The organism is Pseudobacteriovorax antillogorgiicola (assembly GCF_900177345.1).
Lineage (GTDB): Bacteria > Bdellovibrionota_B > Oligoflexia > Oligoflexales > Oligoflexaceae > Pseudobacteriovorax > Pseudobacteriovorax antillogorgiicola.
On record NZ_FWZT01000008.1, the window covers coordinates 1 to 115,343 of the forward strand.

The window sequence follows — 115,343 nt, forward strand, 5'->3', positions numbered from 1 at the left end:
AGCCACAAGTGATTACAGGTGGTTACAACGATAATGTCACAGAAACCTATCTTAAATTCTTATTCAATGTGTGTCGAACGAGCCCGGACAGCACAATGAGCACTTTCTTAATTTTAATGTATCTATAGCGCCAACAGTGACTATTTATGGAAAAAGCAGCGAAGATAGCGAAGCAGCTCTATTTCATGACTTCTATGTTTCCATCAATGCCTATCTTTAGTGTAAAGTTCTCAGTTAGGCTATAAGTCCTCACTCTTAGAATTCTTCTACCTTGGCATCATCTGGAATAGTGTTGAGCCGCACTCAGATTTCAAGTTGAGCGCTAGTTTCGGATCAAAAACTAGCAGCGTATCGAGACCCCACCCCTGATCGATTGAAAACAGATTTTTTCTCAAGATTCTCGATCAAAGGTGGATATTCTATTGGTGAATCACTGTAGATAGCTATGGAATCTTGTAAATTACCCTTACCAATCGCAATAATCCTATGATTCCCACCTCTTTTCATAAGTTTATCGTATGAAGTTAGTAAAAAATTTTAATTTGAGATTAGAGACAAGGAGTTCTCATGTTGTCAGGAAAAAGTATTCTTTTGAAGGCATCGCTACTTGGCTTGCTTGGAGTGCAAAGCTGCGGTACAGACGCAGACTTTAGCCAAAATGGAAGCAGTCAACTTGATGGCTACTACGATAGTAGTAAGCTGTGGTCGAATAAGACAATTCGGGTTTGCTGGGATGATCTATCTGATAGCAATGCGACAGATCGTCAGTATGTAAGAGATAGGATTCGCGACACATGGGAGCGTCATTCGGCCCTTAAGTTTATTGGCTGGGATGAATGTGAGTTTTTTCGTGATGAAGATATTCACATCGAGGTGGATGACGTCGGACCACATGCGGATGGTCTGGGCGACGATATTTCGTTTACAGGATCTATGACGCTCAATTTCACCTTTCGAAACTGGGGTTCAAGTTGCACGTCTTCAACCAGCCAAAGAAATAACTGCATTGGTAGCAACGCTATCCATGAGTTTGGCCATGCCCTTGGTCTTGCCCATGAACACAATAGGTCTGACCGACCCGCGAATTGCACTAGCCCTACCCAGGGTTCGAATGGAGATACCATGGTGGGGAGCTTCGATCGTGACAGTATTATGAATTACTGCTACAACTCGTCCTACAACAACAGGTTGAGCGCAGGTGATATTCAAACCATCCAGCAAATGTACGGGACACCTTAAGCCTTAGATAGCTAGTGAATCATGACCTTCCGAATGAGTATTGACCTAAAAGTGGCAATATCGTCTCTACGTTCGGAAGGTTTTCAATCATATGAGGACGATGATGAAGTCTTTTAAAATGCTCTTTGGATTTATGGCTCTTGCACTATGCCTAGAGTCGTGTGTAACACAAGAGAGGATCATCAAGCCCGATGACATGGAACTTACTTTGGTTCGTATTCCCACGGGATTTGAATATGGGGTGAGCAAGGAGCCTCAAAAAAGGCGGCTGAAAATACCAGAAGCAGGGAGCGAGCTGCGCTCAAAGCTGGATCGATTGGTCAAAGTTGCTAGCTTTCGCACCTCATGCGACGAGGAGGTTTCTTACCATCGCTATATTGAAGTAAGGCATGGCGATGTGTTTCGGCGGTATGAAACAAGCAATCAGGACTGTGGCAAAGATGCTATGTTTGTCTCGGGAGACTTGTTTGATCAGTTGTGGGGTGATTTGGCGTCGTATCAATGACTCATTTGATTGCTGAATCGAAACGATTCGATCATGGGATCATGGTTTTGATCGTCGGCTAGACCTTCATATCGGCCAAGCCCTTGCAATCATAAGGGAGCAATCAGTCCCTCGGGGAAGCACTCCATAGTGATGGTGAGACCCCAGCAGCCGGGAGGAGCAAAATGCGTCAGCGATTTCAGACTTAGAGTAGCGGATCAATAAGCTTGCTTGAAGAGCGAGCGCGAGGTCAATCATGACCCTTCGGCTCTGGCTGGCTAAGTGATCGCGATCTTGCAGAGACTCGGTGATTCTTTGCAAGCAAGCCTTCACTAGGGAGTTCTCACTGGCAACATCTCTAACATCCTCTAGATAAGCTTCGAGTGCTTCAGGGTGTCGGTCGATAACCCTCAATAGATCCAGTGCCTGAATATTCCCGCAGCCCTCCCAAATTGCATTGATCGGTGCCTCGCGATAAAGACGAGGCATCATGGACGTTTCCATTACCCCGCTACCGCCCAGACATTCCATGGCCTCATAGGTGTGTAGTGGCACTTGCTTGCATAGCCAGTACTTGCCTACCGCTGTTGCGATGCGTAGAAAGTTACGCTCAGTTTCGTTGTGACTTTGCTGATCGAAGGCATGAGCGACACGAAGAGCGAAGATACTGGCAGCTTCTGATTCCAAAGCTAAGTCGGCCAGCACCTGCTTCATGAGATCTTGATCGACTAACTTCTTACCGAATGCCTTCCGTTGGTGGCAGTGGTGAATGGCCTGTACTGTAGACTGGCGGATTAAACCCGCTGAGGACACAAGGCAATCAAATCTGGTATGAGCAACCATGTTGATAATGGTGGCAACGCCGCGGCCCTGTTCTCCGATGAGCCAGGCTTTAGCACCATGGAACTCCACTTCACTGGATGCATTGGAGCGATTGCCCATCTTGTCTTTAAGCTGCTGGATATAGATCTTGTTCTTGACGCCAACATCTTGCCAGCGTGGCATGAGAAAGCATGACAAACCTTCCGGTGCTTGGGCTAAGACCAAAAAGAAGTCACTCATAGGTGCTGATAAAAAGAACTTGTGACCAATAATCTCGTAAATATCGCCCCAGCTATCCTTACCTTGTGGAATCGCCTGGGTGGTATTCGCACGAACATCGCTGCCACCTTGCTTCTCAGTCATACCCATGCCGAAGATAAGGCCGCTTTTATCCCCATAGAATTGGTCCCGTGGGTCGTAGCGTCGCGAGAGAATCTGCGGTTCCAAAGCTTTGGCGATGTTTGGGTTATGCCTTAGAGTGGGGATGGCAGCGAACGTCATGGTGCCAGGGCAGCAGTGACCAGCCTCAACTTGGGTCTGCATGTACATCTTCATGGCCCGAGCGAGATAGGCTGCTTTTTTCTGTTCCCATGGCTCAGAGTGTAAGCCGTTACGAATATAAGAGTCTAGCAAGCGATGATAGCTAGGGTGAAATTCGATGCGATCCACACGATTTCCAAAATGATCGTGGGTTCGCAAGGTGGGTGGGAATCGATTGGCAAGATTGCCGTCATGCAAAGTTTCTTCTCTGCCACATAACTCGCCGAAGCTTTCAAGTTGGTCTTGCCATGTTTGCCCACTAAAATGGTTTAGCCCTTCAAGCAAAACATTATCCTGACGCAACATATTATAGTCGACAAGATCATGGCTGACATTCTCTGCGCGATCAGGGCTAGCGATTTCAAATGGCATGGTGAGACCTCTAAAATGTGAAAACTGTTGTTCCACTACATTCTAGAAGCCCTTGTCTGGTGTCAAGCGTCATCGTCGAGGTTGTGATAAACGGTCACCACATCCTCATCTTCGTCGAGAAGGTCGATCAGGCGCTCAAACTTGCTGAGAGTGTCCTCGTCGGTCACGCTCTTCTTGGTAATGGGAACCCTTACTAAAGAGGCTTCATCGGGCGTAACTCCAATTTCCATCAGTTTTTCTTGAATCGCGCCAAATTCAGTCATCGCTCCTGACACCTCGTAGACTCCGTCGATCAGCTCGACCTCTTCAGCTCCGGCATCGATCATTGCTAGAGTAAAATCGTCTTCTGATTCAATGGCCTCGCTTGGTATCGTGAATAGGGCAATTCGATTGAAGACAAATTCTAGAGAACCTGCCGTTCCCAATGTTCCATCGCACTTGCGAAAGTAGCTCCGGACATTGGCGACCGTTCGCGTGTTGTTATCAGTTGATGTTTCCACGAAAATAGCGATGCCGCCAGGACCGTAGCCCTCGTAATAAACATCATCAAAGCCAGCCCCATCGGACCCTTGGCCTTTTTTAATCGCTTTCTCAATATTATCCTTTGGCACATTGAGCTTTTTCGCTCTCTCAACGGCAACCCGAAGTAAAAAGTTGCTTGCCGGTTCTGAGCTTCCGCTTTTTGATGCTTTGAAAACATCTTTGAGAGCCTTCGTAAAAACCTGGCCACGAGCTTTGTCTGCGGCACCTTTGCGGACTGCTATCTTAGCTGACTTTCGTCCCATAAAAATTCCTATCCTTTATCGGGCTTATGTTTGAGCCAATCCCAGCATTTAAGTACATGTTAGCGAGGATGGCAAGTGCCTGTGCAAGCATTCTTCAAGAGATTGGAGCGAGGGTTAAGTGCCAGAAGCAAAAAGATTTTTTAGAGAATGTGAATTCTGAGGGGAGGGGCGTGGTGGTTTGAGGGGGAGGGGTTGCCCCCTCTTCAGTTCGCTTAGTTGAAACCGTAATTATAGGTGTTCTGCCGCCCGTCCTTGGCTTGGATCGACCAGTAGATATGGTCGGACAAGTCATCTACGTAGAGGCGGAAAACCCAGTTGTTTTCTGTGGATTCGCCATTTTCAGGTGGATACGGCCCTCGGCTGAAGTCCAGTGAGGCTCCCTTTGTGCTTAGGACATGGCGCAGATACCAGCGGCTCACAAGGTATTCGTTAAGCGTAAAGGCTGGATGGGAAATATCCCAGTCATTTTCAGCCCCGTTGCGGGCGATGGCGACCGGGCTTTCATTGTCATCATCATCATCCATAAAGCTTACAAGCGCCCGATGGAGTGCATCGAGAAACGTGACTTGGTTGTTTTCCGCTAGTTGAGTCGCCAGCTCGGAGCGGTTGATCTGCAAGTTAACAGCCCCCAAGCCAAACTCATCCTCTAAGATCCTCTGAGCTTTGGCGATCGCGCTATCGACATCATCTGCGCGACGATCTCGCATGATTTCTTGGCCAGAGACCCGGCAGTTGAGATCCAATGTGAAGCCAAAAGAGCCGTTGATTCTTGAGAAAATCAATTTTCCATCGAATGGAGAGTTGGCATTCAAGACCTCAGGCACGAGAAGCTGAATCTGGCCGCTATCCTGCGACGGCTTTCCTAATGCCATAGGCAATAAAAACTGCTCGAAACCCTTGTAGCGAATAGGAGCGTAGTCTTGACGGTTGGCTAACTTAAAGACCTTCTCGATCTGCTCGTATTGGCAAGAGCCTGACCTGTCGCACTTGACACCTAGATCGAGTTCATAGCTAAGGAGTGAGCCACCTTGGTTTGCTGGCTCCTTGAGCCCTTCGATCGTCGCGCGATGCCGGCTGCTCTCAGCTTCGCTCTGGCAGGTGAAAGGAGTGGCAGCTTGAATCGCTGGGGCTGCAAATGCAAGGCTTAGAAATAAAACGCGTCCGATCATGACGGTGTCCTTAATGAGTTCGACAAAATGGATTAACTTTTAGCTTATCTCAGTATGCCAGCCAAACATCTATTTTCGATAAATGCTATCAAATCCTTGGATTGCAAGGAGTTCATGGGATGTAAATTCGTGAACCTCCACATGAAAGGTTCACGAATTATATGTCATAGTAGACTAGTGTCGAATCATTCAAATTCACACGTTATGTTAAAGGTGAGGCAGCCTTGTTCAATCTTTTCCTGACTTTCTTGGTCTTGAAGGCTAAAAAACACGAGTCCCCCGTTGGTGATCAGTTTTTCAATTCCCTTGGGATAGTCTTCAAACGGAATGTCGCGGAGATATAACCTGCGAACACTTGGCTTTTCTATCGCCACTTGGCTTAAGTCTAAGTCTACGAGATCAGTTCCGGATAAGACAAGTCTGGAAACAGAATCTCGCTGACTTAAACCGGTCCAAAATTCCGGACGCGGGGTCAGCCTGGGGTTCATGCTTAGATCAAGTGCTTCGAGTTTAGGTAGCATGGTGAATATGTCTCCGACTTCTTCTAAGTCGTTCGAGGAAACCGTAAGGCTGCCTATATTTGGCATATTGGAGCTGGCTACAAAACTCAGGTCTGAAATATTATTGCGACTTAGATCCAAATACTCACCAAAGTAGACAAAATTCGCCAGGTCCTTTGATTGAAGACTACTTTGGATTATTTTTAGAACCCAGAGCTTTCTGCCGGTAAAGGTGTCCTTTTCGAATGTGAGAGTCGAATTGTAAAAGCTTAACCTACTAAGTGAGAAAAGAGACTCAAAGTGAAAGCGATTCAAATCTAGCTTGCTGTTTTCGATCACAACATAAAAAGCATGGCCAAGCCCTACAAGGTCGTTCACTTGTAAGCGAGGTAAATCCTGAAGGAGTATCTCTGTTTCTCTATAATCAAGGTCTTTCATCAGGTTAGCATCGATATACTCGCAACTGTCGCGGAAGATCTCTTCGAACTGATTGCGGATGGCCAAGGATCTCTGGCAAACAGGGGTAAAGCGCCGAGAGAATCTTTTGTAATCTAAGCCGTAATGCTCTAGGTCTCCATGGAGTTCGCTTTTTGATGCCTCTTCAAAGTCAAGGGAGTGAAGGTAGTAGTTTACCCTTCTCAAGTTGTGGATGTCTTCAGGCAGGAAGAAATTCCAAAGCCATTCGTGAACCATTAAAAAGCTATATTGGAGCGGGTGGTCTTTGAGTTCGTTGATGAGGTTGCGATCGTATTCAAAGTCGACTCCTCCCGAACGGGGAACGCGAATAACTGCCTGAATCAAACTTCCGTCTTCGTTTTTACAGTTGTCTGGCAGATTCGATAGAATCAGTTCGTCGTCAATATCGATCAAAGGATTGGTTTGACCGTACCAGCTGTAGTAGCGCCTGATCCCTGAATAGCCAATGGTTTCTGTGAAATAGTGAAAAGATTTATAAAGTTCGGGGAAATCTAACTTAAGTTTCCTTAAGATTCTGTCCTTCGAGTCGTCCCAACTGTTGATACTAGCAAGTTGGGTATGCTCCATAGCCATATAAGTAAGAAGGTAGTCAAGGGTATATAGGCCTTCTAGCTCATTCGCCTCGCTGGCCAAGCAACGGATCGTATCACCACCGTTTCCCACACGAATGCCCTTGTGATTTTCTTGACTCAAAGCAGTTGAGCCTTGCCAAAGTAAGGTCGATACCAGAAGAAGATTTTTAAAATTTAGCATGATTAACTCTCTCTAGAAAAACTTAGTTGGTATTGATTGCATGTTTTTTTCTTGAAATTCAAGCAACTATATTGCACTAGTTCTATTCATGTGAAATATGAACGGGGTATACGGTGTCTTCTCTTGCAAGCTTTCTACAAGATGAACTCGACCTTAGGAAAAAGCGCAATCGCTATTATAACCAAAGCTCCTTTGCCCGTGATTTTAATATCTCGCGCTCCTTTTTAAGTCGTCTCTTGAAGGGCGAACGGTCTCTCTCCGATGAGAAGGTTCAAGAAATGGCGAATTTATTACCTTTAAAAAAGCGAAAGCTTTTCATTTTACTTGCCAGAAAAGCGCAAACGAAACTGGAAGTACCCTCTTTAGAAAAGAAGATCGAAAAGGAACAACGACTCAATGGCAAGAGTCTTGATCACATGACTAACGATGACTTTAAGCATATTAAAAGCTGGTATTTCCTTGCCATTCTTGAAGCATTGAAACTAGGGCGATTCACAAGGCAACATCTTTCTGAGTTTTTGGGCATCTCGCTGCCACAACTAGAACGGGCAGTGAATAGACTCTGCCGTATGAATCTCGCTCAAGAGATTGATGGCCTCATATCTAGCAGGCACCTTGATACAAGTATCGGCGAGGGAGTCCCTTGTGCAGCAATCAGGGACTATCACCGAGAAATTTTAGATCTTTGCCGCGATTACCTGACTAAGCATTCCATGGCCACTCGAAGTTTTAGAAGCTTTGTTGTCGCAGGTCATACAGATCTCATGAATGAAGCGGATGCAATTCTAGAAAAAGCACTTGATGAGATCGAAGACCTGTTTTCTGCAAAGCCACCTAATACTGTCTACCAAGTGTCTATGCAACTGCTTAGGATTGGCAAACAATATCAGTAGTCAGCTAGTCCCAAGAGATCGTTGTCAGTGATAAGGTAGACTTTGTACCCTGAGTGATCTGTGTGAGCCTCGCGGGTGCAGGCTGTGCAAAAAATGTTTTCTCTTGCACAAGTGTCAGATGACTCTCGGGTCGAGATACACATTTGGTAGGCTTGTGCGGTGGGATCGTAACGGAAATGCTGATCGAAGAGGAATTTTATTCCTGAGCTGCTGCCGCTGAAAGAATAAACTTCATAGTGGGCCTTATCACTGTGATCCTTGGACTCGACATCCTTGCAAAGATACTTTTCGCTTTTACACCTGGGGTCTAACTCCCGTGTTGCCTCGGCATTGAGACGAGCATTGGTGGTTTTGCTGTCGTGATACTGAATGGTGTCTACTTTGGTGAAGCCTTGAGCATTTAAAGAAGCCATTGCGATCACCGACAAAAGTAAATTTTTCATATTATCAATCCCTATATTGTTGTTACGGATCTATTGATACAAAAGCCGATGGCTGGCGTAAATGATCGAGCGATGGCTGGTTCACAAAGAGTTGCCTGCCTGGCAACACCTTCGCGAGCCTCTATTTCAATAGGGATTTCTTTGGAACCCTTATACTTTTTTGTCATGTTTTGACTTACCTTTGCCGAAACGTAGCAGACAGTAAGGGGGTGACGTGCGGCTGCTATTCCTATTTATCCTAGTTTTTATAGATTCTTGTGGCGTCGAACATGTTTTTGGCCATAAAGTCGACCATCGCTGTGATCGTGACCTGTGGGACGTTTGGGCTGGTGAATCCTGTGGACCTGAAGAAGTTCCTGAGGGGTACACTACGGACCCAGAAACCGGCGATGTCATCTGTAAGCTTGGTCTCAATAATTTCCAATGTAAGATTGATGTTGTTGAAGATAGTGTTTGGGCCAGTGAGGTCCATAGCTATGCTGTTCTAGGGCAGGGGACTAGCTATCAAGTCTATTACCGCTTTCTTACCAATGGCACCTATGAGCAATATGTAGTGGCTCGGTTCCCTTATTCCGAGTCTCCAATTTATGAGATGCGTACAGGTACCTTTGAAATCAACCTAGGGCTAGATGACTACGTGACCATGGATACCGTAGAAACTGGCATTGCGAGAGCTTGAAGCACTCCAGTAGAATCACGTCCAAGGATCTTCTCCGAAACCAGGATTTGATCGGTCTTAGGGTTCTGGGACGAAGTATCACGGGTCACCCTTCGATGACTGATCGGGTCTGAACTCCAACTTTACGGTATGTCGTTTTTCGCCGCTGATGTGCACTAAACTCTAAAGAATTAATGCTCACTATCTCAAAAAAATGCACCTGTTTTTGCTAGGCTAGCGGTTATTTCCCATTTGTCTCTATGGAGTGGTTTTAGATACCGATCAACCCCGTTACGCTGGGAACAATTGGGGATTTTAACATGATCTTTCGCACTCTTGCCATCTTTACATTTTTAACTTGGGGCTGTTTTGGAGGGCCTTACGATGAGTCTCAATCCCCAGATCAGACATCAGCCGATCCTTCCGTAAATAACACTGATCATGGAGTCGAAGCCCCTAAGAATGGGGAAGGCTCTGGCGAAACTGAGGATCAAAAGGTGTGTTCCGAAAATGGAATCGCTTTTGGCGAAGAGTGCCTCGATGGGATCATTTCTATAGATAGTTTCGGAGACAGTCGGATCGCACTCCGAACCAACAACAATCTGGTCGCTTTTGGTCGTTCGGATAATATGAAGAATTACGATGCTGTTCGAAATCAGCTCAATACAAACACGGTTCCTGTAAAGAAAATTGCAGGTTCTACTCAAGGAATTGCAGTTCTTCTTAGGGATGGACGTATAATTGCATTTGGTGATTTTGAAGATTCCATATTAAGCAGTTTGCATTCACAGCAAAATGTTGTGCAATTGGAAGCTAAGAACGACGGATTTTCGATTCTCGTAGGCTCTAGCCCTGAGGATGATTGCTCTGGGGGCTGCCAATTACTTTCCATAGGCGGTAGTCAGCCTGCAGCCACAATTTCAAATGCAGCCACAATTTTTGCTAGTAGTTATTCCAATGTCACCGTGGTTCGAAACACTGATAATTCTATCACTTATTTTCCGAATACTAGCCATGCACTTGCTGCAGAGGACGCCACCGGTTTTGTGAAGGTCGTTTTTGGGTATAAGGGCGGGATAGTAGGCGTAAGAGAAGATTTAACGGGGGCTATCTGGGGGAATAATGACCAAGGAGATAGTTCCGCAATCACCGGGGCTCTCGATAATATTGCAGAAGTAAACTTCGGTGAATATCACGGCCAAGTTATAAAAACTGATGGGTCGATCGTCGCTTGGGGGAGTACCGATTACTTTGCCTACGATGATGCTCCTGAATACTATAGCTTTACCTCTCAATCTGCTCAGGTCGTAAATATTACAGAAGTGGTTTCATTATCCGAGTCCTCACTAGCGCGGAGTGATCAAGGGAAACTATTCTTCTGGGGGTACGTGGACAGTAATGAACGAGATATCCTATCTATCGTCGGAAATAACAAGATAATCGATATTGCAGCCTTTGATGAACGTTACATAGCTCTAACAGAGGGAGGGGAAATTTTCTATACAGGAGATGCTATGTCCCCCCTAGACGAGGGAGGGCCTATTTCTGATGTTGTTTCTATGGAAGCAGCCAATGATTTTGTGGTTTTAAGATTGTCTAATGGCAAACAACGTCTTGTAGTTCCAGATGATTCCAATACCTACGAAAAAAAACTACTATCCATAGCCTTTGCGAAATTTTCTGGCAACGAATCTGGACTTCGGGACATCTTTATTTCTGAAGAGGAAAACGGAGCGATTTTCGTTAGCAACGACCTGAATGTCTATCCCATTGGGGAAGCTAGCGATGGTCTCGATCCTCAATACCTCGATCTATCTAAGCCTGTAGAGCAATTTTTCTTCAGCGGAGGTGGTACGCGTAGATACGCACTCACACAAGGAGAAAAATTCTATCTTAATTTTTCGAAGTATCATAGCTATTTTTTGCCCGAAATTAACGGGAGTGAAGTGGACGAGGTGCTGTTTACTTCTAATCTGCTGATATACGATACTAATGATATCGCAACAGTGATTGAACATGATACCGGTGCGGTTGTTACCCATACTAATATTGATTCCGTATACCAAGCGAATTATGGCTATCTCTTGCTGCAGCGACAAGAAGGGCAAGCAGACTGTACGGTTGGCTGTTCTTTAATTGTGGAAGAGCCGATTCAGAATCAAATAGATAGCTACTTAAATGATGGCGACCCCGATAATGATATTGGAGTTACTAATATCACTCAAGCCTTTGTCAGTGGGAATCAGATCTTTCTAGTATATAAGGACGGTACCATCATCTACTTTAGAGATGTTGGGTCAGGGTTTGAAAAAATTGATCCAGTGGCCCTAAAAGGTACTACAGTCGCTAGGTTTGTAAAAAATAACTATGACCTTGTGGGTATCACAACAGATAATAAGATAGTAAGCATCGGTCCTACGAGCAGCGGTGGGGATCCCATAAGCAACTCGTCGCGGGAGTACCTTCCTCATCTGACTTTAGAAAATGTGGTTGATGTGATTCCAACCTTCGGTGGCTTTACAGCTCTTTTATCGTCTAATGGAAATTGTGATTCAGGGTGTCAGGTGACGTCTTGGGGGAACATGGGTGTACCTTTAGATACGAGCAACCCTATGGGAGGGGCGAAAGATCTAACAGACATTGTGAGTGTGGCAGCCAGTAGCTCCGCCTTTCTAGGTGTGAGAAGTGGTGGTGAAAGGGTTGTCTGGGGTTCTCAATACGGTGGCGGAGATCCCACTTGCAGCAGTTCTTATTCCACATGCCGTACTACAAATTCTATGTCAATTCCTCCCTTTATAGCCCAAAATTCTAACCTCGCTTCCCTGCGATCAAGCGGGTTTTGGGGTTACGATGGCACGAATTTAGATTTTTGGGGAAGTTGGCGTTACGGTTCTATTGAAGACGACCGGACAATTGCAGACCTACAATTTATTATCGATAACGAATCTATACTCGCGTTGTTCTATGGATCAGAAAACTGTAGTGAAGGGTGCCAATTTATAAATGTTTTGAATCGGGATCTATTCGAAAATGGGTCCGATCCGCAAGGCCAAGTCACTTCAGTGAAGACAACTGAATATGGCGTAGTTATGACAAAAAAAGACGGGACAAAGGCTGCAATTTTTGATGGCTTGCGAGCTGATACCATATTAAGCATTCCTGACATTGACGTTCTAACACCGACAAAGAGACAAACCAGCCAATAGCAGGTGACTAGCGTTCAATGCACTTGGGGAATGTTATTTGACCACCAAAAAGCCTTCTCGAAACTAAGAGAGGGTGTCCTCAATTGAGAGACATTATCAATGACTAAGCACTGGTATTCAATTGCTAAAAATCACACCCTAAGCCGCTGACCTATCGGACATCAATGCGGAAATGACGCCCGTGACGTTTTCAGCTCTTTCTAAAGCAGCAGCCGATGCTAGGTTTACAGTAGGAGTTGAACTTTCTAAAAAGTCTCCCCTCCGCAATTGCTGCATATCCGCTATCGGACAACAATCCCCTAAAGACCCTATACACCTGTTTTTTGAGAAGCTCTGCGAACCTTAATTCTCAGTCCAAAAAAAGTTGAGCAATATTTCAAAGTTGTCTTGTCTTATATGTGAATCATGAGTAGAGGCCAGCCTCTAAAGGGAATAATCAAATAGGAAACAATGATGAAATACGTACTACCACTTGCTTTTGCACTTTCAGTAACAGCCTGTAACAATGATGATGATAAGAAAAACTCAGATGGCCCTGGTAAAGAAGGTCAAGGCCTCACTCTCCGGAGCACGGAAAAGCTAATGGCTGATGCCAAAATGAACGTGATCCCTAGTGACTTTAAAAACACAGCTACAAGTCCTAAAGATGTTTCTAAAGCATTTGATAGCATGGATGCAAAGAAGCTTGTACCTCAGAAGAAAACGGCTGGCGGAGTCATTGCAAACTTCGTGAAGTCAGCATCAGCAAAGGAAGGTGGTGGAAAAGGTGGCGCTGTCGCCCCAGCTATAGCGTGTGACCAACTGTTTGACGGCATCGATACCTTTTTAGATGAGGGCAATTCTGCTGTCGGCGAGCTTGTCACAGAAGTCGATAATGCTATTAGTGGTAAAGATAATCCGATGAATCTTTACGTTGAAACACCCAAAGAAAACGAAGTATTTAGGATCAGAGCCGATATTGAAGCCCTTGATTCCGAAGATAGCGATGAAGAGGGAACAAGTGGGAATGTTTCCGGTGATGTCATCGTAAGTGGCGGAGCAAATGATACTCAAGCATTTCTAAAGTTCTCGGGAGATATGAATATCAGCGAGCTAGAGCTAAACGATGAAGCCAGCCTTGTTGATCAGAAGATCAAGACTGATATCGAGGTGTTCGCAGAGAACGGTGATGATCCGAAGCTTGGTTTCGGTGCTGGAGTGGAGATGCTTGCTACGGATGCTGAAGGTAGCGAAGTTAAGGTCGATTCTGCGCTAAAACTTGAAATCAAGGGTGGGAAACTCCCAAGCTATACGTTAACAGGCAGTGGCAACGGAGTTTTCGAGAAAACCAAAGGAACGTTCTCCTTTGATAGCAGCTTGACTACCCAGGAAGACTTGAGCCTTGAGTTCATCTTCGACGCTTCGCTTAGCGCTCCTGAAGGAAATGAGAAGCTAAAGATCACTTCTAAGCTTCAGAACAGCAGCAGGGGTTGCTTTGCCGTAGAAACAACTTGTGAAGGCAACGAACAAGCTTGTGATCTTGTTGTGGGCGTGGTGGCACGCTAGCCGTAGGTCCAATCCACCTTACGTGGAGTGGTAGAGCCTTTTTCCGAATCCTGGGAAGATCTCGGAAAGAGGCTCGATAATGGTGGTTGTTGAGCTACAGCACCCACCAATGCCATCGATTGAGAGCTTCAATCAGTGGTTTTAAAGTTTACTTAGTCGCCTCAGCAGAGACTACTTCAATTTTTAGTTGGCAACCGGGATAGAAGGTCTCATCACTTCCTTTTTTACTATTGAGACTTTGAATAGTTAAGTTTCCAGGTCCGTCAATGATGAGACCCCTTGCAGATGACTTGAAAACTAGCGGGTAGTAGCTTTGCTGTGGGTTTTCGGGATCAGCTTCATCGAATGCTGTCAGGTAGAATGGTGATGCGTAGTTGCCAGGCTCGCAAGTAAAGTCATAATTTACAGTGTAAGCTGTTCGAGCGTCACCCACTTTTTGTTCAACAACTTTTTTCTGATCATCAAGACGGCAGTTTTCACCGTCGGTATTACAGTTGAAGTAGATGTCTTCCCCAAATCTTCTTTCCTCATCGTCAACAAGCTGAGAGGGGTCTTTAGGCAGCTTTTGTCGCTTATCTATTTCGGATTCTTTCTTGTCTTGCCCACAGGATGCAATTATCAAAAAGCATATTAATGTAATGATATAATTAACTAATTTCAATTTTGGAATCCTTCCTTATAGTTATAATTATGATATGATAGACTGTTTTGGTGAATATTGCAGCATCGCACCCTGATGGCCAGATCTTATGAGGGCGTAGCGATTTAGCTTGGGGTTAGAAGGCCATCGCGCTATATCGATGCTTCCCATTTCACTCGTCACTACTCAATACTTCAGAAAGAGCCTCGATGATAGGGCTAACGCCTGTGAAGCCTGTATGTCTAAGGAGCTGGTTGCCTTGTGCTGAACAGCTCCCGATTCGGGCGGGAATCGCTGTGGCTGAAGTGCTACAGGAATCCCCCACTAGAAACGCGCAAGCGATTTAGTGGCGGGAGGCCGTCAATCGATCCTACTCTACAATTAGGAGTTGCAGCTTAAGAGCCTCTGTCTGGCTGCCACGTGAGTGAGTCGTTCCTTGGTTACTATCCCCAGCGATGTAGCGATCCTCGCCTAGACCACGGATAAGAAACGATGCAGCTCTATCACGACTTTGGGAGTAGTGTTCGAGCGAGAAGCTTTGTGCTTCGGCCGTGTAGGTGCAGCCGTAAAATGCAACTTGATCAGAGTTTGCATAATCAACAAGATCAATGCAAGACAGTTCGCAGAACTCTTGGAAAAAGCATTGGGTCGCATTGGGATTAGGAGTCGTAATGCGGTAACCAGAGTCATAAGCTTGAAAGCGTACTGGTTGTGCACTTGAACATTCCGAGAACCCCAGGCTCGTGACAATAGCCGCGTCTGTATTTAAATCGTAACTCCACCGGCTTGGGCCTGAAAGGCAGAGTCCTGAGTCTGCATGCTGAAGATAGAAGTCACGGGATCCTAGATCTGAACTTTCAAGGGCAACGGAAAGCGGCATCACGGAATTGATGGGAACGACAATGGCTTCTGAGTTCATCGGATTCGAGCTGTTGCGAACGAGTAAACTGATCGAAAGTTTTTGATTGCTGATAAATTGTCGAGGAGCCTTGCCGTTCCAATGCCAATCCCCGGTCTCGATACGGGTCATAGAAACTTCTACGGTAGACGCTCCGTTTTCCACTAAACTCGCGCGCTCTATATAGATCTGATCAACGAAGGCAGACTTTGCAGTGAGGCTTTGATCTTCGAATACAGCGCAACCGAATCCTAAGTTGGCCTCATCGCTTAAGTTTGTGTCTACTGAGCAGGACAGGAAGGCTCCACCAACCATTACTGGCTCGTTGACGGCAGTGGTGAATGAGTCTGGATCGTGAGGGGAAAGATCTTCATTGGCCTCTACTTGTGAACCAGGCTTATCTAGGGAGATAGTCGTGCTCTTCTCAGTGCTATCTAGAAAGTTATCTGCAGGTGAGCAAGACAGGGTTAGAATGATGATTGCCATAGGTCGTGACACTTTCATGAAAGTCTCCAAGAGTGATATTACTATTTTGGATCACATAAATGTGCTATCGGAATCTTTACCATGATCTCATATTTTTATTCTAAGCTGTTGAATATATAACCATATATAAGGGCTAATTCTTCCAATCTAGCTAGCTCGTTAGTGTGACTTAAGGACGTTAATACTTAACTGATAATCGTCTGAGAAGAATTTTGAGGCTTGTCACATGATTCTGCCTACAGGTAGTGGCAGCGGGGTAGGGAGTATTGGCATTCATTTTGGGCCCTAAATGAGAGACTGTTTTTGCAGCCTCTCTTCTTAGTTTTTGAGACCCTACTACATTCGTTCCTGGCGAGCTTTATGAAGCTTTTCATAGGACTCGATGAGTCGCTGATGCTTGTCCAAGCCCGACAACCTATCATCAGTAGGCGTTAACCCGTGAAAGCGCATCTGTCCTTGAATAACCGCAATTACCTGATCCATTTCCTCTTTGCCAAACATCCGCTTGAGGTTTTCTGTGTAGTTGTCCAGCTCGATGCTCTCATCGAGGCTAATGGCTAGAACAGTTTGGATTGCCTGATAGTATAAGCGGCGGCTTTGGTGGAGTTCATTAAATGTCAGTAGCTCTTCCACTAACTCCTTGGCTTGATCAAGGTTTTGTAAGGCAAGATGGATCATGATTTTCAACTCACCAATATTAAGCTGGCCCCACACACTGTTTTCATCAAAAGCTATTCCAATTAACTCCGAAATGAGAGTGTAGTTATCTTGTTCACTTTCTTCGAATCGTTCGAGCAGATCCTCAAGATCCTCGTCGTCTTGCTCATGGATATTTAAGATATCAGAGCGAAAATAAAGAGCCTTGTTGGTATTGTCCCAGATCAAGTCCTCAACGGGATAGATTTCTGAATAGCCAGGGACTAGAATGCGGCAGGCATGGGCACCGAGATCTTGGTAGTCTGCAATATAGACTTCTTTTTCCATAGATTTAAGGATATCGAGCAGATAATCATGCTCTTCTTTGGTATTACCCTCGATGTTCCAATCAGAGAAATCATAATCGCTTTTGCTGCTGAAAAACTTCCAAGAAACCACACCGGTAGAATCAACAAAGTGTTCAACGAAGTTATTGGGTTCTGTCACCGCAAGGCTGTTGAATGTCGGTGCAGGCATGTCGTTGAGACCCTCAAAGCTCCTGCCTTGCAAGAGCTCCGTTAAACTACGCTCTAAAGCTACTTCAAATTTTGGATGAGCTCCGAAAGAAGCATAGACACCGCCCGTCTTAGGATTCATGAGGGTGACACACATCACTGGGAAACGACCCCCTAGGGATGCATCCTTCACCAGTAACGGAAATCCGCGTTCCTCTAATGACTTAATTCCTGCCTCAATTGAAGGGTATCTGGCTAAAACGGATGCTGGAACATCGGGGAGCGCAAGTTCGTCTTCTAAGATTTGTTTTTTTACGGCTCGCTCGAAAATCTCTGATAAGCATTGAACACGAGCTTCGTGGAGACTGTTGCCGGCACTCATACCATTGCTAACGTAAAGGTTACCAACCAAGCCAACCGGCACATATACTGTTTCTTGGTCCGATTGCCTGATAAACGGCTGGGCACAGATTCCTCGCTCAATAAGCCCTGAATTGGTATCGAGAAGGTGGCCAGCTAAGAGTTCACCTTCGGGGTTATATATTGACAGCATGGTGTCATCCATGAGGCCATCGGGAATAGGAGCATCGGGCTCAGAGTCAAACCACTTCTCATTAGGGTAGTGGACGAAGGATCGGGAGGCAATGTCTTCACCTAGGTAAAAGTCGTTGTAGAAGTAATTACAGCTAATACGCTCAAGGTACTCACCTAGTGCCGATGCCAAGGCACTTTCCTTAGTGGAGCCCTTGCCGTTGGTGAAGCAAAGCGGCGATGTTGCGTCGCGGATATGAACCGACCAGACATGGGGGACGATATTACGCCACGAAGCAATCTCAATTTTGATGCCCAGCTGAGCCAGGGCATTGGTCATGGCTTGGATGGTTTCTTCTAAGGGAGCATCTTTGCCAAGAATCATGGTTTTGGAGTTCGACGATTCACCGTGGGAATACAGAAGACCCGCATCTTGACCCAGAGTATCCACCGATTCAATTTGAAAATCGGGGCCAGTTTGAATCACCTTTTTTACCGTACAGCGATCCATCGCTTTGAGAATACCCTCGCGGTGTTTCTCGGGAAGGTCAGCAGGAAGCTCTACCTTAATACTGAATATCTGGTTGTAGCGATTTTCAGGGTCGATCGTATTATTTTGCGAGATTCGAATGTCATCAGTTGGGATGTCTCGCGCCTTACAGTAGACCTTCACAAAGTAGGCAGCGCAAAGTGCAGACGAGGCTAAAAAATAGTCAAACGGACTAGGTGCCGTGCCGTCACCCTTGTAGCGGATTGGCTGATCGGTTGTGATGGTGAAGTCATCAAAACTTGCTTCGAGGCGGAGATTGTCTAAAAAACGTACGTTGATTTCCATGGATTCCAGTCTTCCCATATGTTTCAGACGATTCTTATATAACAAAAAGGCGAAAATCGGTAGGCCACTTTTTCGAAAGCTCCGGCTGGGAAGTATAAGTTATTGTAAATAAGGGGAAAAATTGAGCTTGAAAACTGATGAATTTAGGCCAAAGCCTCTAGTCTAGGAGCCGGCAGTATTACGAAAAAGGCTGAATTTATTTAAGAAATTTTCCTTGGAAGAATTTCAATCAGAGCCGAAACCTAGAGGAAAGGAGGCATGCCTTGAAAAAGATTCTCTGTGTTAAAGACCATCATTGCAATGACGAATTTATTGCTCAGTCATTCAGCAAACAAGGTATGAAAGTAGCAAAGGCCTATGGCTTTCAGGAGTCTTTTCATATCATGAGAACATTCGTTCCCGATGCTGTGCTGGTGGATATCAAGTCGTTGGAAGAGGAAAGCGGCAAGCAGTTCGTTCAGAATCTAAGGGACAATAATCGTCTGAGTCACATTCCCATTGTGGGGATTTTCGATTGTGACTTACCAGAAGATCTCACGCGCTATCGCACCTGGGGCTGTGATGAATTCTTTTCTAAAGAGCAAGACTTGGCTGATATCTCGCGGTTGGTGAATCAGGTCATTGAACAATCGCAATTAAAGATTCCAAAAATCCTGTTGATGGAGGATGACCCTGATCTTAAAAATATTCTCAAAGATGCATTGGAACCAATCGGTGTGGCAGTCATCGATGTTTGCAATGGTTTTGACGCTATTCGGATTTTCAAAAATCAAAAATTTGATATGCTCATCACAGATATCATGGTGAAAGGCTTGAATGGCTTCCAGCTGATTGAAATGGTTAGCAAGGAGGCTCCTGACATTCCCATTATTGTGATCACAGGAGCCTACCCGAAAGGGTTTGATTCCTTTGCGACGAAACTTGGTATCAACACTCACTTTCAGAAACCCTTTGATATGGAGCTGTTCGCAGGATCCATAGCGGAGATTTTGCAGAACCAAAGAGATGTCGCTCAAAAAATATCTATGGAACTATAAATTTCATGGGGTCTTGCCAGCACGTTTCTTATAGAACCCTTCAAACCAAGTCACCCATTTCATGGTTTTCGGGTCTTGCTGGCTAAAATATTGTCGGACTCGCTTGTCTTTGAGTTGTTGCCACTCACCGCGAAATGGGAAGGTCTTTTTGGTTTTGGCATAATATATGGTGCCTTCCATGGCTATGCCTTGCTCCTTCGCTTCGCCCTTTAAGTGGATGATAGTACCATCAGCACTGACCCAGTGCTGAACCCACTGCTGCAATTGGGGGTCGTAGTAATTCATACTAGAGCCTTTAAGGCCTTTTTTCCCTGTCCAGGACTCAAGAATCAAACACTCGTTCACTCGAGTGATCTCATTCAGACCGGCTTCTTTGCCATTCGCAGTGCGGACATCCCAAGTTCCCAGCCAGAAGTTAAATGCTTGATGGTTGGGCTTACTACATGGCTTTGGCTTCGACCATGTGATTGTCGCAAGCCCCAGTAGAATCGAAAATAGCGTAAGTTTCATCTGTCACCTCGATACGATGGGTTTTGACAAACCTTACGAACTTCCTTGAGAAAGGTCAACAGTCCTTAGCTAAATTGGATTAAGGTGTTTTGAAAACCAGGAAGATGAAACGGTCTCCTGGGTATAGTTGGACTTTAGACTTGAACTCAAGCCTGATGTGAAAACCCATGTGAGATCAAAATTTTTCGGTATGTGCCATCGTCCATAATTTTTTTCAGCCCTAAGTTGAAGGCATCAATGAGTTTCTTGCTATTGGTTAATTTCTTGCTCGCCAGAATATAGAGCTTGTTGGCGGAAAGAATGGGATCAAGGAAGACAAATTCTCCCTTTACTGGGTGACTCGCTTCGTATCTTGCTAGTTCGTAGCTAAAAATACCTTCAGCCATAACAACAAAGTCAAGACGACCGTTGATTAACTTTTTAATATTCAATTCCGGTGACTTAGCCACCTGCTTCTGGAGGTAAGTCGCTGCGTCGAATTCATCGCCATTAGCAAACCCTCTTGATATTCCAATTTTATACTTCTTGAGTTCTTTTAGGCTATTGTACCGTGTAATCCCTGTTTTTTTCTGTCCGATGATTCGAATATTGATATCGTAGAGGGGAGAGCTAATGTGGAACTTGTCAGCTCGCTCCTTAGAGTAGTACGCACCCATGACAACGTCGGCTTCCCCTTTCTCACCCATGGCCAGGGCTCGTTTCCAAGGCAGAAATTGAATGGATGCTTGATGACCTGCTCTTTCAAATGCCTCTTGAACGATCTCTGTAATAACCCCTTTGTTTTTCAGTTTGGGTCCGTAGAAAGGTTCCCATTCCAGGGTCACCATACTAACTGATTTGGCAAGTAGGCTTGAAGATAGTAAAGCGGAAAGAAAGAATAGGCTTGAGTATAAGCTACGAAGGGTCACTCTGATGTCCTCCAAATGTCTCTGTGGTGCGTAATTATTATATTCTCTGAAACTAAGAGCTAGGTAGTGGAGGAAGTAAGTATTCTGAAGGAATGTTTTCGAAGGTCTACGCTTAGTACCCGCAGACTTCCTTATGGATTTCAGCCTGCCGCTTGATGTTTGCTGTAACCAAGTTGTTCCTGCTATCTTCTTCCAGCTTTGCAAACCTTTGAATTATGTCATCAGCAACGACATCTCTGTCAGATAATAGTGGAGAGACCTCGACCTTTAGATCTCTGGCTGGGAAATCTTGATCTATAAATTGAAGAGCCTCATCCTGCCATAAAACCCGTATTCTTCGAATCGGTCGATCATCGACTGGCAGGCGATAGCTGAGGCAGTACTGATAGCTATTCCTATTGCAGCTATCTGTCTCTTGGGGTCTTATTGTAAAGGTATTACCGAATTCGTCTTGGAGCAAAAATTTCGGTGAAGTTGAGTCAGTATTCGAAGTTGCCTTGATTGCATAGTGGTAACGCACACCCAATTGATGGCTCTCGTATGAAAAGGCCAGCACCTGGCCTTTAGTATAGGGTTGAATGAACTCCAGGCATTCATAGTGCTTGCTTGAGACAACTGGGCTCTGTGGAATCCAAGCTTTTTGGAGTGGATTGGTTTGGCAAGCACACCAAAGAATCGAAGGAATAATAAGACTCAACGTGCGATAATCCATGATGCCCTCAGAATCTCTATTGCCCAAGTTACATTTTAGGTGACTTTTCGCTAAAAAGCCACCTTGGGCAGTTCGATTCTATAGGGTTTGGGTGTCGCAGGCACAGAGAAGGTCGCCGCCGAGCGGTGGAAACCAAGTGGTATTAGTCGGGGTTTGATCCCAATAGATCTTGCTACCCCACTTATAACAGCCAAGACCAAAGCCAGTGTCCACGGTCTCTACCTGTAAAGTGTTATCACCGTTGATCTTACGATATAGCATACCACAGGTGTTGATATTACTAGGCTGCATACTGCCAATGACGTTCAAGGTATTGATATGGGGTGTTGAGTTAACTTGACCACAAGTATAGGCACATGATGTGCTGGTCTTGAAGTAGCAGATCCCATCCAAGGTTTCCCCAGTGGAGCAATCCTGAGTAGGAAGAGGAATCTCTTCTACAAAGGCGGTGGTGACTAGGGCATCTAGCTCACTCACTTCGTTCACGTATTCGTAGACAAAGGTTGAGTTGTTGATGGCCTGGCGAATGGTGTTTGCGTCTTCTGCGCCGCTATAAGTAAATAAGATGTCCCAGTAACGACGGTTCTCGGGAAGTTTCTTGCTCACTGATACCGTACTGAACTCTGGAGCGACTTGAACTTCATAGAAGGCCCAAGCGTTCTCTGGAGTTGCGGCTCGTTTATCAGCACCGTCGGTTAAGTGGCAACCGACATCAACCTCGGTGTCACGCATGTCATTGATGGAGCAGAATATTGAATATCCGGGGAGGCCAGCACCTTGCTCAGATGGCCTATCGGCCTTGTTAGAGGTGGCTGCTGTAGCATTAATGGCTTGATTTCTATCGCCGTCTCCCTGGAGACTGCCACTACCATTATCACAGGACGTGATTAGTAGTAGGAAGAGCAAACTTATTTGTCGTAACATCTCTACCTCTAACTCAGTGTGTTTTGGTCCGCATTAGGTATCGGATATTTTATGTCAAAACTTTAATCCGATTCGATAGATTAGTTAAATTAGAGAGCTATGAGTGGGAGTGCGCCTCTATAGTTTCTGGACCCAGTCGATTTTTGTAAGGTCGCTAGCCACCCCAAGGGCATCTTGGCTTTGATTCAGAGACAGGCGGTTGCTGAGGGAAAGGTACTCATGAAAGGTTAATGCTGCGAGATCTTTATATCGATTTCGGTGAAGCCAGCGGGTCACGGCAAGCCAGGCCAGTAGCTCCTTATCGATATTTCGAATGGAGCGAAGTTTAGGAAGAACTTTCTTCAGGGTTCCCAGCCTGCTGCTGATCGGTATTTCCTTATCATATGCTGCCTCCACTGCTTGGCAAACCGCATAAAGGATGGGGTAGTGCTTTAGCCTCACCTCTTTATACTGGGCAAGAGAGCTCAATTTCGGGAGTTTATTAAACCACTGAGTGCTTGGTAAGCATCTCAACCACAGAAAGCACTCTAGGAGATAGCTGGTGTGGTAATGAGGCTGCCCTCTCTTGCAAAGTTTCGTAAGCCCTAGTGGGTTCTCAGAGGCAATCATCTCAAGGCAGGTCTTTTCCCAAATAAGTTCCGTGCGATAGGGAGAGTTGTCATCAAGCTGAGCCATGTATTGATCGCAAAGCTTCAGGGCTGCATCGCGTCGGCTAGCCAATCGCAGAGAACGAACTCGGTTCAGCTGACTCTTCATGATTGTTTGTTGGCTTTCCGAGTCAGACTCAGCTTTATCGAAGTATGCATTTGCGAGGTGTGAGTGACCGAGGCGAAGGGAATAAATGCCCATTCCTAGCTCTCTGGTAGCAATCATCTCTGGGGTATCATTGGAAAGGTTGGCGCTTATTTGCTGTTCCCACAAAGCTTCCAGAAATTCACCATTCGATAAGTGAATCTCTGATAGAACAAGGTGAAGCTCCCCATAAAGAAAGCTAACCTGAGATTTGCCTGGCTTGATACCGCTCACCCGAAGAATCGCATAGGCCATGTCGGTGAGGTCTACAATCTGTTTGCGGTTCAGACCCCCAAATCGCATATGGTGGAACAAGGCGGAAATGATGAGGATAAAGCGTTTGAGAAAACTCATGGGGTCGAGAGCAAGATCTAACTCTTTAATTTCATTCATAATAAAGTCAAGCTTTGCATCGAGGCCTTCATTGGCCACAATGGTATCAAGAAGTGACTTGGTCTCAAGTTTCACCTCTTCAACGGTCTTTTTTCGCCAGACTTCTTTAGCGGAAGCAGCCAAAATTTGGTCCTCTATGGGGATGGTTGCGAGGAGTTCATCGGTATAATTTAGATTTAGCTTAAGATAGGGTTGCGAGGCTTCAGGATTACAAGATTGCCGGATGGGATACTGGGAGGAGTTTTTAGGACTCCCCCAATATGCATCGAAACAGCTCGATCATCTCTAGTTGACGCTGTTGTCCTTAGCCTTAAGGGCTGTGAACTGCTGGTCGAGGTTCGTGGACCGCTCGATATCCTTCAAGTCAGGTGCAAGAAAAATCGATGTTGCAACCGCAGCAGCAACAAAGGTTGCAAAGCTGATGGTGCCAGCTGAAATTTTCATGAATCTTGGTAGAGCAATTAAGTAGCGACCCAAAGAGATCGTGCGATTCTTACTCGCAGAAAGAAATTGAATGCTAGCTTCAAACGCTCGTTTAGCAAATGGATAGGCTCCCAATTGTGCCATGCTGTAGTCCTCCCAGTCAGTGTACTATGTCTGTTCAGTTCAAGTTATTAAGCTCATGTGATGTGGCTTATGCTCTACGGGATTTGTGCATGAAGCATACCATGGGAACAGTCGAATTTTTCTTGGGGAATTCTTTCTGGGTGTAACGAATCTCGTTTCTGTGAACCTTACTCTCTCGAATAAATTTTTTAAAAAACTCTGTGTGACGGGCCTCAGTAAAGGGCCCCGTTGGCCTCAATTTGAATCTATGAAAATCGCAAATCAAGAGTGCAAGGAAACTCTGGCCTTGAGATCTTCGGTTCAACGAAAATCTCGCCCACATGCTGTCCCATAGCTTGAAACCGTGCTAGACGCCGACCTTCCGCCTCGTTCTCATTGACCGGCAAGGTATCATAGTTGCGACCTCCAGGGTGGGCTGCATGGATGGTGCAGGAACCCAAAGACTGCTGACAGCGAGAATCCACGAGATCGAAAACTAAGGGCGTGTGTACGGGTACTGTGGGGTGTAAGCCATGCGGCGGCCTCCATGCTTTATAGCGGACGCCGGCAACGTACGTTCCCTCCTCATTACAACGCTGCAAAGGAACTTCTTTTCGATTACAGCTTAAAACGTGATGAGGCCTCATATCTCCTGATACCATAACCTGCAATCGCTGTACTGATGAGTCAACGGCGCGGCTAACGGTGCCTTGATATGACTCTTCCCCCAACACATGCCATGGCTCCAGCGCAACACGGAACTCAATGTGAATGCCTTGCACGTTTATTTGTCCAATGATCGGAAATCGGAACTCGAAGTGAGCGCGGAACCAATCGAGCTGAATGGGATAGCCGTCACGGTTGATTTGGGCGACGACATCCTCAAAATCACTCCACACATAGTAAGGCAGCATGAAACGATCGTGGAGTTGGTTATGCCAACGGACAAGTTTTTCTACACAAGGCTTTTGCCAGAACTTAGCGATACAAGCTCGTATGAAGAGAGCCTGGACCAAGCTCATCTGAGGATGAGGTGGCATCTCAAAGCCACGCATCTCTACTAATCCCAGCCGACCCGTTTCACTATCAGGAGTGAAGAGTTTGTCGATGCAGAATTCCGTGCGATGGGTGTTGCCTGTCATATCCACTAAGATATTGCGGAACACGCGATCGATCAGCCAGTAGGGCATGGTCTCATTTGCTGGTGGCATATTAGAGAAAGCTAACTCTAGTTCGTAAAGTGAATCGTGGCGAGCTTCATCAATCCGTGGTGCCTGGCTTGTGGGGCCGATAAAGAGCGATGAGAAAAGGTATGACAGGCTTGGGTGGTTTTGCCAAAAAGTTAGAAGGCTTCGAAGCAGATCGGGCCGCCTAAGAAAAGGGCTGTCCGCAGGAGTTTCTCCTCCGAGGACGATGTGATTACCACCACCCGTACCAACCCTCTGGCCATCGATAAGGAATTTTTCAGCAGTCAACCGACTAAGGCGGGCCTGCTCATAGACATGGCTTGTTAATTGGCTCAATTCAACCCAGGTTTTGCTAGGTGGCACATTCACTTCAATGACGCCCGGATCTGGGGTGATTTTAAAGGAATCAATGCGAAGATCGTGAGGTGGTGGATAGCCTTCGATGCAAATTCTAGTGGATGTTTCTTGAGCTACCAATTCCAATGAGCAAATTTGATCCAAAAAAGGCTCGATTAAGCTTATAGGCGGAAGGAAAACATAAAGTACACCATCGCGAACTTCCAGGCAAAGGGCTGTTCTCACTTTGCCTACAGGATCAGATTCGAAATAGGAGTACTTGGAATCTTTTTGTGACTGCTCACGGCGTTTCTTGGCAGCCTTCGCAAGTTTGTCCCACGAATCAAGCTCTTCCAAGGGAGCTAAAGGGGTGGGTGTTGGGTCGGCATCGATCTGATCAATGCTGACAAATGGTAGGTTTTGAGTTGGTAGACGTAGGCCAATTGGTGAGTCACCGGCATTGAGCAACAAGTGTTCGGTTCTAAATTGCCAACGATTGGTAATCCACTGCTCCCTAGAGAAGGAGTACTTGATGGGTAAAACGTATCCCGCTGGTGTATCCAGACCTTTGTAAAGAAGCGATTGCAGCCGTCGCCTTTCCGTCGCCTCGTAGAGGCTGGCTTTTAGAATATCCCCTTCGATGGGAAGCTGGCCTTCCTTCCAAAGGTAGTAAGGTGTGTCTTCATATGCAGGCAAAATCCCCTCTGAGGGCACGGCCAAGTGCTTGGCCAGTGACTAGCAAACCGTAGAGCATCTTTGTGTGTTTGGGCCTTGTCCGCAGCTTCGCCACTCATGAGGCTTGCGTCTTGCCACATAGCTTGGCCGTCTTTGCGCCAATAGCAGTTCATGGACCAGCGGGGTAGAATCTCTCCAGGATACCACTTGCCCTGCCCATGATGAACCAAGCCATGCTTGCCATAGATCCCTTGCAAGCGCTTGAATAGGGTCTGGCTCAGTGCTTTTTTCTGCGGACCTAGAGCTTCGAGCTGCCATTCGCTGCTTTCTCGATCATCAATCGAAACAAAAGTCGGCTCGCCACCCATGGTAAGTCTGACATCTTGGTTCATAAGGTCCTGATCGATCTGCCTTCCAAGCTGGTCGATGGCCCGCCACTGCTGCTCTGAATAGGGTTTCGTGATGCGCGGGTCTTCGTGAATCCGTGTCACCTTCATGTGATGTTCCATGGTAGCTTCGCATGGATCTAAGGCTCCACTTATAGGCGCTGCGCTACTAGGGTTCGGCGTGCAGCATAGAGGCAGGTGCCCCTCCCCTGTGAGTAATCCTGAAGTCGGATCGAAACCGACCCAACCAGCTCCTGGCAAAAAGACCTCGGTCCAGGCATGAAGATCTGTAAAATCTTCGGTGGTGCCTGATGGGCCATCGAGGCTCTTGACATCAGCTATCAGTTGAATCAAATATCCGGAACAGAAGCGGGTCGCCAATCCCAGGTGTCGAAGGACCTGACACAATAGCCAAGCCATGTCTCGGCAAGACCCACTTTTTAAAGATAAAGTTTGTTCGCAGGTCTGTACCCCAGGCTCCATACGAATCAGATAGCTCAGCTCTTTTTCAAGCCGTTGATTGATATCGATGAGGAAGTCTATTGATGGTGCCTCCCGATTAATTTTGATCGAGTTGACAAACTTTTTGAGAAGGGGCCCAGCCTCCTTAATCTCTAAGTAAGGGGTTAACTCAGCCTTTAGAGCTGTATCATAGGAAAAGGGAAAGTGCTTGGCAGAATCTTCAAGGAAGAAGTCGAATGGATTAAATACCCGGATTTCAGCGGTGAGCCCAACCTCTACGTGTAGCTGCTTAACCTTTTCAGGGAAAACCGCCCTTGCTAAATAATTGCCAAAAGGATCTTGCTGCCAATTGAGAAAATGCTTGTTGGGTGTTATCTTCAGCGAATATGAGTGAACCGGCGTGCGGCAGTGAGGCGCTGGTTTTAGTCGAACGACCTGTGGCCCTAGACTAATAAGCCTGTCGTACTGATAAGAGGTTGTATGCTGCAGAGCGACGATCATACCCATGAGAACCTACCTTGCAAGATTGGACGAATTGGGGCCAAATTAACATAAACGGATTTTTTGAAAGCAGAATTTAGCGTGACCCATGGCGGGTTGATGCATCGTTCTTAGCAAGTATGTAAGGTGGACCATGAGTGATTTTCTGGTGATGAGTTTTGACAGTTTAAGCTCTCCGTCTATTTTTTTGGAAAACCTTCGTGATGTACCTCACGCAAAACGATCCGGTTGGGGGGTTGCATGGTATCCTCACGATGGACCAGCAGCATCCATTGTCAAAGACTCATCGTCTAAAGACGCTACCGACCTGGCGAGTACCTTGAGCAATTGGGATAACTTTAGCTCGACCACATTTTTATGCAAGGTTCGTGGTGGTGCGAAGCGTTACACCCATCAAAATACCCAGCCGTTTAGCAGAACCTATGGAGGACGCGACTGGCTATTTATGCATAACGGCGAGCTAGATCGTGGCTCTCTTCAAGAAAAAGTCATGGCAGACAACTCTCAGTTTCTTCTGCCGATGGGGGATACCGATTCCGAGTTGATCTTTTGCTATATCTTGGGAAAAATGGCTCAACACCAATATCTAACCCTGAGTGATGCCCCTTGGGAAACGCTCCGATCTTGGCTCCAAGAACTTGAAGAGTTTGGTACGATCAACATTGCAATCTCAGACACGCGCCATACGGTGCTTTACCACGGCCAAGTGTTCGAGGATAAACTTTTTTACACCAGGGTTTGCCCACCCCATGACGAGCTGAAGTATCATTCTACAGAAGTTCACATCCTCCTCGATCGGCCCACTGATACCAATCGCACCTTGGTGATGGCAAGCTCTACCAATTTTCCCCAGGGAGATTGGGAGGAAGTCGCACCAGGGCAACTGGTGGTTGTCAGACTTGGTGCCATTCAATACATCACCACTGACAATTCTCCAAACCAAGAGAACCATCAAGGGACAGGTCAGGATTCGCCTCATCACAGCAGCGTTAGCTCTGAGCCGCTGGAGTCTTTGATGACGCTGGATCCCAGCTCGTCGACTCGAATGCCAAAGATCATCAATGTGAAATCAATCACGCGAACTCTTGATGGTAAGCCTTTGACGTATCGTTCCTATCGCATCCGGCACATCACAAACTACCGCTATAAAAAAGCTGTCGAGCAAAGTTCCCATATCATTCGCCTTCATCCTGTAGAAGATGAAGTTCAGGAAGTCGTTCAATCAACGCTAGAGGTTACGGTTCCGGGGGATCAGCTTTCATACGAAGATGTTTTTGGTAATCAATCGATTCACCTTCGCCTCGACGGCCCATACGATGAACTATCGTTTATTAGTGAAAGTAAAATCAAGATTTATGCGCGCTCCATCGACGACTTCAGCTCCTCGATGCGCCGCGTATCAATACCCCTGGTGTGGTGCCCTGGCAACGGCAAATGATGTCGCCTTACCTGCTGCCTCCAGAGCTGCCGGAAACCCAGCTTCGCGAGTTAACGGACTTTGCGATGAGTTTTGTCGAGCGCAACGATTATAATCTTTTAGAAACACTCAATGATATGAATCGAAGGATCTTCAAAGACTTTAAGTATGTCAGTGGCTCGACGACCAATCTAACCACACCCTTTGATGTCTTTGTCAGTCGCAAGGGAGTCTGTCAGGACTTTGCTAATCTATTTATCTGTCTCTGCCGCTTGCTTAGTATTCCTGCGCGCTATCGTGTTGGCTATATTTTCACTGGTGGCGCTTATGAGGAACGATTGGAGCAGGCAGATGCCTCTCATGCTTGGGCTGAAGTTTATCTACCCTACACTGGCTGGCGGGGCTTCGATCCGACCAACGGGGCAACTGCCGCCCAAGACCACATTCGTGTGGCCTGTGGGCGTAATTACCTAGATGCAACTCCCACCGGCGGCACGATTTTTAAAGGTGGTGGGGGCGAAACCCTCAAAGTTGAGGTTCGAGTAGAGCAAACCGAGGATTCTTAAAACGTTTCGGCCTTGGCAATCTTAAAACGGATCTGCTAAGGTCGGCCCTGGATCATCGAAAAAATTTATAGCAGAGGCCAATGCCATGCGATTTGATAACCACCAACTCGATCAGTTCTACGATGAACTCTTCCAGGAAAATGGAAGTCCGAGGCCTGGCAGCAAACCGATCATCGACCAAATCAATGCCTTACCCACCGGAGATTTAAAAAAGCGACAGAAGGCGGCAGAGATGCACCTTCTGCAAGCGGGTATAACGTTTAATGTTTATGGCAGTCGCAAAGGTAAGGAGAAAATTTTCCCCTTCGATATCATTCCCAGAGTGATACAGCATGAAGAATGGTCGATACTTGAAAAAGGCTTGATGCAGCGAATTCACGCGCTCAACCTATTTATCGATGATATCTACAATGACTGCAAGATCCTCAAAGATGGTGTGATCCCTAAGGAAGTGATTTTAAGTGCTGAGTCCTATCGCAAGGAAAGTGTTGGGATGAAGCCACCTAATGGAGTTTGGATTCACGTCACCGGCACCGATCTTATCCGCAATCAGGAGGGGCAGTTCTTTGTTCTTGAAGATAATTTGCGCTGCCCCTCAGGTGTATCATATGTTTTGGAAAATCGAGAGGTTTTGAAACAAACCTTTCCCAAAGCTTTCAAAGCTATGAACGTTCTGCCTGTCCATGATTATCCTGAAAAGCTTTTGGAAACACTGCAAAGCTTATGCAGCTATCGGGATGATCCAGTAGTGGTTCTACTATCTCCAGGTGTCTTTAACTCAGCGTATTTTGAGCATGCGTTCCTTGCACAGCAAATGGGAATTCAGTTGGTTGAAGGGCGAGACTTGACCATCCAAGGTGGTAAGGTCGTGCTGCGAACCACAACTGGCTTTGAACCCGTGGATGTTATTTATCGCCGTGTCGATGATGATTTTCTGGATCCAAAAGAGTTTCGTCCCGATTCCATGTTGGGTGTTCCAGGTCTGATGCAAGCCTATCGCAATGGCCAAGTAGCCCTCGCCAATGCAGTGGGCACTGGTGTGGCTGATGACAAAGCTATCTATGCTTACACTCCGCAAATTATTAAATACTACCTTGGTGAAGATCCTATAATCCCGATCGTGCCTACCTATATATGCTCTGATGAGAAGCAACGTCAGCATGTGTTGGATAACATTCACCAGCTTGTGGTGAAGCCTGTTAATTTGTCTGGTGGTTATGGAATGCTTATCGGTCCTAAGTCGACCAAAGCGGAGCAAGATCGTTTCAAGGAATTGATCAAAAAAAATCCAAGGACCTATATCGCCCAGCCTACCATTCAGCTGTCACGGGCTCCCATCTTGGATGGTCAGGGCTTTAGCGGCCGCCATGTGGATTTGAGGCCTTATATTCTTTATGGAAAGTCGATCCATGTGATCCCAGGTGGGTTAACCCGGGTTGCATTAAAGCCGGGGTCTCTGGTGGTGAATTCATCACAAGGAGGGGGGAGTAAGGATACTTGGATACTTTCTGAGAGCTTTGGAGGGCAAGGATAATGCTAAGCCGGGTTGCGGAATCAATATACTGGATGAATCGCTATGTCGAGCGTGCTGAAAATGTTGCTCGGTTTCTTCATGTGAACTTGCACCTCATGCTCGATTATCCCGGGGAAAGCCCGCAACAGCAGTGGGAACCCCTTGTGACCACATCAGGTGATGACGAAGATTTTTTTAAGCGTTACGGTGTGGCGAGCGAAGAGAATGTCATTCGCTTTCTAACTTTTGATGAAGAAAACCCTAACTCCATCATATCCTGTCTTCACGCAGCCCGCGAAAACGGTCGGACGATTCAAGATACGATATCTTCGGAGATGTGGGAGCATCTCAATCAGTTTTATCTCATGGTTGAAAAACACAGCCGAAAAAAGACGGTGCGAAGCCTCCATGATTTCTATTCCAGCGTGAAAAATGCCAGCCATCTCTATGTTGGGCTGGCGGAAACAACCATGTCTCACGGTGAAGGGTGGCACTTTGGAAAGCTAGGTCGACTTCTAGAAAGAGCTGATAAAACAGCTCGGATATTGGATGTGAAGTACTTTATCCTTCTGCCAAAGTTAGATGATGTGAATACTCCATATGATAGCCTATTTTGGAGTGCTTTACTGAAATCTGCCAGTGCCTTTGAAATGTATCGCAAGCGATTTCATAAAATCTTTCATCATGACGTCGCTGACTTTTTGATCTTTGATCCTAAATTTCCTCGATCCCTTTATTGCTGCACCTTGATGGCTCAGCATTCGATGAACATGATCCAGCAAAAAATGCCAGAAACGCCTCCGGCTGCGTTGGAACTTGAAAAGCTGTTGAGAAGTTTTCAGACAAATGATATTGACTTTATCGTTAATAATGGCTTGCATGAATTTATCGATACCTTTCAATATAACTTGAATATTGTCGGCCGGGAGATTCAGAATTCATTTTTTGCTTTGAAGCCAATTGAAGTAGAGCAGTCTTATCGCAACTGTTGCTGAACAACTGCAACAGCAGACTTCATAAAAGAGCTGAAGTGAGGATACCAAATTGAAGCGAATATGCTTTCTTTGTCTTTTAATCAGTATGAGCTGGGTGGCACAGGCCGCCGACTTCTCGATCCAAAGTGAAGGTGGGGGGCAAGGCTACAGCTATCAAGATCTTTGGCAGCACCCTAAAGCAGAGACCGTGTCCTTACCTCTGTTGAACTATCCAGGCCAAGAGCTATCAGTGCGGGTGGTGCCTGCTCGGGAGCTATTAAAGTCTCTTGCAATCAAGGATCAGGATCGCCTTAAGTTTCATTGTCTCGATGGGTACTCAGGGTTTCTCGATCCTAAGCTACTGCTTAGTCAGGATCCAAGTCGTTCTGAGGCCTATCTTGCCATTGAGGACCCAGACAATCCTTGGCCGCCTTTACCGAAGAAAAATAACAAGGACAAGGTAACAGCAGGGCCCTATTACCTCGTTTGGAAGGAACCAAAGAAGTCGAACATTCCCCCTGAGTTTTGGCCTTATCAGCTCAAGGGCCTTGAACTCATCAAAGGGAGCGCTTTGCCATTTGCCAAGTTGAACCCTGCTCATGGCCTAGAGGCAGGCAGCCCCATCATGCAAGGGTTTCAGGTCTATCAAAAGCGTTGTATGCAGTGTCACACCCTCAATGGCGAAGGCCCATCCACCATGGGTCCGGATTTGAATTTACCGATGAATCCAACGGAATATTTCAAGCCGGCGGCACTAAGAAAGTTTATCAAGAATCCCGCTTCGGTGCGGGAGTGGTCGGACATGAAAATGAGATGGGTCGCTGAAAACACTTGGAGTGATCAAGATATCGAGGTGTTAGTGGCTTATCTGGAACATATGGCTTCTCGTAAGCTTACGAATTAGCCGATATCTTTACCTAAGGCTAAAGAGGCAACAAAAGTTGTGGGATATAGCCTCGAATTTGATGTTAAAACAGTAAGTCTTATCATTGATGGTTGAAAGCAAATTTGGATGAACAAACGCGGCAGGCTGGACAGAGGGCAGAAGGAGCTTAGAGCCGCTCCTTCTTATTCCATTTACTGGTCTAAGCAAATTGCTGGAGCACCGTTTAGGTGACAAACAATGAGCTGTCGTCCAGCAGGACCGTCAAAATTGGTGCCTGAAAGGGTATAACCAGCAGGACAAGTCTCTGCAGGGATTTCAATTTTAGCCGGGTTATCCAAACTCAAGCACTCCTGTGGTGCTGAGCTTGTTGTAGCTTCAACTGGATCGTTGTCGTCACCACAAGCAGTTAGCGTAAGTAGAAATAGGGCTGTAATAGCAGTTAGTTTCATTTTCATCCTCAAATTTCAGTTTGGTTACATAGAGATTTCTGCCATAGCCGATGCATCTACTGTGCCACGTCTAGGCTATATATTTCTCGCTCCTAGCGATGCTTGGCTTTGTAAATGGATTGAACAGCTGGATGGAAATTTTATGAAAACATAGTCGAAGTCAGCTCAACGTCGAAACTCTTCGCTTGAGAGATATCGAAATAGCACCTTTGTCTTGTCTTTACGGTAGGTTTGTCGTCTTTAAACCAACAACTCACAGTCACTTTTGAGAAGGGGTGAGTCTACGCTCCAGATAAAACAAGCCTCGATCAACCATCAAGGCTAGGGCCGCGGAGGGCACAGCTCCCAACATAATCAATCGGTTATCAACACTTTGTATTCCACGAAAAATCGGATTTCCCAATCCACCAGCGCCAATTAGATCCGCTAAGGTCGCCGTCCCAATCACTATCACAGCAGCAGTGCGGATGCCACCAATGATTACGGGCAGGGCTAAAGGTATTTCAATCATCGTCAAAATGTGGCGGTTGGTTAGTCCAATCCCCCGAGCTACCTCTTTCAGAACAGGATCAACTCCCCTTATTCCGAGATAGGTGTTTCGCAGAATGGGAAGTAAAGAATATAAAAATAACGCGAATATAGCAGGCTTCAAGCCGATCCCCATTATGGGGAGTAAAAAACCGAAGAGTGCGAGGCTTGGAATCGTTTGGATGACATTGGTCACAGAAAATATCGGCCCGCTCCAAGTCTCTTTCCTGGTCAGTAAGATCCCTATGGGAACCGCAAGAAGGCTAGCCAAACCGATGGCGACCCCTGAAATCCAAATATGTTCCAAGATAATCTCAGTGATATAAGGGCGTTTTGCCCAGAGGTAGGCTGGCCAACCCAGTCGCTCCGAATCTTCGATATTTGTGTCGCGATCCAGCTTTCCGTCATCGATTATGCCTTTTTCAAGGAGAAAGCGCCGAGCTACTTCAGCAGGGTCCAGTTTCTTTTCGTCCACCAAACCATTGAGGGTCATCATCTCTTCAGCGCTGATTTGGTCAGCGAGTATATTGAATAAGTCTTGGATAATCGGGTGTCGGTTGAGGGTCTCCCGTTTGACCAAGATCGATGCATAGTAGGGAGGGAAAAACTGCCGATCGTCTTCCAAAATTCTAAGATTATACTTTGCGATCCGGGCATCAGTGGTGAAGCCAGTAATCACATCCACTTCACCCATCTGAATGGCTTTATACATCAAGCCAGGATTGATCGAAACCCGGCGTTCGGGAGGTATGGACATATTATAGGCTTCAGTGAGGCCAATGAAGCCATCCTTTCGTTCTAAAAACTCGTGTGGCGAGCCGAATATAAAATCATTTTCCTTTGCTAAGTCAGATAGTGTCTTTACATGGGCGAGTGATTCATCAGATTCTCTCACTGCAATCCCATAGGTATTGTTGAAGCCCAGTGGTGGCGACCACACCATCTGGTAACGGCGTTCGAATTCATCTTGCACCACTTGAAACACCTCGTCTGGGTTACCGAAGTCGGTGCGTTTTAAAATGGTGACAAAGCCTGTACCGGTATACTCCACATAAAAATCGATATCACCGTTTTCTAATGCACCGAAGGCGAGAAAGGTGCTGCCCATATTGAGCTTTCGTTCGACGGTGTAGGCTGAGCGATCTTCTATAATTTGGGCTAAAATTTCCCCTAAAATGAGTTGTTCGCTAAAGTTTTTTGAACCCACCCGCAGAGTTTTTGTATCAGCAACACTGTTTGTAGACAGGAATATCAAGAAAACTGTGGTAGCGATCTCTTTAAGGTAGATCAAGGGCAGCTCCCCTGCAAAAGTTTGCGACAAATTCATTTACGGGCTGATCAATTAGCTGACGGGGGGTGCCTTGCTGCACAATAGAGCCTTGATCCATGATGGCGATAAGGTTCCCTAGCTTGAAGGCTTCGGACATATCGTGGGTGACCATTAGGATTGTTTTTTGAAGCTGGCGATTGAGCTGGATCAACTCCTCATGCATGGATGATCTGATGATGGGGTCAAGGGCTCCGAAAGGTTCGTCCATGAGTAGGACAGGAGGGTCTTCCATCAAAGCTCGGGCGATGCCAACCCGCTGTTGTTGACCACCACTAAGTTCATCGGGGTAACGATCTGAAAAGCCATCTGGCGGTAGGCCTACCATATCCATCAGCTTGCGGCTTCGTTTTCGTCTTTCAGAACGTTCCCTCCCCATGGCGCGGGAAAGAATTTCGATATTTTGCCGAATCGTCATGTGAGGCATCAAGCCTACGCTTTGCACCACATAACCCATGCCGCGACGCCAGGCAATTGGGTCTGAGGACTGATATTCGACACCGTTGATGCTAATAGAGCCTGAGCTAGGCTCAAGGAGGCGGTTGATCATCCTGAGTGTGGTCGTCTTACCGCAACCACTGCTGCCGATTAGGCAGGCAATTTGGCCTTTATCCACATGAAAGCTCACATCGCGAACGGCATAAGCGCCACCATCTTGAAATTGTTTTGAGAGCTTTTCCACATGTATCAAAGGCGAGATCTCCTCCAGGAAAGACAGATTCAGGGTAATATGCTGACATGCCTGGAGGGAAGATACAAGGTGTCGAAAGTGGGCCCTTAGCTCTTAATGGGGCTAGGGTCGTCCAAAAGAGCCCCTTCGAGGTGGACATCCTTCCAGATGGTCTTATCCACCTGAACCCGGCGGAGGTCGGCCCCTTCGAGGTTCGCATCTGAAAAATTTGCTCGGTCAAGTTTACAGCGTCGCAGCTTGGCAGAAATGAGTTGCGCGCCACTAAGGTCTGCATCTCTTAGGTCTGCCGTAGTAAGTATGACGCCTCTTGCAGCACAGCCAGAAAGGTTGGCCCCTTGTAGATTAGCGCCGCGAAGATCCAAACCTTCTAGGCTCAAGCCCCTTAAGTCGCAGCCTCGAAGATTGGCGCGACCCCCTTGATTCGGCTTTGTTGGGTGAAGCACCGAATCCATCCAAAGCTGGTGGGCTTCAGCGAGCTGATCGAGGTCAGCTTGGTTTTCAATGGACGCCGGTTGGTTGACCGGAATCTTCAGAATTTTACTGCCAGGGATATGGGGCGAGGCATCTTCCGCCGCCTTAATTTGATCATGGAGCCACAGTTCATCGTTGACTTTACCTTCAACCACAGCGAGCTGCGCTATCGCTAAAATCTGCTCTTCCGCCAAGGCTCGTGTCTTTGGGTTTTCCTTCAACGCACTGGCGACCATGTTGTATAAGCTGGTGTCGATGTTGTCCGGTAGATCCGCATGAGTGGTGATGCCTTCCAAGAAAGTCTCCTTTTTAAGGGTTTCTTAACCTTTCTAACATACATAATCCCTTGGGGAGTGCCTAGAGTTTTTCCTGGGGGTCGGCCACTCTTCAGCCTGGAAATTCTGTTTATAAATCGCTAAAGTCCGGCTAGAATAACGCCATAGCGAAGGCCTAGTGTTGTTGACACGGTAAATTGGCAGAAGTGGAGATGATTGCGAGATGAAACATTACATTAAAAAAGCGTTCTCAATCCTTACTGGGATGTTCGCCCTGATTGGGCTAAGCACAACCCTACTCACTGTTGTGATGCTGATTGCCATCAGCCAGTTTCAGGGTGAGGTGTCCAGTGGTTCCGGGCTCTCAGCACCGGACATTGATGACTCCATCATCGAGATCGAACTCGACGGCGTCATCCAAAGCCGCAGTATGGACCCACGGTCGCAATTCTTTAATGAAGTTTTCGGAGGACCGCGAGGGTATCAACTGAGCGATCTCAGGAAGATGCTGCGTCGAGCCGCTGAAGATATCCGGGTTCGCGGAGTTTTCGTGAATATGCGCAATCCTGTAGCCAGTTTCTCGACAATGCAGGAGCTGAGACGATCGTTTATTGAGTTTCGAAAATCGGAAAAGCCCCTTTATGTGAACCTCTATGCAGGTGATACACTCACTTACTTCTTGGCGTCTGCAGGGGAGGTCATCAACCTGGCTCCCCTTGGTGGTCTCATGATCCCGGGTCCCGCATTTCAATTGACCTATTTTGGGCCAGCACTAGAAAAGCTTGGGGTTGAAATGGAAGTGTTTCAAGCAGGGAAGTATAAATCGGCTATGGAACCCTTTGTCCGGTCTGAACCTAGCGAACCAAGCCTTGAAATGTACCGTTCGATGGAATCTTCATTGAGGCAGTCGCTCATCAAAGCCATTGGCGAAAGTCGTGGGAAACCTGAAACTGACGTCGGCAACTGGTTGCGAGTATCCAGCTTTACCAGTGCTCAGGCTCTCAGCATGGGGGCTGTGGATATGATGGATTATGAAACAGCGCTTCTCGACAAACTGAAGGAAGTTACGAAAACCGACAAGTTGGTGAAATGGCGTCCATACCTAGTTCACAGCGCTGATCTCGATGAGCCGAGGATTGCGGATGGCGACGATAAAGTCGGCTACGTGGAAGCTTCTGGGGAAATTCGCATGAGTTTTCAGAGAGGCGAGGAAAATGTTATTGCGCCGAAGCCTTTGATCAAAGAACTGCGCTGGCTTGCCAAGCAAGAGGATGTGAAGGCCATCGTGTTCCGTGTGAATAGCCCTGGTGGTTCAGCTCTTGCCTCTGATTTGATTTGGGAAGAGGTTCGGAAGCTGAATGAAGTGAAGCCTGTGGTTGTGTCTATGGGGCAGGTCGCGGCGTCCGGCGGCTACTATATCGCGGCACCAGCCAGCAAGATTTTTGCTGAGGCCCAAACGATAACAGGGTCTATCGGAGTGATTGGTGCGAGTCTGGTTGGTAAAGACGTTCCCGATAAGTATGGCGTTCATTTTCACGTTGTCACCCAATCAGAGCGGGCCAAGTATCTAAACTTCACCGAGTCTGCCTCCGCAGAAGACAAACGCATTATCGGTGAAAGCATCGATGACGTTTATCAAACCTTCTTAGATCGTGTAGCGCAAGGGCGAGCCAAGACCAAGGAGCAGATTCACGAATTGGCTCAGGGCCGCGTCTATACAGGCCAAGAGGCACTGGAACTAGGGCTTGTGGATCACCTCGGTGGTCGTCGGGAAGCATTCCGCATGGCGAAGGAACTTGGCCAGTTGAATCCTGAAAAACTCTATCCGGTGATGCAATATCAGCCTGAACCTCGCTCGTTTTTCGATTGCTTGGGTGCGCCTGAGCGCATGATGGAATGTCTTTCAGAATTGGAAGGTGGAATCCAATCCATGCTCATTGCTGATCCTGTAGCCAAACAGGTTCTCAAACCTATGAATCGCCTGCAGAAGCTTTTGCAAGACGACGAAGTGCTCATGTACTGGCCTGGACAAGTTCGCTGGTCTCACGGGAGTGATGCTCTGTGATCTCGCCTGAATTACGGAAGCAAATCAAAACTCTTCAATTAAAGGCTGGCCACGATGTGAGCAACATCCTGGCTGGTGAGTATGTCTCGGCTTTCAAAGGTCGAGGCATGGAGTTTGATGAAGTTAGAGAATACTTTCCTGGGGACGATGTTCGCGCTATCGACTGGAATGTGACAGCGCGCATGGGTCAGCCTTTCATCAAAGTCTTTCGCGAAGAGCGTGAGATGACCCTGATGCTGATGGTGGACGTTAGCCCCTCTCAATTTTTTGGAACCCAAGAGAAGAGTAAAGTGGAGATCGCGGCTGAATTGGCTGCAGTACTGGCATTCTTAGCCATTCGGAACAACGATAGGGTTGGAGTGATCCTGTTTTCGGATCATGTGGAGCAGTACATTCCCCCAATGAAGGGGCGGTCCCATATTTGGAATATTATTCGTTCGGTTCTGAGCCACGAGCCGAAGGGAAGAGCGACAAAACTCGACGAGGCCATTAGTCACTATCTACAGGTTATCAAGAGACGCAGTTTATGCTTTCTTATTTCAGACTTTCTTACCGAGGGTTACGAAAATAAACTCAAGCAGCTCGCAGCACGCCACGACTTGGTTTGCGTTGATATTGAAGATCCCCGAGAACAAGAGTGGGTTGATGCCGGATTGCTTGCTATCCAAGATAGCGAAACTGGGGAGCAGCTGGTGCTTGATTCGGGAGACCCTAATCTTTGGCGTCAGATCGAAGAGGCTTGGCAGGAGAAAGTTGATGGGCTTCAAGGTTTAGCACGAAAGTCAGGTTTTGATATCTTGAGCCTCCGAACCAATCAATCCATTGTTGATGGGTTGATGGCGGTATTCAAGCGTCGGGAACGACGGCAAAGGAGGCGCTGATGACCTTTGCATACCCTTATTTACTATTGTTTTTGGTACCCATTGCCATTTGGTTTGTTTGGTCCTGGCGGCGGACTACAGTGAAACCTCTAAAGTATCCAAGTCTGCGTGGCTTTGAAGTGCGGTCGATGACCTGGACCCGGTACCTTCATCGACTCCCTCTCATGCTACGAGTCCTGGCTATTATCCTGGTCCTGCTCGCCGCAGCGCGACCACAAGAGGTGGAACACGAAGTGCGGAAGTCAGGAGAAGGTCTCGATATTCTATTAACGATAGACACCTCTGGTAGTATGAAGCAAAGCATCTCTTACCAGGGGCAGTGGGTTTCTCGCTTGGCAGCAGCTAAGGCTGTGGTGGGGAATTTTATAGAGAAAAGGATCGACGACCGAATGGGCTTGGTGGTGTTCGGTGAGAACGCCTTTACCCAGGCACCGTTGACCTTAGACCATGACGTCCTGAAGAGCTTTGTAGATAATATCTATCTTAGGATGGCTGGCGACGGCACAGCCATTGGCTCAGCCATTATTACCAGCGTCAAACGCATGAAGGACCTGGAGTCCAAGTCGAAAATTGTGATTCTCCTGACTGATGGTCAAGACACAGTGGGAAAGGTGGGACCCCAGGCAGCAGCCAGTGCTGCCCGAGACTTAGGAGTCAAGATCTACACGGTTGGTATTGGCGACCGCAGATCCCGTGATCTCGATGAACCGACTCTCAAGATGATCGCGCAAACTACAGGGGGTCAGTACTTTCGAGCTGCAAATGTGGAAAATCTGATCGAAGTCTATGAAACCATCAACCAGCTGGAAAAGAGTCGTGTGGAGGTCAAAGACTTTAGCCGCTACCATGAAAAGCACGAGAGTTTTCTGATTCCTGGTTTGCTCTTGTTGGCACTAGAGTTGCTGTTTCAACTGAGTCGATGGAGGGTTGTGGCATGACTTGGGGAGACGCTGAATACCTGTGGTTGCTAACTTTAACCCCGTTGGTATCGATTCTTATCATCCTTTCGAATATGTTTCGCAAGAAGCGCTTAGCTCGCTTTTTGGGTCAGCGATATAAAGACTTAAGTCAGTCTTTGGAACGCAGGCGACAGGTTCTCTACCGTTGTCTAGCGTTAAGTTTGGCGTTTGCCTGCATTTGTATAGCCCTGGCTCGTCCTCGCTGGGGATATGAATGGCGAACCCTTGAACGGAAGGGTGCTGACATTATGGTTGTCGTGGACGTATCGAAGAGTATGAACGCTGAAGACATCAAGCCCAATCGCTTACAGAGAGCACGGCGAGAAATCATCGATCTGCTTTCGATGTTGCAAGGTGATCGGATTGGTCTACTACAGTTTGCTGGTGTTGGCTTCGTTCAGTGCCCCTTGACCCTCGACTATATGGCCATGGAGCTTTTCCTCGATAGTCTTGGTGAAAGTATGATCCCTGTGCCAGGGTCTGCAATAGGCAATGCAATCCGCCTGGCCCATAAGAGCTTAATGGAAAGTGCTACTGAAGGCTCGGTCGGTAAATCGATCATTCTGATTACGGACGGTGAAGATCACGAGAGCGGTCCAATTCAGGCCGCTCAAGATGCTGCTAGTGATGGTGTGCGAATCTACCCCATTGGTATCGGCTCAGAAGGTGGTGCACCTATCCCCGACGGCGACGGCGGCTACGTAAAAGACCAGTCAGGTCGGATGGTTCTGTCGCGCTTGGATGAAGGTACCCTCGAAGAGATCGCTAGAATCACGGAAGGTCGTTACGTACGATCGACTACTGGCGATCTCGATTTGGATATCATTTATAGTCAGCATATTCGCAAGGACCTGAAGCCGGGAAACATCGGTGAAACTCGGGAAAAGGTGTGGCATGAAAGCTTCTGGATCTTCGCCGTTGCAGCGATGTTTATACTGATATTCGATTTTCACATCCAAGGCCGAAGGCTAAGTACTGAAAAATAGGCTTATATTGACTTAACTGTTGAAAATGGCGTGATTATTCGCTAAAAATCCAGCGTTTACCTGATTTATGCTGGAAGTAGATTTATGAAATCGTCAACCTCGGCAGCAAGTGATTTTTTCTTGGCCTTCGTGCTATTCGTCATCATGGCCTTGACCGGCTATATTGTCCTAAGTATGGGGCTTGAGCGAACTGGTGCGATCCACTCCAGCGGTAAGGGCAAGCCCATAGAAAACCAAGTGCCTCAAGAATCACATCAGGGCAAGCCCAGCGATTCACCACCTCCGGGCCAAAATGATAGCCAGGCGGAAGCTGCTGCTTCGACGCCGAACGAAGGTCTCTCGAAGCAGGATTCTGCTGGAAAGACCTCGGATAACAAAGATGTGACTCACTCGATTCAAGACATCGTTAGTACCGTGGATCAAGGCCAATGGCAGGTTGCGGAAGCGATGTTGCTTGAATATCTTAAGCTACACCCCAATGATGAGCAGGCTTTGGTGGAAATGGCTATGATTCAACTGATCGACAAGCGGGACTCCCTTGCGGCCAAACCGTATTTGGAAAAGGTCGCTCTGGGAAATCCCAATAACGAATCGGTCATTAACGAACTCCTAACCATCTACGAAGAGACCAATACCTATCAGGAAGGCTTGGCGTTTCTTAAGTCAATTCCCAATGAAAAGCGAAACTCTGGGATTGTTGACTATGGCATCGGTAGTGCCTTAGTGGGTCACGGGGATAGTGAAGGAGCTGTAGAATACTTATACCGCGCCCTAGACCAGGGGGGTGTCGAGCGAGCCACTGTGCAGGAGACCCTTGCGGATGCCTTTCTCGATGCTGGCCGCGTGGATGAGGCGATTCAGGGTTACATCGAGCTCCTAGACCAAGGAGGCTCTACGGAGCGCCAGCGAGCGCTTAACGTAAAGGTGGTGACGGCTTATTTGGATCGCGGTGATCAAGACTTGGCTGTTGAAACTGTTCGCGAATGGCTAAGGGAGCATCCTCAAGACGAATTTATGAATGATCTTTTTAAGGATATTAGCTCTTTGGAATAAAAAAATAGCCCTTACCCAGGAGGGTAAGGGTTTGAGGGGACCAAGGACTGAGTATTCAGCCTAGACTGCATTGCCTGCAGCCAATAATAGATTCGGCTCTTTCCCCGAACATTTTAGCTCTCGCCTTTAACATCTAGTAATCACTAAATTATTTTTTTTAAATCTGACCTCATTCCGGGAAATCACTTTAGCCGGGATTTTGTTTTATTTCTCAGAGTTAACCCTAATCTGTCGAATTTGCTAGATTATGTTATGATAAAACAAGATCAAATGACCAAGAGGGTTGCTATGTCTTCAGAAGCCACAAAGCTCGATGAGAAATCTTACTCATTGAAAGAGTTCGATGAGATCTTCTTTTTGATACTGAACGACCTTGGGGTGAATGCCATCAAAGGAGCGGCGGACTGTACGGATGCGATTTTTCGCCTTTCGTCCAACTATGTTGATCGTCCAGCTTTCGAAGCTCTTAAAAAGTTCTACGATCTCTACTTCAGCTCGGGTGATGTTGAGATCAGCAAAGACTCCGTGAACCAAGAAGTTAATGAGCTATTCGAAAAGATTCAAAAGAAAATCTCAGAGGGTGGCAACACTGATGATATAGAAGAGAATGAGGACCAAAAGAAGCAGCGCCTTGGCTTAGCGGGAGTTCAAAAACAGCTGGAGGGCTTGATTACCTTAAATGCTGGCATTAAGCGGCAGATTATCCCGGCATTGACATCTATGCAGTTTGAAGATGCAGTCAGCCAGCGAATGGATCACCTCCTACGTGGGTGGAAAATGATCAATGTCTTTTTGCATAACACAGCGCTTCTGGATGCTGAGCCTTTAGCCCGAGAATTGGCGAATACGTGCTCCTCGGTAGAAGAAACCCAAGCGTATTACAAAACGGTTCTGGGTGAAGAAGCCCCAGAAGGTCAAGGTGAGCGGAGTATTTTCTTAGAATTCTAACGAGGAGAACGACTGTATGACTATGGCCGCGCAGACACTGGTTGAGAAATACCTAGAATTTACAAAGGATTCACTGAACTGGTGTGCAAAGGAATCAGAGGAATCCACTTCGAAGGTTTCCAATGCCATCGATTCGCTACTAAAAGATACGGCAAGGGTCTCGGAGCTGTCTACGGAGAGTCTCACGGCCATTGAAGGTCTTCATGCAAAATTAAAGGTTCACTTCGAGTCGGGCGCTTCTGTAGAAGACTTGATCAAAACATTGCAAGAGCTGGCTAATGATCATGACGAGATTAAAAATGTGATCCACCCGATTATCGAATCCCTTCAGTTCCAAGATCGCCTGCGACAAAACCTAGAAAATATCGAAAAAATGATCCCTTGCTGGCTCAAGCATCGGCAGGCGGTCCCGGAAGGTGCTAGTGCTGAGCAGTTGCGCGCCTTCGGTGAAAATTTGCTAAACTGCACCACCATGAAGGAAGAGCGAGACTATGTTCGAGGCCATATTGATGGGCTGAAAGAAGAGGAAGAGAAAGAATCGGTCATGCTTTTCTAGTTCTATAAGGTCAGAGCTGCTGCACCATTTTATGAACCGCTCCGTAGCTAATGCCCAAGTCCTTAGCGATCGCTCTGAGGCTTAAGCCTTGGGCTCTCAAAGAGCGAACTTGCTCTTTGTGCTCCTCGGTGAGTTTACTCGGGGGCCCTAGCTTGACGCCCCGCTTCTTCGCTGCCTCAAGGCCCGCTTTGACCCTTGTCACAATTGTTTGGCGTTCGATTTCTGCAATTTCAGCAAATGCTGCGAGCATGGTTCGTCTGAAAGGGTTTTCGTGTCCGAGGTTCAAGACAGGCTGGGTCACAGAAATAAATCCTACCCCGAGTTCGTCGAGAGATAGTAGAGTTTTGATAGCGTCAGAAGCATTTCTGCTAAAGCGATCGAGACGATATACGACGATCGTATCGATTTTTCCGCTCTGCGCGAATTTTAAGAGATCTTGGTAGCCTGGCCTTTTATCTGTGCTACCGCTGATGCCTTCATCCTGAAATACAGATATTTTTCGTGGTTTCTTACTGTCTTCCAGAAGGTTGAGCCAAGTTTCTACAGCCTGCTTTTGGCTTTGCAAGTCTTGCCGTTCTGTTGACACCCTATAATAGATAGCAATGTGTTTCATTTGCCTCCTTTTCGCATACTGTTCTTTAGATCAAAGAACTCTTTCGCAAGCTTATTATAGCAGTCTTACTTTGTCGAATAGGTTTTTGCCTAGGCACATAGGATCTTCGGACTTATATTCAGCGACTAAGACTTTTGTTTAAGAATAATCACAGGATGCCGATGCTATGGAGGCTTCGTAGAGAAGGTTGTATGAAGACTTCGAACTGGTTAAATTCAACAAAAGAATTCCTCCAACCTTCAGTTGCTAACCAACTGATGCTATGGATCATAGTGTCCTCTTTTGTTGTCACACTAGGGGTGTCCACCGTTCAACTCTACTTTGATTTTAGGGCTAGTATTGAATCTCTTGAAGAGGATTTGCAAGAGATTCAAAGGACCATGGTGCCGAGTCTCACTCGCAGTGTTTGGCTGATGGATCGCGAGCAAATTCATGTGGGAATGAAAGGCCTACTGCTTTACGACAAAATTGTGACGGTTAAGATAGAGGCCGAAGATGGTAGTGTGTTCGAGTTAGGCGAGACTGACTCTGAAGAGATTAAGGAAAAGACCTTTGCCATGGAGTTCAAAAATCAGGAGCAGGCTTGGAAGTTAGGAACCATTGTGCTGCAGGTGGATATGGCGCCAATCTACCGAAACCTGTGGCGCGAAGGTGGAGACATCCTTTTCAACAACCTCATTCTAGTCGCTACGATCGTATTCATCGTTATTTGGTTTACTCGATTTTTAATTGCTCAGCCTTTATCGATTCTAGCCAATCATGCCCGAGGCATCCGATTTCGAGATAAGCAAGAGAACATGGATCACAAGTACATGAGTTACAAGCATGAGATTGGTCAAGTCTTCCGAGCAGTCGCTCAGCTAGAAGAAAACCTCACGGAAGATTATCGCATTCGGCTGAGAGCTGAAGATGCCTTAAAGAAATCCCAGGAAAAGCTCAAGGAATTGATAAAGTCGCGAACCAAGCAATTGGACGAAGCAACCAATGATTTGGTAGAGTCATCCCGTAAAGCAGGGATGGCTGAAGTTGCCACTGGGGTGCTTCATAATATTGGGAATGTGATCACCGGTGTCAATGTCAATGTCCAAAGTCTAGAACAGTACTATCGTAAGTCAGCGTCCCATCGCTTGCCTGATTTGGTTAAACTGTTCGAATCCCAAGGGGATCAGCTGCCCGAATACCTCTCTGATAGTAAACGGCGAGAGTCTGTGGTAGGTTACATGAATGCAATCGTTTCTGATTTAGAAAAGAATCGTGAGGCGCACTTACAAACGGTTCAAAGCCTCAGCCAAAACATCAAACATGTCATGCAGCTAGTATCACAGCAGCAGGCCAATGCCAAGCACTCAGGTATTATCATCAACTTTTCCATCACTGATGCTATTCAAGACGTTCTGGATTTGAAGGCTCATGATATCAACTCAAACCAGATTGAAGTCACTTTCAATGACGAAACCCAACTATCCATATCGAGCGATCGTCACAAGGTTCTTCAGATTTTGACCAACCTTATATCAAATGCCATACAAGCCACGGAGCGCTTGGATCGCCCTCGCAGTATCAACATTCATCAGAAAAAAATGGGAGCCTTTGTTCATATTGACATTAGGGATAATGGCATTGGCATTCCGGCTGAGAATATCGATAAGCTGTTCCGCTTTGGCTTCACAACTAAGCCAACGGGCAACGGCTTTGGGCTGCATAGTAGTGCCATTGATGCGACCGAACTTGGTGGCAAGCTCAGCGTCTTTTCAGAAGGGCCGAATAAAGGTGCGACGTTCAAATTAAAGATCCCGTTGGAGTCTAAGAAAGCCACCACGGTGGAGCAGGCCGGCTAAAGCTATATAGCGGTGTTCGCCGATCGACTAGTCGTTGCAGCTCCTAGCCTATTGCCCTAGAGTGTGGCTTGATCGTATTTTTTGGAGGACTACCGTATGGACACAATTGAACCGAAACAACTATTCCAAAAGCTAGAGCAAGGGGATGCAAAACATCTTTTAGATGTCCGATCTCCTGAAGAGTTTGCGGAAGTTCATGCCAAAGACGCCATCAATTTGCCCCTGGACCAGGTGAATATCGATAGCCTTCGGGATGCTCTACCTCAATTGGGTGATGAAGATAGAATTTATGTGATCTGTCGTTCAGGGCAAAGATCGATGATGGCTTGTCAGATGCTTGAAAATGCTGGTCTTACCAACACTTTGGTGAATGTTGAAGGTGGCACTATGAAGTGGGTTGCAGACGACCTGCCTCAAGGCAACTAACCATAACCATGACATACTGCATTTGAAACAAAGAATAGACAAAAAACAAGCGACCCAACTCTTGGGTCGCTTGTTTTTTGTGGCTGATCACCATCAAATCTTGGCGAGATCATTCTTTCTTAAGGGTAAAGATAGAAGCTTTCTTCGGGCAGCCGTAAGAAAGTGATCGAGGCTTTCATATTTTCTAGCCTAACAATGGGATCTAGCATGGGTTTTATAGCCGATTCAGACCGACAATTCTTACCTAATTTTTTTCTTGGGAAGTCTTAAATTGCAAAAAGTGTCACCGATGGTGCTTCATATAAGGCAACAGTCATCGAGTTAATGTCTCTGAACCTTAAAGATGATGCCGTACTTTTAGTGCTAACCAGCATAATCCCTTGGTAAAAACAAGATTGAACCGTAGAGAGGTTTTCATGAGTAAAAGTAAGCTTCGAGTCTTATATGTCGATGACGATCCATGCCAACTAGAAGTTGCGAAGGAGTTACTAACTCTTCACTTTGATGTGGAAGTTGCTTTTTGCACTCGGAAAGCCATGGAAATCTTGGACGACGATCACTTCGATTTACTGATTACAGATATTGAAATGCCGCAGGAATCTGGCTTCACATTTGCCAAAAAAGTTAGGGGCAGGCACCCAGAGTTAGGGATGATCGCCGTTTCTGGGGGGGATCAGGACTCCGTGGAGCAATTTCGTCAGGAGTCCATTTCATTGTTTTTTGATTATATCCAAAAACCTGTGCAATGGGACGATCTAATAACCCGGTATTCAAATGACTCTGCCAACTCCTGAGCGTTACGAAAGTTGATTCGGGTTGGCCTCTGCTGTTTTTAGATAGCTCTCGAATGGCCCCTCAATGGCAACCGTCAGCCCTTGAACTTGTAAGTTGGCAAATAATGTCTTGCCATCCGGTGAAAAGCAGACTCCTGTAAACTCACCATAGCCAGCAGCATTCTTTGCCAAATCATATATCTGGCCTTCTTTACCTATGATTCTAAGATGGGGTGTGCGGCCACCATCTTCTGCTACTACTACCAGTCCTGAAGGGCTGACTGTAATATTATCTGGGGAGTCTAGAGCAGCTGGATTTTCTGATTGAGCGATCAAGGTTAAGGTTTGCTTGGCGATGTTGTAGCGGAAAATCTGCCCCGTTTTCGTGGGGCCGCCATCAGTAGAGACTAGATAAACCTCTCCATCTGCATACCATAAGCCTTCACCACGACTCACCACGGCTGCGCCTTGGGCTTGCGACCGATGACGAAGGTCATCGTGCGGACTGTCTTGATTGGGAATATCGATCCAAGTCACAGACCAAGTTTTGCCAACTTTAGCTTTGCTAGAGCTGAGGTGCTTTTTGGGTTCTCCTTGAACCATCATTGCTTGGAAACGGCCATCACCAAATGGTTTTGCCTTGTCCTTAGGCACGAAGCGGTAGAAACAGCTATCACCACGGTCTTCGGACAGATAAGCTGTGTGATCAGCAGGGTCGATACAGACGGCTTCGTGGTTCATGCGGCCATAATTTTTAATGGCTTGAGCTTTTTGGACCTTGTTTGCTTTAGGATCGCATAAGAAGACATAGCCATGATTTTCGGCGACAGTTTCCTCGCAACTTAACCAGCCCCAAGGACTCACACCGCCAGCACAGTTGATATGGGTTCCCGTGAGAACAAGGTTCCGGCTTTTGGTGGTCTTAGCCTTAGCGTCAAGGACAAGTCTGGTGACGCCGCCGAAACCGTTGGCATCGTAGGCTTCTTTAGGAGCGTCTTTACTTGTAGGATAGGGTCTTGGGTCGCGGTGGGATGGACTCATCTCATGATTGCGGAGCAAAACGAGATCGTCCCCAAGCTGAAAGCATCCCATACCATCAGGGCGCCCTGGTGACACGTAGCCATCGTCCATTTTTTGCCCGCTTTTGTCTAAAACCTTATAGCTGAAGCCTTTGGGCAGATCTAGAATCTTATCTTTGTCTTTCAGGAGCTGACCCTGTGGCTTAGTTTTAGCCCAAACTGTGATCGATTGAAAACAGGATGCGGTTGCCACACCAAAGCTGCCAGCAAGCATCCGGCGGCGGTCGAATTGTGTCATGATAGTCTTCTTTCTTTTTTCTACGCTTGTTTCCAGAACCTTGGCGAGAATATAACCAGTACCGTGAAAACCTCAAGACGGCCAATCAACATCCAAAGAGTCAAAATGACTTTAGACATATCTGACAGCCAGGAGTAGTTCTGAGTTGCTCCCACCATTGAGAAACCTGGCCCGATATTATTCAAGGTGGCAATAGATGCCGTAAAGGCTGAGACTCCATCAATCTCGGGCTCGATAATGATTAGCATAACTGCGCCTAGAAAGGCTAGTAAGATTACCGCTAAAATATGAAGGAGGATGGCGATTTTCATATGGTCTTGAATGATGTGGCGACCGAGCTTGATCGGGCGAACGACGTTGGGGCGATAGACTTTTTCCAGTTGGGCAAAGAATAGCTTAAAGGATGATACGATTCGAATCACCTTGATACCACCGCCGGTAGACCCTCCACAGCCACCGATAAACATCAAGCTCACAAGCACCAGCTGGCAAAGCTGTGGCCACATGTCAGAATCAGCATTGGAAAAGCCTGTGGTTGTTAGGATCGATACCACTTGGAATGCCGCATCACGAAGAGTTTGTTCGATGGAGCCACCAGGTTCTTGACCATTCATATCCACATAGTTATGACCGTGGATTGTCAGAGCAATGATTGCAGTGGCTGTGAGAATGATCGCGACATAGGCCCGAAACTCGATATCATTGAATAGATCGCGCCACTTTCCCTGAAAGAATTGGTAGTAAAGTCCGTAGTTGACCCCGGCGATCATCATGAAGAGAATCATCACCCATTGCACCGAAGGAAGCATGGTTCCTGCGCTTTCATTGAGCACGCTAAAGCCTGCTGTTGCTGCGGTTGAAAAAGCAAATGTAATCGCCGAGAACACCGAAAGCTCGGGATCTAACATCAGCATCAAGATCACTTGAAAGGCTGTGAATCCGCAGTATATAAGCCATAAAGAACGGGCAGTTTCTTGAATTTTTGGGGTACTGCCATCTTTCGTGATACCAGTGGCTTCGGCGCTAAAAAGCTTTTTATTTCCTCCAGCTATCATCGGCAAAATAGCAACGAAGAGAACGACGATTCCAAGACCTCCATACCATTGCAATAAGGCTCGCCAGAATAGAAGCGAATCGGGAATGCTGGGAATGTCGGTTAAGATACTCGCCCCAGTGGTTGTCAGACCACTCACGGTTTCAAACACACAGTTGATTAGGTTTCTAAAAGGGCTGTCGAGACCTGTGACTTCATATGCAAACCGAGCCCAGAAAAAGAAAGGAAATGCGGCAATCACGGAACCCAAAGACCAACTTAGGAATACGAGGAGAATCGCCTCTGACTTGCCAACATTGGTATCTGCTTGGCGGTTGAGAAATAAAAGTGCCATGCTGATAAGGAGCCCCATTGAGATGCCTGTAAGAATCCCTAGGAGGGGCAGGGTCGCAAGTTTAGTGGCTGCCGGGTCATGGGCTTGTTGGACAAAATCATAGGAAGCAATTCCCAGGGGAATCACCATACCCGCTGTGAGTAGCAGGAGGAGGAGGCCTAGGATTTTACCGACTGCCGAAAAATTCATAATTTATCCGTAGAGATCCATGAGAGTAGGTTCGATGCCTTCAGGGCCAATCACGATCAGAATATCCTCTTCAAATACACAGTCAGTCGCTTTAGGAGTGAAAACCATATTGCTTCGTTGGATCGCCGCGACAAAGGCATGCTGAGGAAAGGACACCTCTTCAAGTTTGAAGCCAACCGCAGAACCTTTCTTAGCTGTCATTTCATAAACGTGGAAACTACCGTCGCCTAGGGTGGTGACTGTTTTAATAGGGGAATCGTCCATCAGGCGAAGCAATTCCTTTGCTGCTTCCATTCTTGGACTGTAGCAAAAATCGATGCCCACCTCTTCCAAGGCGCTCAGATAGGTGGAATTATGGATGACTGCAAAGGTTGATTCTACGCCAAGCTTTTTTGATTGCAGTGCAACAAGGATATTTCTCTCCTGGTTGTCGCTTAGAGACAGTAGGGCGGCACATCGTTCCAGGTGTTCACTCTCGAAGGTATGAATATCTAGAGTGTCCGCAGCAAGGACTGTAACTTTTGGGTAGTTGGCAGCCAATTCGTTAGCCCGCTCAAGGTTCTGCTCAAAGAGGCGGATGGAAATATCTTGATTTTTTAAATGGGCGATCACCCATTCAGCGGTAGAACTGCCTCCGGCAATGGCGATCTCTTTACTTTTTCTTTTTTCCTTAGAAAAAATGCCCTTGATCTGTGTGTAGCGATCCCTAGGACCAATCATGGTCACAATATCATTGTGCAGCAGCTCAGTATTAGCGTTCGGAATGACTAGTTCCCCATCCCGGCGGAGTTTGATAATTCTCAGCCCCTCTGGAAGTTTGATGTGACGTAGGGGTAGATTGGCCACCTTGCTATTGTGATCGATCCGATACTGGTGAAGTTCGATCTGGTCTCTGGCGAAGCTTTGAATGGCCATGACTCCAGGGTCGTTGATGTGGGAACAGATCGAGCGGGCAGTTAATTCCTCTGGATAGATCAGGTGATCGATCCCAAGGCCCTTAGCATAGTTAAATCGGGCGCTGGTTCGATAGTTGCGATTGTGGATTCGGGAAATCACTTTGCGAGCCCCCAGCTGCTTGCCTAAGGCCCCTGATAGCAAGTTGATCTCATCGAGACTAGTTGCCGCTATCATCACATCGCTATTATGGACCTTAGCATCGGAAAGAACGTGAGCGTGGCAGGAGGAGCCTAAGACCATTTTGGCCTCGACCACCTGGCTCAGCCTTTCGAGACAGTCGGCGTTTTCGTCTATGACCGTCACGCTATGGCCATTCTCGCTCAGCAGCTGTGCTGCAAAGCTACCAACCTCTCCAGCGCCGCTGATCACGATCTCTTTTGATTGCTTCATATCACCTCGGTCATTCCTGTCTCGACTCCTACTTATATCCAACCATTTTCTGAATCTTACAAAACGAAGGAAAGGTCAAGAAATCCGCAAAGAAATCTGTGATTTTTATGGTTTTTGCGGGGAAATGGTTTCCTTGTTGGTATAAATTACAGCCACCTTGGCATCTTTATTATAACAAGGGGGCCTTGACACTGATAAGATGCAAAGCGCGCCCAGTTGAATATTCGTAGCACTTAAATTCTAAAATTTCTAACATGGCTTTGATTGGAACTAGGCAAGAATGCAGCATTGGTGCCGCTATTGAAATGTTGCTATTATAGTTACAAGCCTAACAAAGCACGCGTTCGATCGTTTCTAAATGAAGCGAGATACTTGGATAGCTTCCAAGTTGCGGAAACTGTGGTAATATGGATGTACTGATCAGAGAACGGAGGATCTGAATGGCTAAAGTCTTAGTTGTTGATGATTCTGAGATGCAGCGCAACAACATTAGAGACATCATTGTCCAGCGTGGCCATGAAGTGATCACTGCAGCAAACGGACAAGAAGGTATCGAAAAGTATCAGGCGAACACGATCAATCTGGTTCTCGCTGACCACAACATGCCGATTCTAACTGGGTTAGAAATGTGTAAAGAGATCCACTCCATTGCTAATGGTAGTCCGCCACCGATCATCATGATCACAACGGAAGTGGGTGATGAAGAAATTAAAGCCCAAGCCAAGCAATATGGGGTGAAAGCCTGGCTCGTAAAGCCTTACAAGAATGAAGCAATCGATCTGATTCTCAAGAAGCTACTTGCTAGCCAATAGTCCCGCAGCCTAAGCGCGAATCCCCTTCCGACCGCGCTTTCTAGCTATCCTGAAGTTCAAGAGCAAAGTTTTATGCCTCAATATCGGGCCCTTTGATCAGAGTTTGTACAGTGCCATTGCTTAAGCCAGTTTCCTCTGCGATTTCCTTATAAGATAGACCTGTAGAACGCAGTTTTCTGGCTCGGAGCTGCGCATCTTTTGTGAGCTTAGACGGGCGGCCAAGGCGAACTCCCCGTTTCTTCGCTGCATCGAGTCCAGACTTGACCCTCGCGACGATGGTTTCCCGTTCGATCTCTGCAATCTCTGAAAATGCTGCTAGCATGGTTCGGCGAAAAGGGTTTTCATGACCTAGGTTCAGGACGGGTTGGGTGACAGAGATGAAGGCGACCCCTGCCTGATCGAGGGTTAAAAGAGTTTGAATTGCATCGGTTGCATTACGACTCATCCGGTCCAGTCGATAGACGATGATCGTATCAATTTTTTGTTCGAAAGCTGTTTTTAAAAGCTTTTGATACCCAGGGCGATTATTGGTTTTACCCGAGATGCCCTGATCCTTGAAAACTTTAATAGACTTAGGCTGGCGTTCCGTTGGAAGGCTTTTGAGCCAGGTTTCGACTGCATTCTGTTGGCTAGCTAGATCCTGCTTATCGGTGGATACACGGTAGTATATCCCAATACTTTTCATGACTTATATCCCTAGAAATCCAAAAATAGACCATCAGCTTGTGGGATTACGAGCCGTCAGATGTCTTTCCAGCTCGTTAGATGGGTTTCATTATGATCCATTTGTCTGATTTCGTCTTGCATATTTTTTGGGAAACTTTGTCACTTTTGCAATTTTGGAGCGAATTCTTATGCAACTAGACGAAGGGAGGAGTGATGAAGCTCATTCGGTGCTTGCTAGCTACCATGATCTTGCTAGGCAGTGTTAACGCTCAGGGCCAAACCGTCCGTGTTGATTGGATCGAAGTTGTTGGCTTAAGAAAAACTAGCGATCGAGTGATCCTACAGCTTCTCGAACTTGAAATCGGTGCGAGGGTTGACACTGTCGATATAGAGCGTGGGGTGAGGCGGATAAGAAACACGCGCTTATTCACGGATGTTCAGTACCGCCTTGAAGAGCGTGGCGATGAACGAGTTTTGATCGTTCATGCAAAGGATCGTTGGACGACAATTCCCATTGCTAAATTCAATTCTGGAGGTGGCGTTCAGCAGTTGATTCTTGGTGTTTACGACCCCAATATTGCTGGGTCGTATCTAGAAGCAGGAGCGCAGTTGGAACGTCTCGAAGATATGAATTCGGGGGTGATATGGTTCAAGGCACCGCATCTGATGGGGAGTCGCTTTAGTCTTAATCTTCAGCTCTGGAACACCAATCGGATGAGAACGTTCTATGATCAAAAATCTTCAGGTCCAGAAGAAATTGATGGCTATCTCCAAACTCGAAAACAATTGGTAATCATCTTATCCCATGAGGTTTCAGAGTATCTGTCGTGGACCGCGGGGGTCGAAAGGCATCAGGATTTTTTCTCGTTGGACTATGTTACTGATGAAGTTATCGTCGCGAGAGGCGCCGCACCACTGCCGCAGAATACTGATCTAGCGAAGTTCAGTCTTGGCCTCCAATTGGGCCGTATGGACTATGGGGAATATCTGGTAGATGGCCTGCAGGCAAACATAGATTCAAGCATATTCGAGGGAACTTCGAGTGATCGTAATAAGTTTGTTCAGATGGAACTTGGATTACACTATAGCAAGACAATTTCTGGCCAACATACCTTCGCGCAACGTTTCTTATGGGGTCGGACAGACGCTCAAGACCAGCAGTATCGCTTCTACTTGGGAGGTCTTGATCGTATTCGTGGTTTTGTAGACAATCGGTTTAGTAGTGATAACTTTTGGCTCAGCAATACTGAGTTCCGCTATCTGACGGCTCGATGGACTCATATTCTTCTCCAAGGAACGGTGTTTACTGATATTTTGAGTACCGCGGAGGGGGGCGAAGGTGATGGAGTAACTGCGGCAAGCGCAGGGTTTGGACTTCGCTTTATTGCACCTCGTATTTATCGATTCGTCGGTCGTATCGATTACGCTGCGACCCTCCGCAAGACGGACGAACAGCATGTCAGCTTTGGTGTTCAGCAATTTTTTTAGCATGAGTTGATGTTGCCTCTTTCTTAGCCACGGTTTGAATCCATCGTTGACAAGTGAAGATCAAATACACAAATATATGGTGATTTATTCATATGATAGTGAAGGAGAAGCATTCATGGCGCGGACTCAGTCGATGACTCATGGATCTCAAGCAAACCTATGGCTACAATCGCGATCCTTTGACTTAATATTTGTTACAGGCGGTGCAATATTCACTCTGCTTGTAGCAGCACTTGCGTTTCAAACGCCGCGGCTGCTACCCATTTTCTTCTGGATGTGGATCGTATTATTTGAAGGTTCTCATTTCTGGGCGACCTTGAGTCGAACTTACTTTGATCGTGACTTTCGGTCGAAGCATAAGCCGTTGTTGTGGGGTAGCATGTTGTTTTTCGCATTGCCATTAGCTTGTGTGATTGTTGATCAGTACCAGCAGCAAGTGTCTACCATGTTGCTTTACGGTTTCTTTATTTTTACCTGGTCCTTATTCCATAATTTACGTCAGCACTACGGATTTCTTAGTATCTATGGCCGCAAGGCCGGAGTCAGCGAGTTTGATCGGGATCGTCTGAAGCAGGTGCTCTATCTAGGTGTCGGTGCCTGCCAGGCCTACTTCTTACTTAATTTTAAGATGCCAGGTGTATTTAGCCTCAATGGCCTTCAAGATCCCAACTGGATGTTTCTTAGCTCAGTATTGCCATTGGTCTTGTTCGCCCTAGCTGTAATTTGGTTTGCTTTGCAGGTTTGGGAGCATCGTCATCGCTATGGTCCCAAGCTTTGGCCCTCGGCATACTATATTGGTATCTGCCTTGTTTTTTACGGAATCATGTTTTTCTATATTGCGCCCCAAGATCGTTTCGTGCAAAGCCTCGGTGGTGGCGAAACACTGATGCTGATAGCTATTATGAACTCACTTTTCCACAATATTCAGTATCATGCTATCGTTTGGTACTACGGTCAGAAACGGTATCAAGATCCTCATGGCAGTGAAAAATTTGGCACCGCAAAGCTACTTAACGGTCAAACCCTTAATTATTTGGTCTTCGCCTTGCTCGCGGGAGCAATCTTTGGCACCATCACTTGGTTTGTAGGAGACTGGCCGGATTGGAGTGGGTCTTGGGATCAAGTGGGCGCCCACTCCTGGGCCTACGTTGTTTTCTTTGGTATCATTGGCCATCATTTTTTTATGGATCAAAAGATTTGGCGACCTAGTAAGCAAAAGGATTTGAAGTCATATCTTAAAGTTCAGTAAGGCAGGAGGGGCTGTGAACGAAATTAAGAGTGAGCCATTGAGTCTATCCACTCAAGCTGCACAGGCATTGGGCTGGGTAGAGCCTGGGTTTGGTGGCATTGTCCCTCCTATCTATATGGCATCGTCTTACGAGCGAGATGAGACAGGTCGCTATCCGGGAAATCACTCTTATACTCGCGATCAGAACCCTAGCTTTGATCAGGCAGAAGCATTGTTAGCTAGCATGGAGGGTGGAAGTGCCTGTATGCTGTTTGCCTCTGGTATGGCTGCAGCTACTTCGATTTTCGAAGTCTTAGCTCCAAGTGCTCATGTGGTCATCCCAAAGAAGATGTATTTTGCGATTCGTATGTGGTTGCAACGTTTGGCTGCCAAGGGAAGGATTCGCCTCAGCCAAGTGGATCATCATGATCTCGAAGGATTGACCCAACTTATGGAGATTGATCCGTTTGATCTTATGTGGATCGAAACTCCAGCGAATCCTAGTTCTGAAATCATTGATATTAGAGCTTGGACAGAAGTTGCTCATCAAGGTGGGGCTAAGGTCGTTGCTGATAACACTCTCGCGACTCCTGTGCTAACGCGACCTTTGGACTATGGAGTAGACCTGGTCATGCACTCTGCCTCGAAGCAGTTAAACGGTCATGGTGATGTTGTTGCAGGTGCTTTGGTCACAGCTAAGCAAGACAAATTTTGGGAAGACCTTCAATTCGAACGCGGATATCGAGGAGCTATTGTAAGCCCGACCGCTTCCTGGCTCTTGCTAAGGGGCATGCGAACCTTACATCTTCGGGTGCCTGCAAGTGCTGCCTCAGCCTTGCGTATTGCAAATTTTTTAGAAGCTCAATCTATGGTAGAGTCTGTTCTATACCCCGGCTTAGAAAGTCACCCTGAGCATTACTTGGCAAAACAACAAATGCAAGAGGGCTTTGGGTACGTTGTTACGTTCGCGCTACGGGGAGGCGAGAAAGAAGCTCGGCATTTTATTTCAAACCTGAAGCTGTTTAAGAATGCTTCTAGCTTAGGTAGTGTTGAGAGTCAGGCTGAGTTGCGTGCCTTAACCGAAGGTGAGGCCTCTATTATCAAGTCAAACCTCATTCGGCTTTCAGTAGGAATAGAAAGTTGTGATGACCTGATCCATGATCTAGAGCGCGCATTTTTTTCTTCATCAGATCGCTGTCATGGATCTAAGTAAGCAATAAAAACGACATATCTAGAAGTGTGAGGCGTCCGCAAGCGATGGCGGAATACTAGCCTCGTTTAGGGCTCACTCATAAGTAGCTGGAACTCGGTTCTGGTTTTTCTTGGAACGTGCCTTGCTTCTGAAACTTTTGATTGTTGGAACGGATGCCCATAAGCTGATTTTTGATTTTGTAAAGGAACATGCCCATGAGACAGCTTCTAATTCTCTTTGCTTTTTTCATGACTTCAAACCAGGTGATTGCCTTGGAGTGTCAAAAGGTTGGCAAAAACTATATTTGCGATCCTAATCTAAACGCTAATGCTATAAAGTGTACGGATTTGGAGGTTGCAGCCTGCTCAAGCTCGTTTGAGGCACATGGTTTACAATGTCGCGTTGCTGATGACTCTACGGGAGAGTACTGCACAGATATATTCCTAGTTGAAGCTGGCGAATGCTCCTTGATCAAAACTCGTGAACGATGTGAGGATGCTCGCTCCCTTTACCGGGTCGACTGTCAGTGGCGGGCGGGGGTATGTGAAGGCTGATCTCGACTGTTTAGGACGCTTGAAATAGCTTTGCTTCGCAAAGCTGCTTAAGATCCAAAGCCTTGGGGTTCTTGGGATCATATTTTAGAGTTGAGTCTGCATAGTGAAGGCAGGCCTTCCAATCCTCGGCCCGTTTGTAAGCGAGCGAGATATTGAGAAGGATCTTATATCGCTTGGATGCATCGATATGGCGATAGACCTTCTTGTATATAGCGATGGCTTCACGGTACTTTCCCTCACGAGACAGCTGATTGGCTGTCTCGTTTAGCATTCGCATCTCTTCCAGAGTCGGTTTCTTGAGGCCGCCCAGTTTTCTTTTTAAGTCTTCAAAGTTGCGATAGTTGAGGACCGATGTTTTCAAGCTTTTGTCAACATTAGGCAGGCCTTTGAACTGAGACTTGCGTAAGGTTTTATCGTCGTTTGGGACTCCCTTGAACTTAGAGCGCTCTCGTTTTTTTTCTTCCTCTTCCTTAAGGTAGTTGACTTTACCTTGCTTGATTTTATTGAAGAGCTTGTAGTTTAGATAGTACTCCATCGGGAGTTCGTCTTTCATGTCTTCGAACTCCTTGAGGAGTTCGATCACAGGAAAGTATTTTTGATGGGTAAGAAATAGGTTTTTTAAGATTTCAAAAGCAGTTCGACGATTGTTTTTCTTCATGTAGAGAACACCGCGCATATAGACGCTGTTCAAATCAGAAGAGATGGCTTCAATCTTTGATGGTTCAACCACATAGACGCCGTTTAATATATCTTGCCAGATCGGGTAGAGTTCCTGCTCGGGCATATCGACGAGAGCCTCCTCATCGAACACCTCTTCTAAATGGGTTTTCAGATTTTCTTCACTGTAAAGATGAGTGTAGAGGAAGTGGTCTTTTAAAATGTTTTTCGCAGTACTGAGGTCATTATCGCGAATATAGACCTGATCGTGAAACGGAGCATAGGATTGATTGAGGCGAATCAACCTACGGCTGAGATCATCTTCGCTAATGTCAGTCATATTAAAATAAAGAATGATTTTAAGGATCACTTCTTTCTTGAATATATGATCATCGTATTGTCGATAAGACGATACCGAGGTGCTGGCTCGGCTATGTTTATCGAGAAACGATTGCATGGAGCTCTCGAACGCGGAGTCTTTCTCATCAGAAAGATTTAAAATTAGAATCGTACCTTCCATTGTCTACCTCACGCAACTTCTATCGGTAGACCGGGAATTTTCCCAAGGAAGCTGTATTTATTCATATGGTTTCGATGTCTTAGGGCTTGATCTAGGTCTTGAATTCTTTTTTCAACGCTTGCATCTCCTTTATTTTAGCATCAAGTAAGCCTTCTAAGGCTTGTCTGAAATAAACTTCAAGGTCCTGGTCTGAGCTCCCTGAGTTTGAAATGATGCGGTCGTACAGTGAGCGAGTATCTTCGCTGACACTCAAGGTAATCTTATGATCGCTGAGGTAGTCATCAATCAGGTCGCGAACGAGACCGCTGAGGTTTAACCCCTTTTGGTTCAATGCTTCATACTGGTCGTCGCGGACGAGAAGGCTGATTCGCTTGAGAGATTTATCCAATGGCTAGGCCTTTCTTTTAGGTAGACTTCAGCTAGCCGTTTAACTAGCAATGATGATTGGGCAATTAAAAGATTACACAGTTAAGCATCAATATACACAAAAACAACTAAACTTTTCAAGATGCATACCGATACATATCTATGTATACTGGTGTTGACATTTAAATTAATCTACAATATTAGTATATATGACAAACTTGATAATAACCAGATGATCTAAAAATAGGAAGAAACATGGAATATCAAACGATTACAGTAAGCCCCGAAATTGATAGGCATAAGTGGGTTCGGTCCTCAGATGGCATTTTAGCGGGTGTATCCGGCGGAATTGCGAAGTCATTTGGAATCGATCCCTGGATCGTCAGGCTTGTTTGGGCAGTAGCCTTTTTGGCCTTTGGAACTGGTTTGTTTGCATATGTTCTTTTGGCTGTCAGCTTGCCCAGGGAAGATCGGCTTGCGGAAGCCTATGAGGGGCGGCTTCTTGGGGTATGTGCTCGGGTAGCTTCACGGCTGAACCTCGAAGTTGGACTAGCTCGGTTCTTTGCGCTTCTTCTAGCAATCATGTCCTTCGGGGTGACTCTCGTTGGCTATCTCATCCTACACTTCGTTCTAGAAAATCAGAATTCATACCGAGGTAAAGTTACAAACTCATGGCAAAAGTAGGGTAAAAGGGAGACTTGGTCTCTCTTTTCTTGGTTTCTGAAACAACTTGAGGCTGCGGTCAGTCATTAGTTGAGTAGATAGTCTAGCGTGAAAGCTGCTTGGTCTCGACCTTTTTCGAAGAACTTGAAGTCTTGAATCCCTACTTGATCTAGAATCAAAGCCACTTGGTCCTTACTTGGAGACTCCGCAAGACAACATAATTCCAGCATGACTTTGTCGAGCCGCTGATATAAAAACTCTAGCTTCTGGGTGTATGCTTTTGCCTTGATAGAGTTGCCGTGAAACGTCATATAATCTAGTAGGTGCTTCGCAATCATCCAGGTATTATTTACAACACCACGATAGCTCAAAGTTCCGCTTTCACCAGAGTTGGTAATGGTTGCTCGACCAAGGCTAAATAATAGCAGTTCTAGATGAGAAGTGTTCACATCCGATGGCTGTGGTGTTGTACTAGGGCTGGGAACTAACCTAAGCATGTCAATCTCCTGGAATCAAAATCGTGCGACTTGTAGGCTGTACCCTTCTTTTCGGTCTCTCTTTGTTTGCATTTAGGTGAACTTTTAAGTAATTGATACTTAACTAAAATATGGATAGGTTCACAATTATGAGTGGGAGTTTTGAGTCTTTGGCGAGGTAAGAATTGCTTGGCTATGCTTCCCTAAGACTTGTTAGAATATAAGCTGGCACCCCACGAATAAAGATTACTATGGATGACTTCGGACAACTTGTAAAAGTTGATGCACGTGCTTTGGAAACGCTCCAGATCGAAGCATCGTTTTCCTATAAGCTTCAGATTACTGGAAAGGACGGTCGGGTTATAAGCCCTCAGTCTTATAAAGTGGAATCGTTCTTCGTCTTGCCGAGTCAATTGCGTTCTTCTGCTAAAAACTACTCCATTGAAGATTTCTACCGTGATTTAAAGTCGTATTTTAGTTTTCGCTTTCCGAAGCTTTCGTTTAAGGAAATCATTGGAGAGGGGAGGGGGGAAGAGTCTTGTCCCCTTGTTCGAATCGAAAAATTCTTGATGGGCTATCAACGGGTCGGTCTAAATCATGATGAACGGGACTACCTGTTCCAGGAATCAAAGCTTTGGGCATGTGCGGTATACTATTTCACAGATCGAAAGGCTAGCAAACTCTATAAGCATCTTATGAAAAAAGAGTCCGAACCTGCCGCGGATATCTTGCTCCAAACTCTCGCTAGGCTGACTAAAGCTACGCAGAGGTGGTTTGACGTAAGGCATAGAATTCTAGTCTATGCTCCGGAAACGAAGCTTGAAGTTAAGCAGATCGATGAGTATCTCGTCATTGTCCTGAGGGACTTTCTCTTGAAAAGTTTGGATCGGCTTCAACGTGACATTCCCGATCCCTTTTTACTGAAGAAAATATCATCTCATTTAAGGCTTCTTCGGTGGTATAGCTCTAAGATGGGGCTATACTGGGTGGATGACTCTAGCAGTGACGATGAAAAACTAGAGTACTCCTACCATCGTGGTTTACTGAAGCGGGTGATTTGGTCGGCATTGTATATTGAAACGAGGACACAGCCGTTGTTTAAGCTGCGTCGGCAAATGGGGGCGATGTTTGCTGCAGCGGTGGCTGGTCTTTGGGCAGTCTTAGCAGAACTGATGATACGATCCTCAGATTCAAATTTTCGGTCCATCAGCACCAGTGGATTTATCTTTGCCACAGCACTTGTTTTGGCTTACGTTCTCAAGGATCGAATCAAAGAGCTTGGTAAGAATCGATTTAAAAGGGGCTTTTTACGTCGCCTGCCCGATGAGCAGAATGATATGATTTTTGATCAAGGATCTGCCTTACAAAAGAAGGTAAAGGTGGGGACCTACAGCGAATATGTTGATAAGCTCAATAGCTCTCAATTGCCAGATGATATTAAACGACAGCTAGCTCATCATATGGATGTGGCTGAGGGGCCAAGACCGGTTATTCGTTATACGAAGCAGATTGAAGTTCGAAAGAAACAGCTACTGAGGCTAAACCTCAAAGCTCGTGCGCTCTATGACTTCTTCCGGCTCAATCTCTCAGCCCTGATGTTCTTTGCAGAAGAAGGCAATGAACAGTGCCGGATTCCCACCCATGATCTGAAACTCACATGGACGAGGTTGCCAAAGATTTACAAGGCGGATCTTATTCTCAGAATCAGCGGTAAGACTAAAGCCAGTATGACTCCATGCTATCGCCATTATTTATTTACTCTCTCCAGGCATGGTATCCATCAAGTTGAGGAATTAGGGGCTCACGATGAAGATGTTCTTGATTGATGTTTTTGAATTTTTGAGTTAAAGGACCATCGGTCGATTTTAAGCTTACGATAGGCTTTCTTTTGAACTTACTCTCACCATTTCAGACCTATCAGAGTAGGATGTTAATTCAATTGAACTCTGCTCTGTAAGTTCATTCATCTTGTGTACAACCTCGACGACTCGTTCCATTGCTATACGAATTCCTGAAATCTGCTGCTGATTTAAGTTTCGACCATTTTGCATTTGTTTTAGATATCCGAGTACGATGGCTGCTGGGTTGTTGATTTCATGGTTGTATGTAGCGATGGTGGAATGAATGCCATTTAATTTTGCTTTTTGGGTGAGTAGATCTCGTCTTTGGTGCTCCAATGTTTTTTCAATTATGAATAATAAATACCTGTCGTTCAGTGGTCTGCATTGCGATTCGAATACCCTATTATCTTGGGTAGTAAATTCGAACTTTGAGCATAATATCCGTCGAAGATTGTAAGACTCTGTCTGATTAGAAACTATGGTGAAAACTTCAACTATACTCTTGCCGCTAGCTGAAATTCTAAAGTCGTGCTTAAACTTTTGATTGCAAGTAAGAACAATTCCCTTGTCATTTAGCTCTACGATCGAGCTTGGTTGAGAATCCTGAATCAATATGAGCTTATTGATAAGATCTTGCCGGAATGTCTCATAGATGCAGGCACAGACCCAGCTAACTGACAGCATAACAATACAATAGGTGAATCTCACCTGGCTGAGCTTAACAGGATCCAAAAGGTTGCTGGGTGTCATGTCTTCGAAGAAAAGATACACAATAGAGCAAGTAAATATAAGAAATAAAGTAAATACCGACGTTGCAGTGATTCCAATTAGAAAACTTGAAGCTACTGGAATTACATACATGAATAAGCAGATTGTTGCATCTGTCCCTCCTGAATTGAAGAGTCCTGATAGTAGGCAGATAATAAAGCCTATACATAAGAACCATCGAGGCCAAGTTGCTTCGGGTTTACGTAAACTTACAAGGCCTGAAAAACAAATGATTCCTAGACCGACGTTTAACATAGAATTTGTCATTAATGAAGGAGTCTCAATTGCGCCACGCAATGGTACAATGATAGCAAGAGTAAGAGATAGTACTAGGGTGAAAATCAATGAAAGCTTTGCCTTGAATGCAGTGTCAAAAGGTAGAAGATCTAACTTGAAGTTCCAATATCTCATGAACATTCCGTCAAATAAATGAAGTCATTTGCATATGATAGTTACTTGATTTCATGGCTCTCCGAAAGAGCAGATTTGAGTTTGATGATCTTAGTTCCTACATTATCGTTCTGAATAGAAGTAATTTAGAGTTGTGAAGGTTCGGTTTGCTGATTCTCGATTCTTTCGAAGTAGCGAAAGGGTAAATCGATCCTGATAAGGAAAGGAACGTGACCTTCATGAGTTCTTGAGTCGTGAGTTTCGATAAGGAGTGTGCCATCTACAAGTTCTAAAGCTTGTACAACAGCATCTAATCCGACACCTCTTCCAGACACCTCAGTGACTTTATTGGCTGTTGAAAAGCTATGACCAAGGATGAGATTCGCAATTTGATTTGTACTATAGGTATTGTTTGAATCAATGATTCCATGCTCCATTGCTTTTGAACAGATGGCTTTGATATCAAGTCCTCTGCCGTCATCTTCAACTATGATCGAGATTGTATCATCACAATTTTCTTGTGCAGTAATTCGTATGCGAGCTTTTGGGTCTTTGCGTTGGCGTATCCGTTCCAACGGTTCTTCAATACCATGATCTATTGCATTTCGAATGATATGGGTAAAGATGACTTTCATCGTACTCTTAATATCGTCTTTAATCACGTAGGAGTCATTCAGGAATGTGAGATGGGGTTTGGGTTTTCCTAGCCGATGACATAGCGCATCGAGGTGCTTTAGTTCAGCCTCCAGAAAAGTTTGAAAATTATCTCGGTATAGGAGTGTTAGGTGGCGCACGATATAGGCGCATTTTTCGCATCGAGGGTGATCTTGAAGAGGGGCTGAATTCAAGAATCTAACGAGGAAAGATAGTTTCTGCTTGGCCACAGTGACATTATCATGGTGCTCGCGTTTTAAAATGTTATAGTTTATGTGACGTAGCTCAGAGAACTGCTTCTTAAGGGCTTTGAAGCATGAATGGAACTCACTGGGTAATTGAAACTCAGATCTTTCTAGGGTGTTCTGAACGACGTCTTCTGCGTGGTGAATTGTACTTGATAGTTCTTTAAAATTGTATGCTCTGGTAATGCCTTTAAGAGTATGGAGGTCTCGATATACCTTTCTTAGGACTTTACTACCAAGGTTGCGATTCTTACTTATTTGGTATTGATCCAATCTAATGAAGCATTCAATGGATTTTAAACCTTGATGAAGAAATTCAAGAAATTCATGAAATCGCCGGACATCTGTGTCAAGGATATTTGAAATAGTTTTCATCTCTCTAGTGTGTTTAAAACTTGCGTCCTTTAGCTTCTTAACTTCAGTAAAGTCTTTAAACGTTAGTAAGATTCGATTGGTGATGTTCGCATTCTGGTCAATGATGGGAGACCAATCGAGAGAGAGTAGTAGCTTGTTATCATCTATCTGCAGCTCTAGTTCCTTTGGAAGTAGGTGAGCGTTCAGATCCCAAATATAGCCTTCTTCATTAAGACACGATCTAAATACGGCAATGATGGTTGATTTTTCATCTGAGGTGAGATTGGTATGATCAATAAATGCTTTGAAGATATCATCACCTGATAAGTCATCTCTTCCTAACAGCTGACTAGCATAGGTTGAAAAGTCACTCGTGATCGTGAATCTTTGACCATCAAACGCAATTGGCAGAATACCTTCATTAATGGTTTCTAATATCGAACGTATATCGCCAGTTTTCTCGGCGACTAGCTTGTCAAGGTTTTTGATGGAGTTTTCTCGCTCTGCAAGTAGAAGTTCCTGAGTATGTATCTTCTCTAGTTCCAGATCAAGCAGGTTTAATTGTAATTGAGACTGCGCTTCTAAGGACTGTTGCCTCTCAAGGTTAACCAAAGCCATTCGATCCGCAAGAGCTAGGGAGAGTATAAGCAACATAAGTGCTGCGCCTACGAATTGGCCCCAAATCGTAAGATTGCTATGGGGAATGAACCCAGCTCCTCCAAGGATCACAGCCATATTGCCAAACATTACTATGGACCATGCATAGGAATAGTATCGAGCAGGACGGTAGGTTTTTGAACGCAAGATACCTACTATGATCATGACGATCGAGTAGATTAGACTCATGAATACGCTAACTTTAATTGCAGCGATGTCCCAGAAAAGGTGGTTCGCAATATTTAGCGACAATATAAGAATGATTAGAAAGAATGTTTTGCATACTTGTGGGAATGATGTTCTTAGACTTAAGAAGAGGATAGAGAATGTGCTAGCAGCGATCCCACACAAGTCAACTAGTATATTCATTCCTTGATTCATAGCCCATATAAATTTACCTGTTCTGAATATATACTGCTGGAGAAGGCCCTGATAGTTTAAGGAGAATAGAATATAGAGAAAGATGCAAAACGAATAGGCGAAATAAGTCTTGCTCCTAAATTTTACGCAGATAAAGAAGTTATAGATCAGCATCGCTATACAACAGCCAAACAGGCCTCCTAAGAAGATAGACTCATGGAGTTTATGTTTGATGAAACTTTGTGGACTCCATATACGGATTGCAAACTGAGCAGAGCTTGATGTCCAGAGCTTAAAGTAATACGTGGACATGCCGGTTGGAACTGCTATTTTATAGACAGGGTAGCGATAGTCCAATTCACGTTCTATGAAAGGTACTTTGTCGCCGTAAGTTCTTTCTTGAAACGTCCCGTTTTCAAGTTCATACAATGTTAGATAGTCCGTTGGTGCATATTGGTTCACAAGGTAGAGTGACATAGGTTTATTGCTTCTATTAGCAATAGAAAACTTCGCCCAGTATACGGCTTGATTTCCATATCCCATAGTTGGGATGGTCTGTTGACTCCTTATAAAACCGTGATCGAGTTGACCAGAGGCTATAGTTTCAATAGTGTGTTGCCTCTTGCTGTCTTCAAGGATTACCAGGTTTTTACCAATTTCGAGCCCTTCTATCTCATGATTATCGATAGAAATTGGTTCTAGCTCTGCTGAATAGGCCCTTTTGTCTAAGTTAGAATAGATGCAAAGAAAGAATAGGACCAGATAGCCTTGTTTTCTCATTACAATTGATCCGAAGTATAGACTCTAAATGCAAACAATCATGACTATATATTAGAGATCCATCATGACAATGGGTGTGTTGAACCTAGTGAGATTGGCTCATCGAGTTTGTTAAGATTGTGATGCGGATATTGGATCTTGTTGATCTCCTCAAGTTCAACATCCGATGGACCAGGTAATCCTTACAAGGTTGCCTAGCAATGGAGTCTCGTGCAATTCTGAGAACAGATTGAAATACCTCCTCGGGTTTAAAAACGCGCATGCAAAGATCTGGCTCGACCATAAGGTCATACAGTTGCGGGACAGCGTCGGATTCTCACCGGACTTCATTTACATGCACTTATCTTGCCTAGGATCCGTGGATCGGCAATGTAGGACAATTGATATTCGTTATCAATATAATATAGATAACGCATTTCGCAGTTTTGCTGCAAGAGATTTCTGCGAAATACAGCGAAACAGAGGGAGGAATTAACAGCATGAAGGTAGGCTTTTGCAAACGTGCACTGGGTTGCAATCACAAAAATGTGTTGGCTATATAGTTGTGTAGAGAGGTCTGCGTTTACTTTTTCAAGTAGATCACAGTAAGGTCTTGAGTTCCAACGAAGTTGCGAAATTGACTTAAGTTGAGTCCACAATTTTTTGACTCTAGAGCTTATTTCTAGAGCTAGGGTTTTATTTCGATTGGTCGATATTCCATTCTCGAAGAATTGAGCAAAGCTTTGACGAGAGTGAAATTAGAAAGAAAAACTGGAACCTGACAATCCTACATTGGTATAGGGCAGGAGTCGCTATTTCTAGGCAGCGATATCACATAAGAGCCTTGTTCGAAACGAATCGACTCCGAGGATAGGCGACTCTCACTTTTAATGATCGCCTTGGTTGCGTCTTTCGCTGATGAAAGATCTGCTCCTTGGTTTTTCAATGCTGAGAACAAATTTTTCTTAGATCGCCCCCCCTGATCGATAAAAACCTGCTGGGGGGTCAGGACCAAGCTTTGATGGAAATAGAGAATACTATTGCCATGGCGCTTATTTTTGAGTCGGCGCTTAAATAAGGTATTCAGGTCTATAGGGTCTAGGTCAGAGCATGATTTGCGGCGTCCACTACACAAGTAGACACCAACGGTGGTAGTCTCCTGAGGAACAGAAACCGAAAAGCTCGCCTTGCCAGATAGCAAAGTGTTGATGTCGAGAGACTGGCTATCTAGAACTCGTTCCCCACCCATAGCTTCAACTGTCATGGTAATGCCTTTGCCCGTGGTCCGCATGGATTGATCCATACGAATAAAATCGAGATCCCCTAGCTCGCAGTGCCGTGTTAAGGCCTTGAACTCGAAATCTAGTTGGTATTTGCCACGGATCGGCTTGGTTGGAGTGGCGACGAGACCAGCTTCAAGGTTCTTGCGAAAGGCTCGTCGCTTATTGCGTAGGTCAGCTTTGGATCGTTTCACAGCTTTGGGTTTAGCAATTAGCTCAATTTTTTCGGTCTTGATCGACCTTGGTGACTTTGCCCGCATTTGGTTGGATGGCTCCGATGGTCGCATCATATGGACGATCAGAAAGCTGGCAAGGCCAAGTAGCCCAATCCACAAGAACTTCTTATTCATAGTTCCCACTCATACTAACAGAAGGCTCGAAGGAGTTTGGCCACTCTTGATTTGGTAAGTCTTCCAAATCTTCCTGCAACTTAAGGTCACCGGTTACTACACCATTTGCCACGAGTAAATGTGATTCCATGGTGTCATCTCCATCGAGCCGAAGATTCCAGACCCTCGATGACTCTGACGACGGTTGCAGGTTCGTGGCTGCTGGATAGGTCTTCAACTGCTGAGAAACCACTTCGGATAAGCTCGATGCAGGAATCAGCCGGCCATGGTACATGAAAGGATGGTCAGGAGTCACCTTGAGTGTTCCAAACGGACTGTCTATGTGAACCATTGGTCCACTTTCAGGGCCGACGATAACTCGTTTTACGGCTACAGACTTCTGTAGCACAGGATTCCAAACGGAATCGCCAACCTTCACCTGGGTAATAGGCTTATACTTTCTGTCTGCCATCAAAATGAGTGTGTCACTAGCAAAGCAACCCGTACCGTTGCGGAATCCTATTGGCCCGTCCATAGCGCAGTTGTTTGCAGGATCGAATGAATAGATGGGATAGGGGTGATTCCCCGAGCGTATCCAGTCTTGATTCAAGTTGTTGTGCATGCATGAGAACTTTCCAGGTACGATCGTAGCATAGGAGCCTGACTTACCCTTAAAGGGACCGTAATACCACTTGCTAACATCAGCGCACTTATAAGTGCAATCGTTAGGATCAGGCGGTGGCGTAGGGTCTGGAATATCATTGTTAAGCTGGACAACAACTTTTTGGTCCTCAAGCTGCCCTGTGACGCCCATAACGGAAGCGATGATCTTATATTGCTTTCCATCTTCTAGTGTGAAACCAGGGGTCGTGATCATCTGAGCCCCTTGATTTTTAATCGATGTAGCTCCATGAGTGGGAAAATCTTGTTTGTCAAAAGGAAATGATTGACTCGATGCAAATTGAGGGCCTCGATCCGTGGCGATCGTTTCTTGCCCTTCAACAAATGTAATGTCAATGGGACGGCTGGTCTCATCTTGTATTTCAATGAAGCTTTCGACTACCACTCCTCCCACTGTGAGAATCATGCTCATCGATTCTGCAGCAATGGTGAGGACCTCATTTTGTGGATCGCTGTCGGAACGAGAAAAAGTTTTTCTACCATCTGCACTACTCTCTGTTACGATCTCAAGCTGTAACCCCTGAGGCTTTGGGGGATCTATCGGAACTCGTGCATGAAACGTTTTTTTCTGACCATTAATGACTCGCTCCATGGCAACATCGACAGATTCCAAGAAAAATCCGTTGCTAGAGTTAAACCGTAAGGGTTTGATGGAAGACTCTTCACAAGAGAATGATTCGCAGATGTCCTGAATCTTCTTGCCTTCGAGGATGGCATCAAAGTCATCGTTATCGTCTTTGGCAAAACTTACTTGTTGGATTGTGAAGCTTCCTGACTTGAACTGCACGGTGCTCTCACCGCCTATTTTCTGTAAGTTCGCTTTTGGGCTGAGATAGGGCTCCGGGTAGATGACGAAGTCATTTGTTGATTTATCGCGAAAAAAACTTGAAAATCTCGATAGAGACGACAGTTGAGCTTGTTCGTTGCTTTGCTCGACCCGTAGCCTCTTGGCTTCCATGGTCGTTCGATGCAAGTCATTTGCCTGGATATAAGCGGCCGTAACCCCTAATATTCCAATAAGGCCAAAGACACTGGCATTACCTTGTTGTGACATCGTTTTGTACCTAACCTGGTTTGCGTGCTTTAGTTAAGATCGGCATCTGGACGCATCGAGTTACGTGAATCTCTTATCGTCTCTAGATGATTGGGACTATATATCTGGATTTAGAGTTTGATTTCTCATTGAATCTGAGAAAGATGCTTACCTTAGGAAAGAAACCTTTGCATAATCGTAAGATTTCTCCCCCGGGATGAAGAATCGTCGATCAGGGTAGATCTTGCGTGAGGACCGGTGCGATCATCTCTCTGATCGATTTGTGGCTAGTCTGGTCATGGAGTTTTCGAAGACTTATTTGCAGCTCTGGTGATGATGGCCAATGTAATAGGGAGCGGACCAAGGATTTCTGCTCGACTAGTGTCATAAGAGAAAATCTTGATTCGAGAGGCTTATAGCTTGCAGATTGGGGTAGTAGTCGTAAAACCTTGTAAGCTGATGCTCGAACTTCAGGGTCTTGATGTTGAAAATAGGGGAGCGCGAGTCTTAAGCTTGATTCTAGGCCTGTATTTGCTAGTGCGCTTAAGACGCGCTTAAGCTCTTTGGAATCTTGGCTTTGTTCTAACCAGGTCTTGAATTGTTGCAGGATGACCTCTGCGTCTTGTGAATTACTGCCTTCAACTTTTTGTTTCTGATTCGCCATAGCTCCAAGGCTGAGGCGGGCTGAATCACGAAGCGGGTGTTGGGGATCGTTGGCAATGGACTGTACTTCTCCCAAGGTTGATGGGCTCGGAGATGGTACCATTGCAAGGCTTCCTAAGATAAATTTCTTCTCACTCAAGTCGTTTTGCTGATGAAAACGCTGCCAAAGGATAGATTGATGGTGAGGTCCTCCGTTTGCGATCAGAGCACGGCTAACTAGAATCATCTGTGGATCTTTCACAGGAAGATCTAGGTACCATTCAATGAGGGCTCGATCTTGTGGGTGCCATCGGAGCCAGCGATGGAGTTCTTGGAATTTACGACGATCCTCTAGCTGACTCAAGCGATCCTGAAGCTCGTCAAACTTGAGTGTTTTAATGGACTCATCTTTTTTGTTAGTTAAGTTTGAAAGATAGTCCTGAAGTGAAAACCACGGTCGCTCTTCGATTTCGCTGATAGTTTTTTCAACTCTTTGAGAAGTCCAAAGATCTGTTCTTAGATAGGTAAGCGCCAATCGACCGCGGCCTGAAAAGTTCTGCTGGCCAAGTTCAACGAAAAATTGATCATGTTGTTCGAACTGTGTCCATCGTCCTAGATCTGGGTTGTGAGTGAGTTGCCAGTGGTAGTCCACCGCTGGCCCCTTCTGTTGAAGCTTCAATGACTTGTGAATAATATGTCCGTTCTGTTGAAGCTTTGATCTGTATGATGCTGTAGCTGGTCCCCACGGTGATACTTCGTCCACGTTGGTCTCGTCCTCGATGATCCATGGAAACTGTAACCTCAACCAAATGTAGTACCAGAGAATATCACCGCGGTGTTGATCGTATAGCCCGATATTATCCCATCGAACGAGGGAACCTTGGTTCAAGCTATTGACCAGGCTTGAAAGATATCGATGGGTACTCGGATCACCTTTAAGTTCACAGTTCTGGCAAAACCAGATTTCTTCCCCATCTTGAAGAGCTAGTCGAAACATCCGGCCACCAAGTGCCACAGGTGATGATTGCTGACCATCAAGTCCCTGTCCTTCGTAGTCAAATTGATAGACATAAACCTGATAGGTAGCCTCGGCTTCGTGGATGTGATCGTCTTTTTTAATGTGTGGTTCAGATTCAGAATCAAGATGTGCAGTTTCTGGGCGCGTCTTTGAAGTTTGAAGGCCTAAGCTGATTGCCAATAAGAGCGCGACTCCAATTAAAACGAGAATATAGACTCGTTGACGGGATTTTTTTGCCAATGGTTTGTCTCCCTAGGTCTAAGCGCGATTTGGGGTGTCATTGCCTAGGGATCTTTACCATATATTCTGGCTTAAGAAAAATCTAAGTCATTGTTAACCCACCTGAGATGCTTGGCCTGGAAGCCCTTGTTGGAAGGGGCGCTCAGGTAGATAACTATCAAATGCAGCCGCAATGACTCGTCTAAGCAGTCGGCCGAGTAGGCCATTCTCACGTATAACATAATCCGTGCTATGGACAATGCCATCGTCGATCAGAGTCTCCAGCTTATGGAGCGAAGGGCTGAAATAGCTTTCCCATTCAATGGGGAACTGGTCTTCAAGGTCTTGGATATCGATGCGACCGTAGGTATAGATCTGTTGGATCGCCTCTTGCCGGATACGATCATCGTCAGATTTGAGATGGCAACGATAGTAGCCTTGCTTTGGATGATCGAGCCCCATCAGCCAGTCTTTTTGTTTGTGAGGATTTTGAAAGTAAGTACTGCCAAACGCGCTTATGGATGATGGTCCGAAGCCCAAAATCTGCTGATCACGTCCCGAGGTCATTCCTTGAAAGTTTCTATGAAGGGCACCGTTGCGATAGGCGATGGCCAAGTCGTCATCGGCTTTGGCAAAGTGATCCAGTCCAATGAAGTTATAGCCACTATCGGTAAAGGTGTTTAGCGCTAAGAGGTTTAGATCCAACGGGAGTAAGCCCTGAGGAAGGTCCTTTTTGACAAAGGTTTTTTGCCATTTAAACATATCCGGTAGCACTGCGAGTCGGTAAAACGCCACGCGATTGGGGCTTAGATCGATCACCTGATCCAGGGTCTGAGTCATGCTTTCGAGAGTTTGAAACGGTAGGCCATAAATCAGATCAAAATTGATCGATGGAATGCCAAGAGAGCGAGCCGTTTGCACCAATTCAGCAACCTGTTCGTAAGTTTGAACTCGATTGATAGCATGCTGCACTTTACGGTTAAAGTCTTGAACACCGAGGCTAATACGGTTGACTCCCATGTGCCGGAAAAATCCGAGTCGGCTACTCGTCATCGTTCTAGGGTCCATCTCGATGGCTATTTCAGCGTCGATCGCCACGTCAGTATATCTTTGAATCATACCCCAAAGTTTAAGCCACTCGGCATCGGTTAAGTAGGTGGGGGTGCCGCCACCGAAATGGATGTGACTCACTCTCTTGCCCTCAAGAAGTGGGGCTTTGATTTTCAACTCCTTTTCGAAACCGCGTAGAAGCTCGTTGATCTTATCTTCCGTTTTTGGGTCGTTCCGTGGTCGAACTTCCTTCAGACAGGCACAGTAGAAACAGAGCTGCTGGCAATAGGGGATATGGAAGTAGAGGGATACGTCTTCGGGTTTGGCAGAGTCAACCTGTATTATGCGGGATTTGATCGTCTCCCATGTATGGCTTTCATTCCAGAAATTAGCAGCTGGATAGGAAGTATGTCGGGGCAAGGCTAGTCCAGCATAGCGGCTATAGGTCTCTCGTTGATTTTTGTCGAGATGGTACTTCATCGTGGTTTCCCTCATGGTTGCTAACAATTTGAGTTAAGCAAAGGCCTTGCCAATGGAAAACCAAGCAAAAAATGCAGTATTTTTAACAAGTAGGGCTAAATCACGCTGCGTCTCCAGAAAAAATAAGCAATTGGTACAGTTGAGTCTATAAAGGAGAGACCCCCTTGAGTATCAGATTTTATGTACAAGTACAGATTTTTTTCGACATAGATAAATTACCGAAAATATAAGGAAATAATGATAGAATGCGAGGATTGAATAATTAAATCGATACAAATTTGGTACAAACTCTTTCAAGTGGTTGTGTTAGCGCCTCAGTACCCTCAAAGCCGCAATACCCTTAGTGCCGACTTAAGAATCTGAATTTTCGCCCGTTTAAAATAATAAATTTCTCCATCGATCTCGATCAATCGGTATGGACACAAGTCTATTTCCACTATTTCGGCTGATTCAGATTCTACGAAGGGAACAGGACGGCGAAAGACCTATCGGGAAAAATATTTTCGCTATCTTCAAAAAATGCGTTGGCCACTTGTCCGACAGTGCCATCCCCTCCAACTGCAACGATTTGATCTGCGCCTTGCTCTAGTGCAGTCCTAGCCTTGTGTTTTATGGACTGCCACTCTGAGCAGATTATCACATCCCTTTTTCCCTTTAAGGCTAAAGTGGGCTCGATTTTTCTCCATTTCTGTAGGGCCCTCCCGCTCGCAGCTTTCGAATTGATGATAAAGCAAGTTTTCATAGAGATTGAGGATCTCGCTATATTGCGAAAGTGCCGATGGACGTCAGTGATGGCTTCCTGCCAATGAGGAAAGTCATAAGGCAATGAGCTTCTTTCAATCTTAGGTTTGACGAACTTCTGCATCGCGCGAAGCCGATGTGATGGAACTGATGGACAAATGTGATGCTCAATTTGGAAATTCAACCCTCCGAACAACCAATCCAAGCTTTTAGTATTTTGAATAGTTCTCGAAGCTATTACCTGCTGCTCAAATTGGTGAAGCTTTGCATCTTTTGTCACTAAAGGCTTTCCTATATGATTAATCCAAAATACCCCAAACGTTGGCCACACGAATATGGGCTTCATCAAGAACAAATTTCAGAAAAGTTTATGAAGCAGTTGTTCTATCCCTTTTTCTATCAACTTTCCTGGCGCCGCAGGAAGCGCGCTCTTAAGTAAAAGAGTCTCAAAGTATCTAACAGAAAACCTGTATTAAACCATAACACATAAACGAATAGAATATAGGAGTGCTTCTTGTAGTAGCTTTAGTGCAAATATGTGAGGTAATTATTGGAAATAATGACGGATTTTAGCGGTTTCATACAGGCTCTAAAATTGGGTGGTCAGTTGTTTGTTATCACGTCCTACGGAATCGTTGCGATGACGAGCTTGCTCCTTGGTTATGTATTACTGCTGGTACGGAGTAAGAGTAAAGTTGCTTCTTGCGATGGGGAAGAGCGGTTCTCTGAGCATAAGCCTCCAGATTTCGCTGAGTTTCGAGAAAGAGTTGAACTGTTTTCGAAAATATTTCCAGGTGTCATATACCAAAGCAGATTGGATCAAGATTTTCCCATGACTTATTTGTCGCGAAACATCGCGAACTTAACGGGATACGATATGGATGATCTACTGTCACCTCCATCGAAAAAGGCCTATCGAGACCTGATTCACCCCGATGATAAGAAAGTCGTCCTCGATGCACTTGAGTATGGCTTAAATTACGAAAAATCTGTTGATATCAAGTATCGTATTATCCATCGCAATGGCTTTAGTCGTTGGGTTCATGAGCGAGGAAGAGTTTCAGAAGGTGGAAACCAGTACTTTGATGGATTTCTTCTGGATATTTCTGAACAGAAACAGGCAGAAAGTGACTTAACGAATACGTTTTTGCAATTAACCGAGAGTGAGCATCGAATAGACGTGATTCTAGATTCAGCAAAGCTTTCCTTGTGGGAACTCGATTGCAAGAACAAAGTATTGAAAGCAACTCACAGCTTTGAACATATGCTTGGTTACCAAAAAGGCGAACTTTTAGAGTTGGAAGATAGCAAATGGTTGCGGTTCAAAGAAGAACACGAATTCATCTCTTGTGTCCATCCTATGGATCAAGATCGCTATCGGTCTAGCGTCGCTGAGTTAATCAAAGGGCGATTGAGGACGATTGATGAAGTGATTCGTTTTCGGAGGCGGGATGGTAAATGGCATTGGGTTCATAGCTTTGGCAGGATTGTTCGTCGTGAGAAGAACACACCATTACTAGCATGTGGTGTTTTACATGATGTCCACAAAACTAAGGAATTGGAACTTGCCTTACTAGCCGAAAAGGAAAAAGCAGAGTCGGCAAATCGGGCGAAGAGTATCTTCCTAGCAAATATGAGTCACGAACTTCGTACCCCACTAAATGCTATAATAGGCTTTTCTCAGCTGATTCAAAGGAATAGTCACATTCCGAAAGAAGTATTGCGGGATTTGCGGACTATCAATGAAAGTGGGATTCATCTACTCGGCTTGATCAATGATGTCCTTGATATCGCTAAAATTGAGGCTGGTAAAACAAATGTGACAATGACTCCATTTCGACCTCAATCACTATTTAATGGCATCTATCAGATGTTCCTGCTGCAGATGGAGGAAAAGGGCCTCCTGTTTATCTTAAAAGGAGTCGAGGACTTACCTTTAAATCTTATTGGCGACGAGAAAAAGATTAGGCAGCTCACCATCAACCTCATCTCAAATGCCTTAAAATTCACTGAAAAGGGTTTTGTTAGGGTTTCAATTGCCTATAATAGCAACATGCTTTCGATCAACATTGAAGACTCAGGAGTGGGTATAGCGAAGTCGGATTTGGATCAGGTATTCGAGTCATACATTCAGGTAGGGGAAGGGCTTCAGCATAAGCAAGGGACGGGCTTAGGCCTCTCTATCAGTCGGGACTTTGCCAGGCTTATGGGAGGTACATTGACAGCTACTAGCACACTAGGAGAAGGGTCAAAGTTCCTCCTTAGTGTCCCCGTCCAAGTTGCCGTCGATTGTGAACAGCACGAGGAAACTAGAGTTGTTAGCTATACTGCAGAAAAAGTCTTCAAGATCCTAGTCGTCGATGATAATCAGGTAAATAGAGAAGCTCTGGCGCGATTGCTTGGTGAAGTAGGATTTAAAACGAGAATGACAAGCAATGGTATAGAGGCCCTTGAAACCTTTAAATCGTGGACTCCCGACCTGGTTTTTATGGATCAACGAATGCCCAAAATGGACGGCTTTGGTGCGACACTGTGTATTCGTGAGCTTGATAGAAAGGTGCCCGTTATTGCACTTTCCGCCAGTACGTTAAAAGAAGAAGAGGCTCGGATTCTTAGTGCAGGAGGAAATGAGTTTCTTATTAAACCCTATCAAGAACAGGATTTATTCGATGCGATTGCACGCTATCTGCCAGTGAAATACAACTATGAGTCAATTGACTACATAAATGGAACTAAAGACTATAGTGAACTCGACATCGAGCAACTGGCTGATGAACTTTCTAAAGTTCCAAGGAGTTGGAGGAGACGGCTCGAAGAAAACACTCTTATCGCCGATGTGCAGCAAATTGAAGATTTACTCCATGAAATTGCGTCCGAGCATCCTAAACTAACGGAATATATTTCTCAGCAAGTGGAGTGCTACAACTTTCCAAATATAGGCCGGCTTATCAAACATAGCTCATAACTACGGGAATACTATGGACTTAGAAGGTAAAGAGAAGGGTGGTGATATCCTTGTTGTTGATGACATTATTGCTAATCTAAAGGTGCTGTCGTCGGTCCTTGGTGAGGAGGGCTATATCGTACGGCCTGTAAATCAGGGGCGTCTAGCAATTATGTCAGCGATTGCAAAAAGACCTGATCTAATCCTTCTTGATATTGATATGCCTGAGATGAGTGGATTTGAGGTCTGCCGTCAACTCAAGTCTAGGCCCGAAACTGCTGATATCCCGATTATTTTCCTTACGGCTCTGACAGATGAGTCATATATTTCCAGGGGTTTTGAACATGGAGCTGTAGATTATGTTGCCAAGCCGTTCAAGCATTTGGAGTTGATTACTCGGGTTAGAAATCAGATCGATCTTGCCAATACTATCAAACAGAATGAATTTCAGAATCGCCTTTTAGTGAATATGGCCCATCGCATAGGAGTTCAAGATTCTACCGCGAATTTTCTTCATGGTATGGGTAACCTTCTAACACCCGCCTTTGCCAAGCTTAGCTCGCTTTCTAGCCTGAGTAGCTCTAAAAATCTTGATGTACTTAAGCAGTTGAGAGACAAATTAAATGAACCAGGTTTTGAACCAAAGAGCTTGGTGGAAGATAGCGATATGGTGGAAAAATATCGCCAGCTTTTCAGCTTGACGGTTCAGAGGCTCGACGATGAAAGTCTACAAATTCAAGGGACACTCCATGATGTTCATAAGGTTATGGACGATCTTAATCGTTTCCTTCTTGAATTTAAAAATAGTATCTTTAAATCGAATCATATTAGCACACTGACACTTAGTGAGTTTACCGAGGAGCTGAAGTATTTTCTGGAACAAGAATTTAAGCGCCATGGGATATCACTCTATATTGACAATGTTGACCTTAAGCCAACGATTAAGGTTCTCAAGTTTAAACTTTTCAATATCATTCAAACCTTAATTGACTATCGACTAAAGGCCCTGCAGAAAACAAAAAAGTATCGTTGCGAGTTTCATCTGATGCTAGACGTTAGCAATCAACAAATTAATAGCTTAAGACTCTACGATTTTGGCCCCAGTCTAAAAGTTGAACAAAAAGACCTCCTATTTAACTGGGAGTACCTTAAAACATCGGATTTTTCTACCCTCTCTCTTCATCTTGCCTCCATCGATGCCGACCTCCTTGGTGGAACGATTGACTTTGGAACCACTGAACAGGGGCAATTCTATTTTGAACTTGCTTTCGGCGGTGTGTTCTTTCCATTTCTGGACCAGGAACAAGAGCAAGCTAGCAACGATGGGCAGAAGCTTAGTCAGAAGATTCAGCTACCGACCAAGTTGGTAAAATAAGCTGTTAACCTAGTTGCTCAATGGCTTGATCAAGTAAGTGATCAGATTTGCAAAATGCAAAGCGAATCCAGTGACAATTTGATCCGTGGCGGTGGGATGGAACAAAAAAAGCACTTGTAGGAATCGTTGTAACTCCTTTGGAGAGGCTCAAGTGCCGAACGACATTGTAATCCAATAGACTTTGAGTATCATGATCCCAATCAATCCCATGCCTTTGATAAAGCTCGGGCAAGTCTTTGGGTAGTCCTTGGTAAGAAGAAAATCCACTGCTAATATCGCAGCACACAAAGAAACTGCCTTCGGGATTCATGGGGTGAAAGCCAATGTCCCGCAAGCCTTGAATAAGACGATCTCGTTTGCCTTCATAGAGGCTTGTAAGAGCCTCATAGTAAGTTTTTTGATTGTCAAAGGCTAGTTCAGCCTGTTGAAGCGATCGAGCGATGGCTTCTTGCAACGGGGTCGCTACGGAGAATACGACCCATTGCTGGTTCAGCTGCATAGGGTAAATGAGGTCCCGATCGCCAATAACCCATCCAATTTTCCAACCGGTCACTGAAAAGGTTTTACCAGCTGAGTAAATGGATAGTGTTTTCGAAGCCAGACCAGGAGTTCTAGCAATTGGCACATGCTTTTTGTGATCGTAAACCAAGTGCTCATAGACTTCATCGGCAATCACTAGGCAATTGGGGTAAGGCTCTAAAACAGTGGCCAACTGCTGACACTCCGCAGGAGTAAAAACTTTTCCTGTTGGATTATGAGGAGTGTTGATAATAATGGCCCGAGTCTTATCTGAAAGAGCACTTCTAATTTTATCCCAGGGGATCGTGATATCTTCTGATGATTGGCAGCGCCCAGGAATGTCAAGTGGAACTGACTTTACGGTAGCGCCAGCCATTCGAAGAGCCCCAAAATAAATGTCAAAGGCTGGCTCCAATAGGACCACTTCGTTGCCTGCTTTGATATGGCTTCGAATGGCAAGGTAGATAGCTTCGCTAGCGCCCACGGTGACGAGTACATTTTTCTTGGGGTCGATACTGCGATCTAGTTTCGGGCAATACGCCTTGGCTATCTCATCAACTAGAGGCATATGCCCCGGGGAGCGGGCATAGGTGCTAAATTTCGAACCTTGACAAGCCTCTTGAGCAGCAACTTGAACGAATGGGGGAGGTGCCCAATCGGGGAACCCTTGGCCCAAATTGATGCTCGAACAGGCCTGGGCCAACGGTGAAAATTCAAGCCAGACCGAAGCGCGTTCCGGTGATGGTGGTGTCGTCACAGATCTTCCTTTCTCTGCATTCCACTTTATCCAAGTTTTGTATAAGATCTAGTTGCCGTCGAGCATATCGCCGACCTGACCTAAAACGCTACCTTCTCCCTGCCTTTGACCACCAGCCCGCGGAGCGTTGGCCAAGACGCGATCGGCTAATCGAGAAAATGGCAAGCTCTGCATCCAGACGGTGCCTGTGCCACTAACTGTTGCAAGAAAGAGCCCTTCGCCGCCGAATACCATGGACTTGAGGCCTCCGGCACGCTCGATACTATAATCGAGGCCAGGAGTGAAAGCGACGAGGCAGCCCGTATCGAGTCGCAGGGTTTCACCACGGAGTTCTTTACGAACGATGGTGCCTCCAGCATGTACAAAAGCCATGCCATCACCTTCTATACGTTGCAGAATAAAGCCTTCGCCGCCAAAGAAACCAGTGCCAAGGCGCTTGTTGAAGGCGATGCTGATTTTGGTGCCCAAGGCAGCAGCTAGGAAAGAGTCTTTTTGACACAAAATCTCACCACCGACTTCGGACATGTTGAGATCGATAATTTTTCCTGGAAATGGTGCAGCGAATGCAACCCGCTTCTTGCCAGCTCCCTGGTTGGTGAAATGAGTCATAAAGGCAGATTCGCCAGTGATCATTCGTTTGCCCGCGCTGAACATTTTGCCAAAGAAGCCTTGGTCTGGCTCTGAACCGTCGCCCATTTTAGTTTCAAATAAAATGCCGTCTTCCATATAGTTCATAGCCCCAGCCTCGGCAACCACGGTTTCCTGAGGATCTAACTCGACTTCCACAATCTGCATGTCGCTGCCAAGGATCTCGAAATCGACTTCATGACATTTCATTGCTAATCTCCGCTTCAAGAGGTTATTCCTGAGCAGACGCTAACATTGAAAGGGGAGGGAGTGCCAGGCCTATCTGAGGCATGCCTGGCAGGAGAAAGCTACTTTTTCTTTGCTTTGCTAGCTTCGGGAGCAGAGTCCGAACAAGGTGCGCCTTCGAGGAACTTAGCAATCTGATCAAATTCAGCCTCAGTCACTGCGCTTACCATCGCCATCATTGCAGCTGACATTCCACTGTTGCGCTTGCCACTTTTTATAAGGAGCGACTGCTGCTTCAAGTATTCTGCCGACTGGCCACAAAGCTTGGGATAGAGAGGCATGATCGGCTTCGCACCATTTGCTCCGTGGCAGGTATGGCATAGCTTTGCTGTGTATAGTTTTGCTCCATCAGCCCAACCGTAGGTCTGCCAAGTTAATCCAAGCACACATAACATCACCTTTGACCATCGATTCATGAGTCCACCTCCTTCACATTACAAAATTCAAAAATATCGATATTGTCGTGGACTGAAGCGAAGGAGCCTAGATTATAAAACATATAGGTCCCTGCCCAACCCCCGAGCAAACCCAGGAATAACACGAACAGGATCGGAATCCGACCACTTTTCTCTTGGGGAATTTGGTAATCATAATCAAGTTCCGGGTTGGACATTTTGCTCTTCCTTTTGCTTGAGTGATTGTAAATATCGTACTAGGTCCAAAGCTTTTTGACTAGCCACGATGGGGGGCTCTGTTTCAACTCCAATCCAATCAAAGACCAAAACAACATCGTCAGGGCCAGGCTCAGCTTTCTCTTCAAAAAGGAAAGGGTAGGCCGGCATGATGCTCCACGGCACCATGATCCGAGGAGCATAAAGGTGCATCAGATTCCATTGCAGCGATGGATTTCGGTCGCCAATATTAAATAGATCAGGGCCGGTTCTCATGGTTCCAAGCTGATGAGGCCTTTGGCCAGTGTAGTCCTGAGCCTTGGGTTGATAACCCCAGCCACGAGCAAAGTCGGGGCCGAAGCTCTTGTCTCTCGGTTGCTGCGAATGGCAGTAAACACAACCGAGATCGACATAGGCTGCACGTCCCCGAGCAATCGCAGGATCGGCTTCCCCCAGAGGCACCGATTGAGGTTCTGTTTGCCGCAGGATTGAAAAATACGGTGTCACAACTAAGACCACTCCAGAACACAAGACAATGATCACAGCCCCGACAGCCACCAAGACCTTATTCATGACGACTTGCCTTTCTTCTTATCTACAAAGCGTTTCAGGATCAGGATAAAGTGAATCATAAAAACCATATGGCCGATGGTTAAAAGCAAGCCGCCGAAGCTTCTTGCCTTAAGATAGGGAATCGTTACAAGAACTGACTCCATAAATGAAGCATTCGCATCGAGCATTTTCACCCCTTGGAGCCAGCCACCGATGCCCAAGAAAATTACATAGATGGCAATTCCTATCAGTGCCAGCCAGAAGTGAAGAGAAATCAGGCGACGATAAGGCCAGTTGGTTTGAAGCACCTTTGGGATTACAAAGTAGCAAGCGCCAAATAGGATGAATGATGCAAAACCATAGGCGCCGAGGTGGGCGTGAGACACCGTGTAGTGGGTGAAGTGGGTGATGCGACTCAAGGCCCTAAGGGAGTGAAGGCTACCTTGAACGCTGGCGAGGGTATACATCATGGCTCCCATCACTACGAAGCGAAGGGGAAGCATGTCGCGGACAGCCCCTAGGTGGCGGAAGGCTGTCATATGGTGATTGATGGCTACCGATATTACGGGAATCAGCATCATCATGCTCATGACAATGGAAATGGTTACAACATACTGGGGAACAGGACCACCGATCAGATGATGGACTCCTACATTGCTGTAGAAGATAGCCAGGGTCCAGAACCCAAGAAAGGAAAGGTTATAGGAGTATATGGGGCGGCCGATGATCTTAGGAATGATATAGTAGGCGATCCCTATACTCATCGGGGTAAACCATAGCCCTAGGACGTTGTGGGCAAACCACCAATTGACAAGAGCATGCTCGACACCTTCATGAATGTGAGGGAGGTTGCCAATAAAAAAGAGGATAGGAAACCAAAGTAAAGAGGCGAGGATGTACCACACGGAAACATAGAGGTGGCGAACCTTGGAACGTATGATAGAAATGAGAACGGGCACCGCGATCAGAGCCCCGGATAGGGCAATAATGAGATCCACCCAGAACGGGAACTCCAACCACTCGACACCCTCCGAATAGCCAAGAAGAATCGAGGCCAAGCCGAACGTTAGTGCAACGTTCCAGCTTAAGCCTCCAAAAAAGATCAGACGACTAAAGGGGATGGGAGCGTGGACCAACCGCGGCATGAGCCAAGTCGCGATTCCAATGACTCCCAGAGACAACCAACCGTAAGCAACCGCATTGAGATGAAATGTTCTCATCCTGCCAAAAGTGAGTGCAGCCTCAGAGATCAGAAAGTCTGGTTCATGGAGCTTGATCGAGGCGATGAGGCCTGCAATAGAGCCGATGAGCAGCCAGAAACAGGCCATAAATAGGCAGTAAATAACGGGAGTTCGAGTTGATATATCCAAGTTTTTCCAAGCCGAACTATCCTTGCTGGCATCCATCGATTCTCGGTGATTTAAACCTCCTCGATCGAAGATAACCAGTCCTGAGCTGTTGGAAAAACTCATCCCGTGGGTGTAGAAAGCAAAGGCTACAACTAAGATTCCGATCAGCGTGAGCAGGGCGCTTAATCCAGACAGACTCACCAAGGTTTCAAACATGGGCACCTCATAACAATTCAACAGGCTGAGACTAGGGCATTCAAGGCGGGCAGCAAACGCAGCAAATCGCACCAAAAATAAGTTAAGTCCATTGATATCAGTAAGATAGCTTATGCTGTCAGCACTTGTGGCACCTGCTTTTTATTGCTATATCTTGATTGCAATCGTGAGTTCTAGGGGTACCATGAATTTTCTTGAACCAGACTTTTCTCTGATATCGAACGACCATGCGGCAAAACTGGAGTGGCTGGCTCGCCTGAGGCTTGTAGCTGCCTTCGGCCAGCTCGTGATGGTGCCCATTGGGCTATATAATGGCTTCATCCCATACGATAGCCTGATGGAAATCTTTGGGCTGATCTCCTTACTTCTGATCATGAATTTGCTGATTTGGAAGTCGATGCGCAGGAAGAAGGCTTACCCCGAACACACAGTTTTCATCCATTTGTGCATCGACTTCGTTTTTTTTAGTCTATTTCTTTCCCTATCCTCAGGTTTTTTAAACCCTCTTATAAATCTCTGCTTTCTACACTTTGCCATCGTCGGGCTGAATGTCAGCCCGAAGTTCGGTGCTATGTTTTTTTGTTGGGCTACAGCTCTGCTTGGTTTGGTTTTTGCGAGTAGTGTGGCCGATCCTTGGAACAGTCGCATGATGATTCTCTTGGGGACATACATCTTTGTTGGCCTGACAATACTGGTTGTTTCTCAATGGTTTTCACGGACCATGTCCCGTTACAAGGAATCGATCCACCACCTTAGAGTTCAGCTTGGAAAAGTCGATAGCCTCAGGGCGAGCGGCCTTGTGGCTGCCAATCTCTGCCATGAGCTTTCCACCCCAATCAACGATGCTGTTCTCAAGGTCGGCATGATACGGCACCACGATCAGAAATTAGAGCGCCATCGTCTATGTGATGATGTGGAAAACCTCCTTCTTGAATGTGGAGATCGATTGCAGAGCCTGTTCTCCGATGCATCCATGGAGGAGGGCCAACGCTTTGTGGCAACAGATATCGGCCAACTTGTATCCCGCACGGCAAATAGCTGGCGATCTCACCTATGCCCCCACCTTCACATGGAGATTCAAATACCTGACCAAGGAATCATCAAAGCAATACCTAGAATGCTATTTATTCGAACTTTTATGGACTTCTTAGATAACGCGCGGGATGCTATTGGTTCAAGAGATGGTGCGTTGAAGGTCACAGTTAAAGCGCTTCGTGACGCCAGTGTGGAAGTTGCAGTAGAGGACAACGGGCCCGGATTCCAAGAAACTATCAAGGATAAAATCGGAACCCCATTCCTAACCAATAAAGAGAGTGGAGTTGGCTTGGGGCTCTATACGGCATCTCATTTGGCCTTTCATCTGGGAGGGGATTTCCAAGTTGGTAGGTCAAGCTTGGGAGGAGCCAAGGTTTGCTTGCAGTTTTAGAGGAGACGTGTCAATGAAGTCGGTACTATTAGTAGAAGATGATAAACGTTTTCGAGACACTTTGAGGGCGAGTTTTGAAGGCCTTGGGTATCAAGTTTTTGCCATTGCTAGCGAACGTGAGTATTTCTCGCTGAAAGTGAAGTCCATCGACTACGCGGTCCTGGACTTGCAGCTAGAGAAGGGCTCTAGCTTATCTATAATTCCCTTGATAAAACGCTATCATAGTGATTGCCGGATCTTAATGCTCACTGGCTTCGGCACAGTGACGGCTGCGGTGCAAGCCATAAAGTTGGGTGCGGATAACTTTATTCATAAGCCAGCGACGCTGAGTCGGATATTGTCTGCCTTAGACGAGGATATATCAAATTTAGACGATATTCCTCAAGAAACGCCAACACTGGCGAGGCAGGAACGAGACTATATTGAGTTTGTCTTGGCCCGTTGTGATGGCAATATTTCTAAAGCCGCGAGGGAATTGGGAATCCATCGGCAAAGCTTGCAGCGAAAGCTGCGCTCTTATCCACCATTGCGCTAAACAGCTTGGTCGCTTATCTGATCTCCATGGTGCTTTTTTGCAGATTCCGATTGGCAGCTAACGATAGCCGGAGCTTCATGGATCAGTTTATCATTGCTTAAAGCATCAACCATAAATAGTGCGAAATCGACACGTCGGGTGCGGTTGCTATTCAAAATTGGGTCGCCTATGTGTTGACTCCATACCGGCAGTCCTTCACTCGGGCCCTCTTCAAGGTCGCTGCCACGGACTACCGTCCACTTGCGCGGACTAGCGAAAATTCTGCGACATGCTTCCACCTGGTCATCCACTTCAGCGAAGCGAAAAACTCGTGCAAGCCAAGTAAAAAAACGGAGCATTCGTTGGAAGCCCTTCGAATATTGGTCTCTGCCGTCTTTGGTAATATGCCAGCCACAGGAGAAAATGAGTCGTGCCTCCGATGGCGCATAATCTAATACTGCCTGCGCTGTGCCGCTGGAGTATTGCTGGATACCCCAAGGCGCCAGGACCGTGAGGACTCCATCACACCCCTTAACAGCCTTTTCAATGATAGCTCTTTCGTTGGTCATGCCTGGGAATATCGTAATCGAATCCTTAAACTCGTCCAATTTCTCAACGCTCTTTTCGCGACAAACCCCCACCACTTCATAGCCACGGTCGAGGCAATGACGAACCATGTAGCGACCCAATTTTCCAGAGATTCCAATGATACATACTTTTAGCGCTTTTGATGTTCCCTGACTCATAAGCTAGCCTTTATACTTTTTTACGATTTTGGCAATGGTTTCGGATTCCTGCTCCAGAATATCCTGGATGACCTTGAGCAGTTTGTGCTGCTGCTTCCGTACAGCGACGGCAACGGGCACGCTATCGATGGAGCCTAAGACTTTGATCGGGACCTGATGCTGGCGACTGAGATAAAGAGCGACGGCTTTGGGGAGGAGGAGACCATCGAAGCTACCCTGCACGAGCTTCATAAAGCCTGCCGACTTTTCAGGCACCCTTACCCAACGAATGGCAAGGCCTTTTTGGTTCTTTAATTGACCTTCCAATGGCGAGTGAAAATCGCTACCTACAATCTTTTGGCTCAGGTCTTCAATCTTATTTACCTTGGCATTGCTTTCAAGAGTGATCAGTACGGAGTCTCGCGAGTAGTAGGGTTTCGTAAATGTCAGGAACTTCTCTCGCTCAGCTGTGATTTCAATGCCAACAATGCAGTCGATAATCGAGAATCGCAGCGATGCGAGGACGTTTGTCCAAGTGTTTTGAAACAAATCAAAGGAGTATGCTTTAGATTTAGCAGAGATGATGTCAAATATTTTTGCATCGAGACCAGTGGCCTTGCCCTCTTTTTGAAACTGGTAAGGTGGGAATCCCGTTGCGATTCCACAAGTCGCTGTTTTCGCCCAGGCAGGATATGTCAAGAAGAGCGCAAAGGCGATAAATCGTTTCATTGCTATAACCTTATGTACTAAGACGGCTCGTCCTATCATATCTAAAATGTATCGAGCGTTCTAGGCCTACTTCAGGAGATATTGAGACCTAAGAAGCCGTTGGCATCGGCACTTGGTCAAGCCAAGCAAGGCGATGAGGGAGTTCTACTTGAAACGAGAACTTTTGGAAACCATCTGAGTCGGGAGAGCCATCAAGTTTTAATTCGATTTTCCCCCCCATGTCCTTAAGGTACTGGGCAACAGCGTCCATACCGACACCTCGCCCCGATACTTCTGTGACCTGGTCTCGTGTGGATATCTGGCTGGTAAAGATGAGTTCAGCAATGGATTGGGGGCTTGCTGTGTCGTCTATGATCCCAAGATCTTTGCCCCGTTGCCTCAGCTTGTTTAGGTTTAAGCCCCGTCCTGAATCAGAGTAATTGACCAAGAAGTTTGTGTCAGATGACTGGCAATGTAGGTAAATCGTATTTTCACTCCCGTCAGCGAAGCCATGATCCAAGCTATTACGAACCAGATGACCAAATATATTCTCTAGTTTTTGGGCAAATAGTTTGTCGACTTGGAAGGCTTGTCCAGAGAATACAAGTTTGGGCTTTTTTTTGCCCAGCTGCTTGGCCGTTAGCTCTATAGATTGCTGGATGGGTTCAAATATAGCCTCTAGGGAGGTGCTGGTAAGAGAGTGAAGCTTGTTGAGTAGTGGCGCATACTGATCCTTACCGAAATTTTCTTTGAAAGCTGCATTTTGAAAGGCATCTTTGATAAAGCCAGCAAGTTCGATAAGGGTTTCTTCGGTTTTCTTCTCCTCTTCTCGGCCAAGAACATCGGAATTGACTCTGATGTAATCTTCGACCATAGCTTCAATCTGATCGATTTTAGAACGAATCATGAGAATCTGATCTGGTGTCAAATCCTCTGCCTTTAAGCCAAAGAATTTAGTTTCTGCTTCATGGGTAGCTTCGGCGATGTCGGCAAAACCAAAGGTTCTGGCATTGCCCTTCAGAGTGTGGACATGCCGTAAGAGAGCTTTCCAATGGGCAGTGAAATTGTCTTGCTCGAAAATATGATAGCAGTCTTGAAGCAAGGCCCGACTGCTGGTAACAAAGCTTTGGAAACGATTGGTACTAAGCTTTATGATGGAACCAATCATCCTTAGCTCTCGTGCACTTTCAGCGGCTTCAGCTTCAGTCTTTTTCTGTTGGGTGACATCGCGAATGGTAAGCATGATTTTCTCGACTTCGTCTTCCTGGTTCTCTATCGCAGCCCAATCAATCTGTAGATGTCTCGGGGAATATTTGGGATTGAGAACGACGTTCCCTGGCAAGAGATGACGGTTTGCCGAGAAATTTATCAAGTCTGCATCGATGGTATTCTTGACAACTTCACGAATCTGGGACTTTTGCTCTTCACTCAAATCTGAATCATCAAAGAGCAACTTATCTAGCCCGCAGTTGGCTAGATTCGAATGTGCGAAAATTGATCCCATATGCTTCGAGTATTCGGCATCGAGAGCCAGGTCTTCGTCGACGGTACAGATGCCTTGCTCCACGTGATCAAGCATGACCTGATTACTTCTTGTCTTCGCCCATAGGTCGGCTGTGCGCTCTTTGACTTTTACGTCTAATTCCTTGATGTGTTGTTCCTGAACCCTTACCAGCTCTTCTTGCATCTTGACAGATTTTTCTGATTCTTGCCGCAGTTCGACTTCAAGCAGGAGCTTTTGTTGGCGTTCTAACGACATCTTTGCGCCTAGGGCAAATGACAATAAGACCATCTCAAGAGCACAGCCTGTGAACTGAGCCCAAGTTGTGACGAATGTTGTTTCGATAACGCCACTTAATGATAGTAGTAGGAGCGTGTTCCCCCCGAGCACAGTGGACCATGCCACCACATAGATCTTCGCCGGTGGGTACTTACGTAAAGAAACAACGACGCCGATCGCAATGAGTAGAATCGAGATTACTAATGAACAAAGGAATGAAAGCTTGTTGCTGAAGCCATAGGCACCGGTAGTGAGGAAGTTAAACATCATATTGGTGAGCACGAAGCCAGCAGCAATTCTCAATAGGTGGTAAGCTCGAATAAACTTTTCTTTTAGCACTAAAAAGTCAATAGAGAACAAGATGGCTGAAATAGAAACTAGGTCTACAAAAAGGTAGAGATCCCAGCCACTGCCTAAGATATTGGCCTGATCACTTGGAAAAAACAGAGGCATAAAGCCGTAGAACGCAATTGCATAGACGAGATATGCTGTGATGTAGCACGTGTAGAGAATATAGGTGCTGGATCTAAGGGACACGGATATAAACACATTGTAGAGCCATAGCAACGTGATCCCGCCATAGATAAAGCCGACAAAGGCATATTCGAATAGCTTACTATCCCGAAATTGACCGGGGTCCCACAGTTTGAAGTCGAATTTTACTGTGGTGCCGCTCACCATCTTCGAATAGAAATGATTATCACCAGGCTTCAAGGTAAGCTCGAAGAGAGGGTTGCGATGGGGAATGGTTCTTTTGTTGAAGGCTACTTGATCACCCAACTCTAGGTCAAGAAGCGTTTCACCCTGGTGTTGATGAATCAAGCGAACGCGGTCGGTTATCACATAGTCTGATTCTAGGAATAGATAGCGATCCGTGTCACTGGTATTAGTAATGGTGAATTTAACCCAATGGGGGTGTCGGCTGCCAAGAGGAAATGCCACAAGATCTTTTTCGGAAGGTATAAATTCCTGGTCATGATCGCCGCGTAGAATGGCTTCGTCTTGGAACTTCTGCTCCACATCATTAAGATAAGACATATGAGCCCCAAAGGTGAGGCCGCTCAATTCCTGGTCTGGTGAAATCGATAGTCTTCCTTGGTGCTTCGCGGGCGCCGCATAGCTTTTTAAGGTTATAATCAGAGCAAAAAGGGCAAAACGCTTCATCAGAGCCTTCACAAAATATTTTTATTCAAGCCAAGGCATCGGCTATTTCTTGAAAAAGTTTTAAGACAAAAACGTAGAGATTGTATGGAGATGGTTCTTCGGCATGACACATGAAGTGTACCATGCCTAGGTGAGTTCTCGATAGGCAAGGTTCTAAGCAACATTCTCTTTCTTGAAATTCGAGTACTTCATATCTATTCCTTGAATGTGCGCTGAAAGCCACATTTTAAGAAAATTGAAAAACATGGGTGATAGGGTTTGGGACGCGAGAAAGTCTTCCTTATGCTTTGCAAGCTTTTTCAAAAGATCGGCGTGGATTAACTTGTGAACTTTTAACTCGGGATAGTTAATGGATTCCATGTAAGTTTCTTCATCTGAAAAGTGCTTTATTGTGTAGTTTGCTAGATCTTCTACAGATTGCTTGAGACTGTCAAATTCCGCTCCCTGTTCGTGTTTTTCATAGAGGCGATTCATCATCGCGATAAGAGTTTTGTGTTCACTGTTCATGGCATCAATACCGAGATCGTAAGAATCGTTCCAAGAAAAAAAGCTGGTCATTGCGTTCCTCCTTCAGTTGCTAGTAAGCAAGGAGCAAATGATATGCCAAATAAAAGCATGGGAAATCGTGGTTGAGTGGCGCCAGTCGATCAAGGATCTGCGCGAGGTGGCGCAAGTCCGAGGAAGATCGCACACTCTTACCAAGCCGTAATACTAGCGAATATAAATTCTGTGAAGGGTATTGTGGACTACAAAATTGTCCCAGTCGAAATCACACTGGAATCGGTTGGCGCTGTTATCGATAATCCATTCAGCACCATCACCGACGCTACCGGTGTTTGACGCTTCGTTCCAAATCCGTCCTAGAGTATTGTCCCCCTGGGAGTCATAGGCTGAATCAGAGAATACAGGGCTATCAGCGGTGTGGCCATCTAAAAGCTGGTGGCGACCATCGGGGCCAAGCATCTCACTGCAACTGCCGGTGCCGGTTTTAGTCGATGCTATGCAGCCAGGAGCGTCTGTTTTAAAGTGCACCATCCGTTCATGCATGCTAGTGATACAGAAGAACCTAATTTCGCTATAGTTCATAAGGTTTAAAAGCGCTGGTGTTGCCTGACCCCACTGTTCTGCATTTAAGGAGCCGTCGATGCCTAGGTCATCAGAGCTCTTATGAGGCAGGGACTGCACGCGATAGCTTTGTGGAGGGTTGCTATCGGCAAGGTGAAGGTAGTTCAGAACCAAAGTCCAACCACCTTGGTCAGTTTCCATGTCACAGTAAGCAGGAATCAAACCTTCCAAAGATTCAATAATGAGGTAGTAAACACCGGATGTTCGATAACCGAGGGTGTATAGGGTTTGGCATGTATCGGCAAAAATACGCTGCATTTGCTCGTCTATCTCTTGATCTAGGGGTTCGAGCAGCTCTATTTGCTCACCTTTAAGGCCGCGGACAGAAACCTTAATATCTTTGAAGAATGTTTCAAGGTTGTCTTGTGCTCCGGTAGCTTTGATCCAAGTGATACTCGGGTCAGTGGCAAGTTTTTCGGTGCTGATAGGCAAAGCCTCCAATCCAGTGCCAGCAAAGAGCCACTCATATTCAGAGTAGACTTCATCAAGGCTCATGGGAAGGCCGTCCTCTGATCTCGATTGACAAGACATTTGCCCGCTTGTAGCAGAAACGCTATAGGGTGCACAAGCTAGGTACGCACCAGTTACAGGAGTGGGGATGACTACAACTTCTTCTGTCTTCTGGGTGTCACTTGTGGTCGCTTTGGTATCAACCTCCACAGAATCCTCTTTGGACTTAAAAGTATCCTCTTTGCAAGCCAGTGATATAGAAGCCACTGATAGGACCCAGACCAATGTTGAGAGCTTTGGGCTCATACTATTCTCCAAAGAGGTGGTCTTAAATTATCGGTAATGTGATCCCCAGTGTTGAAAGGCTAGGACTATATTCAATAATATTAATTGCTTGGAGTTCTAGAATACTGCTGTCTCAATGGTGGTCTGATCGAATCGGAACGCTAGTAATTCTTACTTGAGTCACAATTATTCTTGCTAGTGCCTTAAGTCCTTAAAACGAAGAGGAAAATTAGTGCGTATATATGTCGCCCATCGAACTCAAGAAGTTTCTAGGCCAACAAGAATGGGCATGCTAGGATCGGGCGGGAATTTAAGGAGAGGAGGAATTCGTGGTAAAACAATCCGTTTATAAGGTGCAAAGTTCATCGGCACTGTTTCAAATATTCATCAGCTTTGCCTTGTTAGCAGGGGTCGCGATTTGGCAAAATGGTTTTTTGAGTGATTTTTTAATCGGTGATCGTTCTACATCCCTTGGCAAGATTTGCAATAGCCTCATCATCGGGGTCTTTCTGCTAGGAACACTGAGGATCATTGCGCTAATGATCACCTATGGTCGCGAAGAACGTTCGGTTCGTAATCTTTATGAGAACCTTGGGCTTGATTCTCAAAACCCTTTCAACAATGTTGACTCTGAGTCGATCATCGCCAAAAGGTTTCATATTATCCAGACTCTCTCGAACAAAAATGCTGAGCTGGACCACGGAGCTCTCGCTGCCATTGTCGAGGCTGAGGAATCAGCGAAGGCATCATTTCCAAAGTTTATTTGTTCCATTCTCATTCTGATGGGGATGCTTGGAACGATTCTATCTTTGGCCATTGCTCTTTTAGGAGCGTCAAACTTACTCGAATCCATGACGGACATTAAAAACATGGGTCTGGTGATCAATGGCATGTCAACGGCCTTGTCAACAACGATGACTGGAATCGTTTGCTATATCCTGTTTCGCTTCTATTTAGGTAAACTGCTCGATGTGCAGAGCAATTTACTTTACGCAGTGGAACGAGTTACTGCTCTTACATTGATCCCTATGTTTGGCCGGTCTCAAGATGCTGTTGTTCCCAAGGTGCTGGACCTCATCGAAAACCTGGACAAGCTTGTGAAGCAAATGGCTAAGAATCAAGAGTCCATGGCTGGCACCCAAGGGGAACTACAAGGATCCATTCGCAGCTACACAGAGCAGATGAGCGGCATGGTCGAGGGCATCAACCAGATCAATGTTAATTTACACAAGGGCTTCCGACTCTAGGGGAGGATACTATGAGATCTTGGGGACTTGGCTCTTATCGCCGTCATGACAAAGAGCTTGAGCAGGAAAACTTTTGGCCATCGTTCGCTGATATCATGATGGTAATTGTCATGATCTTTCTGATGGTGATGGTAGTCCTGTTGGTCAAAAATTGGGAGTTGGTTACCCAGCTCAAGCAATCGATCTTAGCAGAACAGCAAATCGCAGAGGAAGCGGAGAAAAAGGCTAGTGAGAATGTACTCCTATCCGATCGCCTTGCCGATGCTGAAAGCTTGGTATCCCGCTTACGACTTCAGCTTATGCAGGCGCAAGATGAAAATGGTGAACTGAGGGTTCAGCTCGACGAGAAAAGTGAGGAAATTCGAATTTTCGAGAATACTTTAGCTGAAAATTCACAGACCATCAAAGACTTAGAAGGTCGTGAGGTTGAGCTTAAGGCAATGCTGGCTGAAGAGAAAAAGAGCGCCGAAGACAAAGCTCAGGCTATCATGCAGCTGCAAGCCAATGCTAGAGCAGCGCAGGATGAGTTCGACGTTCTGAAGAAGAAGTATGATAAACTCGTTCGACCGGCTCGCACTCCAAAAGGCAAAACTGTTGTTGAGGTAAGCTATACAAAGGAAGCAGGGCGAAACGTGATCCGATTGAAGGAGCCGGGCAAACCCTTGCGCGAAGTGAACTCTGATGAAATGCATCAGACCTTGGCCCGGATACAGAAGATTGATCCCAGCAAGCTTTACTTAAAAATTGTGTTTCCTAAAGGCAGTCAGATCTCTCATGACGAGGCTTGGAGGTTCACCAGCGGCCTACTAGACCGCTATGATTACTACTACCAGGATTAGTTGGCAAGAACGTCCACTAAGACCTGATAGGTTTGAGAAAGGTGCTCGTCGCCAAAGAATTCATGGCGGCAGCTGCTTTCCCCACTGATGATGTAGCCCGGCGTGGGTTCACCATCGGGAAAATTGGGGCGGTCGGCTGCTTCAGGGATTGGTAGCTGCAAATTGCGACACAAATAAATCAATCGTCCGTTTTCAGACTGCCCGCCGATAACTGCATTCTTAGGAATGGCTCCATCACTTGCATCAATCCAGGAAAATTGGTCACGAACTTGAGTGGATGGCCAAGTTAGAACTTCGGCCACATTAGAGCTGCCAGTTCCAGCTCGGGTTGTATCTCCAGGAGACGACGAATAGCAATCGGATCCTGTTCTGCCAAAATATTCCATATGGACGAGCTTGCCAGGGATAATTCCTCGTGGAGTATAGATTCGACAGACGCCTAAAATCACTTCTTCCATAATCTCGGAGCCACCTGTGAAGGTGTTTGTTGGTGGAGCAACATCGCCGTCGAGGAGACTCCAAGTGAGAGGGTTTCGAACGACTACGACGCTATCTGTCTCTAGCTGAACAGGACCCGATATAATATCGATTCCGAATCTAGCATTTTGGCGAATCAGGGGCTTTTCACCCTCATCAAGCATTTCAAAGGAATGTTGAATATGCCACAAAGGCTCTTCGGGCAGGGCCCGGCTTACGAGCTTGGCCTCCCAAGGGGCTTGTAAGCCATCCACTGTCCACCGAACATTGATATCGTTATCACTCAGATCGATTGTTTTGTGACTCTCGTCATCTCTCAGGGCACAGAGAACTTTAAACTCGCTCGACTCAGCCAGATCTTGCTCGACACAGTAGAGATAGGCTCCCGTCACACTCTGGGGCACTACCACTGCTTCTTCTTGGGCCACATCGATAGTTTTCCCGGAAGAGTCTAAGCGACTTGCTTCCTGTGGCTCAGCTCCAGCTCCAAGAGAGATGGTGTCCTCTAAAGAGCTTGGATTGCATGAAGCCATGGCAAGACCTAGAAGGACGATGCTATGTAGTCGTTTGATTGTCAATGACGGCTCCAATCTGTTTCAAGAATCGACGCTGAACATCGAATGTCTTGGTGCATAAAATTTTAGCGGTTATTCACTCAACGGCTGGACCGCTCATTTTCATGAGCGTCATTGGATTTACCTGTGATTACAGGCCTTAGCTTCGAAATATTAATCTGAGTAAGGCTTCCGGAATGGAGGCTTTTCACAAAAATGTGCGGTGTCTTGCAATTCAAGAGCCTTTGGGATTGGCCTCAGTCTTTGAGCTTACGATCCAGAGCAGCCACCATCTCTTTCAGATCCTGCATTTCTTGAATCAATTGGAGCCGTTCATCGTGACCTTGCTCGGCTCGATTTTCGGCAGCTTGTTCCGTTTCGCTTTGCATGGCATTAACGATAACGGCTATAAATAAATTGAGCATGGTAAAGGTTGCGACTAAAATGAAAGGGATGAAGAATAACCAGGCAAATGGATATCTTTCCATCACTGGTCGCACGATGCCCATTGACCAGCTCTCTAAGGTCATAATTTGAAAAAGCGTGTAGGCACTAGCTCCTAAATTACCGAACCACTCGGGAAACCCCTCGCCAAAAAGCTTGGTGGCCATGATGGAGCCCACGTAAAAAATCAAGAGCATGATTGCCCCGACAGAGCCGAGACCAGGCAGAGCCGATAACAAGCCATTGACCACCCTGCGGAGTGATGGGATGACACTGATCATGCGTAGTGTTCGTAGGACCCGCAGGGATCGAACCACAGAAAACGCTCCCGTGGTAGGAAGGTGCGAGATCAAGACCACTGAAAGGTCGAAGATACGCCAAGGATCGCGGGCAAAATGAGACTTGTAGACGAGTAGTTTGAGCCCTATTTCAACAGTAAATATCGCAAGAAAAATGCCATCGAGCCACTGGAGCCAAGTGAGGGTCTGGCTGCTGATGCCGGGAGTGGTTTCGAGGCCTAGAGTTATTGCGTTTGCAACGATGATCGCCACGATCCCTCGTTCGAAATCTTTCGATTCCACCAGCTTTTTTATCTTCGATAGTCTAGGTAGCTCAAGAAACATTTCACTCGATCCTTTCCATCAAATTCCACAGAATGGGCGGTTTTGCCTCTATTCAAGCCGCCAAGATAATGGCAAATTCTCTACAAGTATAGCGTTATCAACAGTTCACCCCCAACAAAGTGAGGGTGACTTACGGAAAGTCAAGGTGGCGAACCTTTGGGAATGGAAAAAATGCTGCGGCCAAGGCTTTTTGCTTATTTTTTCGAATGATGCCATCTAAAATAGCGAATTGAATCGCTCCATGGTCGCTCATGGAGTTGTCTTACGGATTGGAGGACACAATGAAATGGAAGAAGGCTGTGATAGCAATTTTATTGGGTGGATCGAGCCTTGCCTGGGCTCAGTGGGACGAGAGTCAGGTGCAGGCTCTGAAAATGCCACAAAGTGGAGTCGTCAACGATCACTTGATCGTTGGAGGGCAGCCAGACGAGGATGATTTTAAGTCCTTTAAGTCATGGGGTGTGGTGCGGGTGATCAATCTACGAGTTCCTGGTGAAAAGAACTTTGTGGCAGAGGAAGAAGCATGGGCCAAATCCGCAGGTATGGAATACTTAAGCCTACCTGTTGCGGGAAAAGACATCAGCCTCGAACAAAGTTTGGCCTTGAAGAAGCTGTTGGGAGGCCAGAAAAAAACATTACTCCATTGTAGCAGTAGCAACCGGGTCGGTGCACTGCTGGCCATCAATCGATTTTTATTTGAACCCATGTCAACGAAGGAAGCCTTGGCCTACGGCGAAAAACACGGCCTAAAATCCTTGGAAGAGATGACTAAGGGAGTGCTAAACGACCCAGAGACCCAGGCATTGAAGAAGAAAATTACTGCTGGCAAAAAGCGGATCAAACAATATGGCATGAGCTTGAAGGGCAAACTGATGGACGGTATGAAAAAAGGCCCCGCTCAGGCGGTGCAAAGCTGTCAGCTAGCGGTAAAAGAGATGCGAGAGACGGGCAGTGAGAGAGTCGGACGCTCATCACTCAAGGTGCGAAATCCAGAAAATTCACCTGAACCGGCGTTACAAGCGGTATTGAAGGAATGGCAAGACCGCAAGGTGGGAGCCGATGATTTTCAGTTGGTGGAAGATGGAAAGTCCATGATACTTGCGAAGCCGATATATATGCAGGGGCTTTGTGTCACTTGCCATGGGGCTAAGGTGTCTCCTGATATTGAGGCGCAGCTTAAGAAGCTATACCCTCAGGATCTTGCACGAGGTTATAAGGTGGGCGATTTTCGTGGGGTGTTTCATACGGAGATTTGAAAGAGGAGCCCATGGGGGGCTCCATTTGCTAAAAGAACCAGGGGGCGAAGTAGTTGGTGTTGCCAGCACTTGATTGCATGATGACAGTCAATGGAATGGTGAGATCAGAGTTTGCATCTCCAGTGTAATCAAATGTTCCAAAGACCAGTTTACCGTAGTAGCTGGTTGTGCTATCAGCTGCAATCACAAAGTCTACTACCGTATTCTCATAAACTGCGATCACTGTTCCTGGGGTAAAGTAGGCTGAAGCCGAGTTGTCAATGGCACTGTCCCCAGCAATCCGGGCATTGATCAGTGGAGCAACCGTTGTGGTCGGCTGTGATGCTCCCTCTGAAACACTTGCTGTCACGGCAACATCCGACTCCGCAAAGGTTATGGTGATCGTATCCGTATCATCGCTGCTGGCATTGCTGATCAGTGAAGAATCTTCCAAGGTCGAGGCAATACTACTTAGAGTTGTTGATACATCAGTGTCAAAAGTTACTGTGTCTAGCGTAGTACCATTGACGGATAGAGTGACAACATTGCTTTCTACTAAATCAGAATTGAACGTGAGAGTTACACCTTGGGTTGGGTCGTAAGTCAGCGGGCCTCGATCTAGTATGGAAACGTTTTGACTCTGGGCTGTGGAAACCAGAATTCGCTGAGGATAGAGGGTTCCTGTATCGCGCGTGACAACAATCTGATTTGCTGTAGCTGACGTATTTGTAGCCGTGATACTACAGCCATTTGTGCATGTAGCAGCATCAGAAACTGTTACAGAAAACGCCGTGGTATCAAATGTAAGTGTTCGCGCCTGATCTGCTCCGAAGGTGGTGTCTTGGGAATACAAGGAAGGGGCTGGGGTGTCATCTGCTAGATTTGATGTCCAGCTGATCTCATCATAGCTTTCTCCCAAAACTGCAACCACTATGAAGGTATAGGTTGTACCATTGCTCAAGTCTTTGATGAGGCACCTTTGGATTCCCTCACCATCTTGGTATTCAGACGTTGACTTGGTTAAAGAAAGGTTGTCGTCACCAATTTCGCTGGTGCTACTATCAGGATCGTAGCATGCTACTTTCGCATTTACGATGGACTGTGTTGAAGAATCCTGAAGATTGGTTGGGGTTTGGCTGGTAAGGAACAGACCACTGTCGCATGATTCGTCTGAATTTACTGTAATTCCGAAAGCTGAGAAGAAGCCGTTGTTGTCTGAACAACGAGGAACCGATGCCTTGCGTAAGGTTGCTTCAACGCTATAATCGGCCGTGGGATATCCAGGGCGACTTGTCTCTTCAGCTGCTAATTGAGCGACTGATTTATTTGATACCATGAAGACGTCATAGCCTTGTAGTTCAGATTCAAAGTTCTGCGCATACCATCGCAACTCGATTTGGCTGTCACCTGTTACAGTTGTCAGGGCAATGGGTGGGGTGAGTTTATCGCGAGTGGATGTATCTGGGTTGGTGCCGTCGCCGTCGCAAGACAGAGAAAGCCCACAGAATAAGAGAAGGCTGCTAGCCCCTAGTTTTTTCATTGTTCACTCCTATCGGCTTAAGACATTGGCGGTTTTAGAAACTAGAAGCTGGTAACTCATAGTACATGCATCACCGATCGTGGAACCGCATGTTAGTGAATCGACGAATAGCCAGTCATAGTAAAAATCACTTGCTGTTGGAGTAATGTCAGTGGGAGCATTAGCAACAACATAGATGTTTTTCTCATTAAGAATTACAGATTGTCCTGGGCTGCTAAAGCCGCCCTCCTGCTTGATTGCAGAAGCTGAAAAATTACCGATGGATGTAATCTCATCTATAGAATCAACAAACGTCGAATCGGTGAAGCCGTTTGCAAAATACCCTAATGGGCGAATCGATGCATTTTTCCCAGCAACGATGCTCAGGCTGGATGGCGATCCCGTGTAACGTTCGAACTGGAATGCGCCCGATGCAGAGGTAGAACCGAACTGGGAAGATGAAGCGGTATGAGTAAGATCGGTGCATGCCGCTGCCTCATCAGCAGTTTGGCTACAATTCGTAGTGCGGTAGGTGCGAATATCGGTGGGTAGTTGATAGCTGAACGTTCCTGTATCCATCGTGACGGTAAGTGTTCCCGAAGTATTCGTGTACTTAGGAGTGATGCACTCCACATTACTAGAACTTTGAGAAATCTCAGCCCCACTATCTTGAACAGCAAAAACAAAGAAACAATACTGGCTACCAACTTCAAGGTAGTCGTTTACAGTGGTGCCCTCCGAACCAAAAATATAGCTCACAGTACCCACAGAAGTAATATCCGATGCTGATGTCTCGTTTGGAGTCACGCCCAGCCCTGTGCAAGAGCCATCTGTCAAGGTCTTGCAAGTTGGCAAAACAGCTTCTTTATTAGCCACCCGAATCTTATGATAGGGCAGTGCTGAGAACTTAGCTTCCGCTAGGTCAGCAGTATAATCGGCTTCAGCATTATCAGCGACACCCGGCAGAACATAGTCGTTATCGGACTGGTAAGAAAAATAGGCGAGCTGGGTGCGCGCTTCAGCAACAGTATTACCATCCGCGCTCAAAAGTTGGATGGGTTCACCTTCGGTGATACCCCAACTGGCTAAGGTTGTTGAATCGACCTTAGCGCCGTAGACATTGTAACCTTCAAAGTCATCTTCAAAGTTTGCGGTTTGCCATTGCAGCGTTACCTGGCCATTGCCGTTATCAATGAGTTTTAAGGCGCTCGCTGATTTTAAATCCTCCCGTGTGATAACATCAGGATCGCTGGTATCGCTACAAGAGCTTAAAACTAGGGCCGCTACCAAAGGACCAGTCCTTGTCCAGTGATTGAGCATGGTGTTCATGGGTTCTCCATAATAATTCTCAAATATAATAGTACTGAAGGGAGCATAAACTTCTGTAATGCATTATGCCTAAAAAATGCCAGTCCCTGCACGACTATTCTGTGTCTGCATATTTTTAGGCTAGTTCATTACGGAAGTTTATGCTCCCCATTTGATACACAATAACCCTACTGGTTGTGGTCAAAGCCTTCTTCTTCAAACTCTTCATAGCTCGGGCAAATTACATCCCAAAAAGCATTGAGGTCCTCCTCGGTCCACACCTCGCTCGCACGCTTCAGGTTGAACGAACTACTGGGCTCGCTCATGTGTAGCAGAAGCTCGACCACGAGATCTTGCTCTTCCGTGAGATTATCTTGGCGATAAGCATTCATGATAATCTCAAAAAGCTCCGCGGGCTCCTTGTCTAGCTTAGCATCCTCAAAGCATGGGAATGTAAGGATGGTGGCCACAAACTCCTCGACATCGATTTTGACTTCTATGTCTTGATCCTTAGCCTCTTGGTCATCAGGTGTGATGGTCATAGGGGAACACTCCTTTTGAAGCATGTTTTTTTTGGTCTTCTCAACACGATAAACCTTATGGTTTGGATTTTCTAATATTTTCTCACTTTGGCCTGAGCCTAAGAAAGCATCGCGTCCATTAAGTAAAAAAGTGAGTGAAAGCCTCGGAAACATTGATGGGTATAGGCTTGTGCTACCTTGGAGCGCAGAGCCTTTTGGCCTAGATCGAGGATAATCCTTGATTGACTTTTCAATTTTTAATATCCGGTTCATAATGGGATCGTTGGCCAGCCGTCCCTGCGAGTTTACTAGTATCCGAGGTTGTCGTTGCGAAATACTTTTCAGCACGTGTCTGTTTTTTACTCATCTCTATTTCGAGCTTTCACTAGGCGCCAAACCTTGGCCTTCGTCTTTTTAGGTAATGCCTTGCTCTTTCCCTTGGCTTTTCTATTTTACGGTGCGGAGCAAGAGGTGAATCCATTGGTAAGAGGCTATCCTGATGCCCTTTGGTGGGCTTTTGCTACGGTCACGACGGTTGGTTATGGAGATATAACGCCGGTGACCAATGCAGGGCGCTTGATTGGAGTTGTTTTGATGCTGGGTGGGGCGACCTGTTTTGTAGGATTTACGGCAGTGTTTGTGCCTACCTTTATGGCGGAGTTTACGCGAGATATTATTGAGTCAGAAGAGTCTAGTTTGGATTCTATTGAGAAGCGCTTGATTCGGATTGAGCAGGAGTTGCGGCGTTTGAATCGGCGCTGAAGCTTGAGGTTGCCAAGATCAGCAGGGCTGAATCTAGATAAAATAGTCCCAAACCTCCACTTGCCTTGAAACTAACTTAATTTTTGGGTAATCAAATCTTGGATAAGGGGAATTTTCTCAAGATTACCTATGAAAAGAAATTATGTTAAAAATTCAATATTCAGGTGAGGTCAAGGCTATTGACCTTAACAAACTCTTTACCAAGTGCAACTGGGAAGCTTCCCAGAGATCCCTTGCAAGAACGGAACAGTACTTAAGAACAGCAGCTAAATTGGTCGGGGCTTTCTACGACGGAGAACTTGTTGGCTTTGGTCGCTTGGGATTTGATGGGTATGTAGCAACTTTGAGTGATATCATTGTGAACCCGAGTTTCCGCAGGAGAAAAGTTGCATCGAATATGATGACAGAACTCATAGACCAAGCTCGTCAACTCGATGCAATTGCAGTCAGCCTGCTTGACCAAAGCTCCATCGAAGGTTTTTACGAGCAGTTTGGGTTTAAGGTAGTGAACCCGTGCCCAGGGCTTATGTTTAAGTCCATTATGTGAGTTGGGAGCTGGCTAGATGCCATAAGGAGATATACCTAATTGTCAATAAATGATATTTCATTCATGAAGGCAGGAACTCCAAGACAGCGTTTAGCGTTCGCTGCCATAACATCATTAGGGATCTTAGAAAAACTTGAACCCCATAACGCAGTTCTGGCTGGAACAATTCCCATCGATGTGGATATCGAGGATAGCGACCTTGATATCATCTGCGAAGCGAACGATCTGGATGACTTCAATACGCTGGTATTATCTTACTTCGGTGACTGCGATGAATTCACCTCTTACATGACCTCGACACGAGGCGTAAAGTCTTTTGTTGCTCGATTTGCCTTTAGTGGATTCGGCTTTGAAATCTTTGCTCAAAACTGCCCTATAGAAAGGCAATATGCGGTGGTCCATCTGCTCGTGGAGAGGCGACTATTGGAGATTGGTGGTGATACAGCTCGGGACGGAATCAGATCTCTAAAAGCAAGAGGCTTAAAGACTGAACCGGCTTTCGCTAAGTATTTTGGTATACCTGGAGACCCTTATGAAGAGCTTGTGAAACTTGTAGGTCTCTCAGATCGTGAGCTTGAGAAATTTGTTCAATCATCCATTGATGAACGTAGCTTTAACTCTCTTTGAAACCAACATATATGAAATGCACAGCACGGCAAAGATTGGAGACAAGAGAGTCTTCACTAGATCTTTGATTCCAAGGGTCTCACCAATGTCCACAGTCTGTGATGTGTAATAAATACCACCGAAGAGGATTAACTGGTTGAAAATAACCCAGCCAATGAAAAACTTTGGAAATATCGTTCTCTTTTTGAAAAAGAGCCACGCCACAACCAGACTGACAGCAAGTAATAAGAGATTCGTGCTAGTGAAAAGAATAGCGACTTGAGAGATTGCTGGATCAGAATCTTCTGATAGAAGTGCAGACCAAGTTTCAACACTGTACATATCTCGAAACTCTATGAGCATGGAGACTAGCTTAATCGGTGTCATGACTATGCCAATACCGATTATCATCAGCCAACCTTCAAGACCCTGTACATCATTTTTTTCTTCTTTCAGTGGCGCGGTCTCGTTGAGATTATCCAATATCCTAAGCCCTTATTTAACTATCCTAAAAGTATAGAGCATCGCTATTTTGACAGCATATGGCCTATACTGAGACATTTCTGTCAACAGATAATCAGCTAACATGCTCCGTTGTTGCATGGCTTGCGCCAAGAGTACGGCAAAAATCATCCTCAGGTACGTGACCCATTAGGTCCCTAGATATTGCGAACGCCATTGACTACTGGCTTGGGAATTGTTGATCTTGGCTATTCCATCGGCGAGCTGTGCCAAATTTGTATTTTCATAGGCGAGACGGCATCGATATGTCAGAAGTTTTAAAGGTGTCCAAGGAGACGTAACAGAGTACTCTGTGTCTCCCGTCATAAATTCGATTGCTATTCAAAACCAGACCAGCGCCTTAAACGAATCTCAAAGCATCTCCTCAACCACTTCACGGGCAGCATCACTTAGCTCACCAGCCACCAGCTTCTCCAGAAAAAGCTCTTTGATCTTAGCCGCAGGAACTCCATAGGATAGTTCAGACCAGATTTCTTCGCTCTCTTCAGCGAGAATTGAGTCCAGGTAATCAGAGTTCTGAATCTCAGATTTTTTGGGAATCTTTCCAGTCCAAATAATACCGATCACCTGTCCTGATTCACGATCCACCATGGCAGACCCGGAGTCACCATGAGAAACATCGCAGCCATTGGCGAACGACCAGGTTTTGTAGCGGCCAGGGTTCAGTGAGTCGGGGTCATCCATCAGACGAAATTCGTCTGTTTTTGAAAACACTTTGCAATCACTATCCCAGTTGCCTACCATATCGCGCCTGCTATTATTTGCAGATCCATAGCCAACTGTCAGAAGTTTTTGTCCCGGGTACAAAGGTAGATCGAAGGCAAAAGGAAGGGCGTAATTGGCCATAAGGCTTTCATCATCTTTGGCGACTTTAATGGTTAATAATGCTAGATCGATACTAGGCCAGGAACCGATAAAGCTTGATGTGCGGTAGGACTTTCCCAATTGTTTAAATGCAATACTAGCGAATGAGCATGCCCATGATGAAGGGCACACGTGGTTGTTGGTAGCAACTACATGCTGCCCTGCAAACTTACCGAGGTAGAATCCCGTGGCACCTCTTACATTAGCAGTGCCTTTAGCAACTCTCTCTAAACTTGCCAACTCCTTAAACTGACTTTCCTGAATAGGTTTCTTGCCCCATTCGCTTCCAATTTGGTAGCGGCTATCATCGATCTGATCTGAGCCTGGTTCAATCAAGATCCCCGATCCAAGCATAGGAATAGGCTCGGATCGGAGGGCGGGAGTGGCAATAAAAGATAGCGCAAGTAGCCATGCAAACTTCATCTGAATTTCCTTTCGTTGTTTCTGAATGAACGTCAGGATATCAGGATGAGTGGCTGATGCCAATTGAGGATAATAATAAAAGCTATTCCCTACAGTTTTCCAAAGTCAGCAGTGTTGATCCGTAATACCTTTGAAGGAAATAGTTCTGAAGAGCCTGCCTCGTCAGGTTGCTGTGAACCAAGAAGATTGCCATCGCCCACTATATATAGAATTGTTTCCATTCCTGGTCGGGGATCAAAAAACGCAGACGTTGGGCCCCAAAGCCCATCTTGGCTGTCAAGAATAAGGCTGGCGCGACCATTTTTTTGAAGCTTCACCAAGGTATTGCTGGGGTGGGTGGTGACCCAAAGGTTACCCGAGCGATCCACTGCGAAATCATCAGCACCAATTCCAAAGTTGCCATTGCTAACGATGGTGCGACGTTTTCCAGCGGTACCGTCCTTTTTGATTTTTGTTTCCACAATAGCAGCTGTGGAAGAGTTACTGATGAAAACAGAGTCATTCGCAACCTTAATACCGTTTGGTCCTAAATATCCTTGGTTCACTAAGCTTCCGCCCTCGGCCCAAACTTTGGCGACTCCAGTTTTTCTGTTCCATTTAAAAATTCGGCCCACACCGCTATCAGCAACGTATAGGTTGCCTAGGTGATCAGAAGCAATGCCATTTGGAATGCTGTCCTTGGGAAGGTCGGCAACAACTTGGTAGGCACCGTCGGCAAGCTTGATGATGGCGCGAATTCCTTCAGGATCGTTAACATCGGAAATTGTGCCAAAAAGCTCCCCTTGAGGGGTGAACGCAATATTGCCGCCCTGGCCCTCAGGGTAGGGAACCACAAGCTCAGCCCCGCCTTTTTCTGCAATACGAAAAACCCCTGTGCCTGTAGGCCCGAGGTTCATGACCCACACATCTCCGTGACGATCGACGGCCACTGACTCGATGAAGTCTCCTTTAGAAAAACTCGCCAGTTCTTCGATCTCTGGGCTCGCTACGCTTTTGCTTAACCAGGCTTGGTAATTGGCTTGGCAGGACTCAGATTCGCTCCCAACTTGATATTGAAGGGTCAGCTTTAAGCTCTTGCTGGGGCCTCTGCCTGTAAACTCCGCAGTGCCACTTTGAAAGGACCACGATTGGGGGGCAGAGTCTGGAGAAAGACATTCCGCAGAGGACTTGGTATCCAAAACAAACTTTCCTTTTTGCCTTCGTAGCTCAAGGACGCAATTGGGGCGGAACGCAACATTCAGTCGACGACCATTATTTTCTAGTCTTATCTCGCGACTCGATGCGGACTGATAGCTCGACGTCGAGGCACATGTCAGCTTGGTTCCCCCTGAGGCGGCTTGCCACACTGATTCTTTGCCGTATATTTGGCCCGCCACCCCTAAACTCAAAGCTAGGATGGCTGGTCTAGTGACTGCATGGTTCATGGATAACTCCCTATCTATAATTGAACATGATCATTTGGCAGCACCGCGACGGAGCTGTTAGCGATCTGAATATATTGGAAAAATAGATTTCAAACTAGACAGTGAAACGTTTATTCGTTATTCGTCGAAATACGAAATAAGGAGGAATTATGGGGAAATTTGAAGAGCTTGACGAACGGATGGCATCTTTATGCAAAGCACTAGCTCATCCGGCTAGAGTTCGTATTTTGTCGTTTCTTATTGAGCGTCGTGAATGCATCTCTGGTGATTTGGCCGAACATATTCCCTTGGCGGCCTCGACAATTTCAGAGCACCTCAGGATTTTAAAGTCAGTGGGCCTTGTCCAGGGCACGGTAGATGGTCCGCGACGTTGCTATTGTGTTGATGGCGAAGTTTTAAAGGAGTGGCAGGACTTAGTATGTGATCTGCAAGCTCCATCGAATCGGAACTTAAGTTGTTAAATAAAGGATGATGAACATGGGAATTTTCGAACGTTTCCTGAGTGTATGGGTTGCGCTGGCGATGGCAGCGGGTGTGGTCCTTGGGCTTGTTGCTCCTGAGGTCGCAGCGCTGCTGAGTGACTTGCAGGTCGCTAACGTAAATATGTTGGTGGCTCTTTTGATCTGGGTCATGATCTACCCCATGATGATCCAAATCGAGTTTTCGTCTTTGAAGGATATTGGCAAGCGCCCCAAGGGTTTGTGCCTTACCTTGATCATCAACTGGCTGATCAAACCGTTTACTATGGCGCTTCTTGCCAATCTGTTTTTTACTTATATCTTTGCAGACTATGTGAATCCAGCAACGGCCAAAGAATATATCGCTGGCATGATTTTGCTGGGGGTCGCACCTTGTACTGCTATGGTCTTTGTCTGGAGCCATCTGACCCGTGGTGATGCTAACTACACCCTTGTGCAGGTATCAATCAATGACCTGATTATGGTTATTGCTTTCACACCCATCGCTGGATTTCTCTTGGATCTTCAAGAAATCGTGGTTCCATGGGAAACTCTGCTTTTATCAGTAGTGTTATATGTGGTTGCACCATTATTAGCTGGAGTTATAACAAGAAGGGCTTTACTGAGGCTTGGCTCTGAACAGCTGAGCAAATTTATCAGCCGCCTAAAACCATTTTCTATCATGGGCTTGCTGGCGACAGTGGTGCTTTTGTTTGCCTTCCAAGCGGGAACCATAGTAGCCCAGCCAATGGTGGTGGTTATGATTGCAATTCCTCTACTGATTCAAAGTTATGGAATCTTTATCATTGCATATTGGGGTGCTTACAAGTGGAAAATTCCTCATGACGTCGCTGCTCCGGCTGCTATGATCGGTACTTCGAACTTTTTTGAACTGGCCGTTGCTGTCGCGATCAGCTTATTCGGTCTGAATTCAGGTGCAGCATTAGCAACTGTGGTAGGTGTTTTAATTGAAGTGCCTGTGATGCTTTCCTTGGTAGCTTATGCCAATCGCACAAGATCATGGTTCACTCCAGGGGATGGCTTGCCTCTTTCAGGGCCAACCCTCGGTCAAGGGGAGCAAGGCTCCCCCAAGTCGATCTAGTAGAGTTTTTCAAAGTAAGACTTAAGCATGGTATCAACGCTGAACGGTTCCGTAACAGAGTTGATGCTTTCTTGCATCATGGTAATCCATTTCTGACGATCGTCGTAATAAGTTGGAAGTACGTCCTGGATCAAGGTTTCACCTAAAAACTTTGCATCCCGGGCATCCTGTTCTTCAAAAGACTCTGGAACATGATCGTCGCCGATTGCCCAGCCGTTGACACCGTGCTGACAAGCTTCAGGCCACCAGCCATCAAGAACGCTAAGATTCAGAACACCATTCATGGCAGCTTTCATGCCAGATGTGCCACAGGCTTCTTGTGGTCGGCGGGGGTTATTGAGCCAAACATCAGATCCTCGGGTCAGCATGGCACCAATATCCATATCGTAGTCTTCGAGGAAGACGATACTGCCAGGATATTGGCGGGAGAAAGCAACGATCTCGTGAACAATGTCTTTACCGCCATCATCGAGTGGGTGGGCCTTACCAGAAAATACCACCTGAATCTTGCCTGCTTTCAGAGCTTCAATCACTGCATCGCCAGCCTGAAAGATTAAGTTGGAGCGTTTATAAGCTACGGCTCGGCGAGCAAAGCCGATGATCATTTTATTTGAATCGAGCTGCTGGCCTGTTCTTTCTTTCACGAACGCAATGAGATCGTTTTTAAGACTCATGTGAACGTCCCAAAGTAGATCGGGATGATCCTTGGCTTCTTGAATTCTGGAATCCACCCAAGTCGGTTTGTGAATACCGTTGGTAATGCCGATGATTTCCGGGGCCTTTTCCACATGAGCCCACATCTTACGAGCGGTTTCTCCGTGGAGCTGGGCGACACCATTGGATGCACGGCAAAGTTGAAGTGCAGCAACCGTCATATTAAATGGAGTTCCCCCTAACTGATGAACTTCCTCCTGGCTAAGATCGCCAACAGCACCCATGTAGCTTAGGAGTTCAGGAGGATGGGATTCATTGCCCTGGATGACCGGAGTGTGGGTTGTAAAAACAACCTTTGCTCTGGTCTTCTCCCAAGCGTGCTCAAAACTCAACCCATCGGCTTTGTAGTTTTGTAGCAGTTCGATCGCTGCCAGTACTGCGTGACCTTCGTTGAAATGATAGACATCCACATCTATTCCGAGCTCCTTCAAGGCGCGAACTCCGCCGATACCGAGTACCATTTCCTGCGCGACTCGCTCTTCGCCAAACCAACCGTAAAGTTGGCCAGTAATCCAGGTATCTGCATTCTCAGGAACGTCGGTATCTAGGAGATACAGTTCACTCACCCCCCAGTCGGTAGCCTTCCAGATTTTGCAGACGACATCGCGATTGCGGATCCGTACGGTGACAGACTTGCCGGTATCTTCAAAGCCGTCGTAAGGATGGTTCTCATAGGAATCGACGACTCGATCCTTATCGTTAAGGTGTTGACGGGTGTAGCCTTGCTTCCACTTCAAGCCCACACCAACTATGGGGAGCTGCTCATCTTTAGCGCCTTTTAGGTAGTCACCAGCTAAGATGCCTAGGCCTCCAGCATAGGTCTTGATATCGGAGTTGACTGCATACTCCATGCAAAGATATGCCACTTTTGGTAGTTTTTGATTCATTTTTATTCCCTCACTAGTAAAGCAACAAGTATTAGGCTTTCTTGTACCCTGTGAATTCCTATCCAGCAAACTTTGTTACTAAATTGCATATTTTTTGATTTTGCCTATCGAAATGCTAAATACGCGGAGGGCAGAATTTAAAAGCTCTTGCTCTCGATCGTCTGGGTTTTTGAAGATAGGTTTATGTGGAGTAATTTAACGCCAAGGCTTTGGGTTCGAGTGTGGAGTAAAGGAATGTTAAGAAGGGGTGGAGCTAGGCAAAAAATGACGTGGGAACCTTGTTCAAGCACAAGGTTCCCAGGGAACTTTAGATGAGCTCTTTGAGCTTCTTCAATGATACCGCTTTTACAGTTTTTGAAGCAGGCTTTGCCTTGAACTTCATCTTCTCGCCCGTGAAAGGGTTCACACCCATCCGTGCCTTGCGAGCTGGTTTCTTCTTTTCTGAGAACTTAACAAAAGAGAAAAGATTAAACTTTTTGTGCTTTTTTAGTTCTGCAGGTACGATTTCTTCGAACAATGATGAGAATACTTCGCCCAACTGCTTTTTGGGAAGCTCGTGCTTCTCAGCGAGAGTCGCTATGATCTGAGACTTTGTCGCAGGCGACTGCCCAGCACGATACGCCGCTCCAGCAGTAGTTGTTGCTTTCTTCGTTGTTGCTCGCTTAGCCGTAGTCTTCTTCTTTGCTACCTTCTTCTTCGTTGCCTTTTTACGTGCAACTTTTTTCTTTGCTACCTTCTTCTTCGTTGTTTTCTTCTTAGCCACCATATCAAATGCCCTCTTGATAATTAATATACTCTTATTTTCCTAAGATTATCCTGATTAGTCAATGTTTGCTGCTATAGAAATTGCTTATTTTCTGCAAATTATCCGCTTTCCCGTGATCCACCCACAGGAAATAGCCTAATTTTAGCTACTGTCGAGCTGTCTCAAGATGCCTCAGGATGGGGAGCTTTATCTAATTCGTTGGTAAAATCTAAGATCTTAATTGCAAAATAGGTGCAGTCATCAAGGGGTTCTTGGTCCTGCCAGATACCTGCGCTCATGGATTGCAGGTCTTTGACCACATCGTAGACATCATTGTGGCCTTTGAGGGCCTTCTTGAGTTTTCGATTCGAAAGGATCTCACCGTTTGGGCCTTCATTTTCGGTCAGGCCATCGGTAAAGAAAAAGATGAGATCGTCTTTTTGCAAGGGGTAGCGCTTGACGTCGCTGAAGAAATCTTCCAGGAACCCCAGCACTGAACCCCCCTGTAGCAACGTGGTGACAGCACCTTTCCTAATGAGAAAGAGGGGGCGATGACCGGCGTTCATGTAGAACAAGGATCGATCTTGCAAGTCAATGCATGCTAGAGCCATAGTCATGAGGTGCTTGGCTTTGGCACCTGTTTTATAGATGACTTGATTGGTACGACGAGCTACTAGCTGAAGACTCTCTTCAGCGGATAACTTATTCTCATCAACTTCACCGAGCGTTGATTTGATACAGCCTGCCACTGTAGCAGTAAGCAGAGCCGATGAAAAACCATGGCCCGTAACATCGCCGATAAATAGAAAGATTCGCTGACTATCTTGTGATTGGTAAATCCCATACCAGTCGCCACCGGTAACTTCAGCTGCTTTGTAGTATGCTGAATATTCGATGCTTGCGATGTCGCGGGCATCAGGAATCAAAGACTCCTGCACCGCTTGTGCAGCATCATGACGTTCTTTGCGCTTGATGGAATCGTCTCGGGCTGTCCGCTCTCTAATCTGGCGATTCCAGATAAATGTCCAGAGGCTAGCCGTAAAAAAGCAGGCAGTATAGACTTCCCACGGGAATATCATTTCTAAATAGGAAAAAGAAAGAATGCCGGCGCCGGCGATGCCTAAGATACCCGATATCCAAAAAGCAAACCATAGGATCGGTATTGTCAGAGTACCAAGACCGATGCCTGTAAGGGTGAGTCCCAAAACGTAGAAAAACTCATATTCAATGTGTTGTAGCCATCGACCCGTGACAGCACTATTGATCAAGGATGCCATGACATAGCCACCAGGAATATAACCGATTGGTGTAGGAACCATATCAGTGTTACCAGTGTACATGGCAGGTAAGATCACCACGATTTGCCCTGGTTTGATGACACTATCAAAGCTCATTCCTCGTCTGGCCCGCGCGATCGAGCTTTTAAAACTAAAGGTACGGCCACGCAGTTCGTCAATATTTACAAGGTTTGCGAGTATCTTGCCCTCACGATTCAATGGGACCTTTTGTTGATTGATGTAAATGGCACCCTTGTCGAGATAGTATTTGTTGCGGCCGATAAAGCTCATATGGGGGATGACCTTATCATCCCGAACCCTAATCAAGGGCTCTACTAAACCTTGGCCATGATAAATGGCGTGACCTAGGTTGTTGAGAGCTGGCGCGATGTTGCGGTGGGGGCCATAAAGGCTTGCAGGACGAACTGTAAGCCACTCCAGATCTTCGTCAGACTCTTCGAGAATGCTAAATCGCCCTCGATCCACCGCTTTGTGAAGGGAAAAAAGAGCTTGGTCCAAAGCTATCGGAGACTTGCCATGGATTGGTGTTTCAGTTACGTAAGCGGCGCTGACGATGGGAATATTGATGGCTTTTATAGTCTCATTGAAGTGCTTATAGCCATCTCCTTGGGGTGCGCTGAATAATTTATCGACGTAAATAACTGACGGCCCAGACTCAGCCATCCCTTGCAGGACATTAGCCCATTCGGTGATCGTCATATCGCTGCGATTGAGGAAATCCACCGAAACATCATCGAGGGCATAGATTTTAATCATGGGATGGAGTCTTGGAGATTTGCCAAGTGCGGAGCGAGTGAAAAAGTTAATGGGTGATGAAACGGTGTTCTGAACGATGGTGTAAACATTGCTGTAGACAAGCAAGCTGAATAGGCTGGTAATCACCAGAGCGATGATCAATAGCCAGCGAAATTTTAGCTCATTTTGCACAATACGGTGTTGCATGAATGTCTCCAGTCACTCACCTTGTTTTTTCGGTTAAATGGTGGCAGGCTGGAGGGCAATTCTTGCCCAGTTGTGGATAAGACTATCTACAATCTACAAACCTAGTAAGAAGAGTAAAACCTATGATCCTTCGTTAAGCCTAAAAATAAACCTAGACGGCGGACTTCATGTTCAGTTCTAATCCACCTTGCTGTGATATCAGTTGATAATAAATGAATTGCGCGCCTTTGTCGTTTCGTACCACGATGTTGTGCTCAAGAAGGCTAAACTTCTTAAAGGCCGCCTGCTTCTCAGGAGGCAGGGCCCGGTAGACGGTGTCCTGGAGAATCACAATGTTCGATTGAACCTTGAGCGCTTTGAGTACTAGCTTTCTCAGTTGTTCGTAACGAGTCGCTAGCACGAGTCCGCGACCAAAGAGATCATATTCGATTGGGGGAGATTTTGGGTAGAATCCCTCGACGGGGCCATAGGCGATCCCCAACCCGCAGTAGACGGCTTGATCATAGTCGAAGGCTTCAAGTCCCTTACAAAAGGCTTGCAAGAAGTCTAGAGCGAGGTCGGACGCTGCCACAAAGATGTTGTCATGAGGACTTTGAAAGGGAAATCCTACGGTACACAGAAAACCATCGCCCATTTCTTTGATCCGAAAGGCATTGGCTTGTAGGGGCTGTTGCCGATAGTTTGCCATCATGATCTCACCGCATTCGGCAAAAACCGCCCGGAAAAAGTCCTGGGTACCAGGTGCGGCAATCAAAGAGCTTCCAGCAATGTCGAAGCTGATGACGCAGGCGTCCCCAGAGCCTATGGGCATGCTAGCCTCTAGTGGCTGTCCAGCTTCCATCAGTTCGATTTGGTGAGGGTAAAAAACCTTTGCCAGCTGTGCATAGCTATGATTCATGCTTTCTAAAACGTGAACTCGATCCTTTTCGGTGTTGGCGATTCTGATGGCTATCGCATAGATCATGATCACATTCTCCAGCATTCCAGCATACCATAGGAAGTGCTCTGAAAATTGAGGTAGAAAACCCCGCCACACCAGAGCTTGAACCACCGATCCAGCTAACATGACTCCAAAACCAACGGTATAAATGAGTTGGTGAGACTTGCGCTCCTGAATAAATATCATCAGGGCTAAAACTAAGCCAAGGACCGAACCTAGGCTGACAGTTACCACCATGATCCTAGTCAGGGCAATGAGATTGAATACGGCCAAGGGTAAAACCAGAAAATCAATGCCGACAACTATAAGCATGGCTCGACGAAAAATTGGGTGCCGTTGATCGATATCCAGAAAATCGAGGCTGAATAGGGCGATCATCATCTGGCAAAGCACCCCAGCAGCCATGAACCAGTGATCAGCGTGTGGCAAGGGAAACATGCTCCACTGAACGGTGGCTGAAAAAGCAAAGGTCAAAATATAGGCCGAGTAGAAGATATAGACACGAGATCGATAGACAGTAAATAGTATGGCATTAAAGAATAGGCTCATGGCGAAGACGGCGATAACCACGCCCCAGTTTCGCTCATAACTCATCATCCTATGGTGGAGTGCGTCTCTATTATTCCAAAAAGTCCAGGTTTGCCGCAGAGGGCCTTCGATATCCTTACGAATATAGATGGTTGCTGTAGTATTTGCTTCCAACTGGACAGGAATGATTCGTTTGCGAAGGCTATCATGAGGGTATAGTTCCCCAAGGAGTTGCTGGTTCTTGTAAACTTGAATTCGAAGGTTTTGAATGAGGTTATCAAAGATGTAAAACGTCCTGGGCTGGTTTGCAGAGTTTTCAAACTGATATTTTGCCCATAGAGTCTTGGCTGAGAAGCCGAACGAGTTGAGGTCTCGGTCGCTCCTGAAAAACTTGGCATCAGAAGAACGAACTTGGTCAAAGCTCAATTCCCCAATAAGCCAAGAGGCTTCAAGGCCGAAGTTTTGGCCATTAAAGCTTTCATGGTTGATTGAGATGGGCTCAGCGCCAAGGAGCTTGCTACTGAGCACTAGCCAAAGGCCTAGTTGTTTGATCATCGCTCTGCTTCGAAGTCTCCCGGTTGATGTCTCGGTCGTCTTCGGATCTATCCCTGCAATGCCAATAGGTAAGACTTGCCCTTCACTTGGACCTATGACTTACACGTGATAGTGGTGAGGCTTTTGTGACTTATCGCAGCCTTTGACTATTTTTTTAGCCTAGGCCACAAGCTTTTTAGGTTTTTTGGTTATAGCTTCGACTTCTTGGGATTGATCCACCAAGGAAGCCATAGTCTCAGAGATACTATGCACTCCCTCGGATTGCTCTTCGGCCGCTTTGGTAATGGAAGCCATGAGGTTCTTTACAGTTCCCACCCGATCTACAAGTTCTGTAAGAATTTCGTCGCACCGTACAGCAAGTTCAACACCCTTGGAGACCGTGTTGCTGCTACGATTTGCCAGCTCGTGGACTTGTTTTTGTGAGTTTCCCACGATGGTATGGATTTCCGTCTGGCTTCTGTCCAGTAGAGCAGAGATCTCACGGGCGGCATTACCGCTCATCTGTGCGAGGTTGCCGACCTCCTCCGCGACCACTGAAAAACCTTTACCTTGGTCTCCCGCACGAGCGGCTTCCACGGAGGCATTGAATGATAGAAGTTTGGTCTGGAAAACGATATCATTGATAATTGTAGTTTTCTGAGAGATATCCTTAATGATAGTCATGATCGTTTCGATATTTTCGTTGCCAATTCTCACCTGTTCCACTACCGAAACCACAGCACTCTCGATTTCCTTCATGGACTGTTGCATCTGACTCACTCGCTCCCGACCTTCCGTAGCGATTTGGTGAGAGGTTTCAGCCTCCTTTTCAGATGCTCTAGCATGACCGACATTCTGATCGACTGTTTCTAGTATTTGATTCAACTCACCCACAGTAGACTCAACAGCTTCGCTTTGACGGTGGATCATGTGATCCATGGCTTGGCTCTTGGTCTTTAGCTCATTGGTTCGGGTTTCGACAATCGATTCCAGGTTTTTATTGACCCCTTCGATATTTTTGAGGAGAGACTTGTTTTCGAGGTAGGTTGAAGCGAAAAGACTGCTTGCGACCACCATAATGCAGCTCGTTGCAATGAGCGTCCCAAAGAAAATGAGGCTCACCGATTGGATCAGACCTAGGGCGAGGAGAATATCATGGATGGAACAGGCAAACATGATGAATTCCCCAAGCAACAACGGTACAGCAACACGATTTTTACGAGCTGCCTGAACCAATACATAGATAAACTGGTAGGAAACAATATTTGCATAGATAAACAAAAACTTCCGAACCCCAAGAAAAGCTTGGTGGTGGAAGTCGATGGCAAAGTAGACAAAGCATGCAATCAGGACTCCATTGACCGTGAAGTTGAGGCGGTTGAACCATGGATAGAAGCGATAGAAAAACTGGGCGAAGTAGCCATGGAACATAGCCAAAGAACCGATTCCGGTATAATGGAGAATCTGTAAGGTTTGCGGGTCGACGTGACGAATAAACATATCGCTGGGAAAGCCATAGAATGGAAATATGGACACTCCTGAAAGACCAGCT

101 protein-coding genes, 1 pseudogene and 1 riboswitch (1 of these 103 running past the window's edge) are annotated in these 115,343 nt (G+C 46.1%); of the genes and pseudogenes, 42 read left to right on the forward strand and 60 right to left on the reverse strand.

Going from position 1 to position 115,343, the window contains the following annotated elements:
- Positions 1–567 precede the first annotated feature (567 nt).
- Together B9N89_RS11845 and B9N89_RS11850 are read left to right on the forward strand one after the other, a co-directional pair.
- Positions 568–1,239 carry a M12 family metallopeptidase gene (locus B9N89_RS11845; RefSeq protein WP_132319127.1) on the forward strand — a complete coding sequence of 224 codons (672 nt, stop codon included), beginning with the start codon at positions 568–570 and terminating at the stop codon, positions 1,237–1,239.
- Positions 1,240–1,342: 103 nt separating this feature from the next.
- Positions 1,343–1,744 carry a hypothetical protein gene (locus B9N89_RS11850; protein WP_132319125.1) on the forward strand — a complete coding sequence of 134 codons (402 nt, stop codon included), beginning with the start codon at positions 1,343–1,345 and terminating at the stop codon, positions 1,742–1,744.
- A gap of 66 nt (positions 1,745–1,810) precedes the next feature.
- Here the strand turns inward: B9N89_RS11850 and B9N89_RS11855 are convergent, their stop codons facing one another.
- The 4 genes from B9N89_RS11855 to B9N89_RS11870 all read right to left on the reverse strand — a co-directional run bounded on the left by B9N89_RS11855 (position 1,811) and on the right by B9N89_RS11870 (position 6,604).
- Positions 1,811–3,457, reverse strand: a complete 1,647-nt coding sequence (locus B9N89_RS11855; RefSeq protein ID WP_132319123.1) for an acyl-CoA dehydrogenase family protein — start codon at positions 3,455–3,457, stop codon at positions 1,811–1,813.
- A 62-nt stretch (positions 3,458–3,519) separates the two neighbouring features.
- Positions 3,520–4,242, reverse strand: coding sequence for a YebC/PmpR family DNA-binding transcriptional regulator (locus B9N89_RS11860; RefSeq protein WP_132319121.1), 723 nt, complete (start codon positions 4,240–4,242; stop codon positions 3,520–3,522).
- Positions 4,243–4,454: 212 nt separating this feature from the next.
- A complete protein-coding gene (locus tag B9N89_RS11865; RefSeq protein WP_132319119.1) occupies positions 4,455–5,411 on the reverse strand; it encodes a hypothetical protein in 957 nt (318 codons plus the stop codon).
- 185 nt (positions 5,412–5,596) lie between these two features.
- Entirely contained in the window at positions 5,597–6,604 is a 1,008-nt protein-coding gene (locus B9N89_RS11870; protein WP_412535413.1) for a leucine-rich repeat domain-containing protein, read from the reverse strand.
- A gap of 650 nt (positions 6,605–7,254) precedes the next feature.
- On the opposite strand from B9N89_RS11870, the gene B9N89_RS11875 reads away from it, so the two are divergent.
- Complete coding sequence (locus B9N89_RS11875; RefSeq protein WP_132319115.1) at positions 7,255–8,034, forward strand: TIGR02147 family protein; 780 nt, start codon at positions 7,255–7,257, stop codon at positions 8,032–8,034.
- On the opposite strand, the gene B9N89_RS11880 is transcribed toward B9N89_RS11875, so the two are convergent.
- Positions 8,028–8,477, reverse strand: a complete 450-nt coding sequence (locus B9N89_RS11880) for a hypothetical protein (RefSeq protein ID WP_132319113.1) — start codon at positions 8,475–8,477, stop codon at positions 8,028–8,030. The genes B9N89_RS11875 and B9N89_RS11880 overlap by 7 nt on opposite strands.
- 11 nt (positions 8,478–8,488) lie before the next feature.
- On the reverse strand, positions 8,489–8,644 hold the full coding sequence (locus B9N89_RS31335; protein ID WP_159455318.1) for a hypothetical protein: 156 nt from the start codon (positions 8,642–8,644) through the stop codon (positions 8,489–8,491).
- A 47-nt stretch (positions 8,645–8,691) separates the two neighbouring features.
- Between B9N89_RS31335 and B9N89_RS11885 the strand changes: the two genes are divergently transcribed.
- The 3 genes from B9N89_RS11885 to B9N89_RS11895 all read left to right on the forward strand — a co-directional run bounded on the left by B9N89_RS11885 (position 8,692) and on the right by B9N89_RS11895 (position 13,886).
- On the forward strand, positions 8,692–9,156 hold the full coding sequence (locus B9N89_RS11885; protein WP_132319111.1) for a hypothetical protein: 465 nt from the start codon (positions 8,692–8,694) through the stop codon (positions 9,154–9,156).
- Between the two features lie 299 nt (positions 9,157–9,455).
- Positions 9,456–12,341, forward strand: a complete 2,886-nt coding sequence (locus B9N89_RS11890; RefSeq protein ID WP_132319109.1) for an RCC1 domain-containing protein — start codon at positions 9,456–9,458, stop codon at positions 12,339–12,341.
- 453 nt (positions 12,342–12,794) lie between these two features.
- Positions 12,795–13,886 carry a hypothetical protein gene (locus B9N89_RS11895; RefSeq protein WP_132319107.1) on the forward strand — a complete coding sequence of 364 codons (1,092 nt, stop codon included), beginning with the start codon at positions 12,795–12,797 and terminating at the stop codon, positions 13,884–13,886.
- A gap of 148 nt (positions 13,887–14,034) precedes the next feature.
- Here B9N89_RS11895 and B9N89_RS11900 read toward each other — a convergent pair whose 3' ends face one another.
- From B9N89_RS11900 to B9N89_RS11910, 3 genes are all read right to left on the reverse strand, one after another.
- Positions 14,035–14,547: a hypothetical protein gene (locus tag B9N89_RS11900; RefSeq protein WP_132319105.1), complete on the reverse strand. Its 513-nt coding sequence runs from the start codon at positions 14,545–14,547 to the stop codon at positions 14,035–14,037.
- A gap of 349 nt (positions 14,548–14,896) precedes the next feature.
- Positions 14,897–15,928, reverse strand: a complete 1,032-nt coding sequence (locus B9N89_RS11905; protein ID WP_132319103.1) for a hypothetical protein — start codon at positions 15,926–15,928, stop codon at positions 14,897–14,899.
- 318 nt (positions 15,929–16,246) lie between these two features.
- Positions 16,247–18,427, reverse strand: a complete 2,181-nt coding sequence (locus tag B9N89_RS11910; RefSeq protein WP_132319101.1) for an OsmC domain/YcaO domain-containing protein — start codon at positions 18,425–18,427, stop codon at positions 16,247–16,249.
- Positions 18,428–18,690: 263 nt separating this feature from the next.
- On the opposite strand from B9N89_RS11910, the gene B9N89_RS11915 reads away from it, so the two are divergent.
- Entirely contained in the window at positions 18,691–19,464 is a 774-nt protein-coding gene (locus tag B9N89_RS11915; protein ID WP_132319099.1) for a response regulator, read from the forward strand.
- Positions 19,465–19,467: 3 nt separating this feature from the next.
- On the opposite strand, the gene B9N89_RS11920 is transcribed toward B9N89_RS11915, so the two are convergent.
- From B9N89_RS11920 to B9N89_RS31875, 7 genes and pseudogenes are all read right to left on the reverse strand, one after another.
- A complete protein-coding gene (locus tag B9N89_RS11920; RefSeq protein ID WP_132319097.1) occupies positions 19,468–19,974 on the reverse strand; it encodes a hypothetical protein in 507 nt (168 codons plus the stop codon).
- A gap of 146 nt (positions 19,975–20,120) precedes the next feature.
- On the reverse strand, positions 20,121–20,882 hold the full coding sequence (locus B9N89_RS11925) for a substrate-binding periplasmic protein (protein WP_132319095.1): 762 nt from the start codon (positions 20,880–20,882) through the stop codon (positions 20,121–20,123).
- Between the two features lie 112 nt (positions 20,883–20,994).
- Positions 20,995–21,594 (reverse strand): hypothetical protein, encoded by a 600-nt coding sequence (locus B9N89_RS11930; protein WP_132319093.1) that lies wholly within the window; start codon positions 21,592–21,594, stop codon positions 20,995–20,997.
- A gap of 78 nt (positions 21,595–21,672) precedes the next feature.
- The gene (locus B9N89_RS11935) at positions 21,673–22,518 is read right to left on the reverse strand and encodes a hypothetical protein (protein ID WP_132319091.1); all 846 of its coding nucleotides are present in this window, start codon (positions 22,516–22,518) and stop codon (positions 21,673–21,675) included.
- Positions 22,519–22,635: 117 nt separating this feature from the next.
- The gene (locus tag B9N89_RS11940) at positions 22,636–23,826 is read right to left on the reverse strand and encodes a hypothetical protein (RefSeq protein WP_132319089.1); all 1,191 of its coding nucleotides are present in this window, start codon (positions 23,824–23,826) and stop codon (positions 22,636–22,638) included.
- Positions 23,827–23,988: 162 nt separating this feature from the next.
- Positions 23,989–24,270: a hypothetical protein gene (locus B9N89_RS11945; protein ID WP_132319087.1), complete on the reverse strand. Its 282-nt coding sequence runs from the start codon at positions 24,268–24,270 to the stop codon at positions 23,989–23,991.
- Positions 24,271–24,515: 245 nt separating this feature from the next.
- A pseudogene (locus B9N89_RS31875) lies at positions 24,516–27,802 on the reverse strand (transglutaminase family protein).
- A gap of 127 nt (positions 27,803–27,929) precedes the next feature.
- Between B9N89_RS31875 and B9N89_RS11955 the strand changes: the two are divergent.
- From B9N89_RS11955 to B9N89_RS11975, 5 genes are all read left to right on the forward strand, one after another.
- Positions 27,930–29,234, forward strand: a complete 1,305-nt coding sequence (locus B9N89_RS11955) for a class II glutamine amidotransferase (RefSeq protein ID WP_132319085.1) — start codon at positions 27,930–27,932, stop codon at positions 29,232–29,234.
- Entirely contained in the window at positions 29,231–29,779 is a 549-nt protein-coding gene (locus B9N89_RS11960; RefSeq protein ID WP_132319083.1) for a transglutaminase-like domain-containing protein, read from the forward strand. The genes B9N89_RS11955 and B9N89_RS11960 overlap by 4 nt, the downstream gene beginning before the upstream one ends.
- An 85-nt stretch (positions 29,780–29,864) precedes the next feature.
- Entirely contained in the window at positions 29,865–31,313 is a 1,449-nt protein-coding gene (locus B9N89_RS11965; protein WP_132319081.1) for a circularly permuted type 2 ATP-grasp protein, read from the forward strand.
- Positions 31,313–32,287: an alpha-E domain-containing protein gene (locus tag B9N89_RS11970; RefSeq protein WP_132319079.1), complete on the forward strand. Its 975-nt coding sequence runs from the start codon at positions 31,313–31,315 to the stop codon at positions 32,285–32,287. Before B9N89_RS11965 ends, B9N89_RS11970 begins: the two co-directional genes overlap by 1 nt.
- Positions 32,288–32,336: 49 nt before the next feature.
- Positions 32,337–33,170 carry a c-type cytochrome gene (locus B9N89_RS11975; protein ID WP_143478174.1) on the forward strand — a complete coding sequence of 278 codons (834 nt, stop codon included), beginning with the start codon at positions 32,337–32,339 and terminating at the stop codon, positions 33,168–33,170.
- A gap of 173 nt (positions 33,171–33,343) precedes the next feature.
- On the opposite strand, the gene B9N89_RS11980 is transcribed toward B9N89_RS11975, so the two are convergent.
- The 4 genes from B9N89_RS11980 to B9N89_RS11995 all read right to left on the reverse strand — a co-directional run bounded on the left by B9N89_RS11980 (position 33,344) and on the right by B9N89_RS11995 (position 36,914).
- Positions 33,344–33,607, reverse strand: coding sequence for a hypothetical protein (locus tag B9N89_RS11980; RefSeq protein WP_159455319.1), 264 nt, complete (start codon positions 33,605–33,607; stop codon positions 33,344–33,346).
- A 253-nt stretch (positions 33,608–33,860) separates the two neighbouring features.
- Entirely contained in the window at positions 33,861–35,420 is a 1,560-nt protein-coding gene (locus B9N89_RS31880; protein WP_234996097.1) for a glycine betaine ABC transporter substrate-binding protein, read from the reverse strand.
- The gene (locus B9N89_RS11990; RefSeq protein ID WP_234996101.1) at positions 35,407–36,138 is read right to left on the reverse strand and encodes an ATP-binding cassette domain-containing protein; all 732 of its coding nucleotides are present in this window, start codon (positions 36,136–36,138) and stop codon (positions 35,407–35,409) included. The genes B9N89_RS31880 and B9N89_RS11990 overlap by 14 nt, the downstream gene beginning before the upstream one ends.
- Before the next feature lie 95 nt (positions 36,139–36,233).
- Complete coding sequence (locus B9N89_RS11995) at positions 36,234–36,914, reverse strand: pentapeptide repeat-containing protein (protein WP_132319069.1); 681 nt, start codon at positions 36,912–36,914, stop codon at positions 36,234–36,236.
- A gap of 202 nt (positions 36,915–37,116) precedes the next feature.
- Between B9N89_RS11995 and sppA the strand changes: the two genes are divergently transcribed.
- The 7 genes from sppA (at position 37,117) to B9N89_RS12030 (ending at position 44,341) form a co-directional block, all read left to right on the forward strand.
- Positions 37,117–38,958: a signal peptide peptidase SppA gene (gene sppA, locus B9N89_RS12000; protein WP_132319067.1), complete on the forward strand. Its 1,842-nt coding sequence runs from the start codon at positions 37,117–37,119 to the stop codon at positions 38,956–38,958.
- A complete protein-coding gene (locus B9N89_RS12005) occupies positions 38,955–39,839 on the forward strand; it encodes a DUF58 domain-containing protein (protein WP_132319065.1) in 885 nt (294 codons plus the stop codon). The genes sppA and B9N89_RS12005 overlap by 4 nt, the downstream gene beginning before the upstream one ends.
- Positions 39,839–40,777, forward strand: coding sequence for a vWA domain-containing protein (locus B9N89_RS12010; RefSeq protein ID WP_132319063.1), 939 nt, complete (start codon positions 39,839–39,841; stop codon positions 40,775–40,777). The genes B9N89_RS12005 and B9N89_RS12010 overlap by 1 nt, the downstream gene beginning before the upstream one ends.
- Positions 40,774–41,784, forward strand: a complete 1,011-nt coding sequence (locus tag B9N89_RS12015; RefSeq protein ID WP_159455321.1) for a vWA domain-containing protein — start codon at positions 40,774–40,776, stop codon at positions 41,782–41,784. Before B9N89_RS12010 ends, B9N89_RS12015 begins: the two co-directional genes overlap by 4 nt.
- Before the next feature lie 84 nt (positions 41,785–41,868).
- Entirely contained in the window at positions 41,869–42,837 is a 969-nt protein-coding gene (locus B9N89_RS12020; RefSeq protein WP_132319059.1) for a tetratricopeptide repeat protein, read from the forward strand.
- A 252-nt stretch (positions 42,838–43,089) separates the two neighbouring features.
- A complete protein-coding gene (locus B9N89_RS12025) occupies positions 43,090–43,785 on the forward strand; it encodes a hypothetical protein (RefSeq protein ID WP_132319057.1) in 696 nt (231 codons plus the stop codon).
- Between the two features lie 16 nt (positions 43,786–43,801).
- A complete protein-coding gene (locus tag B9N89_RS12030; RefSeq protein WP_132319055.1) occupies positions 43,802–44,341 on the forward strand; it encodes a hypothetical protein in 540 nt (179 codons plus the stop codon).
- A 10-nt stretch (positions 44,342–44,351) separates the two neighbouring features.
- Here the strand turns inward: B9N89_RS12030 and B9N89_RS12035 are convergent, their stop codons facing one another.
- A complete protein-coding gene (locus B9N89_RS12035; protein WP_132319053.1) occupies positions 44,352–44,954 on the reverse strand; it encodes a recombinase family protein in 603 nt (200 codons plus the stop codon).
- Positions 44,955–45,145: 191 nt separating this feature from the next.
- On the opposite strand from B9N89_RS12035, the gene B9N89_RS12040 reads away from it, so the two are divergent.
- The 3 genes from B9N89_RS12040 (at position 45,146) to B9N89_RS12050 (ending at position 48,012) form a co-directional block, all read left to right on the forward strand.
- Positions 45,146–46,792 (forward strand): sensor histidine kinase, encoded by a 1,647-nt coding sequence (locus tag B9N89_RS12040; protein ID WP_159455322.1) that lies wholly within the window; start codon positions 45,146–45,148, stop codon positions 46,790–46,792.
- Positions 46,793–46,888: 96 nt separating this feature from the next.
- Positions 46,889–47,218, forward strand: coding sequence for a rhodanese-like domain-containing protein (locus tag B9N89_RS12045; protein ID WP_132319049.1), 330 nt, complete (start codon positions 46,889–46,891; stop codon positions 47,216–47,218).
- A gap of 416 nt (positions 47,219–47,634) precedes the next feature.
- Positions 47,635–48,012 (forward strand): response regulator, encoded by a 378-nt coding sequence (locus B9N89_RS12050; RefSeq protein WP_132319047.1) that lies wholly within the window; start codon positions 47,635–47,637, stop codon positions 48,010–48,012.
- Positions 48,013–48,015: 3 nt separating this feature from the next.
- Here the strand turns inward: B9N89_RS12050 and B9N89_RS12055 are convergent, their stop codons facing one another.
- The 3 genes from B9N89_RS12055 to trkA are packed head-to-tail and all read right to left on the reverse strand — an operon-like array spanning position 48,016 to position 52,232.
- Positions 48,016–49,308, reverse strand: coding sequence for an alkaline phosphatase PhoX (locus B9N89_RS12055; RefSeq protein ID WP_132319045.1), 1,293 nt, complete (start codon positions 49,306–49,308; stop codon positions 48,016–48,018).
- A gap of 20 nt (positions 49,309–49,328) precedes the next feature.
- Positions 49,329–50,885 (reverse strand): TrkH family potassium uptake protein, encoded by a 1,557-nt coding sequence (locus tag B9N89_RS12060; protein ID WP_132319043.1) that lies wholly within the window; start codon positions 50,883–50,885, stop codon positions 49,329–49,331.
- A 3-nt stretch (positions 50,886–50,888) separates the two neighbouring features.
- Positions 50,889–52,232, reverse strand: coding sequence for a Trk system potassium transporter TrkA (gene trkA / locus B9N89_RS12065; RefSeq protein ID WP_132319041.1), 1,344 nt, complete (start codon positions 52,230–52,232; stop codon positions 50,889–50,891).
- 440 nt (positions 52,233–52,672) lie between these two features.
- Between trkA and B9N89_RS12070 the strand changes: the two genes are divergently transcribed.
- Positions 52,673–53,044: a response regulator gene (locus B9N89_RS12070; protein ID WP_132319039.1), complete on the forward strand. Its 372-nt coding sequence runs from the start codon at positions 52,673–52,675 to the stop codon at positions 53,042–53,044.
- Positions 53,045–53,114: 70 nt separating this feature from the next.
- Here the strand turns inward: B9N89_RS12070 and B9N89_RS12075 are convergent, their stop codons facing one another.
- Positions 53,115–53,729: a recombinase family protein gene (locus B9N89_RS12075; RefSeq protein WP_132319037.1), complete on the reverse strand. Its 615-nt coding sequence runs from the start codon at positions 53,727–53,729 to the stop codon at positions 53,115–53,117.
- Positions 53,730–53,923: 194 nt separating this feature from the next.
- Between B9N89_RS12075 and B9N89_RS12080 the strand changes: the two genes are divergently transcribed.
- From B9N89_RS12080 to B9N89_RS12095, 4 genes are all read left to right on the forward strand, one after another.
- Complete coding sequence (locus B9N89_RS12080; protein ID WP_132319035.1) at positions 53,924–55,198, forward strand: BamA/TamA family outer membrane protein; 1,275 nt, start codon at positions 53,924–53,926, stop codon at positions 55,196–55,198.
- A 115-nt stretch (positions 55,199–55,313) separates the two neighbouring features.
- Positions 55,314–56,447 (forward strand): hypothetical protein, encoded by a 1,134-nt coding sequence (locus tag B9N89_RS12085; protein WP_132319033.1) that lies wholly within the window; start codon positions 55,314–55,316, stop codon positions 56,445–56,447.
- Positions 56,448–56,460: 13 nt separating this feature from the next.
- The gene (locus B9N89_RS12090) at positions 56,461–57,639 is read left to right on the forward strand and encodes a trans-sulfuration enzyme family protein (protein WP_132319031.1); all 1,179 of its coding nucleotides are present in this window, start codon (positions 56,461–56,463) and stop codon (positions 57,637–57,639) included.
- 194 nt (positions 57,640–57,833) lie between these two features.
- Positions 57,834–58,172, forward strand: a complete 339-nt coding sequence (locus B9N89_RS12095; protein WP_132319029.1) for a hypothetical protein — start codon at positions 57,834–57,836, stop codon at positions 58,170–58,172.
- A 10-nt stretch (positions 58,173–58,182) separates the two neighbouring features.
- Here B9N89_RS12095 and B9N89_RS12100 read toward each other — a convergent pair whose 3' ends face one another.
- Both B9N89_RS12100 and B9N89_RS12105 read right to left on the reverse strand, forming a co-directional pair.
- A complete protein-coding gene (locus tag B9N89_RS12100) occupies positions 58,183–59,349 on the reverse strand; it encodes a hypothetical protein (protein WP_132319027.1) in 1,167 nt (388 codons plus the stop codon).
- A gap of 91 nt (positions 59,350–59,440) precedes the next feature.
- Positions 59,441–59,737 carry a hypothetical protein gene (locus B9N89_RS12105; protein WP_132319025.1) on the reverse strand — a complete coding sequence of 99 codons (297 nt, stop codon included), beginning with the start codon at positions 59,735–59,737 and terminating at the stop codon, positions 59,441–59,443.
- 233 nt (positions 59,738–59,970) lie between these two features.
- Between B9N89_RS12105 and B9N89_RS12110 the strand changes: the two genes are divergently transcribed.
- Complete coding sequence (locus B9N89_RS12110; protein WP_132319023.1) at positions 59,971–60,399, forward strand: PspC domain-containing protein; 429 nt, start codon at positions 59,971–59,973, stop codon at positions 60,397–60,399.
- Between the two features lie 65 nt (positions 60,400–60,464).
- Here B9N89_RS12110 and B9N89_RS12115 read toward each other — a convergent pair whose 3' ends face one another.
- Positions 60,465–60,875 (reverse strand): hypothetical protein, encoded by a 411-nt coding sequence (locus B9N89_RS12115; protein ID WP_132319021.1) that lies wholly within the window; start codon positions 60,873–60,875, stop codon positions 60,465–60,467.
- 230 nt (positions 60,876–61,105) lie between these two features.
- On the opposite strand from B9N89_RS12115, the gene B9N89_RS12120 reads away from it, so the two are divergent.
- A complete protein-coding gene (locus tag B9N89_RS12120) occupies positions 61,106–62,680 on the forward strand; it encodes a hypothetical protein (RefSeq protein ID WP_132319019.1) in 1,575 nt (524 codons plus the stop codon).
- Positions 62,681–62,725: 45 nt separating this feature from the next.
- Here the strand turns inward: B9N89_RS12120 and B9N89_RS31885 are convergent, their stop codons facing one another.
- Positions 62,726–63,445, reverse strand: coding sequence for a nitrogen regulation protein NR(II) (locus tag B9N89_RS31885; RefSeq protein ID WP_234996098.1), 720 nt, complete (start codon positions 63,443–63,445; stop codon positions 62,726–62,728).
- Between B9N89_RS31885 and B9N89_RS31890 the strand changes: the two genes are divergently transcribed.
- A complete protein-coding gene (locus B9N89_RS31890; RefSeq protein WP_165931708.1) occupies positions 63,444–63,896 on the forward strand; it encodes a hypothetical protein in 453 nt (150 codons plus the stop codon). The two genes, B9N89_RS31885 and B9N89_RS31890, sit on opposite strands and share 2 nt — an antisense overlap.
- 103 nt (positions 63,897–63,999) lie before the next feature.
- Here the strand turns inward: B9N89_RS31890 and B9N89_RS12130 are convergent, their stop codons facing one another.
- The 6 genes from B9N89_RS12130 to B9N89_RS12155 form a co-directional block, all read right to left on the reverse strand.
- Complete coding sequence (locus tag B9N89_RS12130) at positions 64,000–66,903, reverse strand: 7TM diverse intracellular signaling domain-containing protein (RefSeq protein ID WP_132319016.1); 2,904 nt, start codon at positions 66,901–66,903, stop codon at positions 64,000–64,002.
- 244 nt (positions 66,904–67,147) lie between these two features.
- A riboswitch (cobalamin riboswitch) is annotated at positions 67,148–67,256 on the reverse strand.
- A 413-nt stretch (positions 67,257–67,669) separates the two neighbouring features.
- Positions 67,670–68,512 carry a hypothetical protein gene (locus tag B9N89_RS12135; RefSeq protein ID WP_132319015.1) on the reverse strand — a complete coding sequence of 281 codons (843 nt, stop codon included), beginning with the start codon at positions 68,510–68,512 and terminating at the stop codon, positions 67,670–67,672.
- Complete coding sequence (locus tag B9N89_RS12140) at positions 68,505–70,226, reverse strand: Hint domain-containing protein (RefSeq protein ID WP_132319014.1); 1,722 nt, start codon at positions 70,224–70,226, stop codon at positions 68,505–68,507. Before B9N89_RS12140 ends, B9N89_RS12135 begins: the two co-directional genes overlap by 8 nt.
- Positions 70,227–70,437: 211 nt before the next feature.
- A complete protein-coding gene (locus tag B9N89_RS12145; protein WP_132319013.1) occupies positions 70,438–72,105 on the reverse strand; it encodes a hypothetical protein in 1,668 nt (555 codons plus the stop codon).
- Between the two features lie 93 nt (positions 72,106–72,198).
- Complete coding sequence (hemN, locus tag B9N89_RS12150) at positions 72,199–73,614, reverse strand: oxygen-independent coproporphyrinogen III oxidase (RefSeq protein WP_159455323.1); 1,416 nt, start codon at positions 73,612–73,614, stop codon at positions 72,199–72,201.
- A 457-nt stretch (positions 73,615–74,071) separates the two neighbouring features.
- Entirely contained in the window at positions 74,072–74,701 is a 630-nt protein-coding gene (locus B9N89_RS12155) for a fatty acid desaturase (RefSeq protein ID WP_132319011.1), read from the reverse strand.
- 213 nt (positions 74,702–74,914) lie between these two features.
- On the opposite strand from B9N89_RS12155, the gene B9N89_RS12160 reads away from it, so the two are divergent.
- Both B9N89_RS12160 and B9N89_RS12165 read left to right on the forward strand, forming a co-directional pair.
- Entirely contained in the window at positions 74,915–77,320 is a 2,406-nt protein-coding gene (locus tag B9N89_RS12160) for a PAS domain-containing hybrid sensor histidine kinase/response regulator (protein ID WP_132319008.1), read from the forward strand.
- A 13-nt stretch (positions 77,321–77,333) separates the two neighbouring features.
- Positions 77,334–78,674: a response regulator gene (locus B9N89_RS12165; protein ID WP_132319006.1), complete on the forward strand. Its 1,341-nt coding sequence runs from the start codon at positions 77,334–77,336 to the stop codon at positions 78,672–78,674.
- A 4-nt stretch (positions 78,675–78,678) separates the two neighbouring features.
- On the opposite strand, the gene B9N89_RS12170 is transcribed toward B9N89_RS12165, so the two are convergent.
- The 6 genes from B9N89_RS12170 to B9N89_RS12195 all read right to left on the reverse strand — a co-directional run bounded on the left by B9N89_RS12170 (position 78,679) and on the right by B9N89_RS12195 (position 83,551).
- Positions 78,679–79,950 (reverse strand): aminotransferase class I/II-fold pyridoxal phosphate-dependent enzyme, encoded by a 1,272-nt coding sequence (locus tag B9N89_RS12170; protein ID WP_159455325.1) that lies wholly within the window; start codon positions 79,948–79,950, stop codon positions 78,679–78,681.
- Positions 79,951–79,998: 48 nt separating this feature from the next.
- Positions 79,999–80,787 (reverse strand): TIGR00266 family protein, encoded by a 789-nt coding sequence (locus tag B9N89_RS12175; protein ID WP_132319002.1) that lies wholly within the window; start codon positions 80,785–80,787, stop codon positions 79,999–80,001.
- Between the two features lie 98 nt (positions 80,788–80,885).
- Positions 80,886–81,239 (reverse strand): c-type cytochrome, encoded by a 354-nt coding sequence (locus B9N89_RS12180; RefSeq protein WP_132319000.1) that lies wholly within the window; start codon positions 81,237–81,239, stop codon positions 80,886–80,888.
- On the reverse strand, positions 81,236–81,436 hold the full coding sequence (locus B9N89_RS12185) for a hypothetical protein (RefSeq protein ID WP_143478177.1): 201 nt from the start codon (positions 81,434–81,436) through the stop codon (positions 81,236–81,238). The genes B9N89_RS12180 and B9N89_RS12185 overlap by 4 nt, the downstream gene beginning before the upstream one ends.
- Positions 81,417–82,007 (reverse strand): cbb3-type cytochrome c oxidase subunit II, encoded by a 591-nt coding sequence (locus B9N89_RS12190; protein WP_132318998.1) that lies wholly within the window; start codon positions 82,005–82,007, stop codon positions 81,417–81,419. The genes B9N89_RS12185 and B9N89_RS12190 overlap by 20 nt, the downstream gene beginning before the upstream one ends.
- Positions 82,004–83,551: a cbb3-type cytochrome c oxidase subunit I gene (locus B9N89_RS12195; protein WP_132318996.1), complete on the reverse strand. Its 1,548-nt coding sequence runs from the start codon at positions 83,549–83,551 to the stop codon at positions 82,004–82,006. Before B9N89_RS12195 ends, B9N89_RS12190 begins: the two co-directional genes overlap by 4 nt.
- Before the next feature lie 184 nt (positions 83,552–83,735).
- Here B9N89_RS12195 and B9N89_RS12200 point away from each other — a divergent pair, with 184 nt between their 5' ends.
- Both B9N89_RS12200 and B9N89_RS12205 read left to right on the forward strand, forming a co-directional pair.
- Positions 83,736–84,977 (forward strand): sensor histidine kinase, encoded by a 1,242-nt coding sequence (locus B9N89_RS12200; protein WP_159455326.1) that lies wholly within the window; start codon positions 83,736–83,738, stop codon positions 84,975–84,977.
- Positions 84,978–84,990: 13 nt separating this feature from the next.
- Positions 84,991–85,512 (forward strand): response regulator transcription factor, encoded by a 522-nt coding sequence (locus B9N89_RS12205; RefSeq protein WP_132318992.1) that lies wholly within the window; start codon positions 84,991–84,993, stop codon positions 85,510–85,512.
- On the opposite strand, the gene B9N89_RS12210 is transcribed toward B9N89_RS12205, so the two are convergent.
- The 5 genes from B9N89_RS12210 to B9N89_RS12230 form a co-directional block, all read right to left on the reverse strand.
- Positions 85,509–86,237, reverse strand: a complete 729-nt coding sequence (locus B9N89_RS12210) for an NAD(P)-dependent oxidoreductase (RefSeq protein WP_132318990.1) — start codon at positions 86,235–86,237, stop codon at positions 85,509–85,511. The two genes, B9N89_RS12205 and B9N89_RS12210, sit on opposite strands and share 4 nt — an antisense overlap.
- Positions 86,238–86,240: 3 nt before the next feature.
- Positions 86,241–86,945 carry a substrate-binding periplasmic protein gene (locus B9N89_RS12215; RefSeq protein WP_159455327.1) on the reverse strand — a complete coding sequence of 235 codons (705 nt, stop codon included), beginning with the start codon at positions 86,943–86,945 and terminating at the stop codon, positions 86,241–86,243.
- A gap of 88 nt (positions 86,946–87,033) precedes the next feature.
- Positions 87,034–89,868, reverse strand: a complete 2,835-nt coding sequence (locus B9N89_RS12220; protein WP_132318986.1) for a 7TM diverse intracellular signaling domain-containing protein — start codon at positions 89,866–89,868, stop codon at positions 87,034–87,036.
- Between the two features lie 153 nt (positions 89,869–90,021).
- Positions 90,022–90,426, reverse strand: a complete 405-nt coding sequence (locus B9N89_RS12225; protein ID WP_132318984.1) for a bacteriohemerythrin — start codon at positions 90,424–90,426, stop codon at positions 90,022–90,024.
- Positions 90,427–90,579: 153 nt separating this feature from the next.
- Positions 90,580–91,749, reverse strand: coding sequence for a fibrinogen-like YCDxxxxGGGW domain-containing protein (locus tag B9N89_RS12230; protein WP_132318982.1), 1,170 nt, complete (start codon positions 91,747–91,749; stop codon positions 90,580–90,582).
- Positions 91,750–92,057: 308 nt separating this feature from the next.
- Here B9N89_RS12230 and B9N89_RS12235 point away from each other — a divergent pair, with 308 nt between their 5' ends.
- Together B9N89_RS12235 and B9N89_RS12240 are read left to right on the forward strand one after the other, a co-directional pair.
- Positions 92,058–92,975, forward strand: a complete 918-nt coding sequence (locus B9N89_RS12235) for a MotA/TolQ/ExbB proton channel family protein (protein ID WP_132318980.1) — start codon at positions 92,058–92,060, stop codon at positions 92,973–92,975.
- Between the two features lie 11 nt (positions 92,976–92,986).
- The gene (locus tag B9N89_RS12240; protein ID WP_132318978.1) at positions 92,987–93,814 is read left to right on the forward strand and encodes a hypothetical protein; all 828 of its coding nucleotides are present in this window, start codon (positions 92,987–92,989) and stop codon (positions 93,812–93,814) included.
- Here the strand turns inward: B9N89_RS12240 and B9N89_RS12245 are convergent.
- From B9N89_RS12245 to B9N89_RS32155, 3 genes are all read right to left on the reverse strand, one after another.
- Positions 93,811–94,869: a DM9 repeat-containing protein gene (locus B9N89_RS12245; RefSeq protein ID WP_132318976.1), complete on the reverse strand. Its 1,059-nt coding sequence runs from the start codon at positions 94,867–94,869 to the stop codon at positions 93,811–93,813. The genes B9N89_RS12240 and B9N89_RS12245 overlap by 4 nt on opposite strands.
- Before the next feature lie 233 nt (positions 94,870–95,102).
- On the reverse strand, positions 95,103–95,870 hold the full coding sequence (locus B9N89_RS12250) for an ion transporter (protein ID WP_200820705.1): 768 nt from the start codon (positions 95,868–95,870) through the stop codon (positions 95,103–95,105).
- Positions 95,871–96,042: 172 nt separating this feature from the next.
- Positions 96,043–96,165 (reverse strand): hypothetical protein, encoded by a 123-nt coding sequence (locus B9N89_RS32155; protein ID WP_268808733.1) that lies wholly within the window; start codon positions 96,163–96,165, stop codon positions 96,043–96,045.
- Positions 96,166–96,193: 28 nt separating this feature from the next.
- Between B9N89_RS32155 and B9N89_RS12255 the strand changes: the two genes are divergently transcribed.
- Positions 96,194–97,168 (forward strand): c-type heme family protein, encoded by a 975-nt coding sequence (locus B9N89_RS12255; protein WP_159455328.1) that lies wholly within the window; start codon positions 96,194–96,196, stop codon positions 97,166–97,168.
- Between the two features lie 28 nt (positions 97,169–97,196).
- On the opposite strand, the gene B9N89_RS12260 is transcribed toward B9N89_RS12255, so the two are convergent.
- The 3 genes from B9N89_RS12260 to B9N89_RS12270 all read right to left on the reverse strand — a co-directional run bounded on the left by B9N89_RS12260 (position 97,197) and on the right by B9N89_RS12270 (position 100,516).
- Entirely contained in the window at positions 97,197–98,687 is a 1,491-nt protein-coding gene (locus B9N89_RS12260; RefSeq protein WP_132318970.1) for a hypothetical protein, read from the reverse strand.
- Between the two features lie 9 nt (positions 98,688–98,696).
- Complete coding sequence (locus tag B9N89_RS12265; RefSeq protein ID WP_132318968.1) at positions 98,697–99,995, reverse strand: hypothetical protein; 1,299 nt, start codon at positions 99,993–99,995, stop codon at positions 98,697–98,699.
- 167 nt (positions 99,996–100,162) lie between these two features.
- Positions 100,163–100,516, reverse strand: a complete 354-nt coding sequence (locus tag B9N89_RS12270) for a hypothetical protein (RefSeq protein WP_132318966.1) — start codon at positions 100,514–100,516, stop codon at positions 100,163–100,165.
- 327 nt (positions 100,517–100,843) lie between these two features.
- Here B9N89_RS12270 and B9N89_RS12275 point away from each other — a divergent pair, with 327 nt between their 5' ends.
- The 3 genes from B9N89_RS12275 (at position 100,844) to B9N89_RS12285 (ending at position 102,431) form a co-directional block, all read left to right on the forward strand.
- Entirely contained in the window at positions 100,844–101,257 is a 414-nt protein-coding gene (locus B9N89_RS12275) for a potassium channel family protein (RefSeq protein ID WP_327354989.1), read from the forward strand.
- Between the two features lie 142 nt (positions 101,258–101,399).
- Entirely contained in the window at positions 101,400–101,804 is a 405-nt protein-coding gene (locus B9N89_RS12280; protein ID WP_132318962.1) for a GNAT family N-acetyltransferase, read from the forward strand.
- Positions 101,805–101,843: 39 nt separating this feature from the next.
- Positions 101,844–102,431, forward strand: a complete 588-nt coding sequence (locus B9N89_RS12285) for a DUF4269 domain-containing protein (RefSeq protein ID WP_132318960.1) — start codon at positions 101,844–101,846, stop codon at positions 102,429–102,431.
- Here B9N89_RS12285 and B9N89_RS12290 read toward each other — a convergent pair.
- The 3 genes from B9N89_RS12290 to B9N89_RS12300 form a co-directional block, all read right to left on the reverse strand.
- Positions 102,396–102,893: a DUF2569 domain-containing protein gene (locus B9N89_RS12290; protein ID WP_132318958.1), complete on the reverse strand. Its 498-nt coding sequence runs from the start codon at positions 102,891–102,893 to the stop codon at positions 102,396–102,398. The genes B9N89_RS12285 and B9N89_RS12290 overlap by 36 nt on opposite strands.
- 390 nt (positions 102,894–103,283) lie before the next feature.
- Complete coding sequence (locus B9N89_RS12295; RefSeq protein ID WP_132318956.1) at positions 103,284–104,219, reverse strand: S1 family peptidase; 936 nt, start codon at positions 104,217–104,219, stop codon at positions 103,284–103,286.
- 89 nt (positions 104,220–104,308) lie between these two features.
- On the reverse strand, positions 104,309–105,643 hold the full coding sequence (locus tag B9N89_RS12300) for an SMP-30/gluconolactonase/LRE family protein (RefSeq protein ID WP_132318954.1): 1,335 nt from the start codon (positions 105,641–105,643) through the stop codon (positions 104,309–104,311).
- Positions 105,644–105,792: 149 nt separating this feature from the next.
- Between B9N89_RS12300 and B9N89_RS12305 the strand changes: the two genes are divergently transcribed.
- Both B9N89_RS12305 and arsB read left to right on the forward strand, forming a co-directional pair.
- Positions 105,793–106,104, forward strand: a complete 312-nt coding sequence (locus tag B9N89_RS12305) for an ArsR/SmtB family transcription factor (RefSeq protein ID WP_132318952.1) — start codon at positions 105,793–105,795, stop codon at positions 106,102–106,104.
- Positions 106,105–106,120: 16 nt separating this feature from the next.
- Positions 106,121–107,203: an ACR3 family arsenite efflux transporter gene (gene arsB / locus B9N89_RS12310; protein WP_132318950.1), complete on the forward strand. Its 1,083-nt coding sequence runs from the start codon at positions 106,121–106,123 to the stop codon at positions 107,201–107,203.
- On the opposite strand, the gene glgP is transcribed toward arsB, so the two are convergent.
- The 5 genes from glgP to B9N89_RS12335 all read right to left on the reverse strand — a co-directional run.
- Complete coding sequence (gene glgP, locus B9N89_RS12315) at positions 107,200–108,804, reverse strand: alpha-glucan family phosphorylase (RefSeq protein WP_132318948.1); 1,605 nt, start codon at positions 108,802–108,804, stop codon at positions 107,200–107,202. The genes arsB and glgP overlap by 4 nt on opposite strands.
- 307 nt (positions 108,805–109,111) lie before the next feature.
- The gene (locus B9N89_RS31895) at positions 109,112–109,387 is read right to left on the reverse strand and encodes an HU family DNA-binding protein (protein WP_268808743.1); all 276 of its coding nucleotides are present in this window, start codon (positions 109,385–109,387) and stop codon (positions 109,112–109,114) included.
- A gap of 344 nt (positions 109,388–109,731) precedes the next feature.
- A complete protein-coding gene (locus B9N89_RS12325; protein ID WP_132318944.1) occupies positions 109,732–111,789 on the reverse strand; it encodes a SpoIIE family protein phosphatase in 2,058 nt (685 codons plus the stop codon).
- Between the two features lie 151 nt (positions 111,790–111,940).
- Entirely contained in the window at positions 111,941–113,812 is a 1,872-nt protein-coding gene (locus tag B9N89_RS12330; RefSeq protein ID WP_132318942.1) for a 7TM diverse intracellular signaling domain-containing protein, read from the reverse strand.
- Between the two features lie 159 nt (positions 113,813–113,971).
- Positions 113,972–115,343 carry the 3' portion of a methyl-accepting chemotaxis protein gene (locus B9N89_RS12335; protein ID WP_132318940.1) on the reverse strand. Its footprint extends 701 nt past the window's final position, so only the last 1,372 of its 2,073 coding nucleotides appear in the window; the start codon falls outside the window, past its right edge; its stop codon occupies positions 113,972–113,974.

Excerpts from the sequence above, each read along its gene's own strand:
- B9N89_RS12295 (WP_132318956.1), bottom strand. The coding sequence starts at position 104,219 with ATGAAGTTTGCATGGCTACTTGCGCTATCTTTTATTGCCACTCCCGCC.
- B9N89_RS11980 (WP_159455319.1), bottom strand. The coding sequence starts at position 33,607 with ATGAAAATGAAACTAACTGCTATTACAGCCCTATTTCTACTTACGCTA.
- B9N89_RS12300 (WP_132318954.1), bottom strand. The coding sequence starts at position 105,643 with ATGAACCATGCAGTCACTAGACCAGCCATCCTAGCTTTGAGTTTAGGG.
- B9N89_RS11970 (WP_132319079.1), top strand. The coding sequence starts at position 31,313 with ATGCTAAGCCGGGTTGCGGAATCAATATACTGGATGAATCGCTATGTC.
- B9N89_RS12305 (WP_132318952.1), top strand. The coding sequence starts at position 105,793 with ATGGGGAAATTTGAAGAGCTTGACGAACGGATGGCATCTTTATGCAAA.
- B9N89_RS32155 (WP_268808733.1), bottom strand. The coding sequence starts at position 96,165 with ATGAGCGACCATGGAGCGATTCAATTCGCTATTTTAGATGGCATCATT.
- B9N89_RS11905 (WP_132319103.1), bottom strand. The coding sequence starts at position 15,928 with ATGAAAGTGTCACGACCTATGGCAATCATCATTCTAACCCTGTCTTGC.
- B9N89_RS11845 (WP_132319127.1), top strand. The coding sequence starts at position 568 with ATGTTGTCAGGAAAAAGTATTCTTTTGAAGGCATCGCTACTTGGCTTG.
- B9N89_RS11895 (WP_132319107.1), top strand. The coding sequence starts at position 12,795 with ATGAAATACGTACTACCACTTGCTTTTGCACTTTCAGTAACAGCCTGT.
- B9N89_RS11870 (WP_412535413.1), bottom strand. The coding sequence starts at position 6,604 with ATGGTTCACGAATGGCTTTGGAATTTCTTCCTGCCTGAAGACATCCAC.
- B9N89_RS11850 (WP_132319125.1), top strand. The coding sequence starts at position 1,343 with ATGAAGTCTTTTAAAATGCTCTTTGGATTTATGGCTCTTGCACTATGC.
- B9N89_RS12240 (WP_132318978.1), top strand. The coding sequence starts at position 92,987 with ATGAGATCTTGGGGACTTGGCTCTTATCGCCGTCATGACAAAGAGCTT.
- B9N89_RS12055 (WP_132319045.1), bottom strand. The coding sequence starts at position 49,308 with ATGACACAATTCGACCGCCGCCGGATGCTTGCTGGCAGCTTTGGTGTG.
- B9N89_RS12225 (WP_132318984.1), bottom strand. The coding sequence starts at position 90,426 with ATGACCAGCTTTTTTTCTTGGAACGATTCTTACGATCTCGGTATTGAT.
- B9N89_RS12185 (WP_143478177.1), bottom strand. The coding sequence starts at position 81,436 with ATGTCCAACCCGGAACTTGATTATGATTACCAAATTCCCCAAGAGAAA.
- B9N89_RS12210 (WP_132318990.1), bottom strand. The coding sequence starts at position 86,237 with ATGAGTCAGGGAACATCAAAAGCGCTAAAAGTATGTATCATTGGAATC.
- B9N89_RS11960 (WP_132319083.1), top strand. The coding sequence starts at position 29,231 with ATGATGTCGCCTTACCTGCTGCCTCCAGAGCTGCCGGAAACCCAGCTT.
- B9N89_RS11880 (WP_132319113.1), bottom strand. The coding sequence starts at position 8,477 with ATGAAAAATTTACTTTTGTCGGTGATCGCAATGGCTTCTTTAAATGCT.
- B9N89_RS12075 (WP_132319037.1), bottom strand. The coding sequence starts at position 53,729 with ATGAAAAGTATTGGGATATACTACCGTGTATCCACCGATAAGCAGGAT.
- B9N89_RS12265 (WP_132318968.1), bottom strand. The coding sequence starts at position 99,995 with ATGAACACCATGCTCAATCACTGGACAAGGACTGGTCCTTTGGTAGCG.
- B9N89_RS12160 (WP_132319008.1), top strand. The coding sequence starts at position 74,915 with ATGACGGATTTTAGCGGTTTCATACAGGCTCTAAAATTGGGTGGTCAG.
- B9N89_RS31335 (WP_159455318.1), bottom strand. The coding sequence starts at position 8,644 with ATGACAAAAAAGTATAAGGGTTCCAAAGAAATCCCTATTGAAATAGAG.
- B9N89_RS11965 (WP_132319081.1), top strand. The coding sequence starts at position 29,865 with ATGCGATTTGATAACCACCAACTCGATCAGTTCTACGATGAACTCTTC.
- B9N89_RS11910 (WP_132319101.1), bottom strand. The coding sequence starts at position 18,427 with ATGGAAATCAACGTACGTTTTTTAGACAATCTCCGCCTCGAAGCAAGT.
- B9N89_RS12110 (WP_132319023.1), top strand. The coding sequence starts at position 59,971 with ATGGAATATCAAACGATTACAGTAAGCCCCGAAATTGATAGGCATAAG.
- B9N89_RS11855 (WP_132319123.1), bottom strand. The coding sequence starts at position 3,457 with ATGCCATTTGAAATCGCTAGCCCTGATCGCGCAGAGAATGTCAGCCAT.
- B9N89_RS12270 (WP_132318966.1), bottom strand. The coding sequence starts at position 100,516 with ATGACCATCACACCTGATGACCAAGAGGCTAAGGATCAAGACATAGAA.
- B9N89_RS12135 (WP_132319015.1), bottom strand. The coding sequence starts at position 68,512 with ATGAATAAGAAGTTCTTGTGGATTGGGCTACTTGGCCTTGCCAGCTTT.
- B9N89_RS12100 (WP_132319027.1), bottom strand. The coding sequence starts at position 59,349 with ATGGAAGGTACGATTCTAATTTTAAATCTTTCTGATGAGAAAGACTCC.
- B9N89_RS12095 (WP_132319029.1), top strand. The coding sequence starts at position 57,834 with ATGAGACAGCTTCTAATTCTCTTTGCTTTTTTCATGACTTCAAACCAG.
- B9N89_RS12035 (WP_132319053.1), bottom strand. The coding sequence starts at position 44,954 with ATGAAACACATTGCTATCTATTATAGGGTGTCAACAGAACGGCAAGAC.
- B9N89_RS12175 (WP_132319002.1), bottom strand. The coding sequence starts at position 80,787 with ATGAAATGTCATGAAGTCGATTTCGAGATCCTTGGCAGCGACATGCAG.
- B9N89_RS11930 (WP_132319093.1), bottom strand. The coding sequence starts at position 21,594 with ATGGATTATCGCACGTTGAGTCTTATTATTCCTTCGATTCTTTGGTGT.
- B9N89_RS12025 (WP_132319057.1), top strand. The coding sequence starts at position 43,090 with ATGATAAAACAAGATCAAATGACCAAGAGGGTTGCTATGTCTTCAGAA.
- B9N89_RS12040 (WP_159455322.1), top strand. The coding sequence starts at position 45,146 with ATGAAGACTTCGAACTGGTTAAATTCAACAAAAGAATTCCTCCAACCT.
- B9N89_RS12130 (WP_132319016.1), bottom strand. The coding sequence starts at position 66,903 with ATGAGAAAACAAGGCTATCTGGTCCTATTCTTTCTTTGCATCTATTCT.
- B9N89_RS12260 (WP_132318970.1), bottom strand. The coding sequence starts at position 98,687 with ATGAAAAAACTAGGGGCTAGCAGCCTTCTCTTATTCTGTGGGCTTTCT.
- B9N89_RS12205 (WP_132318992.1), top strand. The coding sequence starts at position 84,991 with ATGAAGTCGGTACTATTAGTAGAAGATGATAAACGTTTTCGAGACACT.
- B9N89_RS12230 (WP_132318982.1), bottom strand. The coding sequence starts at position 91,749 with ATGAGCCCAAAGCTCTCAACATTGGTCTGGGTCCTATCAGTGGCTTCT.
- glgP (WP_132318948.1), bottom strand. The coding sequence starts at position 108,804 with ATGAATCAAAAACTACCAAAAGTGGCATATCTTTGCATGGAGTATGCA.
- B9N89_RS12085 (WP_132319033.1), top strand. The coding sequence starts at position 55,314 with ATGGCGCGGACTCAGTCGATGACTCATGGATCTCAAGCAAACCTATGG.
- sppA (WP_132319067.1), top strand. The coding sequence starts at position 37,117 with ATGAAACATTACATTAAAAAAGCGTTCTCAATCCTTACTGGGATGTTC.
- B9N89_RS12330 (WP_132318942.1), bottom strand. The coding sequence starts at position 113,812 with ATGATCAAACAACTAGGCCTTTGGCTAGTGCTCAGTAGCAAGCTCCTT.
- B9N89_RS12015 (WP_159455321.1), top strand. The coding sequence starts at position 40,774 with ATGACTTGGGGAGACGCTGAATACCTGTGGTTGCTAACTTTAACCCCG.
- B9N89_RS11860 (WP_132319121.1), bottom strand. The coding sequence starts at position 4,242 with ATGGGACGAAAGTCAGCTAAGATAGCAGTCCGCAAAGGTGCCGCAGAC.
- B9N89_RS12080 (WP_132319035.1), top strand. The coding sequence starts at position 53,924 with ATGAAGCTCATTCGGTGCTTGCTAGCTACCATGATCTTGCTAGGCAGT.
- trkA (WP_132319041.1), bottom strand. The coding sequence starts at position 52,232 with ATGAAGCAATCAAAAGAGATCGTGATCAGCGGCGCTGGAGAGGTTGGT.
- B9N89_RS12115 (WP_132319021.1), bottom strand. The coding sequence starts at position 60,875 with ATGCTTAGGTTAGTTCCCAGCCCTAGTACAACACCACAGCCATCGGAT.
- B9N89_RS12180 (WP_132319000.1), bottom strand. The coding sequence starts at position 81,239 with ATGAATCGATGGTCAAAGGTGATGTTATGTGTGCTTGGATTAACTTGG.
- B9N89_RS12220 (WP_132318986.1), bottom strand. The coding sequence starts at position 89,868 with ATGAAGCGTTTTGCCCTTTTTGCTCTGATTATAACCTTAAAAAGCTAT.
- arsB (WP_132318950.1), top strand. The coding sequence starts at position 106,121 with ATGGGAATTTTCGAACGTTTCCTGAGTGTATGGGTTGCGCTGGCGATG.
- B9N89_RS11955 (WP_132319085.1), top strand. The coding sequence starts at position 27,930 with ATGAGTGATTTTCTGGTGATGAGTTTTGACAGTTTAAGCTCTCCGTCT.
- B9N89_RS12325 (WP_132318944.1), bottom strand. The coding sequence starts at position 111,789 with ATGCAACACCGTATTGTGCAAAATGAGCTAAAATTTCGCTGGCTATTG.
- B9N89_RS12140 (WP_132319014.1), bottom strand. The coding sequence starts at position 70,226 with ATGTCACAACAAGGTAATGCCAGTGTCTTTGGCCTTATTGGAATATTA.
- B9N89_RS12070 (WP_132319039.1), top strand. The coding sequence starts at position 52,673 with ATGGCTAAAGTCTTAGTTGTTGATGATTCTGAGATGCAGCGCAACAAC.
- B9N89_RS12200 (WP_159455326.1), top strand. The coding sequence starts at position 83,736 with ATGAATTTTCTTGAACCAGACTTTTCTCTGATATCGAACGACCATGCG.
- B9N89_RS11935 (WP_132319091.1), bottom strand. The coding sequence starts at position 22,518 with ATGTTACGACAAATAAGTTTGCTCTTCCTACTACTAATCACGTCCTGT.
- B9N89_RS12060 (WP_132319043.1), bottom strand. The coding sequence starts at position 50,885 with ATGAATTTTTCGGCAGTCGGTAAAATCCTAGGCCTCCTCCTCCTGCTA.
- B9N89_RS31885 (WP_234996098.1), bottom strand. The coding sequence starts at position 63,445 with ATGACACCCAGCAACCTTTTGGATCCTGTTAAGCTCAGCCAGGTGAGA.
- B9N89_RS11920 (WP_132319097.1), bottom strand. The coding sequence starts at position 19,974 with ATGAAACTTACGCTATTTTCGATTCTACTGGGGCTTGCGACAATCACA.
- B9N89_RS12045 (WP_132319049.1), top strand. The coding sequence starts at position 46,889 with ATGGACACAATTGAACCGAAACAACTATTCCAAAAGCTAGAGCAAGGG.
- B9N89_RS12155 (WP_132319011.1), bottom strand. The coding sequence starts at position 74,701 with ATGAAGCCCATATTCGTGTGGCCAACGTTTGGGGTATTTTGGATTAAT.
- B9N89_RS12215 (WP_159455327.1), bottom strand. The coding sequence starts at position 86,945 with ATGAAACGATTTATCGCCTTTGCGCTCTTCTTGACATATCCTGCCTGG.
- B9N89_RS12030 (WP_132319055.1), top strand. The coding sequence starts at position 43,802 with ATGACTATGGCCGCGCAGACACTGGTTGAGAAATACCTAGAATTTACA.
- B9N89_RS11945 (WP_132319087.1), bottom strand. The coding sequence starts at position 24,270 with ATGGCACAATTGGGAGCCTATCCATTTGCTAAACGAGCGTTTGAAGCT.
- B9N89_RS12010 (WP_132319063.1), top strand. The coding sequence starts at position 39,839 with ATGACCTTTGCATACCCTTATTTACTATTGTTTTTGGTACCCATTGCC.
- B9N89_RS12195 (WP_132318996.1), bottom strand. The coding sequence starts at position 83,551 with ATGTTTGAAACCTTGGTGAGTCTGTCTGGATTAAGCGCCCTGCTCACG.
- B9N89_RS12020 (WP_132319059.1), top strand. The coding sequence starts at position 41,869 with ATGAAATCGTCAACCTCGGCAGCAAGTGATTTTTTCTTGGCCTTCGTG.
- B9N89_RS12190 (WP_132318998.1), bottom strand. The coding sequence starts at position 82,007 with ATGAATAAGGTCTTGGTGGCTGTCGGGGCTGTGATCATTGTCTTGTGT.
- hemN (WP_159455323.1), bottom strand. The coding sequence starts at position 73,614 with ATGAAGTACCATCTCGACAAAAATCAACGAGAGACCTATAGCCGCTAT.
- B9N89_RS12120 (WP_132319019.1), top strand. The coding sequence starts at position 61,106 with ATGGATGACTTCGGACAACTTGTAAAAGTTGATGCACGTGCTTTGGAA.
- B9N89_RS31890 (WP_165931708.1), top strand. The coding sequence starts at position 63,444 with ATGTCTTCGAAGAAAAGATACACAATAGAGCAAGTAAATATAAGAAAT.
- B9N89_RS12165 (WP_132319006.1), top strand. The coding sequence starts at position 77,334 with ATGGACTTAGAAGGTAAAGAGAAGGGTGGTGATATCCTTGTTGTTGAT.
- B9N89_RS11890 (WP_132319109.1), top strand. The coding sequence starts at position 9,456 with ATGATCTTTCGCACTCTTGCCATCTTTACATTTTTAACTTGGGGCTGT.
- B9N89_RS11865 (WP_132319119.1), bottom strand. The coding sequence starts at position 5,411 with ATGATCGGACGCGTTTTATTTCTAAGCCTTGCATTTGCAGCCCCAGCG.
- B9N89_RS12255 (WP_159455328.1), top strand. The coding sequence starts at position 96,194 with ATGAAATGGAAGAAGGCTGTGATAGCAATTTTATTGGGTGGATCGAGC.
- B9N89_RS12050 (WP_132319047.1), top strand. The coding sequence starts at position 47,635 with ATGAGTAAAAGTAAGCTTCGAGTCTTATATGTCGATGACGATCCATGC.
- B9N89_RS12280 (WP_132318962.1), top strand. The coding sequence starts at position 101,400 with ATGTTAAAAATTCAATATTCAGGTGAGGTCAAGGCTATTGACCTTAAC.